This is a genomic window from Streptomyces sp. CB02366, from assembly GCF_001905905.1.
GTDB lineage: Bacteria > Actinomycetota > Actinomycetes > Streptomycetales > Streptomycetaceae > Streptomyces.
On sequence record NZ_LIVT01000001.1, the window covers coordinates 652,595 to 766,932 of the forward strand.

Annotated in this window: 96 protein-coding genes, 1 pseudogene and 1 riboswitch (1 of these 98 cut by a window edge); of the genes and pseudogenes, 36 read left to right on the forward strand and 61 right to left on the reverse strand. The window is 73.5% G+C overall.

Features of this window, described 5'->3' with window-relative positions; genetic code table 11:
- Window positions 1–68: 68 nt before the first annotated feature.
- Entirely contained in the window at window positions 69–746 is a 678-nt protein-coding gene (locus tag AMK24_RS02815) for a dienelactone hydrolase family protein (RefSeq protein ID WP_073764610.1), read from the forward strand.
- Between the two features lie 53 nt (window positions 747–799).
- Here AMK24_RS02815 and AMK24_RS02820 read toward each other — a convergent pair whose 3' ends face one another.
- Window positions 800–1,753 (reverse strand): LysR family transcriptional regulator, encoded by a 954-nt coding sequence (locus AMK24_RS02820; RefSeq protein ID WP_073764612.1) that lies wholly within the window; start codon window positions 1,751–1,753, stop codon window positions 800–802.
- A 62-nt stretch (window positions 1,754–1,815) separates the two neighbouring features.
- Between AMK24_RS02820 and AMK24_RS02825 the strand changes: the two genes are divergently transcribed.
- The 3 genes from AMK24_RS02825 to AMK24_RS02835 all read left to right on the forward strand — a co-directional run bounded on the left by AMK24_RS02825 (window position 1,816) and on the right by AMK24_RS02835 (window position 5,198).
- Window positions 1,816–3,126 carry an MFS transporter gene (locus AMK24_RS02825; RefSeq protein ID WP_073764615.1) on the forward strand — a complete coding sequence of 437 codons (1,311 nt, stop codon included), beginning with the start codon at window positions 1,816–1,818 and terminating at the stop codon, window positions 3,124–3,126.
- A gap of 146 nt (window positions 3,127–3,272) precedes the next feature.
- The gene (locus AMK24_RS02830) at window positions 3,273–3,989 is read left to right on the forward strand and encodes a L,D-transpeptidase family protein (RefSeq protein ID WP_073764617.1); all 717 of its coding nucleotides are present in this window, start codon (window positions 3,273–3,275) and stop codon (window positions 3,987–3,989) included.
- A 189-nt stretch (window positions 3,990–4,178) separates the two neighbouring features.
- Window positions 4,179–5,198: a sigma-70 family RNA polymerase sigma factor gene (locus tag AMK24_RS02835; protein ID WP_073764619.1), complete on the forward strand. Its 1,020-nt coding sequence runs from the start codon at window positions 4,179–4,181 to the stop codon at window positions 5,196–5,198.
- Window positions 5,199–5,284: 86 nt separating this feature from the next.
- Here the strand turns inward: AMK24_RS02835 and AMK24_RS02840 are convergent, their stop codons facing one another.
- Window positions 5,285–5,668, reverse strand: coding sequence for an STAS domain-containing protein (locus tag AMK24_RS02840; protein WP_073764621.1), 384 nt, complete (start codon window positions 5,666–5,668; stop codon window positions 5,285–5,287).
- A gap of 296 nt (window positions 5,669–5,964) precedes the next feature.
- Between AMK24_RS02840 and AMK24_RS02845 the strand changes: the two genes are divergently transcribed.
- A complete protein-coding gene (locus tag AMK24_RS02845) occupies window positions 5,965–9,264 on the forward strand; it encodes a S8 family peptidase (RefSeq protein ID WP_443333904.1) in 3,300 nt (1,099 codons plus the stop codon).
- Window positions 9,265–9,350: 86 nt separating this feature from the next.
- Here the strand turns inward: AMK24_RS02845 and AMK24_RS34520 are convergent.
- The 12 genes and pseudogenes from AMK24_RS34520 to AMK24_RS02905 all read right to left on the reverse strand — a co-directional run.
- A pseudogene (locus AMK24_RS34520) lies at window positions 9,351–9,443 on the reverse strand (Uma2 family endonuclease); the annotation flags it as partial.
- Between the two features lie 109 nt (window positions 9,444–9,552).
- The gene (locus tag AMK24_RS02855; RefSeq protein ID WP_073764625.1) at window positions 9,553–10,830 is read right to left on the reverse strand and encodes a thymidine phosphorylase; all 1,278 of its coding nucleotides are present in this window, start codon (window positions 10,828–10,830) and stop codon (window positions 9,553–9,555) included.
- A 123-nt stretch (window positions 10,831–10,953) separates the two neighbouring features.
- Entirely contained in the window at window positions 10,954–11,385 is a 432-nt protein-coding gene (locus AMK24_RS02860; protein ID WP_073764627.1) for a cytidine deaminase, read from the reverse strand.
- Entirely contained in the window at window positions 11,382–12,644 is a 1,263-nt protein-coding gene (locus tag AMK24_RS02865) for an ABC transporter permease (RefSeq protein WP_073764629.1), read from the reverse strand. Before AMK24_RS02865 ends, AMK24_RS02860 begins: the two co-directional genes overlap by 4 nt.
- Complete coding sequence (locus AMK24_RS02870; RefSeq protein ID WP_073764631.1) at window positions 12,641–13,759, reverse strand: ABC transporter permease; 1,119 nt, start codon at window positions 13,757–13,759, stop codon at window positions 12,641–12,643. Before AMK24_RS02870 ends, AMK24_RS02865 begins: the two co-directional genes overlap by 4 nt.
- The gene (locus AMK24_RS02875) at window positions 13,756–15,339 is read right to left on the reverse strand and encodes an ABC transporter ATP-binding protein (protein ID WP_073764633.1); all 1,584 of its coding nucleotides are present in this window, start codon (window positions 15,337–15,339) and stop codon (window positions 13,756–13,758) included. Before AMK24_RS02875 ends, AMK24_RS02870 begins: the two co-directional genes overlap by 4 nt.
- 350 nt (window positions 15,340–15,689) lie before the next feature.
- The gene (locus AMK24_RS02880; protein WP_073764635.1) at window positions 15,690–16,739 is read right to left on the reverse strand and encodes a BMP family lipoprotein; all 1,050 of its coding nucleotides are present in this window, start codon (window positions 16,737–16,739) and stop codon (window positions 15,690–15,692) included.
- 173 nt (window positions 16,740–16,912) lie between these two features.
- Window positions 16,913–18,154 (reverse strand): amidohydrolase, encoded by a 1,242-nt coding sequence (locus AMK24_RS02885; RefSeq protein ID WP_073764637.1) that lies wholly within the window; start codon window positions 18,152–18,154, stop codon window positions 16,913–16,915.
- Window positions 18,155–18,596: 442 nt separating this feature from the next.
- Window positions 18,597–19,628, reverse strand: coding sequence for a hypothetical protein (locus AMK24_RS02890; RefSeq protein ID WP_073764639.1), 1,032 nt, complete (start codon window positions 19,626–19,628; stop codon window positions 18,597–18,599).
- Between the two features lie 10 nt (window positions 19,629–19,638).
- Window positions 19,639–20,574 (reverse strand): N-acetylneuraminate synthase family protein, encoded by a 936-nt coding sequence (locus AMK24_RS02895; RefSeq protein WP_073764641.1) that lies wholly within the window; start codon window positions 20,572–20,574, stop codon window positions 19,639–19,641.
- A 12-nt stretch (window positions 20,575–20,586) separates the two neighbouring features.
- Complete coding sequence (locus AMK24_RS02900) at window positions 20,587–21,831, reverse strand: acylneuraminate cytidylyltransferase (protein WP_073764643.1); 1,245 nt, start codon at window positions 21,829–21,831, stop codon at window positions 20,587–20,589.
- 56 nt (window positions 21,832–21,887) lie between these two features.
- Window positions 21,888–23,270, reverse strand: coding sequence for a DUF6716 putative glycosyltransferase (locus tag AMK24_RS02905; protein WP_073764645.1), 1,383 nt, complete (start codon window positions 23,268–23,270; stop codon window positions 21,888–21,890).
- Window positions 23,271–23,798: 528 nt separating this feature from the next.
- On the opposite strand from AMK24_RS02905, the gene AMK24_RS02910 reads away from it, so the two are divergent.
- Window positions 23,799–24,782, forward strand: coding sequence for a glycosyltransferase family 2 protein (locus AMK24_RS02910; protein WP_073764647.1), 984 nt, complete (start codon window positions 23,799–23,801; stop codon window positions 24,780–24,782).
- Window positions 24,779–26,113, forward strand: a complete 1,335-nt coding sequence (locus AMK24_RS02915; RefSeq protein ID WP_073764649.1) for a polysialyltransferase family glycosyltransferase — start codon at window positions 24,779–24,781, stop codon at window positions 26,111–26,113. Before AMK24_RS02910 ends, AMK24_RS02915 begins: the two co-directional genes overlap by 4 nt.
- Before the next feature lie 285 nt (window positions 26,114–26,398).
- Here the strand turns inward: AMK24_RS02915 and AMK24_RS02920 are convergent, their stop codons facing one another.
- The 4 genes from AMK24_RS02920 to leuE form a co-directional block, all read right to left on the reverse strand.
- On the reverse strand, window positions 26,399–27,484 hold the full coding sequence (locus AMK24_RS02920; protein WP_073764651.1) for an acyltransferase: 1,086 nt from the start codon (window positions 27,482–27,484) through the stop codon (window positions 26,399–26,401).
- Window positions 27,485–27,568: 84 nt separating this feature from the next.
- Window positions 27,569–28,945 (reverse strand): polysialyltransferase family glycosyltransferase, encoded by a 1,377-nt coding sequence (locus AMK24_RS02925; protein WP_073764653.1) that lies wholly within the window; start codon window positions 28,943–28,945, stop codon window positions 27,569–27,571.
- A 3-nt stretch (window positions 28,946–28,948) separates the two neighbouring features.
- Window positions 28,949–29,914 carry a glycosyltransferase family 2 protein gene (locus AMK24_RS02930; protein WP_073764655.1) on the reverse strand — a complete coding sequence of 322 codons (966 nt, stop codon included), beginning with the start codon at window positions 29,912–29,914 and terminating at the stop codon, window positions 28,949–28,951.
- A gap of 267 nt (window positions 29,915–30,181) precedes the next feature.
- Window positions 30,182–30,883 carry a leucine efflux protein LeuE gene (gene leuE / locus AMK24_RS02935; protein ID WP_073764657.1) on the reverse strand — a complete coding sequence of 234 codons (702 nt, stop codon included), beginning with the start codon at window positions 30,881–30,883 and terminating at the stop codon, window positions 30,182–30,184.
- A gap of 433 nt (window positions 30,884–31,316) precedes the next feature.
- On the opposite strand from leuE, the gene AMK24_RS02940 reads away from it, so the two are divergent.
- Window positions 31,317–32,234 (forward strand): L,D-transpeptidase family protein, encoded by a 918-nt coding sequence (locus AMK24_RS02940; protein WP_073765625.1) that lies wholly within the window; start codon window positions 31,317–31,319, stop codon window positions 32,232–32,234.
- Between the two features lie 223 nt (window positions 32,235–32,457).
- On the opposite strand, the gene AMK24_RS33895 is transcribed toward AMK24_RS02940, so the two are convergent.
- The 8 genes from AMK24_RS33895 to AMK24_RS02980 form a co-directional block, all read right to left on the reverse strand.
- On the reverse strand, window positions 32,458–33,633 hold the full coding sequence (locus tag AMK24_RS33895; protein ID WP_073764659.1) for a hypothetical protein: 1,176 nt from the start codon (window positions 33,631–33,633) through the stop codon (window positions 32,458–32,460).
- On the reverse strand, window positions 33,633–34,463 hold the full coding sequence (locus tag AMK24_RS02950) for an RNA polymerase sigma factor (protein ID WP_199876351.1): 831 nt from the start codon (window positions 34,461–34,463) through the stop codon (window positions 33,633–33,635). The genes AMK24_RS33895 and AMK24_RS02950 overlap by 1 nt, the downstream gene beginning before the upstream one ends.
- A 502-nt stretch (window positions 34,464–34,965) precedes the next feature.
- Window positions 34,966–35,637 (reverse strand): potassium-transporting ATPase subunit C, encoded by a 672-nt coding sequence (locus AMK24_RS02955; protein WP_073764664.1) that lies wholly within the window; start codon window positions 35,635–35,637, stop codon window positions 34,966–34,968.
- A gap of 6 nt (window positions 35,638–35,643) precedes the next feature.
- A complete protein-coding gene (kdpB, locus tag AMK24_RS02960) occupies window positions 35,644–37,764 on the reverse strand; it encodes a potassium-transporting ATPase subunit KdpB (RefSeq protein WP_073764667.1) in 2,121 nt (706 codons plus the stop codon).
- A complete protein-coding gene (kdpA, locus tag AMK24_RS02965) occupies window positions 37,761–39,425 on the reverse strand; it encodes a potassium-transporting ATPase subunit KdpA (RefSeq protein WP_073764669.1) in 1,665 nt (554 codons plus the stop codon). Before kdpA ends, kdpB begins: the two co-directional genes overlap by 4 nt.
- A gap of 8 nt (window positions 39,426–39,433) precedes the next feature.
- Window positions 39,434–39,523, reverse strand: coding sequence for a K(+)-transporting ATPase subunit F (kdpF, locus tag AMK24_RS02970; RefSeq protein ID WP_032746149.1), 90 nt, complete (start codon window positions 39,521–39,523; stop codon window positions 39,434–39,436).
- 385 nt (window positions 39,524–39,908) lie between these two features.
- Window positions 39,909–40,499 (reverse strand): hypothetical protein, encoded by a 591-nt coding sequence (locus AMK24_RS02975; protein WP_073764671.1) that lies wholly within the window; start codon window positions 40,497–40,499, stop codon window positions 39,909–39,911.
- A gap of 109 nt (window positions 40,500–40,608) precedes the next feature.
- A complete protein-coding gene (locus tag AMK24_RS02980; protein ID WP_073764673.1) occupies window positions 40,609–41,430 on the reverse strand; it encodes a DUF4328 domain-containing protein in 822 nt (273 codons plus the stop codon).
- Window positions 41,431–42,106: 676 nt separating this feature from the next.
- On the opposite strand from AMK24_RS02980, the gene melC1 reads away from it, so the two are divergent.
- Both melC1 and AMK24_RS02990 read left to right on the forward strand, forming a co-directional pair.
- Window positions 42,107–42,532: an apotyrosinase chaperone MelC1 gene (gene melC1 / locus AMK24_RS02985; protein ID WP_073764675.1), complete on the forward strand. Its 426-nt coding sequence runs from the start codon at window positions 42,107–42,109 to the stop codon at window positions 42,530–42,532.
- A gap of 16 nt (window positions 42,533–42,548) precedes the next feature.
- On the forward strand, window positions 42,549–43,373 hold the full coding sequence (locus AMK24_RS02990) for a tyrosinase family protein (protein WP_073764677.1): 825 nt from the start codon (window positions 42,549–42,551) through the stop codon (window positions 43,371–43,373).
- A gap of 81 nt (window positions 43,374–43,454) precedes the next feature.
- Here AMK24_RS02990 and AMK24_RS02995 read toward each other — a convergent pair whose 3' ends face one another.
- Entirely contained in the window at window positions 43,455–45,062 is a 1,608-nt protein-coding gene (locus AMK24_RS02995; RefSeq protein ID WP_073764679.1) for a family 20 glycosylhydrolase, read from the reverse strand.
- Between the two features lie 576 nt (window positions 45,063–45,638).
- Here AMK24_RS02995 and AMK24_RS03000 point away from each other — a divergent pair.
- The 9 genes from AMK24_RS03000 to AMK24_RS03040 all read left to right on the forward strand — a co-directional run bounded on the left by AMK24_RS03000 (window position 45,639) and on the right by AMK24_RS03040 (window position 52,433).
- Window positions 45,639–46,187 carry a 2-oxo-4-hydroxy-4-carboxy-5-ureidoimidazoline decarboxylase gene (locus tag AMK24_RS03000; RefSeq protein ID WP_079190400.1) on the forward strand — a complete coding sequence of 183 codons (549 nt, stop codon included), beginning with the start codon at window positions 45,639–45,641 and terminating at the stop codon, window positions 46,185–46,187.
- 212 nt (window positions 46,188–46,399) lie between these two features.
- Window positions 46,400–46,780 carry a succinate dehydrogenase, cytochrome b556 subunit gene (sdhC, locus tag AMK24_RS03005; protein ID WP_073764681.1) on the forward strand — a complete coding sequence of 127 codons (381 nt, stop codon included), beginning with the start codon at window positions 46,400–46,402 and terminating at the stop codon, window positions 46,778–46,780.
- Between the two features lie 5 nt (window positions 46,781–46,785).
- Entirely contained in the window at window positions 46,786–47,268 is a 483-nt protein-coding gene (locus tag AMK24_RS03010) for a succinate dehydrogenase hydrophobic membrane anchor subunit (protein ID WP_073764683.1), read from the forward strand.
- Window positions 47,269–47,298: 30 nt separating this feature from the next.
- A complete protein-coding gene (gene sdhA, locus AMK24_RS03015) occupies window positions 47,299–49,053 on the forward strand; it encodes a succinate dehydrogenase flavoprotein subunit (protein WP_073764685.1) in 1,755 nt (584 codons plus the stop codon).
- The gene (locus AMK24_RS03020) at window positions 49,053–49,820 is read left to right on the forward strand and encodes a succinate dehydrogenase iron-sulfur subunit (RefSeq protein ID WP_073764687.1); all 768 of its coding nucleotides are present in this window, start codon (window positions 49,053–49,055) and stop codon (window positions 49,818–49,820) included. The genes sdhA and AMK24_RS03020 overlap by 1 nt, the downstream gene beginning before the upstream one ends.
- 143 nt (window positions 49,821–49,963) lie before the next feature.
- Complete coding sequence (locus AMK24_RS03025) at window positions 49,964–50,563, forward strand: hypothetical protein (RefSeq protein WP_073764689.1); 600 nt, start codon at window positions 49,964–49,966, stop codon at window positions 50,561–50,563.
- A 208-nt stretch (window positions 50,564–50,771) separates the two neighbouring features.
- Window positions 50,772–51,206 carry a hypothetical protein gene (locus AMK24_RS03030; RefSeq protein ID WP_073764691.1) on the forward strand — a complete coding sequence of 145 codons (435 nt, stop codon included), beginning with the start codon at window positions 50,772–50,774 and terminating at the stop codon, window positions 51,204–51,206.
- On the forward strand, window positions 51,179–51,679 hold the full coding sequence (locus tag AMK24_RS03035; protein WP_079190401.1) for a DCC1-like thiol-disulfide oxidoreductase family protein: 501 nt from the start codon (window positions 51,179–51,181) through the stop codon (window positions 51,677–51,679). Before AMK24_RS03030 ends, AMK24_RS03035 begins: the two co-directional genes overlap by 28 nt.
- Window positions 51,680–51,689: 10 nt before the next feature.
- Entirely contained in the window at window positions 51,690–52,433 is a 744-nt protein-coding gene (locus AMK24_RS03040) for a TetR/AcrR family transcriptional regulator (RefSeq protein ID WP_073764693.1), read from the forward strand.
- Window positions 52,434–52,438: 5 nt separating this feature from the next.
- Here the strand turns inward: AMK24_RS03040 and AMK24_RS03045 are convergent, their stop codons facing one another.
- The 3 genes from AMK24_RS03045 to AMK24_RS33645 form a co-directional block, all read right to left on the reverse strand.
- On the reverse strand, window positions 52,439–53,992 hold the full coding sequence (locus AMK24_RS03045; RefSeq protein ID WP_073764695.1) for an ABC transporter substrate-binding protein: 1,554 nt from the start codon (window positions 53,990–53,992) through the stop codon (window positions 52,439–52,441).
- A 272-nt stretch (window positions 53,993–54,264) separates the two neighbouring features.
- Window positions 54,265–55,716 (reverse strand): metallophosphoesterase, encoded by a 1,452-nt coding sequence (locus tag AMK24_RS03050; RefSeq protein WP_073764697.1) that lies wholly within the window; start codon window positions 55,714–55,716, stop codon window positions 54,265–54,267.
- Between the two features lie 33 nt (window positions 55,717–55,749).
- The gene (locus tag AMK24_RS33645; protein WP_145797862.1) at window positions 55,750–55,995 is read right to left on the reverse strand and encodes an SCO4848 family membrane protein; all 246 of its coding nucleotides are present in this window, start codon (window positions 55,993–55,995) and stop codon (window positions 55,750–55,752) included.
- A 133-nt stretch (window positions 55,996–56,128) separates the two neighbouring features.
- Between AMK24_RS33645 and AMK24_RS03060 the strand changes: the two genes are divergently transcribed.
- Complete coding sequence (locus AMK24_RS03060; protein ID WP_073765631.1) at window positions 56,129–57,490, forward strand: D-alanyl-D-alanine carboxypeptidase family protein; 1,362 nt, start codon at window positions 56,129–56,131, stop codon at window positions 57,488–57,490.
- On the opposite strand, the gene AMK24_RS03065 is transcribed toward AMK24_RS03060, so the two are convergent.
- Window positions 57,487–58,434, reverse strand: a complete 948-nt coding sequence (locus tag AMK24_RS03065; RefSeq protein ID WP_073764699.1) for a YihY/virulence factor BrkB family protein — start codon at window positions 58,432–58,434, stop codon at window positions 57,487–57,489. The two genes, AMK24_RS03060 and AMK24_RS03065, sit on opposite strands and share 4 nt — an antisense overlap.
- Window positions 58,435–58,606: 172 nt before the next feature.
- Here AMK24_RS03065 and AMK24_RS03070 point away from each other — a divergent pair, with 172 nt between their 5' ends.
- Both AMK24_RS03070 and AMK24_RS03075 read left to right on the forward strand, forming a co-directional pair.
- A complete protein-coding gene (locus AMK24_RS03070) occupies window positions 58,607–59,995 on the forward strand; it encodes an FAD-binding oxidoreductase (RefSeq protein ID WP_073764701.1) in 1,389 nt (462 codons plus the stop codon).
- A 55-nt stretch (window positions 59,996–60,050) separates the two neighbouring features.
- The gene (locus tag AMK24_RS03075; RefSeq protein ID WP_073765633.1) at window positions 60,051–60,806 is read left to right on the forward strand and encodes a decaprenylphospho-beta-D-erythro-pentofuranosid-2-ulose 2-reductase; all 756 of its coding nucleotides are present in this window, start codon (window positions 60,051–60,053) and stop codon (window positions 60,804–60,806) included.
- A 41-nt stretch (window positions 60,807–60,847) separates the two neighbouring features.
- Here AMK24_RS03075 and AMK24_RS03080 read toward each other — a convergent pair whose 3' ends face one another.
- Together AMK24_RS03080 and trpS are read right to left on the reverse strand one after the other, a co-directional pair.
- The gene (locus AMK24_RS03080) at window positions 60,848–61,450 is read right to left on the reverse strand and encodes a 2'-5' RNA ligase family protein (RefSeq protein WP_073764703.1); all 603 of its coding nucleotides are present in this window, start codon (window positions 61,448–61,450) and stop codon (window positions 60,848–60,850) included.
- Window positions 61,451–61,571: 121 nt separating this feature from the next.
- Window positions 61,572–62,564: a tryptophan--tRNA ligase gene (trpS, locus tag AMK24_RS03085; protein WP_073765635.1), complete on the reverse strand. Its 993-nt coding sequence runs from the start codon at window positions 62,562–62,564 to the stop codon at window positions 61,572–61,574.
- 301 nt (window positions 62,565–62,865) lie between these two features.
- Between trpS and rocD the strand changes: the two genes are divergently transcribed.
- Window positions 62,866–64,071, forward strand: coding sequence for an ornithine--oxo-acid transaminase (gene rocD, locus AMK24_RS03090; protein ID WP_073764705.1), 1,206 nt, complete (start codon window positions 62,866–62,868; stop codon window positions 64,069–64,071).
- A 180-nt stretch (window positions 64,072–64,251) separates the two neighbouring features.
- On the opposite strand, the gene AMK24_RS03095 is transcribed toward rocD, so the two are convergent.
- The 3 genes from AMK24_RS03095 to pdxR form a co-directional block, all read right to left on the reverse strand.
- Entirely contained in the window at window positions 64,252–65,439 is a 1,188-nt protein-coding gene (locus AMK24_RS03095; RefSeq protein ID WP_073764706.1) for a glutathionylspermidine synthase family protein, read from the reverse strand.
- Window positions 65,440–65,444: 5 nt separating this feature from the next.
- Window positions 65,445–65,720, reverse strand: coding sequence for a hypothetical protein (locus tag AMK24_RS03100; RefSeq protein WP_073764708.1), 276 nt, complete (start codon window positions 65,718–65,720; stop codon window positions 65,445–65,447).
- A gap of 116 nt (window positions 65,721–65,836) precedes the next feature.
- Window positions 65,837–67,237: a MocR-like pyridoxine biosynthesis transcription factor PdxR gene (gene pdxR, locus AMK24_RS03105; RefSeq protein WP_073764710.1), complete on the reverse strand. Its 1,401-nt coding sequence runs from the start codon at window positions 67,235–67,237 to the stop codon at window positions 65,837–65,839.
- A 47-nt stretch (window positions 67,238–67,284) separates the two neighbouring features.
- On the opposite strand from pdxR, the gene AMK24_RS03110 reads away from it, so the two are divergent.
- Window positions 67,285–67,800, forward strand: coding sequence for a carboxymuconolactone decarboxylase family protein (locus tag AMK24_RS03110; protein ID WP_073764712.1), 516 nt, complete (start codon window positions 67,285–67,287; stop codon window positions 67,798–67,800).
- 48 nt (window positions 67,801–67,848) lie between these two features.
- Here AMK24_RS03110 and AMK24_RS03115 read toward each other — a convergent pair whose 3' ends face one another.
- From AMK24_RS03115 to AMK24_RS03145, 7 genes are all read right to left on the reverse strand, one after another.
- Window positions 67,849–68,817, reverse strand: a complete 969-nt coding sequence (locus tag AMK24_RS03115) for a serine/arginine repetitive matrix protein 2 (protein ID WP_073764714.1) — start codon at window positions 68,815–68,817, stop codon at window positions 67,849–67,851.
- A gap of 3 nt (window positions 68,818–68,820) precedes the next feature.
- Complete coding sequence (locus tag AMK24_RS03120; protein ID WP_073764716.1) at window positions 68,821–69,201, reverse strand: hypothetical protein; 381 nt, start codon at window positions 69,199–69,201, stop codon at window positions 68,821–68,823.
- Window positions 69,198–71,057 carry a hypothetical protein gene (locus tag AMK24_RS03125; protein ID WP_073764718.1) on the reverse strand — a complete coding sequence of 620 codons (1,860 nt, stop codon included), beginning with the start codon at window positions 71,055–71,057 and terminating at the stop codon, window positions 69,198–69,200. Before AMK24_RS03125 ends, AMK24_RS03120 begins: the two co-directional genes overlap by 4 nt.
- Window positions 71,058–71,312: 255 nt before the next feature.
- Complete coding sequence (locus tag AMK24_RS03130) at window positions 71,313–72,302, reverse strand: malate dehydrogenase (protein ID WP_073764720.1); 990 nt, start codon at window positions 72,300–72,302, stop codon at window positions 71,313–71,315.
- 319 nt (window positions 72,303–72,621) lie between these two features.
- Window positions 72,622–73,731, reverse strand: coding sequence for a helix-turn-helix domain-containing protein (locus tag AMK24_RS03135; protein WP_073764722.1), 1,110 nt, complete (start codon window positions 73,729–73,731; stop codon window positions 72,622–72,624).
- 612 nt (window positions 73,732–74,343) lie between these two features.
- Window positions 74,344–74,913 carry a DUF3017 domain-containing protein gene (locus tag AMK24_RS03140; RefSeq protein WP_073764724.1) on the reverse strand — a complete coding sequence of 190 codons (570 nt, stop codon included), beginning with the start codon at window positions 74,911–74,913 and terminating at the stop codon, window positions 74,344–74,346.
- A gap of 24 nt (window positions 74,914–74,937) precedes the next feature.
- On the reverse strand, window positions 74,938–75,819 hold the full coding sequence (locus tag AMK24_RS03145; RefSeq protein WP_073764726.1) for a bifunctional methylenetetrahydrofolate dehydrogenase/methenyltetrahydrofolate cyclohydrolase: 882 nt from the start codon (window positions 75,817–75,819) through the stop codon (window positions 74,938–74,940).
- A 220-nt stretch (window positions 75,820–76,039) separates the two neighbouring features.
- Here AMK24_RS03145 and AMK24_RS03150 point away from each other — a divergent pair, with 220 nt between their 5' ends.
- Complete coding sequence (locus AMK24_RS03150) at window positions 76,040–76,654, forward strand: RDD family protein (RefSeq protein ID WP_073764728.1); 615 nt, start codon at window positions 76,040–76,042, stop codon at window positions 76,652–76,654.
- Between the two features lie 81 nt (window positions 76,655–76,735).
- On the opposite strand, the gene AMK24_RS03155 is transcribed toward AMK24_RS03150, so the two are convergent.
- The 3 genes from AMK24_RS03155 to purN form a co-directional block, all read right to left on the reverse strand.
- Entirely contained in the window at window positions 76,736–78,265 is a 1,530-nt protein-coding gene (locus tag AMK24_RS03155; RefSeq protein ID WP_073764730.1) for a DUF2079 domain-containing protein, read from the reverse strand.
- Window positions 78,266–78,393: 128 nt separating this feature from the next.
- Entirely contained in the window at window positions 78,394–79,947 is a 1,554-nt protein-coding gene (purH, locus tag AMK24_RS03160; protein ID WP_073764732.1) for a bifunctional phosphoribosylaminoimidazolecarboxamide formyltransferase/IMP cyclohydrolase, read from the reverse strand.
- Window positions 79,934–80,587, reverse strand: a complete 654-nt coding sequence (gene purN, locus AMK24_RS03165) for a phosphoribosylglycinamide formyltransferase (RefSeq protein ID WP_073764734.1) — start codon at window positions 80,585–80,587, stop codon at window positions 79,934–79,936. Before purN ends, purH begins: the two co-directional genes overlap by 14 nt.
- Before the next feature lie 291 nt (window positions 80,588–80,878).
- Between purN and AMK24_RS03170 the strand changes: the two genes are divergently transcribed.
- Window positions 80,879–81,826 carry a hypothetical protein gene (locus AMK24_RS03170; protein ID WP_107427335.1) on the forward strand — a complete coding sequence of 316 codons (948 nt, stop codon included), beginning with the start codon at window positions 80,879–80,881 and terminating at the stop codon, window positions 81,824–81,826.
- Here AMK24_RS03170 and AMK24_RS03175 read toward each other — a convergent pair.
- Window positions 81,816–83,645: a cell division protein PerM gene (locus AMK24_RS03175; protein WP_073764736.1), complete on the reverse strand. Its 1,830-nt coding sequence runs from the start codon at window positions 83,643–83,645 to the stop codon at window positions 81,816–81,818. The two genes, AMK24_RS03170 and AMK24_RS03175, sit on opposite strands and share 11 nt — an antisense overlap.
- A gap of 108 nt (window positions 83,646–83,753) precedes the next feature.
- Between AMK24_RS03175 and AMK24_RS03180 the strand changes: the two genes are divergently transcribed.
- Entirely contained in the window at window positions 83,754–85,085 is a 1,332-nt protein-coding gene (locus tag AMK24_RS03180) for a helix-turn-helix domain-containing protein (protein WP_073764738.1), read from the forward strand.
- Between the two features lie 103 nt (window positions 85,086–85,188).
- Here AMK24_RS03180 and sucD read toward each other — a convergent pair whose 3' ends face one another.
- The 6 genes from sucD to AMK24_RS03210 all read right to left on the reverse strand — a co-directional run bounded on the left by sucD (window position 85,189) and on the right by AMK24_RS03210 (window position 93,158).
- Entirely contained in the window at window positions 85,189–86,073 is an 885-nt protein-coding gene (gene sucD, locus AMK24_RS03185) for a succinate--CoA ligase subunit alpha (RefSeq protein WP_073764740.1), read from the reverse strand.
- A 21-nt stretch (window positions 86,074–86,094) separates the two neighbouring features.
- Window positions 86,095–87,276 (reverse strand): ADP-forming succinate--CoA ligase subunit beta, encoded by a 1,182-nt coding sequence (gene sucC, locus AMK24_RS03190; RefSeq protein WP_073764742.1) that lies wholly within the window; start codon window positions 87,274–87,276, stop codon window positions 86,095–86,097.
- Between the two features lie 274 nt (window positions 87,277–87,550).
- The gene (locus AMK24_RS03195; protein WP_073764744.1) at window positions 87,551–88,849 is read right to left on the reverse strand and encodes a VWA domain-containing protein; all 1,299 of its coding nucleotides are present in this window, start codon (window positions 88,847–88,849) and stop codon (window positions 87,551–87,553) included.
- Complete coding sequence (locus AMK24_RS03200) at window positions 88,846–91,371, reverse strand: DUF5682 family protein (RefSeq protein WP_242434895.1); 2,526 nt, start codon at window positions 91,369–91,371, stop codon at window positions 88,846–88,848. Before AMK24_RS03200 ends, AMK24_RS03195 begins: the two co-directional genes overlap by 4 nt.
- Window positions 91,368–92,555, reverse strand: coding sequence for an ATP-binding protein (locus tag AMK24_RS03205; protein WP_242434896.1), 1,188 nt, complete (start codon window positions 92,553–92,555; stop codon window positions 91,368–91,370). Before AMK24_RS03205 ends, AMK24_RS03200 begins: the two co-directional genes overlap by 4 nt.
- Before the next feature lie 177 nt (window positions 92,556–92,732).
- The gene (locus AMK24_RS03210; protein WP_073764746.1) at window positions 92,733–93,158 is read right to left on the reverse strand and encodes an MmpS family transport accessory protein; all 426 of its coding nucleotides are present in this window, start codon (window positions 93,156–93,158) and stop codon (window positions 92,733–92,735) included.
- Between the two features lie 150 nt (window positions 93,159–93,308).
- Between AMK24_RS03210 and AMK24_RS03215 the strand changes: the two genes are divergently transcribed.
- A complete protein-coding gene (locus tag AMK24_RS03215; RefSeq protein ID WP_073764748.1) occupies window positions 93,309–94,721 on the forward strand; it encodes an SWIM zinc finger family protein in 1,413 nt (470 codons plus the stop codon).
- Between the two features lie 241 nt (window positions 94,722–94,962).
- A complete protein-coding gene (locus AMK24_RS03220; protein WP_073764750.1) occupies window positions 94,963–96,660 on the forward strand; it encodes a DUF5691 domain-containing protein in 1,698 nt (565 codons plus the stop codon).
- Between the two features lie 288 nt (window positions 96,661–96,948).
- On the opposite strand, the gene AMK24_RS03225 is transcribed toward AMK24_RS03220, so the two are convergent.
- Entirely contained in the window at window positions 96,949–97,362 is a 414-nt protein-coding gene (locus tag AMK24_RS03225; protein ID WP_073764752.1) for a cobalamin B12-binding domain-containing protein, read from the reverse strand.
- A gap of 373 nt (window positions 97,363–97,735) precedes the next feature.
- Between AMK24_RS03225 and AMK24_RS03230 the strand changes: the two genes are divergently transcribed.
- Entirely contained in the window at window positions 97,736–98,776 is a 1,041-nt protein-coding gene (locus AMK24_RS03230) for an esterase/lipase family protein (protein ID WP_073764754.1), read from the forward strand.
- 205 nt (window positions 98,777–98,981) lie between these two features.
- Window positions 98,982–100,739 (forward strand): peptidoglycan DD-metalloendopeptidase family protein, encoded by a 1,758-nt coding sequence (locus AMK24_RS03235; protein ID WP_073764756.1) that lies wholly within the window; start codon window positions 98,982–98,984, stop codon window positions 100,737–100,739.
- Between the two features lie 64 nt (window positions 100,740–100,803).
- On the opposite strand, the gene pcrA is transcribed toward AMK24_RS03235, so the two are convergent.
- Complete coding sequence (gene pcrA, locus AMK24_RS03240; protein ID WP_073764758.1) at window positions 100,804–103,242, reverse strand: DNA helicase PcrA; 2,439 nt, start codon at window positions 103,240–103,242, stop codon at window positions 100,804–100,806.
- A 422-nt stretch (window positions 103,243–103,664) separates the two neighbouring features.
- Window positions 103,665–103,831: riboswitch (cyclic di-AMP (ydaO/yuaA leader) on the forward strand.
- Here pcrA and AMK24_RS03245 point away from each other — a divergent pair.
- On the forward strand, window positions 103,830–105,008 hold the full coding sequence (locus AMK24_RS03245; RefSeq protein ID WP_199876352.1) for a C40 family peptidase: 1,179 nt from the start codon (window positions 103,830–103,832) through the stop codon (window positions 105,006–105,008). Its footprint overlaps the riboswitch before it by 2 nt.
- An 88-nt stretch (window positions 105,009–105,096) precedes the next feature.
- On the opposite strand, the gene AMK24_RS03250 is transcribed toward AMK24_RS03245, so the two are convergent.
- Window positions 105,097–105,450, reverse strand: a complete 354-nt coding sequence (locus AMK24_RS03250) for a hypothetical protein (RefSeq protein WP_073764760.1) — start codon at window positions 105,448–105,450, stop codon at window positions 105,097–105,099.
- Between the two features lie 243 nt (window positions 105,451–105,693).
- On the opposite strand from AMK24_RS03250, the gene AMK24_RS03255 reads away from it, so the two are divergent.
- Both AMK24_RS03255 and AMK24_RS03260 read left to right on the forward strand, forming a co-directional pair.
- Window positions 105,694–106,773 carry a C40 family peptidase gene (locus AMK24_RS03255; protein WP_073764762.1) on the forward strand — a complete coding sequence of 360 codons (1,080 nt, stop codon included), beginning with the start codon at window positions 105,694–105,696 and terminating at the stop codon, window positions 106,771–106,773.
- Window positions 106,774–106,813: 40 nt separating this feature from the next.
- Window positions 106,814–107,587 (forward strand): GNAT family N-acetyltransferase, encoded by a 774-nt coding sequence (locus AMK24_RS03260; RefSeq protein ID WP_073764764.1) that lies wholly within the window; start codon window positions 106,814–106,816, stop codon window positions 107,585–107,587.
- A gap of 21 nt (window positions 107,588–107,608) precedes the next feature.
- On the opposite strand, the gene AMK24_RS03265 is transcribed toward AMK24_RS03260, so the two are convergent.
- Together AMK24_RS03265 and AMK24_RS03270 are read right to left on the reverse strand one after the other, a co-directional pair.
- Window positions 107,609–108,304, reverse strand: a complete 696-nt coding sequence (locus AMK24_RS03265) for a LuxR C-terminal-related transcriptional regulator (protein ID WP_073764766.1) — start codon at window positions 108,302–108,304, stop codon at window positions 107,609–107,611.
- Window positions 108,301–109,587, reverse strand: a complete 1,287-nt coding sequence (locus AMK24_RS03270) for an ATP-binding protein (RefSeq protein ID WP_073764768.1) — start codon at window positions 109,585–109,587, stop codon at window positions 108,301–108,303. The genes AMK24_RS03265 and AMK24_RS03270 overlap by 4 nt, the downstream gene beginning before the upstream one ends.
- A 320-nt stretch (window positions 109,588–109,907) precedes the next feature.
- On the opposite strand from AMK24_RS03270, the gene AMK24_RS03275 reads away from it, so the two are divergent.
- A complete protein-coding gene (locus AMK24_RS03275; protein WP_073764770.1) occupies window positions 109,908–111,257 on the forward strand; it encodes a PspC domain-containing protein in 1,350 nt (449 codons plus the stop codon).
- Window positions 111,244–111,507: a hypothetical protein gene (locus AMK24_RS03280; protein WP_079190403.1), complete on the forward strand. Its 264-nt coding sequence runs from the start codon at window positions 111,244–111,246 to the stop codon at window positions 111,505–111,507. Before AMK24_RS03275 ends, AMK24_RS03280 begins: the two co-directional genes overlap by 14 nt.
- On the opposite strand, the gene AMK24_RS03285 is transcribed toward AMK24_RS03280, so the two are convergent.
- From AMK24_RS03285 to AMK24_RS03295, 3 genes are all read right to left on the reverse strand, one after another.
- A complete protein-coding gene (locus tag AMK24_RS03285; RefSeq protein ID WP_073764773.1) occupies window positions 111,414–111,923 on the reverse strand; it encodes a DoxX family protein in 510 nt (169 codons plus the stop codon). The genes AMK24_RS03280 and AMK24_RS03285 overlap by 94 nt on opposite strands.
- Before the next feature lie 117 nt (window positions 111,924–112,040).
- The gene (locus tag AMK24_RS03290) at window positions 112,041–113,309 is read right to left on the reverse strand and encodes a hypothetical protein (RefSeq protein ID WP_073764774.1); all 1,269 of its coding nucleotides are present in this window, start codon (window positions 113,307–113,309) and stop codon (window positions 112,041–112,043) included.
- A 301-nt stretch (window positions 113,310–113,610) separates the two neighbouring features.
- Window positions 113,611–114,338 carry the 3' portion of an SAM-dependent methyltransferase gene (locus AMK24_RS03295; protein WP_073764775.1) on the reverse strand. It continues 43 nt past the right edge of the window, so only the last 728 of its 771 coding nucleotides appear in the window; its start codon lies off the right edge, out of view — the gene reads right to left on this strand; the stop codon is at window positions 113,611–113,613.

Genomic DNA, 114,338 nt, shown 5'->3' on the forward strand with positions numbered 1-114,338 from the left:
CCGGCGCGGCGTCCCCGAGGCTGGGACGGGCCGTACGGGCGGCCGGAGCTGCGGACGAGGTCGGCGGCGTGGTTCTGCTGCTCCCGGACGGGGAGGCCGTCTCCCGCCGCCGCCCTTCCCGCCTGTCGTACGCGGCGCAGCTCCCGTTCGCCCGTGCGCTGGCCCGGGCCGGGGCGGGCGAGGGGCTGGCGGTGCACGTGGTGCGCTACCGGTGGCGCGGCTGGAACGCGGCCGACGCGCATCCCGCCGAGGACGCGGGGTGGGCGGCCGACGAGGTGCGGCGCCGGTACGGCGACGTGCCGGTCTGCCTGGCCGGCCACGGGATGGGCGGCCGGGCGGCGCTGCGGGCCGCCGGGCACGGCTCGGTCGCCTCGGTGCTGGCGTTGGCCCCCTGGCTGCCGGGACGGCCGGAGGACCCACCGGAACCGGTCGGGCAGCTCGTGGAGCGGCACGTGTTGATCGTGCACGGCACCGACGACGAGCACACCGATCCGGAGCTGTCCTTCCGGCTGGCCGAGCGGGCGAAGAAGGCCAACCGGGACACCTGCCGCTTCGAAGTCCATTCGGACGGGCACGCGTTGCGCCAGCACCGTTCCGAAGTGGTGGCGCTGGCGGCCGACTTCGTCCGCGGTTCGCTCTTCGCCCGGTCCTACGCCCGCCCGGTCGCGGACGCCCTGGCCGCACCGCCGCCGCTGGGTCTGCGCATGCCGCTGGCCGCCGGGTTCGGCCGGTCGCTGCGGTACTGAGGGGCCGGCGCGCGGAACGGGCCGCGCGCCCCTCCCGGCGTCCCCGTGCGCCCTCAGTCCGGCAGCAGGTGGCCCCGGCGCGAGAGCAGGAAGCGTTTGAAGGCGGCGACCGGCGGGGTGTCCGGGTGCCCGTCCAACCAGGCGACGCCGATCTCGCGGACCGCGCGCGGGGCGGTGACCGTCAGCTCGACGACCCCCGGGCGGGCGACCGCCGGCGGTGGCAGCAGGGCCACCCCGAGCCCCGCGGCGACCAGCCCGCGCAGGGTCTCCGCCTCCTCCCCCTCGAAGGCGACGCGGGGGGTGAAGCCCGCCTCGGCGCAGAGGTCGTCGGTGATGCGGCGCAGCCCGTAACCGGGCTCCAGGGTCACGAACGTCTCGTCGGCGGCCTCCGCGAGCCGGATGCGGCGGCGGGAGGCGAGGCGGTGGTCGTCGGGGACCACGAGGCGCAGCCGCTGTTCGTCGAGGCGGCGGGCGACCAGGTCGGGGGCGTCGGGAACGGGTGAGGTGAGGCAGAGGTCGAGGCCGCCGGCGCGGAGCCGTTCGATCATCGCCTCGCCGTAGTTCTGCACGAGTTGGAAGCGGACCCTGGGGTGGTCGACCCGGAAGGCGCGGATCAGGGCGGGCACGGTCTCCGAGCCCATGGTGTGCAGGAAGCCGAAGGAGACCCGGCCCGCCGTCGGGTCGGCGTCCGCCCGGACGGAGTCGGCGGCCTTCTCCACCTCGGCCAGGGCCCGTTCGGCCGAGGCGAGGAAGGTGCGGCCCGCCGGGGTGAGCGAGACGGTACGGCCCTTGCGGGCGAACAGGGCGACGCCCAGGTCCGTTTCGAGGCGGACCATGGCCCGCGAGAGCGTGGACTGCGGGACGCCCAGCTCGTGCGCGGCACGGGTGACGTGCTCGTGCCGGGCGACCGCCTCGAAGTACGCGAGACGGGGCGCGAGCACGGCCCGGATGTCTTCTTCGTAACTGTTGGGTGACAGCCGGGGCCCTGAACTGCGCTCATGCACCATGGGATTGATTATGGCAGTTTCATGCATTGGACGCATGAAACGTCTCCCTCTACGTTCGTCGTATGCCTCCCGCCGATACCGGGGCATCCACCGTCGTGGTGGATGCCTCCGCTCCGCAGTCCCCCGTCACCACCACCGCCGCGCCCGCCGCCGTCGCCCCCGAGCGGCTGGCGCCCGGCCGCCCCGGCTACCGCCGGATGAGCTTCGCCCTCTTCGCCGCCGGTGTCGCGGCGTTCGCCCTCCTCTACTCCACCCAGGCGCTGCTGCCCGCCGTCTCCGCCTCGTTCGACGCGACCGCCGGGCAGGCGAGCTGGACCGTGTCGGCGGCGACCGGGGCGCTGGCCCTGTTCGTGCTGCCGCTGAGCGCGCTCTCGGAGCGGTTCGGGCGGCGGCAGATGATGACGGCGTCGCTGGTGGTCGCGGTGCTGGTCGGGCTGCTGGTGCCGTTCGCCCCGTCGATGGGCGCGCTGATCGCGCTGCGCGCCGTCCAGGGTGCGGCGCTGGCCGGGCTCCCGGCCTCCGCGATGGCGTATCTGGCGGAGGAGGTGCGGCCCAAGGCGCTGATCGCCGCGATCGGCCTGTTCGTGGCGGGCAACAGCATCGGCGGCATGAGCGGGCGCATCCTGACCGGCTGGATCGCACAGGCCTGGGGCTGGCGCGCCGCGCTCGCGGCGGTCGGGCTGCTCGCGCTGGCGTGCGCCGTCGCGTTCCACTTCCTGATCCCCCGGGCCCGTCACTTCCGCCCGGGTTCGCCGAGCCCGAAGGCGCTCGCACGGACGGTCGCCGGCCACCTGTCCGACCCGCTGCTGGTCCGGCTGTACGCGATCGGCGCCCTGTTCATGACGGTGTTCGGCGCGGTCTACACGGTGATCGGCTACCGCCTGGTCGAGGAGCCGTTCAGCCTGCCGCAGGGCGTCATCGGCTCGATCTTCCTCGTCTACCTGGTCGGCACGGTCTCCTCCGCCGCAGCCGGACGCCTGGTGGCCCGGCTCGGCCGCCGGGGCGCGCTGTACCTGGCGGTCTCCACCACGGCCGCCGGGCTGCTGCTCTCGCTGGCGGACTCCCTCGCCGCCGTCCTGCCGGGCCTGGTGCTGATCACGGCCGGCTTCTTCGCCGGGCACGCGGTCGCCTCGTCCTCGGTGAGCCGGACCGCGACGACGGGCCGGGCCCAGGCGTCGGCGCTCTACCAGTCGGCGTACTACCTGGGCTCCAGCGCGGGCGGCACGCTGGGCGCGATCGCCTTCCACGCCGGGGGCTGGACGGCGACGGTGGGCCTGGGCCTGTTCGCGGTCCTGGGCGTCGTCTCGGTCACCCTGTACGGAACCCGGGTGGCGCGTGCGGAGCGGCGGGCGCTCGTCCCGGCCGCCCGCTGAGGCCGCCCCGGGGCCCGTCGGCTTTCGGGAGCCCCATCGGTCTTCGGGACGCAATCGAGACATACCGCCGTGCAACCACGGCTCCCCTTCGCACGTCTACCAGGCGTAACCGACGAAACACAGCGGGCGAAGGGGAGTTGGCGCGCATGGGAGCCACGGCGAAGATATCCGGAAGACGACTGCGGCGCGGGGTCGCCCTGTCCGTCGCCGGACTGGTGGCCGCTCCGGCCCTGGTCCTGGGCAGCGGCACCGCCGCACAGGCGGCCTCCTGCACGAAATCGGCGGGACCGTACCAGAAGCAGGTCGAGAAGTTCCTGAAGCGGCCCGTGGACGGCAAGCAGTCCACGGCCGACTGCAAGGCGATCCGGGCGTTCCAGCAGAAGCACGGCATCACCCCCACCATCGGTTACGCCGGGCCGCTGACCTGGCGCACGATGAACACGATGCTCGCCCAGAAGGCGGCCGGGAAGAACCCCAACAAGGCGGGGAAGTGCCCGACCGACAAGGGGCGCATCGCCTGCGTCGACCTGACGCGGCAGCTGAGCTGGATCCAGGACGGCAAGAAGCTGAAGTACGGGCCGGTGCCGGTGCGGACCGGCCGCAACGGCGCAGAGACCCGGACCGGGGCCAAGAAGATCTACTGGCGCAACATCAACCACTGGTCGACCATCTACAAGGTCTGGATGCCGTACTCCCAGTTCTTCGACGGGGGCCAGGCGTTCCACTCGGTCACCAAGTCCATGTACAACCCGCCGGGCTCCGGCGGCTGCGTCAACATGCGGCCCGCCGACGCGAAGGCATACTGGAAAATGCTGAAGAACGGCGACGACGTGTACGTGTACGGGCGCAAGCCCGGGACCTGAGCGAACCGCCGAGGGCGCCCTCCGGGGCGCCGGAGGCCGAGGGCACCGTGAGGGGTGCCGGACGCCGCGGCGGAGCCGGGGCGTCCGGCGCCCCTCTCTCCGTCCGGCCCGGTTGTCAGTGGCCTCCGGTAGCTTCCGGCGTACCAGGGGACAAGCCACGGCGCGGCTGCGCGCGACAGGGGTGGAGCGATGAGCGATCCGACGACGACGGCCACGGACGCGGCGGAGGGTGAGGCGGGCGCCGCCGGGATCGACAGCCGGCTGGAAGCCCACCGGGCCGAGCTGACCGGGTACTGCTACCGGATGCTCGGCTCCGCCTTCGAGGCCGAGGACGCCGTGCAGGACACCCTGGTCCGCGCCTGGCGCGGCTTCGGCGCCTTCGAGGGCAGGTCCTCGCTGCGCTCCTGGCTCTACCGGATCGCCACCAACGTCTGCCTGGACATGCTGAAAGCGGGCGGCAAGCGCGCCCGCCCGGTCGATCTGACCGGCCCGACCCCGCTCGCCCGGGCCACGCTCAGCGCCCGCCCGGAGGACGTCTGGCTGGAGCCGATGCCGGACGGGCGCGTCCTGCCCTCCGTGCAGGACCCGGCGGAGGCGGCCGTGGCCCGCGAGTCGGTGCGCCTGGCGTTCGTCGCCGCCCTCCAGCACCTGCCGCCCAAGCAGCGGGCCGTGCTGATCCTGCGCGAGGTGCTCGCCTGGAAGGCCGCCGAGGTCGCCGAACTGCTGGGGACCTCCGTAGCCTCGGTCAACAGCGCCCTGCAGCGGGCCCGCGCCACGCTGACCGAGACGGAGGGCCGGGACGGCGATCCGGCCGATCCTCTCGACGAGGAGCAGCAGCGGCTCCTGGAGCGCTATGTGAAGGCGTTCGAGGGGTACGACATGGCCGCGTTGACCGCGCTGCTCCGCGAGGACGCGGTGATGACGATGCCGCCGTTCGACCTGTGGCTCCAGGGCGCCGGGGACATCACGGGCTTCATGACCACCCTCGGCGCGGGGTGCGCCGGCTCCCGGCTGGTGCCCGTCGCGGCCAACGGCTCCCCCGCCTTCGCGCACTACAAGTCCGCCGAGGACGGCCCCGGCTTCGTACCGTGGGCGGTCCAGGTCATCGACGTCCGGGACGGGGCGGTCGCCGGGATGCACTGCTTCCTGGACGCCCCGCGCTGGTTCCCGCTGTTCGGCCTGCCGGAGCGGCTCCCGGCCCGGGCGTAGGAACACGACGGCCCGGGGGCGGGCCCCGTGACGCCCGCGGGGTCCGCCCCGGCTCGCGTACGTGCGTGAGACGCGTACGCGGGGGTTCAGAGGGGGCCCGGCACCCGTTCCTCCGGCTCCTCCCGCTCCTTGGCCAGGGTCACCACGTCCGCCAGCCCCACCAGGTCCAGCAGCGCGCGGAGTTCGGGCGGTACGCGGCGCAGACGCAGGGTGTGACCGGACCGACGGGCCACGAGCGCCAGCCGGGCCACCGCGTCGACCAGGGTCAGGTCGGGCCGGACCACCCCGCCCACATCGCAGTCCACCACCGCCCCCGGCGCGGGGGCGGCGCCCCGGGGACCGCTCAGCGCACGCTCCAACTCGGCGCAGAGTTCGGGTACGACGGCACGGCTGACCCGGCCGGTCACGGTCAGGGCGATCGGATTCTCGGCGTCCACACCGGGCAGACCGGCCCGGCGGGCGAAAATCATCGGTCCTCGCGCGGGCGCCCCGCCGGCGCCGCCCGCTCGCGTGAGGCGTCCCGCCGCCCTCCGCCCCGCGTGATCCCGCCGCGGAGGGGCCTTTTCGCGTCAACTCCGAACTTCCCGCCCTCTTCCGTCAACCGATTCCCCTCCCGCCCCCTCTAGTCGGGTGGACCGGCGGCCGCAGCCGTCTTTTCTGCGTTCCTGCGGGCCGGCGGGTTGAAGAACCATCGAGTTCTCCAGGGGGAGAGTTGCGCAGACACGTGAGAAACGCGTGCATACCCACGGTCGCCGCGGCCGTGGCCGTGGCACTGGCGGCGGGGATGGCTCCGGCCGCCGTCGCCCAGCCGGGCCCGGTGGGGGCGGCGTCCGGCGCCCGGGCCCAGGACCGGGACGTACGTCAGCTGACGCTCGTCACCGGCGACCGGGTCACGGTCGACGCCCAGGGCAAGCCGGTCGCCTTCCGGCCGGCGAAGGGCCGTGAGCACATCCCGGTCCAGCGGATGAGCGACAAGGAGCACACCTTCGTCGTCCCGGCCGACGCCCGGAAGCTGATCGTCTCCGGAAAGCTCGACCGGCGGCTGTTCGACGTCACCGAGCTGAGCCGCCCGGAGAACCTCCGGGCTCAGAAGAACGGTCTCAAGCTGATCGTCGGCTACCGGGGCAAGCAGGCCGCCGCCGCGAAGGCGCAGGTCCGCGACGCGGGCGGCACCGAGGTCGGCCGGAGCCTGAAGTCCCTGAACGCCGAGTCGGTGACCACGCCGACCGCCGACGCCCCGGCCATCTGGAAGGCCCTCACCGACCGGAGCGCGGCCGGTGAGCAGGTCACCACCGCGGCGGGCATCGACCGGGTCTGGCTCGACGGGGTGCGCAGGGCGAGCCTCGACAAGAGCGTCCCGCAGATCGGCGCCCCCGCGGCCTGGAAGGCCGGGTTCACAGGGAAGGGGGTCAAGATCGCGGTGCTGGACACCGGGACGGACTCCACCCACCCCGACCTCAAGGGCCAGATCCTCGCGGAGAAGAACTTCAGCGCCTCCAAGGACACCAAGGACCGGGTCGGCCACGGCACGCACGTCGCCTCGATCGCGGCGGGCAGCGGGGCCAAGTCGGGCGGGAAGTTCAAGGGCGTGGCCCCGGACGCCAAGCTGCTCGCGGGCAAGGTGCTCGACGACGAGGGGTACGGCGAGGATTCGGGCATCCTGGCGGGCATGGAGTGGGCGGTCGCCCAGGGCGCCGACATCGTCAACCTGAGCCTCGGCGGGCCGGACACCCCGGAGGTGGACCCGCTGGAGGCGGCGGTCGACAAGCTGTCGGCCGAGAAGGGCGTCCTGTTCGCCATCGCCGCGGGCAACGAGGGCGACGGCGCGGGCACGGTCGGTTCGCCCGGCAGCGCCGACGCCGCGCTGACCGTGGGCGCGGTCGACGACAAGGACGTGCTGGCGGAGTTCTCCAGCCGGGGCCCGCGGATCGGGGACGGGGCGATCAAGCCCGACGTGACGGCCCCCGGTGTGGACACCACGGCCGCCATCCCGCCCGGTTCGCTGATCGCGCGGGAGGTGGGCGAGAAGCCCGCCGGTTACGCGACGATCTCGGGTACGTCGATGGCCACCCCGCACGTGGCGGGCGCGGCGGCCCTGCTCAAGCAGCAGCACCCCGACTGGACGTACACCGAGCTGAAGGGCGCGCTGACCGCGTCCACGAAGCCCGGCGCGTACAACCCGTTCCAGCAGGGCTCGGGCCGGATCCAGGTGGACCGGGCGATCACCCAGACGATCGTGGCCGAGCCGGTGTCGGTGAGCTTCGGTGTGCAGCAGTGGCCGCACACCGACGACGTACCGGCCACCGAGAAGGTCACGTACCGCAACCTGGGCGCCAGTGACGTCACCCTCGACCTGAAGGCGACCGGCACCGGACCGCAGGGCAAGCCCGCTCCGGCCGGCTTCTTCACGCTCGGCGCGGACAAGGTCACCGTCCCGGCCGGCGGCACGGCGGAGGTCGCGCTGACCGCCGACACCCGCCTCGGCGGCACGGTGGACGGCACGTACTCGGCGTACGTGGTGGCGACCGGCGGCGGGCAGACCGTGCGCACGGCCGCCGCGGTCGAGCGCGAGGGCGAGAGCTACGACGTCACCATCAAGCACATAGGGCGCGACGGCCGCCCGGCCGCCTTCGTGGAGAGCACCCTCTTCCGCTTCGGCGCCACGTCCGGCAACCCGTTCCTGAGCCCGCAGGTCGTCGACGGCGTGGCGAAGATCCGGGTGCCCAAGGGCACGTACGTGGCCAACTCCACGGTCTACCAGGACCCGGACGACGTCACCAAGGGCGCCGACTGGATCGCACAGCCGAAGGTCTCGGTCACCGGGGCCGTCACGCTGACGTTCGACGCCCGCAAGGCGAAGCCGGTGAAGGTCGCGCTGCCGGACGCGAAGGCGAAGGCCCAGCTGTTCTCCCCGGACTACGTGGTGGAGACGGCGGACGACGCGGTCAGCTTCGGCTGGCTGATGGATTCGCCGGCCGGGATCCGCACCCTGCACGTCGGCCCGCCGGTCACCGGCGTCTCGCTCGCCCAGCACTGGACGGGCACCTGGACCACGGGCGCCTCGACCGAGTACGACATCGCGGTCGGCGGCAAGGTCAAGCAGCTCGCCACCGGCTACGACCGGAAGTTCACCACGGGGCAGCTCGCCAAGGTGAAGGTGGGCATGGGCTCGGCCGCGCCGAAGAAGAAGGGCTCGGTCACCGCCTACCCCTACCTGGCCACGCAGGGCGGCAGCTGGGCCACGTCGGTCGAGCAGAAGCTGCCGGGCACCCGCACGCTGTACGTCTCCACGGCGGACAAGGTGAAGTGGGGCTTCGGATTCGACCAGCTCGGCCCGCTCGACGCGGAGGGCTGGCCGACGTACGAGGCCAACTACCAGCTCGGCCGCGAGGCGGCGTACAAGGCGGGCAAGTCGTACACGAAGGCCGTGAACACGGCGGTGTTCGGCCCGCTGGTCGACCAGGACTACGGCATCGCCCGTGAGGGCAACGAGATCACCGGCGCCCTCCCGCTGCTGGCCGACGGCCAGGGCAACGCGGGCGGGATGCTGTACACGTCGGCCAAGACCGTCCTGTACCGCAACGGCAAGAAGCTCGGCCAGAACGACGACCCGGTGACGGGTGACGCGCCCTTCCGGGTCCCGGCGGGCGCGGCGGACTACAAGCTGACGACCACGGTCCGGCACAGCGCGAAGGTCAACCCGCTCTCCACCCGGGTGGACGCGGCCTGGACGTTCCGCTCGAAGAAGACCGCGTTCACGATGCTGCCCGTCTCCACCGTCCGGTTCACCCCGGCCGTAGGCGCCGACGGCCGCGTCAAGGCGGGCAAGACCGTCTCGGTGCCGGTGAAGGTGCAGGGCGCCGCCGCGGGCAAGAACCTGAAGTCGCTGAAGACGTACGTCAGTTACAACGGCGGCAAGACCTGGAAGAAGGTCACGGTGAAGAAGGGGAAGATCACCGTCAAGAACCCGGCGAAGGGCAAGGCGATCTCCTTCGCCGCCAAGGTCGCCGACAAGAAGGGCAACACCTCGTCGGTGACGATCTACAGCGCGTACTTCGGCAAGTGACCCCTACGGGCCGGTAGTCCACGCTCGCACGACGGCGGCCCGCCGCACGGATTCCCTCCGTGCGGCGGGCCGTCCGTGTGTCGGCCGAGAGGGAGGACGCCGGTGTCGAACACCAGCCCGAACGGCTCAGGAAGCGTCAACTCCCGCCCGTACTCGACCGTTTCCAGCACCCGGTACGTACGTGCGCCCACGGCGGTCTCCTCTATCGGTACGTCACCGGGTCCAGCATGCCGAACGGGACCGGCGGCAGTCCACCGGTCCCGTTCACCCGTACGAGGAAACCGCAGGTCAGGCGATACGTTCCCGCACCACCGGGAGCGGCGCGAACGACGTGCCGGCCGGGGCGATGTCGTACGCGTCGGGCAGGGCCTTCAGGGCGTAGTCGAACTTCTCCGGGGTGTCCGTGTGCAGCGTCATCAGCGGCTGGCCCTCGGTGACCGTGTCACCGGGCTTGGCGTGCAGTTCGACGCCCGCGCCCGCCTGCACCGGGTCCTCCTTGCGGGCGCGGCCCGCGCCGAGGCGCCAGGCGGCGACGCCGACGTCGTACGCGTCCAGGCGGGTGAGGACGCCGGAGGAGCGCGCGGTCACCACGTGCTGCTCGCGGGCGGTGGGGAGCGCGGCGTCCGGGTCGCCGCCCTGGGCGGAGATCATCCGGCGCCAGACGTCCATCGCGGAGCCGTCGGCGAGCGCCTTCTCCGGGTCGGCGTCCTTGAGGCCGGCGGCGTCCAGCATCTCGCGGGCGAGCGCGAGGGTGAGGTCGACGACGTCCTTCGGGCCGCCGCCGGCGAGCACCTCGACGGACTCGCGGACCTCGAGCGCGTTGCCCGCCGTGAGGCCGAGCGGGGTGGACATGTCGGTGAGCAGGGCGACCGTGCGCACACCGCTGTCGGTGCCGAGCGCGACCATGGTGGAGGCCAGTTCGCGGGCGTCCTCGATGGTCTTCATGAAGGCGCCGGAGCCGACCTTGACGTCCAGGACGAGTGCGCCGGTGCCCTCGGCGATCTTCTTGGACATGATGGAGCTGGCGATGAGCGGGATCGCCTCGACGGTGCCGGTGACGTCGCGCAGCGCGTACAGCTTCTTGTCGGCGGGGGCCAGCCCGTCGCCGGCGGCGCAGATGACCGCGCCGGTGGTGTCGAGGACGTCCAGCATCTCCGCGCCCGTGAGGTGGGCCCGCCAGCCGGGGATGGACTCCAGCTTGTCCAGGGTGCCGCCGGTGTGGCCCAGGCCCCGGCCGCTGAGCTGCGGCACGGCCGCGCCGCAGGCGGCGACCAGCGGGGCGAGCGGCAGGGTGATCTTGTCGCCGACGCCGCCGGTGGAGTGCTTGTCGGTGGTGGGGCGGGAGAGCGCGTGGAAGTCCATCCGCTCGCCGGAGGCGATCATCGCGGCGGTCCAGCGGGCGATCTCGGTGCGGTTCATGCCGTTGAGCAGGATCGCCATGGCGAGGGCGGACATCTGCTCGTCGGCGACCTCGCCGCGGGTGTAGGCGTCGATGACCCAGTCGATCTGCTCGGAGGTCAGCTCGCCTCGGTCCCGCTTGGTGCGGATGACGGAGATGGCGTCCATGGGAATCCTTCCGGCCGGGTGCGTACGCAAGAGTCCTCGATGACTCTACGCGCATAGAGAGGGGAAAGAGCGGTGGCCCTTCCGTGGGAGGAAGGGCCACCGCCGGGAAACAGGGGCGCGGGCTCAGCCGAGGTGCTGAGGGCCGAACGCCTGCGGCAGCATCGCGTCCAGCGTGCGCAGCCCGTCGGGCGTCTCCAGGAGGAGTTCCGGCCCGCCGAACTCGTACAGCAGCTGGCGGCACCGGCCGCACGGCACCAGGATCGCCCCGGCGCCGTCCACGCAGGTGAAGTGGGTCAGCCGGCCGCCGCCGGTGGCCTGGAGCGTGGAGACCAGACCGCACTCGGCGCAGAGCGAGAGTCCGTAGCTGGCGTTCTCCACGTTGCAGCCGGTGACGGTGCGGCCGTCGTCCACGCGGGCGGCCACCCCGACCGGGTAGCCGGAGTAGGGGGCGTACGCGCGGGACATGGCGTCCCGCGCCGCCTCCCGCAGGGCCTCCCAGTCGGACGCGCCGAAGGCCGCCGCCGCTGCCGCGTCCTCGGCGGCCGGCGGCGTCACTTGCCCTCCCCCTTGCGGTACGGCACGCCGTCCGCCTTGGGCATCCGCAGGCGTTGCGCGGAGAGCGAGAGGACCAGCAGCGTCGTGACGTACGGGGCCGCGTCGACGAACTGGCTGGGCACCTGGTCGGTCAGGAAGTACCAGGTGAACAGCAGCGCCGAGACGGCCGCCGAGATCACCGCGGCGACGTACTTCTTCCGGTACAGCTGCCAGAACACCGCGATGACCAGCAGGATCGCCAGCAGGAGCAGCATGGCGTGGACGTTCTCCGCGCCGCCGCGCAGCTTGAGGCTGTCGGTGAAGCCGAAGAGGCCGGCGCCCAGCGCCATACCGCCGGGCATCCAGTTGCCGAAGATCATCGCGGCGAGGCCGATGTAGCCGCGGCCGCCGGTCTGGCCCTCCTGGTAGATGCCGGTGGCGACGATGGCGAGGAACGCGCCGCCGAGGCCCGCCAGACCGCCGGAGACCGTGACGGCGATGTACTTGTACTTGTACACGTTGACGCCGAGGGTCTCGGCGGCCACCGGGGACTCGCCGCAGGAGCGCAGCCGCAGACCGAACGGGGTGCGCCACAGGATCCACCAGGTGGCGGGGATCAGCAGCAGGGCGACGACGGTGAGCAGGGAGAGGCCGGTGACCAGGCCGCCGATGATGCCCGCCAGGTCGGAGACCAGGAACCAGTGCTGCTGCTGGAGGTCCTGCAACCAGTCCGAGAGGCCCGGAATGGTGATCTTGTCGATCGGTTCGACGCGCGGGGACTGCTTGGAGGAGCCGCCCTGGACGCCGTCGAAGGCGAAGTTGGAGAGGTAGCGGGTGATGCCGACGGCGAGGATGTTGATCGCCACACCGGAGACGATGTGGTTCACGCCGAAGGTGACGGTGATGACCGCGTGCAGCAGACCGCCGAGGCAGCCGCCGAGGATGCCGAAGAGGACGCCCATCCACGGGCCCCACTGGAACCCGGCCCAGGCTCCGAACCAGGTGCCGAGGATCATCATGCCTTCGAGGCCGATGTTGACGACGCCCGCGCGCTCGGCCCACAGGCCGCCGAGTCCGGCGAGGCCGATCGGGACGGCGAGTTCCAGGGCGCCGGCGACCTGGCCGACCGAGGTGATGTCGTCGGCACCGCTGATCAGGCGCACCAGCGAGACGAGGGCGAGCGCCCCCGCGATGATCAGCAGGACGACGGGCAGGGAGAGTTTGCTGCGTCCGCCCTTGACGGGGGCGGGCCGTGCGGCGGTGGCTTTGCTGGTGCTCACAGGGCCGCCTCCTTCTCGGTCGTGAGGGCATGGCCGGCGGCGAGCTCTTCGCCGACCTTCTGCTGCTGGCGGCGGACGCCGTAGCGGCGTACCAGCTCGTAGGAGACGACGACCGAGATCACGATCAGGCCCTGCATGATCGTGGCGATCTCCTTCTCGTACCCGTACTGGTCGAGCGAGGCGGACGACTTGTCCAGGAAGGCGATCAGCAGGGCGCTGAAGGCGATGCCGAGCGGGTTGTTGCGGCCCAGCAGCGCGATGGTGATGCCGGTGAAGCCGATGCCGGTGGGGAAGTCGAGGCTGTAGGTGTGGGTGTCGCCGAGCAGGGTCGGCATGCCCGCCAGTCCCGCGACGGCGCCGGAGATCAGCATCGAGGTGAGGATCATCTTCTTGGCGTCCACGCCGGACGCCTGGGCGGCGCTCTCGCTGGCGCCGGTGGCCCGCAGGTCGAAGCCGAACCGGGTGCGGTTGAGCACGAACCAGTACAGGAGGCCGCAGCCGGCGGCGACGAAGGTGAAGCCGTAGATCTCGCCGGCCTGGTCGCCCATCGGCAGTCCGGGGAACCAGCCGGACTCCGGGATCTCACCGGTGGTGAGGTTGTTGGAGCCGGCGGGCTGCTCGCCGAAGTTCTTCGGCAGGATCAGCCAGGCGACCAGCGCGGTGGCGATCGAGTTGAGCATGATCGTCGAAACGACCTCGCTCACCCCGCGGGTGGTCTTGAGGAAGCCCGCGATGCCCGACCAGAACGCGCCGACCAGCATGGCGACGACCACGATCAGCGCGATGTGCAGCGGGCCCGGCAGGTTCACGCTGGCGCCGACCAGCGCGGCCAGCATGGCGGCGAGGCGGTACTGGCCGTCGACGCCGATGTTGAAGAGGTTCATCCGGAAGCCGACCGCGACCGCGAGGGCGGCCAGGTAGTACGTACCGGCCTGGTTGACGATCAGGACCTGTACGTCGACGTAGCTCGCCGACTCGAACATGATCCGGTACGGCTCGAAGGGGTTGCGGCCGGAGGCGAGCAGCACCACGGTCGTCAGCACGAGGGCGACGACCAGGGCGAGCACCGGGCCGGCGAAGCCCAGGATCAGCCGGTCCTTGTCGATTTTCTTCATCGGGCCTCGTCCTCCGGGCTTTCGAGGTGACCGGTGGCGGCGCCGGTCATGGCCGAGCCCAGTTCCTCCGGGGTGATGGTGGCCGGGTCGGCGTCGGCGACCAGTCGGCCGCGGTACATGACGCGCAGGGTGTCGGAGAGCCCGATCAGCTCGTCCAGGTCGGCCGAGATCAGCAGCACGGCCAGCCCTTCGCGGCGGGCCTCGCGGATCTGGTCCCAGATCTGCGCCTGCGCGCCGACGTCCACCCCGCGGGTGGGGTGGGCGGCGATCAGGAGCTTGGGGGCGTGGCTCATCTCGCGGCCGACGATCAGCTTCTGCTGGTTGCCGCCGGAGAGGGAGGCCGCGGTGACCTCGATGCCGGGGGTGCGCACGTCGTACTCGCGCACGATGCGCTCGGTGTCGGTGCGGGCCGCCTTGTTGTCCAGCAGCCAGCCGCGGCTGTTGGGCTTCTCGGTGACGTGGCCGAGGATGCGGTTCTCCCACAGCGGGGCGTCCAGCAGGACGCCGTGGCGGTGGCGGTCCTCGGGGATGTAGCCGATGCCGGACTCGCGGCGCCTGCGGGTGGGGGCGTGCGAGATGTCGTCCTGGTCGAGGGTGATGGTCCCGCCGTCCGGGTCGCGCATGCCCATCAGGGCCTCGATCAGCTCGGTCTGCCCGTTGCCCTCGACGCCGGCGATGCCGAGGACCTCGCCCTGGTGGATGGTGAAGTCGATGCCGGCGAGCACGTCGCGGACGGTGCCGTCGGGGTCGGTGACGGTGAGCGCCAGGTCCCGCACGCGCAGCATGGGCACGTCGGTGACGGTGGACTCGCGGGTCTCCGGCGAGGGCAGTTCGCTGCCGACCATCAGCTCGGCGAGCTGCTTGGGCGTGGTGGTGGCCGGGTCGGCGGTGCCCACGGTCGTACCGCGGCGGATCACCGTGATGTCGTCGGCGACGGAGAGCACCTCGCCCAGCTTGTGCGAGATGAAGATGACGGTGAGGCCCTCGGCCTTGAGCTCGCGCAGGTTGGCGAAGAGCGCGTCGACCTCCTGCGGCACGAGGACCGCGGTCGGCTCGTCGAGGATCAGGATGCGGGCGCCCCGGTAGAGCACCTTGAGGATCTCCACGCGCTGCCGGTCGGCGACCCCGAGGTCCTCCACGAGCGCGTCGGGCCGGATGCCCAGGCCGTACGCGTCGGAGATCTCCTTGATCTTCTTCCGGGCGCCGGACCCGATGCCGTACAGCTTCTCGCCGCCGAGGACGACGTTCTCCAGGACGGTGAAGTTGTCGGCGAGCATGAAGTGCTGGTGCACCATGCCGATGCCCCGCCCGATGGCGTCGCCCGGGTTGGAGAACGAGACCTGCTCTCCGTTGATCGCGATGGTGCCCTCGTCCGGCTTCTGCATGCCGTAGAGGATCTTCATCAGGGTGGACTTGCCGGCGCCGTTCTCACCGACGAGGGCGTGGACCGTGCCCTTGCCGATCGTGATGTCGATGTCGTGGTTGGCGACGACGCCGGGGAAGCGCTTGGTGATGCCGTGCAGTTCTACGGCAGGGGGGCTGCTGGACGCGTTGATGACGCACTCTCCTTGGCCGGACAGGAGCGGGGGCGGAGGGGCTGGGGGTGTCGGGCACCCCCCGAGGGGCGGGGTGAAGTTATCGCGCCGGAGGGCTGTCTACACGCGTAGCGCTGCCGAATCGTGAAACACGGGGTGCACGTCACGGTCCGGACGCGGGGTCCGGACCGGGATGGGAGAGCACGGCGAGAGGCGGAACTTCTTCGTGGGGCCGCGCGGGACCTTCGCGGTCCCATCGCGCGGGACGGTGGTGCGGAAGCCGGTGCGCCGGGCGGGGCGGGCCCGGGGCCCCGTCGGTCCACCGGCCGCGGAGCGGGACGGGGGACGGACGGGGCCCGGGGAAACCAGCCGTGCGGCGGAAGGCGCCGAACCGCTTACGGGGCGGTCTTGACGGTGATCTTGCCGTCGATGATCTCCTGCTTGGCCTTGTCGACGGCCGCGATGACGTCGGTCATCTTGGCGAACGCCGGGTTGGACATCGACAGGCCGACGCCGTCCTTGTCCAGGCCGTAGCGGATCTCACCGGTGGTCGGCTTGCCGTCCTTGACCGACTTGATCAGGTTGAACACGGAGTCCTCGACGTCCTTGGTGACGGAGGTGAGGATGGACTCCTTGTAGGCCGCGAGGCCCTTCTGCTGGTACTGGTCGGAGTCGACGCCGATGTTCCACTTGCCTGCCTTGGAGGCGGCCTCGATGGCGCCGGAGCCGGCCAGACCGGCGGCCGAGTAGATCACGTCGGCCTTCTTGTCGAGCTGGCCCTGGGCGGCGGCCTTGCCGAGGTCGGGCTTGGAGAAGCCGTCGAAGTTCGGCGGCTGCGTCAGGTACTGCGGGAGGACCTTGACCGAGGGGTCGGTGTCCTTGGCGCCCTGGACGAACCCGGCCTCGAACTTCTTGATCAGCGGGGTCTCGACACCGCCGATGAAGCCGATCGTCTTCGTCTTGGTGACCTTGGCGGCGGCGACGCCGGCGAGGTAGGAGCCCTGCTCCTCGTTGAAGACGATGTTGGCGATGTTGTCGCCGGTCACCGAGGCGTCGTCGATGATGCCGAAGGTGGTCTTCGGGAACTTCGGGGCGACCTTCTTGATGGCGGGCGCGTAGGCGAAGCCGACGCCGATCACCGGGTTGTTGCCGGAACGGGCCAGCTCGGTGAGGCGCTGGACCTTGTCGGCGTCGCCCTCGCCGTCGGAGGGCTCGGCCTCGCTGCCCTTGATGCCGAGGTCCTTCTCCGCCTTGGCGAGACCGGCGTAGGCGGCGTCGTTGAACGACTGGTCGCCGCGACCGCCGATGTCGTACGCGATGGCGGCCTTGTCGCCGTCCTTGCCGGAACCCGCGTCCGACGAAGATTTCCCGCCACAGGCGGTGACGCTGAGTGCAAGCGCCGCGGACGCAATGCCCACGGTGGTGATCCTGGTGATCCGGCGCAAGGGAGGCTCCTTCAAACCTGACCGAAGCGCCTCTTCCGGCGCTGGTTTCGCGGCGATCGTAACGCGCGTAGATGTCAGATAAGAGCACGTACGGAAGCCGTTATCGGATCGTCGTGAACAGAAGCGGTCCCGCGGGTCCACGAACGGCCCGCGAAGACCGCGTCAACGCTCCGCTAACGGTTCCCGTCGAGCAGTGCCGCGGCGGTGAACAGCTCGACACCCACGGTGATGGCCTCTTCGTCCACGTCGAAGTTGCCGCGGTGCAGGTCGAGCCCGCGCGTGTCACCCGGCGTCCGGACGCCGAGGCGGGCCATCGCGCCGGGGACCTTCTCCAGGTACCAGGAGAAGTCCTCCCCGCCCAGGCTCTGCTCGGTGTCCTCGATCGCGTACGAACCGCGGCGCTCGGTCATCGCGGCGTCCAGCAGGCCGATGGACTCGGCGTCGTTCACCACGGGCGGCACGCCCCGTACGTAATCGATCACGGTCTTGGCCCGGTGCATTCCGGCCACCTCGTCCACGGCGGCGTGCACCAGGTCGGGGGCTTCGCGCCAGGCGTCCAGGTTCAGGCAGCGGACGGTGCCGGACAGCTCGGCGTGCTGCGGGATGACGTTGGGGGCGTGCCCGGTCTCCAGTCGGCCCCAGGTCAGCGCGAGCCCGGAGCGGGCGTCGACCCGGCGGGCGAGCAGGGCGGGCACGTCCACGGCGATCCGGGCGGCGGCGGTGACCAGGTCGGTGGTCAGGTGCGGGCGGGCGGTGTGGCCGCCGGGGCCGTCGAGGGTGACCTCCAGGCGGTCGCAGGCCGAGGTGATGGCCCCGATCCGCAGTCCGATCCGCCCGACGTCCACCTTCGGGTCGCAGTGCACGCCGATGATCCGCCCGACGCCCTCCAGCACCCCGGACTCGATCGCGTCGACCGCGCCGCCGGGCAGGACCTCCTCGGCCGGCTGGAAGATCAGCCGCACGGCGTTGGGCAGCCGCCCCTGCCGGTCGAGTTCGGCGAGCACGAGGCCCGCGCCGAGCACGGTGGTGGTGTGCACGTCGTGGCCGCAGGCGTGCGCCCGGTCGGGCACGGTGGACCGGTAGGGCACGTCGGCCTTGGTGTCCGGGATCGGCAGCGCGTCGATGTCCGCCCGCAACGCCAGCATCGGCGTCACTCCGTCCCACTCCCCCACGTCGCACATGAGCCCGGTCCCGACCCGGAGGACCCGCGGCTTGAGCCCGGCCTTCTCCAGCCGGTCCTTGACGGCGGCGGTGGTACGGAACTCCTGGTTGCCCAGCTCGGGGTGCATGTGCAGGTCCCGGCGGAAGGCGATCAGCTCGGCCCGGAGCTCGTCCGGGAGCCGCCCCGGCAGACCGCCTCCCCCCGGCTGCTCGGCGTCGGGCAGGTCGTGGGGGCGGGAGGCGCGGGACTTCACGTGGTTCACCTGATCAAGCGTAGGCCCCTCGGCCCCCCAACTGGCCAGGGATCAGCGAAATTTCAGCCGTGCAGGGGAACAAAGTCCGCGCGGGGACGTGTGGTGCGGGGCGATTCCGGGTATACCGGCCCGGCTTCGAACGAGGGCGCGCGCGGCCTCGCGGGAAGGGCGCAGGACACCGGGACAGGTGCCCCTGGGACCGTACGCACGTGCGCCGGGCCCCTCTCGTCGGCGGGTCCTGGCCACGGACTCGGCGCCCCCTTCCTCCTGAACCGGCTGCCACGCCTCCCCGGTCGGCCCCGAGGGGCGGTGAACGGCGGCCCGCCGACCGGAAAGCCGCACATGCGGGACGTCCACAGCCCCGACACGGCGGCCGGTCGGTCGGACCCTGCCGCGTACCACTACGTCGGCGGCCGACGCCATCCGTCGCGGCTCCGCGGCCTCAGGTCGCCACCGACGAAAGCCGCTGCACCCCCCGCGCCGTCTCCGTGACCCCGCTCAGGAAGCCCTCGGCGCGGGGGGAGGCCGTGGCGCGGAGCCATTCCGGGGCGATGTCGCAGACCGCGACGTTCACGCCCGTGCCGGCCAGAGCCAGCGGGAGGGTGTGGACGACCGTGGAGGGGAAGCTGACGATCGTGCGGCCGATGGGGCCGCGGCGGGCGATCAGTTCCAGGGGGAGGTCGGGGCGGACGATCTCCAGGCCGGTGGCGGCTTCCAGGGCGTGGAGCTTCTCGGCGGACTCGCGGCGGTGGGCGAAGTAGCGGGTGGCGCCGTGGGTGCGGGCCAGGGCCGCGACCGCCTCCTGGTACGGGACGGGGTCGACGACGCCCGTCTCGACCAGGGAGGTGCCGACCAGGTCCGCGCCCCTGCCGATGCTGGGCGGGCCGAAGCGGGCGCGGGTCCAGGCGAAGGTGTTCGGGGTGACCGCGATGCCGGGCGGAGCCTCGACCGGCATCGCGGTGAACACCTCGACCGTGTGGTTCGCCCTCGGGGTGAAGCGGCGGCGGGCCGTCGCCGTGACCGGGGCCAGGACCAGTTCGCGCGGTCCCGTGCGGCCCCGGCGGTGCCAGCGCGTCAGGCGCTCGCCCCGGGCCAGCTGGGCGACGAACTCCATGGTGGCCGTGCCGTCGTCGACCACCGTGAGGCGGTCGGCGCGGACCAGGGTCAGCAGGAGCTGGACGTACCGGGAGAACGGGTCGCCGATCACTATGTGGTCCGCGCGCCGGACCAGGCCGGCCAGGGCGCGCAGGGCCTTCAGGGGCGCGCCGGAGTCCCCGCGCGCCTCCTGCCAGCGGACCGTGATGCCCTCGTCGCGGGCCAGCTCCGCCATCCGGCGCAGCTGACCGCGCGACATCGGGTCGACCGGGGGGAGGACGACGACCGTGGTGGCGGCCGGATCGTCTCCCCCCTGGGTGTGAACCCACTCCAGGACGTTCAGGAGCTGGACCGGGCTCTCGACGAAGGCGAGGTTCACCGGTCGGCGCTCAGACCGCGACCGGCTCGGGGGCCGGCGCGTTCTCGGTCTCGGCGACGACGCCCGCGACGCGGCGGAGCTTCTTCATCGGGCCGAGCTCGGACTCGTACACCTTCTTGACGCCGTCGCCGAGCGACTGCTCGATGGTGCGGATGTCGCGGACCAGGCGGGCCAGGCCCTGCGGCTCGACGGAGGCGGCCTGGTCGGAGCCCCACATGGCGCGGTCCAGGGTGATGTGGCGCTCGACGAAAGTGGCGCCCAGCGCGACGGCGGCGAGGGTGGTCTGGAGGCCGGTCTCGTGGCCGGAGTAGCCGATCGGGACGTTCGGGTACTCCTGCTGGAGGGTGTTGATGACCCGCAGGTTCAGCTCCTCGGCCTTCGCCGGGTAGGTGGAAGTGGCGTGGCAGAGCAGGATGTTGTCGCTGCCCAGGACCTCGACCGCGTGGCGGATCTGCTTCGGGGTGGACATGCCGGTGGAGAGGATGACCGTGCGGCCGGTGGCGCGCAGGGCGCGCAGCAGCTCGTCGTCGGTGAGGGAGGCGGAGGCCACCTTGTGGGCGGGGACGTCGAACTTCTCCAGGAAGGCGACGGCCTCGGTGTCCCACGGGGAGGCGAACCAGTCGATGCCGCGCTCGGCGCAGTGCTCGGCGATGGCGGTGTACTCGGCCTCGCCGAACTCGACGCGGTGGCGGTAGTCGATGTACGTCATCCGGCCCCAGGGGGTGTCGCGCTCGATGTCCCACTGGTCGCGCGGGGTGCAGATCTCCGGGGTGCGCTTCTGGAACTTGACGGCGTCGCAGCCTGCTTCGGCGGCGGCGTCGATCAGCGCGATGGCGTTGTCGAGGTCGCCATTGTGGTTGATGCCGATCTCACCCGTGATGTAGACGGGGTGGCCGGGGCCGGCGGTGCGGGTGCCGAAGGTGCGCAGGCGGGAGGTGCTGGTCATGGTGGTGCTTCCTTACGTGGTGGGGACGGTGGGGGCGGGAGTGGTGGTCAGGGTGGGGCCCAGCAGCCAGGCCGCGATCTCGCGGACGGCGCCGTAGCCCCCGGGGGTGGTCGTGACGGCGCGCGCGGCGGCGCGTACCGAGTCGTGGGCGCTCGCGACCGCGACGGGCCAGCCGGCGAGGGAGAAGCAGGGCAGGTCGTTGACGTCGTTGCCGACGTAGAGGACCCGCTCGGGGGCGATGGCGTGCTCGTCGCACCACCGCTTCAGGGCCTCGTCCTTGCGGTCGATGCCGTGCAGGACGGGGACCTGGAGCTTGCGGGCCCGGGCGGCGACGACCGGGTTCTGCTCGGTGGAGAGGATCAGGAGCGGCACGCCGGCCTTGCGCAGTGCGGCGATGCCCAGGCCGTCGCCCCGGTGCACGGCGACGGTCTCGCGGCCGTCCGAGTCGATCATGACCCGGTCGTCGGTCTGGGTGCCGTCGAAGTCCAGGACGACCGCGTCCACGTCCGCGAGGGAGGGCAGCGGGGAGGGGTCCAGGAGCGGGGCGAGCGCGCGGGCGCGGGCCAGGTCGTGCGGGTCGTCGATCTCCAGCACCCGCGCCGGGTCGGTGCGGACGAGGGCGGTGTGGCCGAAGAAGCGGTGGCGGTGGGTGCGGAAGCCCGCCGCGTCCATCGCGTAGGCGGCGCCGGTCTCCAGCAGGTCCTCGGGGCGGTCCTGGCGGCGGGGGCGTACGGACTTGTCGTGGTTGACGCCGTACGTGCCCTCCTCGACCGCGTGCCCGTCGCGCCAGACGAAGCCGTGGAACGGGGCGACCGTGACGGCCGTGTCCGCGCCCTCCTGGGCCACCGCCCTGGCCACGCCGTCGATGTCCTCGCGGGAGACGAAGGGGCTGGTGCACTGGACGAGGAGGACCACGTCGACGGTCCGGGCGCGTTCGGCCTCGTAGACGTCCAGGGCGTGCAGGACGGCCGCTTCGCTGGTGGCGGCGTCGCCCGCGATGGCGGCGGGGCGCTCCACGCAGTGCAGCCGGTGGGCGGCCCGGAGGTCGGCGGCGGCGGTGCGGGCGGCCTCGGCGATGGCCCCGTCGTCGGTGGTGACGACGACGTCGGTGACCTCGGGGGCGCCGAGGGCGGCGCGGACGGCACGGGCGACCAGGGGGATGCCGCCGACCTCGGCGAGGTTCTTGGCGGGGACGCCCTTGGACCCGCCGCGGGCGGGGATCACGGCGACGACGGTCGGGGTCGGGGGCGGCTGCATCGCTGCTCCTGGTGTGGTGGGGGTTCCTGACGGGGTGGGCCCCGGGGCGGGAGCGGTCACAGCTCCCCCATCCGGCGGATCACCGGGGCGACGCGCTGGACGCCGTGGCGGTAGGCGCCCCGGGCCGCGTTGCGGACGGTCTCGCGGACCGCGCCCCGGACCCGGCCCGGCTCCTGCGGTGCGGCGGCGCCGGGCAGGGGCGTGCCGTCGGGGGCCAGTTGGTGGCGGCCGAGGATGCCGGGGAGGTAGCCGGGGGCGGTGGCGGGCGTGTAGTAGGGGGCGAGCGGCGGGAGTTCGCCGCCGTCGAGGAGGGCGGCGACCTTGGCGCGGGCGGCGTCGTAGGCGGTGCCGTACGAGCCGTCGGCGGCGACGCCCTGCCGTGCCACCCACTCCGCGTCCGGCCGGGGCCGCGTCCCGCCGTCGAGCCGGTCCCAGGAGGTGAGGAGTCCGGAGCCGACGAAGTGGTGGTTGCCGAGCGGCTCGCGGACGCCGAGGTCGGTGAGGATCGCGGTGGGGATGCGGCGGTGCAGCGACTCCAGGGCGGCGGTCGAGGAGACCGTGACCAGGAGGTCGGTGCGGTCCAGGACCTCGCCCATGTGCCCGTATACGAGGCGGAAGTTGGGCGGCAGGCCGCCGGGCAGCCGCTGTGCGAGCTTCTGGTAGGGCAGCTCCTCGATGTGCGTGGTGTGCTCGCCGGGCTTGGAGCGCAGTTTCAGCAGCACCTCGCGGCGCGGGTGCAGCCGGGCGTGCTCGACGAGCCGGCGCAGGAGGTACGTACGGTCGGCGCGCGTGGCCGGGACGGAGGGCTGGGCGGCGAACACCACGGTGTCGCGGCCCTCTTCGGGGCGGTACGGGGCCCCGCCGAGGAAGGGGAGGGCCGCCTCGGTGACCGCCGAGGCGTCGGCGCCCACCCCCTCGTACACCGCGCGGAAACGCTCCGCGTCGTGGGCCGAGTTGGCGAGGACGACGTCCGCGCCGTGGCGCAGCAGCAGCCCGTCGGCCAGCTTCTCGTAGACGACGCCGACGTATCCGGTGACGACGACGGGCCGCCGCGGGAGATCCAGGGCGGCCAGGCCGTGCAGCATGGCCTGGACGCCGCCGCCGACGAGGGCGAGGACGACGACGTCGTACGCCTCGTGGCGCACGGTGTGCAGGAACTCGACGGCGGTGACCTCGCGGACCCGCCCGGCGTCGATCCCGACCTCGCCGACCTCCGCCAGCTGGCGGGGCGTCGGGGTGGCCCGGCCGCGCAGCAGCAGCCCGCTGACCTCGACGGGACGCGCGCCCGGCCCACCGGACTCGGCGGTCAGACGGCGCGCGGTGAGCGCGCCCCATTTCCACCGGGTGTCGGAATCGGCGAGGACGGCGACCCGCAGCGCCGGTCGGGGTGCGGCGGGGCTTTCGGCCGGATCGGCCTGAGGGCTGGTACGTGGGGGCACATCCCAGAAATTAGGAAGGCATTTCGATGGGCGGCCCAACACAACAGCAACAAATGGTTAACAGGCGGCCGACGCTTGGGGAATCGGCGGACCGGGCGCACCAAAAGGGCTTTTACGAGGCCCAGTTCACCTGTCCTCCAGCCGTCGTTCACCTGCCGCTCGCGGCGCAGGAGGGAATCGGGTCCGCGCCGGGGCCGCGTGCCGGCGCCGCGATATTTTCCGGCGCATCCGTTTTCGGCCGCACTTCTTCGTGAAGAAAGGCGAATTCCCTCGTCCGGCCTGCAGGCCTGCACGGAAAGCGATCCGGGCGGTGGCGGTGAATCCGGCCGGGGCGCCGCCCCCGCCTTGTCCCCGGCCGTACCCGGCGCCGGGTGCGCGCCGCCGCACGACACGGCGTCGGGCGGGGCCCGCCTCCGGGCCCCGGCGGCGGGGCGGCCGTCGTCGATTCACCGCCCCGACGGCCGTCGTTCACCTGGCGTCCTCGTCGGGGACAAGGGCTGTGCCGCGGCCCCGCCTAACGTCGTCCGCGTGGTCAAGCTCTCCGTCATCGTGCCGTTCTTCAACGTGCGGCCCTACGCCTCCGACACCCTCCGAAGTCTGCGGGCCAACGCCCGTGAGGACTTCGAGTTCCTCCTCGTCGACGACTGTTCGACCGATGGGACGACCCGGCTCCTGGAGCGGGCCGCGGACGAGGTCCCCGGGGCGGTCCTGCTGCGCCACGAGGTGAACGGCGGTCTCGCGACCGCGCGCAACACCGGCCTGGACGCGGCACGCGGCGAGTACATCGCCTTCCTGGACGGTGACGACTGGCTGGCCGCGGGGCACTACGCACGGCTGGTGGCCCGGACCGAGGCGCTGGGGTGCGACTTCGTGCGCATCGACCACGTCCGGGCGGACGGGAGGTCCCGGACCGTGCACCGGGTTCCGCACGGGCCGCACGGAGTGGTCGGCGATCCCCGCGCCGCGATCCTGCCCGCCCACCGCACCACGTCGGTGGATTACGCGTTCGCCTGGGCGGGCCTCTACCACCGGCGGCTGCTGGACCGGGGGCTGCTGCGTTTCACCGAGGGGCTGCGCACGGCGGAGGACCGGCCGTGGATCTGGCGGCTGCACCGGGAGGCGGAATCCTTCGCCGTGCTGGGGCTGCTCAGCCATTTCTACCGGCGCGGGGTGGCCACCTCGCTGACCCGGATCGGGGACGAACGCCGGCTCGATTTCCTGCGGGCCTACGACGAGGTCGTCGCCGGGGCCGCAGCCGACCGCGACGCGGACGCCCTGCTGCCGAAGGCCGTCCGCACCTACTGCGCGGTCCTCGCCCACCACCTGGGCGCCCTCGACGCGTTCGAACCCGCCGTGGCCCGCGCGCTGAAGTCGCGCGGGGCGGAGGCCCTGGGGAGACTGCCGCAGCGGCTGCTGGACGAGGCGCTCGACGCCATGGACGTGACACGGGCGGCCCGGGTGCGCAGGCTGCGCCGCCGACCGGTCGCCGCGAAGGGGGCCTCGGCCATATGACCGTCAGGATCTTCCACGCCTCCTCGCCCGAGGCGGTGGTGCTGCTCGCCGCGGCGATCGACGCGGGGTGCTTCACCGAGCCGGACCGCCGCGTCCTGCTGCTCTCCCGGCTCGGGGCGGCCCCGGAGGCCGCCCCCGACCTCTCGGAGACCGCCGGCTTCGAGCTGCTGCGCGACCGGTTCGACGAAGTCCGCTCCTGGAACGACGCGATCGCCCCCTTCCACCCGGCCGGCTGGCTGCCCCGGGCGGACGACGCCCCGCTGTGGGAACGCCACTTCCGGCGCGCGTGGGGGCTGGGCGGGGCGGAGGTGGAGCTGGTGGTGGACTCCCCGCACGCCGGGCCGGCCCGGGCCCTCACCCAGGTGTTCGCCGGGGTTCCGGTCGACGCGTACGCGGAGGGGCCAGGCGGTTACGGCCCGACCGGGGAGAAGATCCCGCCGCTGACCGGGGCCCGGGTGCGGCGGTTGCTCCATCCGGACCTGGTCCCCGGGGCGCGCCCGCTGCTCCTGGGCGAGTACGAGGTGGAGTCGCGGACCGTACCGGCCGAGGCGATCGTGAAGGTGGTCGCCGAACTCGCTTCCTCGGCCGTGGAGACGCCCGCCGTCGAGGCGCCCGCCCTGCTGCTCGGACAGGATCTCGCCGGAGCCGGGCTGATCACAGCGGCCGAGGAGGCGGGGCTGCGGCTGGAGATGGTGCGCGGGGCGGCCGCCCTCGGCCACACCCGGCTGGTGTACGCGCCGGACCCGTACACCCCGTGGGAGCATCCGGCGGCCCTGCTCGCCGAGGCCGGACGGCTGGGCGTCGGACTGACGGTGCTGGGCACCGCGTCGCCGGTGCCGGCCGACGTGCTGCTGCACCGGTTGCGTCCCGCGCTGGTGGTGGGATGCACCGCGACGGCGCTGTTCGGGGCGGCCCGGTTCCACGGCCTGCCGGTGGCGGCCGTCGGCACGGAACTGCTGCTGGAACGGCTGACGCCGTACGAGAACGGCGAGCGGATACCGGCGACGCTGGCGGACGCCGTGCTGCCGCCGCTGGCGGACGGCCGGGCGGTGGCCGCGCAACGGCCTTCCGATGAGGTGGAGTTGACCGGCCTCCTCGCGGCCGTCGCGTTCGCGATGCGGCCGCGGGTCCGTCCCGACCTTCGGCCGGACGCCGAGCGCTACCTCGCCGCACACCTGGACGGCCGTACCTGGCGCTATTTCAAGCGCCGCCGCCTGGCCTCGCTGGCGCTGCCCGGCGTGGTCCCGGCGCGGCTGGCGTTCCTGCGCTCGCACCCGGCCCTGCGCCGCGCGGCCCGGAGGGCCCGGGCCCTGCGGAACGGAAGGGGCTGAGGCCCGGGGCGGGAGAGCGGGCGCCTCAGGGCCGCCCGCACGCTTCGGCGTCCCGGGTGTCCCCGCCCGTTTCGGTACCCCGTCGCCCGCCCGCACGCTGCGGGCCCCGGGGCTCCCCGCACGCGTCGGCACCCCGCTGCCCGCCCGCACGTCGGCACGCCCGCCCGCACGTCGGCACGCCGGCGCGCGCGTCGGCACCCCGTCGTCCTCCTGTCGTGCCCACGCGCGCCTCACCGCCGGGGCCCTTCGCACGGCGCCCCGCGGATGCCCGGCGGCGGCTGGGGGTCAGCCCAGGACCCTGCTCGCCCCCGCCCGCCCCCACAGCAGGGCCGCACCGAACGACAGGGCCGTCGTGGCCGCCGTGATCCCGACCACCAGCGCACCGGCGGCCGGGCCGCCCAGATCCGTGCGGACGAAGGCGTCGGTGAGGGCGCCGAGCACCAGCACATGCACGAGGTAGGCCCCGAACGACGCCTCGGACAGCCGGGTCAGGGCGGGACGCATCCGCTCCGGGACGCGCACGCCGTGCAAGGACGCCAGGACGCCGAGGCTGGACAGGGCCACCAGGACGTGGGCGTACGGAATCGCGTAGTGCACCTCGTACTGGTAGGCGATCACCCCGGCCGCGCCGGCCGCCGCGAGCAGCGACCAGGGCCACCGCCGCCTGCCGAACGCGCCCGCGGGGGCGGCGAGCAGCAGGGCTCCGAGCACCGCGTAGATCAGTTGGTACGGGGCGAAGGTCCAGCCGAAGCGCGGCAGTTCGCGGCCGAAGACCTCTCCCAGGTCGCCGAGGAGGGTGGGGGCGGCGGTCAGGACCACCAGCACCGCGCCCAGCCCCCAGGGGCGCTTGCCCGCCCGGACCAGGACGACCAGGCCCAGGACCAGGACCACGGGGAGGTAGGCGTACAGGTACCAGAGGTGGTAGGCCGGGCGGACCGAGGCGAGGAGGGCCTCCGGGGCGAGTCGGCGGACCGGGTCGTCGTTGGTGTCCCGGAGCGCGCCCCAGACCAGGTAGAGAGCGGTCCAGACGGCGAGCGGCACGACGATGCGCACGACGCGTCGCCGCAGCCGTGCGCCGTCCTTGGGCGGGGCCCCGACCAGGACCACCCAGCCGGCGATGGCGAAGAAGAGCGGCACGGCGAACCGCCCGAGGGAGTCGGCGGTCAGCCCGGCCCAGTAGGCGCCGGGCCCCTGCGCGGCCGTCCGCCCCACCGCGTTCACGAACGCGGAACCGGTGTGGAGGCCGATCACGGCGACCGAGCAGAGCAGCCGGATCAGGTCGATGTCGTAGCGGTGCTCGCGGACCGGCAGGACCGCTTCCGGGGTCGTCGGCGCGGAAGCGGGGGCCGGGGCGGAGGGTGTGGGAGGCATGGTCCTCAGGGGGTGGGTCGAGCTGCGCGGAGCGCGCGGGGCGGGTCGCGGGACGGCGCCGCCGGTGTGGGCCCCGGCCCCGGGTCAGAGGCCCAGGGTGCTGCGGGTGCGCCGTACGGTGCGGCGCAGTCGGACCGCCGCTCCGCGGGGACCGCCGCCGGGCAGGGTGAGGCTCTGCAGGCGGCGGCGTTTGACGTAGTGCTGGGTGGTCGGGTCGAGGTGCTCCCGCAGCCAGGCTTCGGCGTCGGCCCGCAGGCCGGGGTTGAGCTTGGCCTGCATGCAGTAGCCGACGGTCCGTACCAGCGGGGCGAGGGTGTCCGGTGCGGTGCGCGGCAGCCGGGGCACCGGTTCGGAGCCCTGCGCGTCCAGGTCGGGCACGAGGTGGTCGGTGATCGTCAGGGGGATGCGGTTGCTGTTCTCGTACGGGGTGATCCGGTCGAGGACCAGCCGGGTGCCGACGCGGGCGACGGGGATGCCGTAGTACGCGGCGGCGGTGAACATCGCGGTGGAGAAGCAGCCGACGACGAGGGTGGGAGCGCACCGCTCGTACAGCGTCTCGGCGAGCAGGGGGCCGTCGAGCGTGGTGAGGCGTACGCCGAGTTCGGCGGCGGCCTCGTCCAGGGCCCGGGAGTAGCCGGCCGGGGCGGTGGGGTGCGGTTTGAAGAGGATCGAGGTGTGCCCGGCGCGGACGGCTCCGCGCAGCATCGTCACGTGCAGGCCCTCCTCCTCCTCGGGGGTGAGGATGGAGAGGGCGGCGAGGTACTGGCCGAGCAGCATCGCGGTGGGGGCGGCGGCCTCGGCGGCGGCGAGCTTCCGGTCGTCCTCGGCCGCGGCGGCGATCTCGGAGAGGACGGCGCGGAAGGCGTCGTCGGGGACGAGTTCGGGCTCGGCGCTGGCCTCGGCGAGGAGGAGGGGGCGCAGTCCGGCCACCAGGTCGAGGTGGAGGACCCGCCGGACGCGGCAGGCGATGGACTGGGGCAGCCGGTTGCGGGTGGGCCCGTAGCTCATCAGGCCGTCGGCGTAGACGTGGACGGCGCTCTCGGAGAAGATCGCGGCGAGCGCGCGGGCCGGGTTGACCTGGATGGACTCGACGGCCAGCTCGACGGGGGCCTCGGGGGCGATGTCCCAGGCGAGGCGGAAGGCCCGCTGCCACAGGACGGTCTCCTCGGAGCGGGGGCCCCAACCGCTGGGGTGGTGCGGGCTGATGGCCTCGTTCCAGTCGACGACGGTGTCGAAGCGGGCGGCGAGGGTGCCGTAACCGCGCATCTCCTCCAGGCGCAGGGCGGTCTCGGGGACGGCCGCGTTGTTGGAGACCAGCAGGATGCGGCGGCTGTCCCGGGCGCGGCCGAACTGCCCCGCGTCGAGCGCGGCGGCCAGGGTGGCCAGCCCGTACAGGGTGGAGACCTGGAAGATCTGGGTGCGCGGGGGTGCGGGGGCGGGGGCGGGGGCGGGGAGGGGCATGGATCAGGCGGCCTTCTGCTTGGGGCGCAGCCGGCCGAGCAGCGTGCCGCGCTTGTCGTCGATCATCGCGAGGGTGCGGTCGAGCACGTCCTGCGGCATCCGGGCCAGCGCGGCGGTGGACTCGGCGCGCAGCCGCCGGGCGGTGCCGGGCTCGTAGTCACCGGCCTTCTCGTTGTGGAAGGCGATCATGGCGCAGTAGGTGCGCACGGCCTTCGGCAGCAGCGTCTCCGCGTCCCGGTCCGCGCTCAACTGGTCCAGCAGCGTGTCGTAGGCGGGGAAGAAGTCGAGCTGGCGCGCGTCCTTGATCTGGGTCAGGGAGGTGGTGACGCCGCGCCGGTAGAAGATGCCGTACAGCCCGAGCGCCGCGTAGCTGCGGGCGCGCAGATGGAGCTGCCATATCCACAACCGGTCCTCGGCGGTGCGCAGTTCGGTGGCGAAGCGCTGCGCGCCGTCCGCGAAGAGCCGCCGGTGGTAGATCCCGGCCCAGACGAACGGGTAGTCGACCATGGTCTCGCGCTCGGGCACGCCGATCCCGTCGCGGGGGTCGAGCAGGGTGTCCCGGAGGGGGGCGGGGGCGCGGCGCACCACGCGGGTGGTGCCGGTGGACTGGACGTGGTCGGTGCGGGCGAAGTCGCAGTCGAGTTCCCGGGCCGCGCGCACCAGGCGGTCCAGGTGGCCGGGGGCGTACCAGTCGTCGCCGTCGAGAAAGGTGAGGTAGTCGCCCTCGGCGGCGTCGATGCCGCTGTTGCGGGCGGCCGCGATGCCGGTGTTCGTCCGGTGCCTGATCACCCGGGCGCCGGGGAGCCGTTCGGCCCACTGGTCCACGATGTCCTGCGTACCGTCGGTGGACGCGTCGTCGACCAGCAGGAACTCGATGTCCGGGTCGGCGTTGCGGGCCAGACTGCCCAGGGTGGTCGGTGCATAGGGCGCGACATTGTGGAGCGGTACGACGACGGACAGTTTCGGCACGCGGCCCCTCACCTTCGATCACGGTCCCGACAACGTAGTGAGACCGTGGAAGGATCGGGTGACTCCCGGCCCGACGGCGGGTGAACTCTGCGGGTCCGCGCGATGGCCGGGGCCGGGTATCCGGGTTCGAGGCTTCGGGTCGGGGCTCCGGGCCGGAGCTCCGGATCGAGGCTCCGGGTCGGGCGGCCCGCGACCGTCCCGCTCTCCGCCGGGGCCTGTCGTCGAACTGCCGCCTGCCGGGCGGCGACGGCAGGTTGACGACAGGCCCTACACGCTGCTGAGCGAGAGCTTGGCGGCGAACCCGAGGAAGAGGACACCGGCCGCCGACGTGGCCCCCGCCGACAGGCGCTTGCGGCGGCGGAAGGCGGCGGCCAGACGGGTGCCGCCGAAGATCAGCACCGACAGGTACGCGAAGCTGGCGAGCTGGAGCAGCGTGCCCAGCAGCAGGAACGACAGGGCCGGGTAGGCGTAGCCCGGGTCGACGAACTGCACGAAGAAGGAGATCAGGAAGAGGATCGCCTTCGGGTTGAACAGGCTGACCACCAGCGCCCGGCGGTAGGGCCTCTCGACCGGGCCGGACGCCTTGGCCGACCCGGCCGCCGCAGCGGTATCGGCTGCCCCCTCCGCCTCGACGGACTCCACCAGCTCTGCCGTACGACGGTGCCTCTCGCGCCATAGCGAGACGGCCGCACGCAGCATCCCGACGGCCATCCAGGTCAGATAGCCCGCGCCCGCGTACTTGACGATCGCGAAGAGCAGGGGCGTGGTCTGGAGCAGGGAGGCGGCGCCGAGCGCGGAGAGCGTCATCAGGACGGCGTCGCCGGTCCAGACGCCCGCGGCGGCCGTGTAGCCGGTGCGTACGCCGCGCCGGGCGGCGACGGAGAGCACGTAGAGCGAGTTCGGCCCCGGCAGGAGAACGATCAGCGCCAGACCGGCGAGGTACGTCGGAAGATCGGTGACACCCAGCATGGACGGAGTCTCGCATGCCCCCACCGGCCACCGCCCACGGGTTTCACCGGACGGTGGGCCTCCCTCGGCGCGAACGGGCGGAGGGCGCTTCCCGGCAGGCCGGACCTGGCCGAGATCACCGGGGCGTGCGCCCGGGGGGCTGGACGCGCCGCGCGCGTACGGCGGAGGATTCGGGGACCGGGCCGGGCGGGAATCCGTACAGGGAGGCGCCGGACCGACGGGTGAGCCAGGGGGCGGAGCGATGGCGGACACGAGCGACGGGTGGGGCGGCTGGGGAACGAGGGGGCCGGACCGCCGGGAACCGGAGACGGGTGCGGGACGCGCCCGGCCGGTGGCCGCGGTCCCCGACGGGACGGGGACGGGGCTTCCGTCCGCGACCCTGACCCCGGGCCCGGACCCGGCCCCGGACGGGACGGGGACGGGATGTCCGGCCGTGCCGCGTGCGGGGCGCGCCCGGCGTCCCCGCGCCCGTGGCCTCGCCGCCGCTTCGGTCGTCGCGGTGGCCGCCCTCGTCACCGGGTGCGAGCCGGGAGCCGCCGCCGGGGCGCAGGACGTACCATCGCCGCCCGCCCGGGCGGCCCCGCCCCCCACGGCCTCCTCCCCCGCGCCCACCGCGCCCGCGGAGCCGAGCACCGCCGCGCCGCGCCCCTCGGCGTCCACCCCGGCCCCGGCCCCGGCGACCGTCCGGCCGGCTCCGGAGCCGAGCACCGCACCGCCGCCGCGCGTGCTGATGCGGTCCGGCTCCGAGAGCGACCGCGTACGGGAACTCCAGGCCCGGCTCCGGCAGATCGGCCACTTCGGGCGCAACCCCACCGGCTACTACGGCTCCGTCACCGCCGACGCCGTACGGTCGTTCCAAGCCAAACGGGGCTTCGCGACCACCGGCAGCACCGACGAGGCGACCTGGAGGCGGCTGCTGGCGATGACCCGGCCGCCGACCGACGCCGAGCTGCGTCCGCCCACCGAGCGGCCGTTGGCCACGCCGGACAAGCGCTGCCTGGAGGGCCGGGTCCTGTGCATCAGCAAGAAGAGCCGGACCCTGGCGTGGATGATCGACGGCAGGGTCGTCTCCGCGATGGACGTGCGCTTCGGTTCGGAGTACACGCCCACCCGCGAGGGTGTGTTCGAGGTGTTCTGGAAGTCCCGGGACCATGTCTCGACGCTCTACGACACCCCGATGCCGTACGCCCTGTTCTTCAGCGGCGGGCAGGCGGTGCACTACTCCGCCGACTTCGCGGCCAACGGCTACGGCGGCGCGTCGCACGGCTGCGTCAACGTCCGGGACGAGAAGAAGGTCGCGGCCCTGTTCGACCAGGTGAAGAACGGCGACAAGCTCGTCGTCTCCTGGTGATCCGGGCCGGGCGGCCGGGCCGGAGCGGCACGGTGGTGGGAGAGGGCGCGGGCGGGACCGGGGGAACGTGTCCCGCCCGCGCCGATGCGCTGAGCCGAAGGTACGGGGGGAACCCCGGCTCGTCGCGCGGCCGATGACCAGTCGGCACTCTGTACTGCGTCCGGCGTCGAAAAAACGTCACACCTGGCCGTCCGGGCCCCCGGGCGAGGGCGTGCTCCCCGGTTCAGCGGGCGCGTACGGGGGCCGGGCCGCCGCTCTCGGGAAGCACCGGGGAACCGGCCCCCGCCCCCGCCTCCGGGGCCGGGGCCGGGGCCGGGGCGGATCGGGGCACCGGGTTGAAGGAGACGGGCGGCAGGGAGCCGTCGCCGTCCGGCCCGCCCGGCCCGTCGTCATCGTCGTCGCCACCGCCGCCGTTGCCGTTGCCGCCGGAGCCGCCGTGCCCTCCGCTGCCGCCGCCTTCACCGCCGCCCCCGCCGTTTCCGCCGCCGTCCCCGTCGAGAAGGTCGTCGCAGAAACGTTCCAGGTTCTTCTCGCCCTTGGCGAGCCGGACCAGTTGGCGTCGGCTCCGGTCGTCCAGCGTGCCGTTGCGGAACGCCTTGCACGCCTTGACGGACTTCTCGTACCAGTTCCCGGCGCCCTTACCGTCGCCACCGGGCCCGCCGGACGCGGCGGGGCGTTCGTCGTGGCGGCCACCGGTCGCCCGCTCCCGGGCGTGGTCGTCCGGGGGGTCCTGACCGCCCGGCCGGTCCTCGCCCGGCCCCGGGCCCACGTCGCCGGTGTGCGCCCCCTCGGGCTTCCGGGGGCCGCCGGATTCCCGGGTCTCGGGCGCGGAGGACGCCTCCGGCCCGCCGGGTGAGGACGGGTCCGCCGGGGACGCGGGGTCGTCGGTCGGCTCGCCGGACGCCAGGGGGCCCGGGGTCGCGGCCGCCGATACGGAGGTGGCGGGCGCGGGTGAGCCCTGGCCGCCGAAGCTGCCGGGGAGGACGCCCGTACCGGCGGCGACCGCCACCCCGCCGAGCGCGCAGCCCGCGAGCGAGGCGACCAGGCCGAAGCGGACCGGCCGGCTCCAGCGCGGACGGCGGACCGGGGCGCCGGGGGCGGGGCCGAGGTGGACGGCGGGCAGCAGACCGGGCCGGCCGGGCAGGGCGGCGCCGGCGGGACGACCGGCGAGCCGGTCCGCGCCCGTGCCGTGGCCGGCCTGCCGGAACGCGGCGAGGGCCGCTTCCTCGCCGGGGAGTTCGCCTGCCGGGGCCCGCAGCCCCTCGCGGGCCGCGCCGAGCGCTTCGGCGAGCCGGAAGGCGTCGGTGCGGGCTTCGTCGCCGACGGGGACGACCGGTTCGCCGCGGAGCAGTTTCTCCGTCGCGTCCTTGTCAAGCCACTCGTAGTGCTCGTCGGCCATCACATGTCCTTCTGCGTCCACGGTCGCAAATGCGTCACACCGGGAGTGATCCCGGCGGGCGCGGCCGGTCCGACCCGGCCGGGGCGCTGGGCGGGCACCGCGCCGAGCCCGGCGCCCCCGCCCGTCTCCCGGTCCGCGTCGTCGGCGCTGCGCACCGGTCCTGAGGCGCCCTCCGCGGGGCCCGCCCCGGCGTCGGACGGGCCGGCGTCGGGGGCGGCGTCGGACCGGTCGGCCGGGGGAACCGCTCCGGCGTCGGCCCGGCCCGCCGCCCGCCCGGGCTGCTCGGCGCCGAGGAGTTCGGCCAGCCGCTTGAGGCCGCGGTGGGCGGCGGTGCGGACGGCGCCGGGCCGCTTGCCGAGGGCCTGCGCCGCGCTCTTGGCGTCCAGGCCGACGACCACCCGGAGCACGACGGCCTCGGCCTGGTCCTGGGGCAGTTGGGCGATGAGGGACATGGTGCGGTCGGTGTCCAGCGCCTCGATGGCGTCGTCGGCGGTGTCGGACTCGGCGGCGCGCGTGGTCAGCTCGGTCTCGTCGCCGCCGATGGCGGGACGGCGGCTGCGCATCCGCAGGTGGTCCAGAGAGCGGTTGCGCGCGATCCGGGCGGTCCAGCCCCGGAACCGGTCGGCGTCACCGCTGAAGCGGTCGAGGTCGCGCGCTATCTGCAACCACGCCTCGGAGGCCACGTCCTCGGCGTCCGAATCCCCGACCAGCGTCCGTATGTAGCCCAACAGCCGTGGCTGCACCGCGCGGTACACAGCACGGAAGGCGTCCTCGTCCCCGTCCTGCGCCGCGAGCACCGCGGCGGTCAGCTCCGCGTCGTCCCCCAGCACTCCCTGTACCCGCCCTGACGTCCTCACCCGCAGCTGGTCAACTGCTGCGCAACCCTGCGCGAACCAGCACGCTACGTGCTCGGCGGGTGCCGCGTCCATGACTTGTACAACCCGCAACAATTCGTCGGCCGTGCCCCCGGGTGTGACAGAAAACGCAGTCATGGCGCAGAGGAGAGTACGGGGTCGTGCTGCGGCCCCGTGGAAGACGGCCGGGGCCTCTCCTGTGGGGGGTGGCGGCCCCGGTCGTCGCTCCATTCCCCCCCCCGTCCGGCACGCCCGGCCACCCGCCTCCACCGCGCGGCCCCCGGACCGGCCCTCTCTCGGGCCGCCCGCGCGGAGAGCGTGTCCGACAGCCCGCCCGGCCGCCTCCGTCGCCGAGGCGATCGTCCACGTCCGCAACGGCTCCGGCGGCGGTGACGATCGCCGCGCAGCCGCCCACGGCCCCGGGCCGGGCCGGGCGGAGGGCCGGCGCCGGGGAGGGCCCGGGGCCGGCCGGGGCCGCTCAGCCCCGTACCGCGTTCCTGAGCGCCGTGTTCAGTTCGAGGACGTTCACCCGGGGCTCGCCCAGGAAGCCGAGCAGGCGGCCGGTGGTGTGCTCCTCGACCAGGTGCTCGACCTCCCGGACGGCGAGGCCGTTCCGGTCCGCGACCCGGTGGACCTGGAGTTCGGCGTACGCGGGTGAGATGTGAGGGTCCAGGCCGGAGCCGGAGGACGTGACGGCGTCGGGCGGGACGTCGTCCGGCCGGACCGTGTACGCGGCGGTCGAGTTGTCCTTCACCACGGCGGCCTTCGCGGCCTTCACCCATCCGATCAGCTCCTCGTCGTCGCCGGAACGGTTGGTGGCGCCCGAGAGGATCAGTTCGTACCGGGTGTTGACGCTGTTGGTCCCCAGCCCGCGGGAGGGGCGCGGCTGGAACCACCGCAGGTCCGGGGCGGGCGTCTCCTCGCCCTTCTCGGCCGGGAGGTCGTAGCGCTGGCCGATGAGGGACGAGCCGACGACCCGCCCGCTCGCGTCGGTGATCTCGGAGCCGTCGGCCCGGTCGCGGAAGAACGTCCGGGCGACGCCGGTCACGGCGAGCGGGTAGAGGACCCCGCAGACGAGGGTGAGGGCGAGCAGGGCGCGCAGGGCGGCGCCGAGTACGCGCGCGGTGCCGCTGACGGCGGTGTGGGTCATGGCGGATCAGCCGATTCCGGGGAGGAGGGAGAGGAGCAGGTCGATGAGCTTGATGCCGATGAACGGGGCGACGATGCCGCCGAGTCCGTAGATCCCGAGGTTGCGGCGGAGCATCCGGTCGGCGCTCGCGGGCCGGTAGCGGACGCCCTTGAGGGCGAGCGGCACCAGCGCGACGATGACCAGGGCGTTGAAGACGACCGCCGAGAGGATCGCGGATTCGGGCGAGGCCAGGCCCATGACGTTGAGCCGGTCCAGCGACGGGTACGCCACCGTGAACAGCGCGGGGATGATCGCGAAGTACTTCGCCACGTCGTTGGCGATGGAGAACGTCGTCAACGCACCCCGGGTGATCAGGAGTTGCTTGCCGATCTCGACGATCTCGATCAGCTTGGTGGGGTCGGAGTCGAGGTCCACCATGTTCCCGGCCTCCTTGGCGGCCGAGGTGCCGGTGTTCATCGCCACGCCGACGTCCGCCTGGGCGAGCGCGGGTGCGTCGTTGGTGCCGTCGCCGGTCATCGCGACGAGCTTGCCGCCGGCCTGCTCCCGCTTGATGAGGGCCATCTTGTCCTCGGGCGTCGCCTCGGCCAGGAAGTCGTCGACCCCCGCCTCCTCGGCGATCGCCTTCGCGGTCAGCGGGTTGTCGCCCGTGATCATGACCGTACGGATGCCCATGCGGCGCAGTTCCTCGAACCGTTCCCGCATGCCCTCCTTCACCACGTCCTTGAGGTGGATCACGCCGAGGACCCGGGCGCCGCCGCCGTCCGCCACGGCCACCAGCAGCGGCGTGCCGCCGGCCCGGGCGACGCGGTCGGCCAGTGCCTGGACGTCCTCGGGGACGCGGCCTCCGCGCTCCTCCACCCAGGCCACGACGGAGCCGGACGCGCCCTTGCGGACCGAGCGCCCGTCCAGGTCGACGCCCGACATCCGGTTCCGGGCGGTGAACTCCACCCATTCGGCGCCCGGCGGCCGCCCCGCGTCCCGCCCCGGCAGCCCGTACGCCTCCTCGGCCAGCGCGACGACCGACCGGCCCTCGGGGGTCTCGTCGGCGAGCGAGGAGAGCCGGGCGGCGTCCGCGAGTTCGGCCGCCGTCGCTCCCGCGGCCGGGACGAACTCCGCCGCCTGCCGGTTGCCGAGGGTGATGGTGCCGGTCTTGTCGAGGAGGAGGGTCGAGACGTCGCCGGCGGCTTCGACCGCGCGCCCCGACAGGGCCAGCACGTTGCGCTGGACGAGGCGGTCCATGCCCGCGATGCCGATCGCGGACAGCAGCGCGCCGATCGTGGTGGGGATCAGGCACACCAGCAGTGCGGTGAGCACGGTCATCGAGGTCTGGTCGTCGGCTCCCGCGTAGATCGCGAAGGGCTTCAGGGTGACGACGGCGAGCAGGAAGACGATCGTGAGGGACGCCAGGAGGATGTTCAGGGCGATCTCGTTGGGCGTCTTCTGCCGGGAGGCGCCCTCCACCAGTCCGATCATGCGGTCGATGAAGGTCTCGCCCGGCTTCGTGGTGATCCTGACGACGATCCGGTCGGACAGCACCTTCGTACCGCCGGTCACCGCGCTCCGGTCGCCGCCGGACTCGCGGATGACCGGGGCCGATTCACCGGTGATCGCGGACTCGTCGACGGAGGCGACGCCTTCGACCACGTCCCCGTCGCCGGGGATGACGTCACCGGCCTCGCAGACCACCAGGTCTCCGACGCGCAGGTCCGTTCCGGCGACCCGTTCCTCGGTACGGGCCCCGGCGCCGTCGACGACGCGGCGGGCGACGGTGCCGGTCTTCGCCCTGCGCAACGTGGCAGCCTGGGCCTTGCCGCGTCCCTCCGCGACCGCCTCCGCCAGGTTGGCGAAGACCGTGGTCAGCCAGAGCCAGCCGGTGATCGCCCAGCCGAACGGGTCGGTCGGGTGGGTGAGCGCCAGCGCGGTGGTGACGACGGAGCCGACCCAGACGACGAACATCACCGGGGACGCGATCATCACGCGCGGGTCGAGTTTGCGCAGCGCGTCCGGGAGCGCTTTCACGAGCTGCCGCGGGGCGAACAGCCCGCTGCCGGCCCGGGCGGCGGTTCCGGGCCCGCCGGTCGGCGGCACGTCGGTACGAGGGGGGCGGGCGGGGGCGGCGGTGCTCATGAGGCGAGCCCTTCGGCGAGCGGGCCCAGCGCCAGGGCCGGGAAGTAGGTGAGTCCGGTGATGACGAGGATCGTGCCGACGAGCAGGCCCGTGTAGAGGGGCTTGTCGGTGCGCAGCGTGCCCGCGGTCTCCGGCACCGGCCGCTGCTCGGCGAACGAGCCGGCCAGGGCGAGGACGAACACCATCGGCAGGAACCGGCCGAGGAGCATCGCGATGCCGAGGGTGGTGTTGAACCAGGGGGTGTCGGCGTTGAGCCCGGCGAAGGCGGAGCCGTTGTTGTTGGCGGCCGAGGTGTAGGCGTACAGGATCTCGGAGAAGCCGTGCGCGCCGGTGTTGGTCATCGAGTCGGCGGGGCCGGGCAGGGCCATCGCCACGGCGGTGAGGCCGAGCACCAGCGCCGGGGTGACGAGGAGGTAGCAGGCGGCGAGTTCGATCTGCCGGGCGCCGATCTTCTTGCCGAGGTATTCGGGGGTGCGGCCGACCATCAGTCCGGCGATGAACACCGCGATGACCGCCATGACGAGCATGCCGTAGAGACCGGAGCCGACGCCGCCGGGGGCGATTTCGCCCAGCTGCATGCCCAGCATCGTGATACCGCCGCCGAACCCGGTGTACGAGGAGTGGAAGGAATTCACCGCACCGGTGGAGGTGAGAGTGGTGGCCACGGCGAAGAGGGATGATCCGGCGATGCCGAAACGGGTCTCCTTTCCTTCCATCGCGCCGCCCGCGATCTCGAACGCGGGCCCGCGGTGGGCGAATTCGCTCCACATCATCAGCGCCGTGAAGCCGAGCCAGATGGCGGCCATCGCGCCGAGGACCGCGTATCCCTGCTTCAGCGAACCGACCATCCGGCCGAAGGTCCGCGTCAGGGCGAACGGGATCAGCAGGATGAGGAAGATCTCGAAAAGATTGGACAGCGGGTTCGGATTCTCGAAGGGGTGGGCGGAGTTGGCGTTGAAATAGCCGCCGCCGTTGGTGCCCAGCACCTTGATGGCCTCCTGGGAGGCGACCGCGCCGCCGTTCCATTCCCGCGTACCGCCGGTGAACTGTCCGACGGGGTGGATCCCGGAGAAATTCTGGATCACCCCGCAGGCGACCAGGACGATCGCTCCGGCCACCGCGAGGGGCAGCAGGATTCGTACGGTTCCGCGTACCAGGTCGGCCCAGAAGTTGCCCAGTTCACCGGTACGGGAGCGGGCGAAGCCTCGGACGAGCGCCACCGCGACGGCCATGCCGACGGCGGCGGAAAGGAAGTTCTGCACGGCCAGGCCGCCGGTCTGCAGGACGTGCCCCATGGCCTGTTCGCCGGAGTAGGACTGCCAGTTGGTGTTGGTGACGAACGAGGCGGCGGTGTTGAACGCCTGGTCCGGGTCGATCGAGGAGAAGCCGAGCGATCCCGGCAGCGACCCCTGCACCCGCTGCATCAGGTAGAGGAGGAGCACGCTCACCGCGGAAAGGGCGAGCACGGCGCGCAGATAGGCGGGCAGGCGCATTTCGGCGTCGGGGTCGGCGCCGATGGCCCGGTATATCCACTTCTCCGGCCGGTAGTGCTTCTCGGAGGAGTAGACCCGGGCCATGTAGTCGCCCAGGGGGCGGTAGGAGAGGGCGAGGGCGGATATCAGGGCGGCCAGCTGGAGCAGGCCGGCGAGCTGGGAACTCATGTCCGTTCTCAGAACCTCTCCGGGAAGAGGAGGGCCAGGACGAGGTATCCGAGCAGGGAAACGGCCACGACGAGGCCGACGACATTCTCGACGGTCATGGCTTGGTCACTCCGCGGGCGACGAGAGCCACCGCCGCGAATATCGCGATCGTGGTGGCGACGAAGGCCGGATCGGCCATCGTGAACTCCTGGGGTGTGCGGGGAAGGTGATCGGCCGTTCGGCCGATAAGAGCAAACCTCCGCTCCCCGCGGGGGATGAGCCCCCTTGACGGGGTCCATACGGATACGTCCCCGCCTTTGACGCCGGTCTGACGGCGCTCTGACGCGGGCCTGACGCGGATGCCGGTCCCGCCGCCCGGCGAGGCGGTGCGCCGGGCCCCGGCGCACCGCTTCTCACGGCCCCGGCCCCGACCGGGCGCCCCGGCGCCGTCCCGGCGCGCCCCGGCCCCGCCCGCCGGATTCCCCCCTGCCGGCCCCGCGGACCTCAGCCTCGGACGCGGGCCCGGCGGGACACCACCGCGCGCAGGACGCGGCGACCCTCGGTGGACAGGTCCAGCGCCTTGCGGAGGCCCGCGCCGCTGCCCGCCGTGCCGGACGTCTCCGCCAGAGTCTCCAGAATGCGGACCTGCCGCTCCAGCTCTCCCGCGACCAGGGGGCCCACGGCGGCCGGTTCGCCGCCGCGAGCAGCGTTGATCACGTGGTCCTCGTCCACCGGCGCGCCCCCGTCCGGGGCGTCGAACCGGCCGTGGACGCGGAGCGCGAGCAGCGAGCAGGCGTCGGCCCACTCCCGCAGCGGGGCGGCGGCGAAGTCGGAGGGGGCGGTGGCCAGTACGGCCCGTACGAGCGCGGCGGGGTCGTCGGCGCCGACGACGTCCCCGGCGGCGTCCCCCAGCTCCGCCCGCACCGCAGCGAGCCGAGTGGCCCAATTCCGACCCCCCTCGCAGCTCGCCCAGAGCGGGCGCAGAGGCTCGGCCCCGGCCCCCGCGAGCAGCGGCAGGCACCGGTCCAGGCAGGCCACCGCACTGGCTGCGAGTGTGCGCGCGTCAGCTCGTTCGATCAGGTCCAGCAGACTCATCGACGTCTCCCTCGGTCTACCGGGTACTGCGTCGAATGGCTGAAAATCGTCACCTCGGAGCGAGCGCCGCGGCTGTCGTCCCGCCCCGGCGCCCGTCCCCGCCGGACGGTCAGGGCCGGCTGTCGGAGGCCGCCGGGGCGGGGACCTGGGAACGAGCGGCCCGTTCGACCTGCATCCGGGTCACGGCGCGGACGTAGAGGACGGCGAGCACGGCGGCGACGACGTCCAGCGCGTCGGAGGCCGCCACCAGCCCCGCGGCCCGCACGATCTCCTCGGGCTCCTCGGCCCTCTCCCACATGCGCCCGGCCAGGCGGGAGGAGATCAGGCTCGCGACCCACGCCCCCCACCAGAGGTTGAGCGGGGTCTTCGACGCCGTGCGCCACCCCGCCTCCGGCCCGGTCCGCGCGCTGGCCTCCCACACACCGCTCGCGACGCGGTAGGGGAGCCAGAAGTTGGCGAACGGGACGAACCAGCCACCCACCGCCCAGCCGGGGCCCATCCGCTGCACCCCGGCGTCGAAGACCTCGGCGTTCCGGCGGGCCCGGTGGAACCAGACGATGAAGACGACGGCCGTGACCAGCAGCGCCGCGCCCTGGGCGGTGGCCGCGACGTCGTACAGCCGTACGGCTCCCCGGTCGGCGCCATCGTGGACGCCCGGGGAGCCGTCCCTCACCAGGCGGTCCCAGAGGCTTCGTACCCGCAGTCCGGTGGCGATGGCGAACAGGTCGGCGGCGACGACCACGCCGAGCAGCACCGTCACGGCCCGCGCGAGACCGACCGGGGAGCGCGGCCACGTGCCCACGCCCCAGCCCCCCGGCCCGGGCGCCGCGGGCATCAGGCCGTCGGGCAGCGGAGGCCGGGTGCCCGAGCAGAAGGTGCACAGGCCGTCGTCGGTGACGGCCGTTCTGATACGGCAACGGGTGCAGAGCATGGAAGTGGTCCCCCGGGGCACGGTGCGGATGCACGGCCGCACGCCCTCCCCACGAGCGCACGGCCGACGCGGCGCGGCCCGGCCGGTCGCCGGGCCGTCGGCCTCATATCTTCGCAGGCGGGCGGAGGGAGGAACAGGTCGTTACGGGGCGGCCGGCCTCCCGGGGAGGCGGCGGAGGCCGGGGGCGGCGGCAACCGCTTTCCGCTCCGCCCCGGCCCCCGGACTCCGCGGAGCTCCCGGACCGCACCGGCCTCCGGCCGACTCGGTTAATCCGATCCAACTCGTCCGAACTCGTCCGAACTCGCCCGAATTCGTCCGAACTCGGATGGACTCGGGTGAACCCGGGCGAGAAACGCACATCCGACCCGCCCTCAGCAGCTATTTCCAGTCAGGTCTAAACCACTGACTCGACGTACAGCAAGCCCTCATGAACCGAAGGATCTTCACAGGCAGGGCACATTTCCGGTGGAATCTGCGCTCGTGCCCTCCGCAGTCCACGTCCACCGCATCCGGACCGCTCCGGTGCCGCCCCTGTGACCTGTGCAGACGTGTCCGTAAGAGAGCCAACCGACATCGTCCTCCTTCTGCGGGCGTCACGGCCCGTGTAGACATGGCGGAGGCGGCTCCCGCCCACCCGAGGGGCCGCCTCAGCCATGTTCTGGAGGGATTTTCAGCCATGTCCAGACCCACTCGCCGCCAGACCCTCGGGGCCGCCACCGGTGTAGCCGCGAGCATCGCGCTCGTCGGCATGGCCTCCGCGTCCACGGGCCCCGTCTCGGCCGCGCCCAGGGAGAGGAAAGCGCCCGCGCCGGGCGCCGCCGGGGGGCCCGCGCCCTTCGACGAGGTCTTCCAGGGGCGCCGCATCCAGGGCGGGCCCGCCGAGGCCCACGCCCACGCGCACGCCCACGCGGACGCCGGGCACAACGCCGTCTACCGGGTGCTGATCGACGGCCGCGAACTCCACGTGATGCAGCACGGAAAGAGCGGCTGGAGCAGCGCGATCAACCACTACGAGAGGTTCGCGTCCCCGCTCGACGCCGCTCGCACGGCGGTCATCTCACTCAAGGGCGCCTCCGTCGTCCCGTTCGACCCCACCGCCTGAGCCGGGAGCAGCCACCATGACCGTACGCAAGAACCAGGCGGACCTCACGGCCTCCGAGAAGAAGGCCTTCGTCGACGCCGTCCTGGGGATGAAGCGCAAGGGCGTGTACGACGAGTTCGTCTCCACCCACCGCACCCGGTTCGCGATAGACATGAACACCGGCGTCTACGTGGGCCACTTCGGACCGTCGTTCCTGCCCTGGCACCGCAAGTTCCTCATCGACTTCGAGCGCGAGCTGCAGAAGTTCAACCCCTCGGTGTCGATCCCCTACTGGGACTGGACCGCCGACAACACCGTCGCCTCCTCCCTCTGGGCGCCGGACTTCCTCGGCGGCACCGGCCGCCCCCTGGACGACCAGGTGATGGACGGCCCCTTCGCCTTCTCCACCGGCAACTGGAAGATCAGCGTCCAGGTCGACAGCCGCGAGTTCCTCGCCCGCAACCTCGGCTACCGCGTCTCCACGCTCCCGACGAAGGCCGAGGTCGACTCCGCCCTCGCCATCCCCACCTACGACTCCGCCCCGTTCCGCGACGGTTCGGCCGGTTTCCGCGCCACGCTGGAGGGCTCGAACGGGTACATGAGCATGCACAACCGCGTGCACACCTGGGTCTGGGGCCAGATGGAGTCCAGCGTCTCCCCGAACGACCCGGTGTTCTGGCTGCACCACGCGTTCGTCGACAAGCTCTGGGCCGACTGGCAGGCGCTCCATCCGACCAGCGCCCCGTACCTCCCCGCCGGGGGCACGGCCGATGTGATCGACCTGAACGAGACCATGCCGCCGTTCCCCGCCACGACCCCCCAGGACATGCTGGACCACACCCCGTTCTACACCTACGCCTGATCGTTCGGCGGAGACGGGCCGCCGCCCCCGCCGCCGCGCGGCGGCGGGGGCGGCGGCCCGTCGCGGGTCCTGCCGCGGCGGTCAGCCCGCGCTGCCCGTCCGCTCCGCCAGCTCCTGGAACCGCGCCCAGCTCAGCGAGGGCTTCCGCGGGTCCCACAGCTTCTGCGAGGTGGCCGCCAGCGGCATCCGGATGCCGTTCGCCACCTGCTCGGTGGTCTGCGCGTTCGCCAGGTCGCCCCAGACGGCGAACCGGCCGCCGAGGATCTGCTTCGAGTAGCGCTCGGCCACGGGTTCGGTGCCGCGCAGGACCAGCGGGGTCCACTGCTCGTAGATCCGCTTGCCCGTCGGGTAGGTGAAGTCGTTCGGCTCGCCGAGCACGTAGTAGAGGAACTCGTCGTTGAGGTTCAGCATCCTGTAGCCCGCGGCGAGGTATTCCTGCGGCGGGCGGGCGCCGATCTCCTTGCCGGTCCAGTACTCGATCTCGATGTTCTCGTCGGCCTTGACCTTCGTGCCCCGGAAGAGGCCGTCGTTCCACGCCTTGGCGGTCCGGCCCTTCGGGACGACGACGGCCGCGCGGTCGTTCAGCCAGCCGGTGGCGAGGTCTTCGATGGTGGCCCCGGAGCCGTGCTCCTTCTCCGCCGCCCGCTGGAGCTGCGGGTAGGAGGCGGCCGGGTTCTGGACGGTCAGCGCCTGGTACTCGTCCGCGCCCAGGTGCCAGAAACGCCCCGGGAACAGCTCGGTGTACTCGTCGAGCAGCTCGTCGATGATCTTGGCCGCGCCCGGCTCGGAGATGTCGATGGACCCCTTCGACGGGACGCCCGCCGTGTTGCGCAGCTGGAGGTCGGGGTGGGCGGCCAGGACGGCGCCGAGGTGTCCGGGCGAGTCGATCTCGGGGACGACCTCGATGTGCCGGCTGTTGGCGAGACCGACGATGCGGCGGACCTCGTCCTGGGTGAGGGCCTCGTCGGCGACCACCTCGGGATGGGACTTCGACTCGATCCGGAACGCCTGGTCGTCGGAGAAGTGCAGGCCGAGCTGGTTGAGCTTGAGGTCGCCCATCTCGCGTATGCGGTCCTCGATCCACTCCGCGCTGTAGTGCTTGCGGGCGATGTCGAGGTTGAGCCCGCGCTGCGGCCGGTCCGGCCGGTCGTTGACGACGCCCTCGGGGACCGTGCCGTCCGCCTTCAGGGACTGCTTGAGCGTACGGGTGCCGTAGAAGACGCCCGACTCGTCGGGTCCGGTGATCCTCACCTTCCGGTCGCGCACGGTGAGCGTGTACGACTCGGTGGGGCCCGCGTCCTTGTCGCCGAGTGCCAGCTCGACGTCCCCCGCCTTCGCCGGCTCGGCGCCCCGGTAGCGGATCTTCAGCTCGTCGGCGAGCAGCCGCGCCTCGTCGGCGAGCACCTGGCTGCCCTGGGCGATGACGACCCCGCTGTCCTTGCCGGGCCGCCAGCCGGGCCCCCGGGCGGCGGTGTGCTCGCGCACGGCGGGGACCGTGCTCGGCGCACTGGACATCGGGTAGCTGCGGGACGGCGAGGGGGCCGCCTCGGCGGAGGTGCCGGAGGGCGACGCGGTGTCGCCGGAGGACCCGCTGCCGGAGCCTTCCGGCCAGACGACGACGGTGAGGACGACGGCGGCCGCGGCCGTGACGGCCGCGCCGGTGACGAGGGCACCACGCGAGGGCGACATCGGACAGATTCCTCCATTACGGGACTGCATGCGGGCGAAAAGAGTGAAGAGAGGGGGAAATGGGTGATCTGAGAGCAAGATTGGCATTTTTGTCCGGGGATCGCCCACCGGGGAGGTCGGATAAGCGGACGATCCTCGACGGACTGCTGGTCAGACGTCCATCACCCGTTCCGAAACTCTCCCGTTCGGGTGATTCCGCCGTGGGCCGCCGGGTGTCCCCCGGCCGATCTCGCTAGCGTTGCGGCACACGCGTCCCGCGCCTCCCCCTCCATCTCCCCGGGCCGCCCTCCCCGGAGCACCCTCCCGGCCCCCGACCCGCTCGCCCAGCACACGGAACGCAGCACCACCCCCGCGGAGGGCGCTCCCGCCCCCGCGGATCCCGTCCCACCCAGCGGAACTCACTCCCCCTCCGGGCAACCCCGCCGCACCCTGGCCTGTCTTCCCAGGACGGAGCGTCCCTTTCCGGGACCACGGAGCCCCAGCCGCCGTTGACACGAGGAGCCCACGCTGTCCAGGTCCAGCGAGTCCCCCGCCGGCCTGCCGAAGCGGTCCACGCCCCCGGCCGGCCGGTCGGCCGTGCCCGTACAGCCGTGTCGTCCGGCGCCCGGCGCCGGCCCGGGGCCGGAGCACGCCGGCGCGCCGCCGATCGACCCTGCCGTCGGCCTCGCCCATTTCAACAGCCTCCCCTTCGCCGCAGCCGAGGCGGCCTTCCTGGAGTGCTGCGGCAGCCTGCGGTGGGCCCACCGCATGGCCGCCCACCGCCCCTACCCCGATCTCGGCGCCCTACTGGCGGCGTCCGACGAGGCGGGCTACGACCTCGCGCCCGACGACATCGCGGAGGCCCTGGCCGCCGAGCCTGCCCCTTGCCTCCACCACGACGCGTATCCCGGCGCCCATCTGGCGCTGCGGGCCGCGCACGCGGCGTACGAGAGCCGGTTCGGCCACGCCTTCGTGATCTGCCTGGACCCCTCCGCGCCCTCCCAGCACGTGGACCAGGTGCTGGCCGGGATCCGGGTCCGGCTGGCGCACGAGGTGGACGAGGAGCGGGCCGTGACCGCCGAGGAGCTGCGCCGACTCGCCCGGAGCCGCATCCTGGAAATGATCACCGCGGACCCCGGCCGGTAGGACCCCCGCCTCCCCCGGTACGCCCCCGCGACACGCCGCGCCCTAGCCCGTACGTGCCTGTTTGATTGCCGGTTTGATCACACCGGAGGCCCCGGCGCGAACGAACCGACAATGCGTCGCTACGATGGCCGGGGCCGGTGGACCGTACCCGGCCGGGTCAGACCGACAGTCAAGCCGGCCGGCCCTCATCCCCGCTCCCGGAGGGTTCTTCCGTGCCGGCTGGAACGCTGTACCGCGGCCGGGAAGGCATGTGGTCCTGGGTGGCTCATCGAGTCACCGGTGTCCTCATCTTCTTCTTCCTGTTCGTACATGTCCTGGACACCGCACTCGTCCGCGTATCCCCCGAGGCGTACGACGACGTCGTGGCCACCTACAAGACGTGGCCCGTCGCGTTCCTCGAATACGGCCTCGTGGCCGCGATTCTCTTCCACGCGCTGAACGGTCTGCGGATCATCGCCGTGGACTTCTGGGCCAAGGGCCCGCGCGTCCAGAAGCAGATGCTCTGGACCGTGGTGGGCATCTGGATCGTGCTGATGGTCGGGGCCCTGTACCCCGTCCTCGGTCACGCCGTACGCGATCTCTTCGGGAGCTGAGGCCCATGTCCAGCGAGACCTCTTCCGCAGCCGCGATCGGCGACGTCGAGGGCGTGAGCCTCTACGACGTCGACCACCCGGCCCCGGTGATCGAGCCGCCGCGCAAGCGGACGGAGAAGACGCCCAAGGGATCGCGCACCAACTTCGAGATGTACGCCTGGCTCTTCATGCGCCTGTCGGGCATCGTCCTGGTCGTCCTCGTCCTCGGCCACCTGCTGATCCAGCTGGTGCTCGACGGCGGCGTCTCCAAGATCGGCTTCGCCTTCGTGGCGGGCCGCTGGGCCTCGCCGTTCTGGCAGGTCTGGGACCTGACGATGCTGTGGCTCGCCATGCTCCACGGCGCCAACGGCCTCCGTACGGTCATCAACGACTACGCCGAGCGGGACAACACCCGCTTCTGGCTGAAGATGCTCCTGTACACCGCCACGGTGTTCACCGTCCTGCTGGGCACGCTGGTGATCTTCACCTTCGACCCGAACATCCGCTAGGCGCCGGGACAGAGGGACCAGAGGAAAACCATGCAGATCCACAAGTACGACACCGTCATCGTCGGCGCCGGCGGCGCCGGCATGCGCGCGGCCATCGAGGCCACCAAGCGCAGCCGCACCGCCGTGCTGACGAAGCTCTACCCCACCCGCTCCCACACGGGCGCCGCGCAGGGCGGCATGGCCGCAGCGCTGGCCAACGTGGAGGAGGACAACTGGGAGTGGCACACCTTCGACACGATCAAGGGCGGTGACTACCTGGTCGACCAGGACGCCGCCGAGATCCTGGCGAAGGAGGCCATCGACGCCGTCCTCGACCTGGAGAAGATGGGCCTGCCGTTCGGCCGCACGCCCGAGGGCAAGATCGACCAGCGCCGCTTCGGCGGTCACACCCGCAGCCACGGTGAGGCCCCGGTCCGTCGCGCCTGCTACTCGGGCGACCGCACCGGCCACATGATCCTCCAGACGCTGTACCAGAACTGCGTCAAGGAGGGCGTGGAGTTCTTCAACGAGTTCTACGTCCTGGACCAGCTGATCACCGAGGTCGACGGGGTCAAGACGTCCGCCGGCGTCGTCGCGTACGAGCTGGCGACCGGTGAGATCCACATCTTCCAGGCCAAGTCGGTCATCTACGCCTCCGGCGGCACCGGCAAGTTCTTCAAGGTGACGTCGAACGCCCACACCCTGACCGGTGACGGCCAGGCCGCCTGCTACCGGCGCGGTCTGCCGCTGGAGGACATGGAGTTCTTCCAGTTCCACCCGACGGGCATCTGGCGCATGGGCATCCTGCTGACGGAAGGCGCCCGCGGTGAGGGCGGCATCCTCCGCAACAAGGACGGCGAGCGCTTCATGGAGAAGTACGCGCCGGTCATGAAGGACCTCGCCTCCCGTGACGTCGTCTCGCGCTCCATCTACACGGAGATCCGCGAGGGCCGCGGCTGCGGTCCCGCCGGCGACCACGTGTACCTGGACCTGACGCACCTGCCGCCGGAGCAGCTGGACGCCAAGCTCCCGGACATCACGGAGTTCGCGCGGACGTACCTCGGCATCGAGCCCTACACGGACCCGATCCCGATCCAGCCGACCGCGCACTACGCCATGGGCGGCATCCCGACCAACGTCGAGGGCGAGGTGCTGGCCGACAACACCACCGTCGTCCCCGGCCTGTACGCCGCGGGCGAGGTCGCCTGCGTCTCGGTGCACGGCGCCAACCGCCTGGGCACCAACTCGCTGCTCGACATCAACGTCTTCGGCAAGCGCTCCGGCATCGCGGCCGCCGAGTACGCGGCGAAGAGCGACTTCGTCGAGCTGCCCGAGAACCCGGCCCAGCTCGTCGCCGACCAGGTGGAGCGGCTGCGCAACTCCACCGGCACCGAGCGCGTCGCGGCGCTGCGCACGGAGCTCCAGGAGTGCATGGACGCCAACGTGATGGTGTTCCGCACCGAGCAGACCATCAAGACGGCGGTCGCCAAGATCGCCGAGCTGCGCGAGCGCTACCTGAACGTGTCCATCCAGGACAAGGGCAAGCGGTTCAACACCGACCTGCTGGAGGCCATCGAGCTGGGCAACCTGCTCGACCTGGCCGAGGTCATGGCGGTCTCCGCGCTCGCCCGCAAGGAGTCCCGCGGCGGTCACTACCGCGAGGACTACCCCAACCGCGACGACGTCAACTTCATGCGCCACACCATGGCGTACCGCGAGGTGGCCGCCGACGGCGCCGAGTCGATCCGGCTCGACTACAAGCCGGTCGTGACGACCCGCTACCAGCCGATGGAGCGTAAGTACTGATGGCTACCCCGACCCTGGACAAGACCGACAAGGCCGAGGCCGGTTTCGCCGACTCGCCGTTCATCACCGCCACGTTCCGCATCCGCCGCTTCAACCCCGAGGTGTCGGACCAGGTCGAGTGGCAGGACTTCCAGATCGAGATCGACCCGAAGGAGCGTGTCCTCGACGCCCTTCACAAGATCAAGTGGGAGCTGGACGGAACCCTGACGTTCCGCCGTTCCTGCGCCCACGGGATCTGCGGCTCCGACGCGATGCGGATCAACGGCAAGAACAGGCTCGCCTGCAAGACGCTGATCAAGGACATCAACCCGGACAAGCCGATCACGGTCGAGGCCATCAAGGGCCTCACGGTCCTCAAGGACCTCGTGGTCGACATGGACCCGTTCTTCCAGGCGTACCACGACGTCATGCCCTTCCTCATCACCAAGGGGAACGAGCCGACCCGCGAGCGCCTGCAGTCCCCCGAGGACCGCGAGCGGTTCGACGACACCACCAAGTGCATCCTGTGCGCCGCGTGCACGTCCTCGTGCCCGGTGTTCTGGAACGACGGGCAGTACTTCGGCCCGGCGGCGATCGTCAACGCGCACCGCTTCATCTTCGACTCGCGCGACGAGGCCGGCGAGCAGCGGCTGGAGATCCTCAACGACCGTGACGGCGTGTGGCGCTGCCGCACCACGTTCAACTGCACGGACGCCTGCCCGCGCGGTATCGAGGTCACCAAGGCGATCCAGGAGGTGAAGCGCGCGCTCATCACGCGTCGCTTCTGACCCTCTCGTCACCCCGGTCGTCCCGACAGGCCCCGCCCCCGCAGCCCACCGCTGCCGGAGGCGGGGCCTGTTGCTGCACCGGGCCCGCGCGGGCGGTACGGTTCAGCGCAGTCGACGACCGAAGAAAGAGAACGGGGATACTCGTGAGCGAGCCGAATCCGTCCGCGGGCGACGCGTACACGTGGGGCCCGCCCCAGCAGCCGGGCCACCAGCCCACCGTCGCGGACGGCCAGGCGTACGGCTACCCGAATCCGGGAGGCGCGCCGGCGTACGGCTATCCGCAGCCGCTGCCGGAGTCCGCGGCCCAGCCCGGCCCCGGTTACGGCTACCCCCAGTACGGGCAGCCGGCCATGCCCGGCCAGTACCTTCCGGCGCCTCAGGGCATGCCGGGCCAGGGCGGTGTGCCGCTGCTCTCGATCGGCGACATCACCGTGATGAGCGACGCGATCGTCACCCCGTCCGGGTCCATGCCGCTCAAGGGCGCGGTCTGGACAGCCACGGACATGTCGCGCACCGAGGAGAAGATCCCGGCGCACGCGGTCGTGCTGGCGATCGTCTTCGCCCTGTTCTGCCTGATCGGCCTGCTGTTCCTGCTGATGAAGGAGAAGCGGACGACCGGCTTCATCCAGGTCACGGTCACCAGCGGCGGCCGGCACCACTCCACGATGATCCCGGCGATGGGCCCGTACACCTTCCCCGCGGTCATGGGCCAGCTCAACCAGGCCCGCTCCCTGAGCGCCTGAGCCCGCCGGGGCCCCGCCCCCGACACGTTTCGCGCACCCGGCCGCCGTCGCCTCCCCGGGCCGCGGCCGGGCGGCTCGGCCCGGTGACGCCCCTGCGGCGGCGGCCCAGCCGCACCCCTCCCGCGACCCCCTTTATTGAACATGTTCAAGAAGGGGGCTATCGTCATGCCCACAAGGCTTTTTGAACGCGTTCAAGGGAGGGTGGGGCATGGACCTCACTGTGGTCGCGTACGTCGTCTATCTGCTCGTCAGCGTGGCGCTCACCGTCTGGGTCGCCCGCACCCTCAGCCACCACGGGAGGGTCTTCCTCGCCGACGTGCTGCGGGGGAACGAGAAGCTCGCCGAGGCCGTCAACCACCTGCTGGTGGTCGGCTTCTACCTGGTGAACCTCGGGTTCGTCGCGCTCTACCTGAAGAACGCCGACGGGGTGGCCACCGCCCGGGAGCTGTTCGAAGCGCTGTCGGTGAAGGTGGGCGTGGTCCTGCTGGTGCTCGGCGTGATGCACCTGGGCAACGTGTGGGTGCTCAGCCGAATCCGCCGCCGCAGCGCGGTGGAGCGCGAGCAGACGCCGCCGGTGGCGCCGCAGGGCTGGACTCCCCCGGCCCCCCAGGGGCCGTGGGCCGCCCCCGCGGCCGGGCGGTGAGCCCGGCGGCCGGGGCCGTGCCCCCGGCGGCGCCGGGCCCGGCTCCGTACCCCGTCGCCGGGCCCGTGCGCCGGCTCACCGTGCTCTACGACGAGCGGTGCCCGCTCTGCGTCCACCTGGGGGGCTGGCTTCAGCGGCAGCGGCAGCTCGTCCCGCTCGACCTCGTGCCGGCCGGGTCGGCGCGGGCGCGGCGGCTGTTCCCGGCGCTGGACCACGCGGCGACGCTCCGGGAGATCACCGTGGTCGGCGACCTGGGGCAGGTCTACCGGGAGGGCGCCGCCTGGATCGTCTGCCTCTGGGCGCTGGCCGCGTACCGTTCCCGCGCCCACTGGCTGACCACCCCGGCCGGGCGGCCCTTCGTCAGGGGCACCGTGCTGGCGGCCGCCCGCTACCGCTCGGCGGCCGTGCCGCTCTGCGCCCCCGGGGGCCCCGCGTGGGCCGCCCCGCCGGGCGGACCCCAAGGGCCCCGCTAACCTTGGGCCCGTGGTGAAGGAAGAGAAGAACGTGCAGGAGAACAGGCCGGCCAGGGCCGCGAAGAGCGAGCAGACCCGCACGCTGATTCTCGAAACGGCGCTCCGGCTCTTCGCGGAGCGGGGCTACGACCGGACGACCATGCGGGCCATCGCCCAGGAGGCGGGCGTCTCGGTCGGCAACGCCTACTACTACTTCTCCTCCAAGGAGCACCTGGTCCAGGGCTTCTACGACCGGATCGCCGGCGAGCACGCGACGGCGGTCCGGCCGGTGCTGGAGGGCGACCGGGACCTGACCGCACGGATCAGGGGCGTACTGCTGGGCTGGCTGGAGGTGGCCGAGCCGTACCACCGCTTCGCCGCCCAGTTCTTCAAGAACGCGGCCGACCCGGACAGCCCGCTCTCCCCGTTCTCCGAGGACTCCTCCGCCGCACGGGAGGCGGCGATCTCCATCCACGAGCGGTGCCTGGCGGGAGCCGACGTCAAGAGCGATCCGGAACTGGCTCCGCTGCTGCCGCAGTTGATGTGGCTGATGCAGATGGGGCTGGTGCTCTACTGGGTGTACGACCGCAGCGAGGGCGCCGAGCGCAGCCGCCGGCTGGTCGAGCGCACCGCGCCGATCGCGGCACGGGCCGTCGCGCTCTCCCGGTTCCGGGTGCTGCGTCCGCTGGTGCGCCAGGTCCACGGGCTGCTGGTGGAGTTCCTTCCGGGTACGGCGACGGCCGGGGCGCGGGGCCCCGGCCGTCCCGTCGGCTGACCCGGTCAGATCCAGCTGAGTTCCCACAGCCGCCAGGTGCCGGTGCCGTCGGAGAGGTACTGGGAGCCGGCGACGTCGGACTTGGCGACGACGTAGTCCTTCTTCTGCCACAGCGGCAGCAGGGGCACGTCCTCGACGACCAGCGTCTGGAGGTCCTTGAAGTCGCCGGAGGTGCGGCTGCGGTCGCTGTACTGCTGCGTGGCGGCGATCAGCTGGTCCATCTTCTTGCTGGAGTAGCCGCTGTGCAGGACGTTCCCGGTGCCGACGAGGGGCTGGCTGAAGGTGTCCGGGTCCGGGAAGTCGGGGAACCAGCCGACGGTGTACATGTCGTACTTACCGGCCGCGTACTCCTTCTGGTACTTCGTCCACTCCACGGCCTTGAGCGTGACCTTGAACAGGCCGTCCTTCTCCATCTGCCGGCGCAGCTCGGCGGTCTCCTTGGTGTACATGTCGCCCTCGCGGTAGGCGAAGAACACGGGGACCGGCGTCTTCGCCCCGGCCTGTTCCAGGAGTCGCGCGGCGCGCTGGGGGTCGGAGGCGGGGTAGGTGTCGAAGAAGGGGGTGCTGTGCCCGATGTAGCCGGTGGGGATCAGCGAGTACAGCGGGTCGACGGTGCCCTGGTAGACGTTCCGCACCAGCGGGCCCCGGTCGAGGAGCGCGGCGACGGCCTGGCGGACCTTCTTGTCCCGGAAGGGCGAGTCCTCGCGGAGGTTGAAGACGACGTTGCGGATCTCGGCGCTGGCCGCCTCGGTCACCCGCACCTCCGGGTCGTTCTGGTCCAGCTCGGCGAGCGTCTCGGAGGGGAGCTGGCGGTGCGCGATGTCCACCTCGCCCTCGTCCCAGGACCTCTGGAGCTCCTCGGAGGTCTTGAAGTACCGGATGTCGACCGCTTCGCCGGTCTTCTTGAGCGCGCCCTTGTACTTGAGGTTCGGCACCAGCTCGGCGCTCTTGTTCGTCTCGTACGACTTCAGGACGTACGGGCCGGAGCCGTCGACCTGGTCACCCTTGCGGATCTTGTCCTTCGGGTACTTGGTCGGGTCGACGATCGCCGCGGCGCCGGTGGCGATCTTCTGCGGGAAGGTCGCGTCCCGGGCGGAGAGGTTGAACGTGATCGTCCGGCCCTCGGTGGTGACCGTGTCGAGCGTGGGGAAGAGGCCCGCGGGGCCGACGTCCGACTTGATCGTGAAGATCCGGTCGAAGGAGTACTTGACGTCCTCGGCGGTGATCTTGCGGCCGTTGGAGAAGACCAGGTCGTCCCGGAGCTTGCACTGGTACGTCTGGAGCTTCTGCCCGACGAACCCGCAGCTCTCCGCCGCGTCCGGTTCCGGGGTGACGGCGCCGGGCTTGAAGGTCATCAGCGACTGGTAGATGTTGCTGTAGATCGCCCAGGAACCCGCGTCGTAGGCGCCGGCCGGGTCGAGCGAGGTGACGACGTCCGACGTCCCGACCGTGATCGCGTCGGTCTTCCCCTCCCCCGACGGGAGCAGTTGCCAGGCACCGACGCCCGCTATGACCAATACCGCGAGAATCGCGAGAATCCGCACCCGGACCGACCGCATTGCCGTGCTCTCCCTTGCCAACCCCACCTCGGCGGTGGCGTCTGGGACGCGCACATCGCCGCATGTTCGCGCTTACCCAATCACACGATTTTCACATCTGGAAGAGTAAATGGGGCGCTCACAGCCTTTTGTTGGACACGATCGGGAAACTCTGTCCGAAAAGGCTGTTTCCTGCCTTCCACCTGCGGGTTTATGTAGCGGACGGTGATCTCGCGGTGTGGATTTCATGACGATCGAACCGGAGTTCCCGACCCGTCGCACCCGCAACGGGGCTACGCCTGGCGGGAGGCGAGTTCCACGACGGTGATGTCGGACGGCGCGCCCACCCGGACCGGCGGCCCCCAGGCTCCGGCGCCGCGCGAGACGAACAGCTGGGTGTCGCCGTAGCGTTCGAGCCCGGCGACGGTGGGGTTGGCCAGCTCCGCGAGGTAGTTGCCGGGCCAGAGCTGTCCGCCGTGGGTGTGTCCGGAGAGCTGGAGGTCCACGCCGTGCTCGACGGCGTCGTGGATCACGACGGGCTGGTGCGCCATGAGGACGGCGGCACGGCCCCGGTCCCGGTCGCCCAGCGCGCGGGCGAAGTCCGGCCCCTGGCCCTCGGTCTCGCCCGCGATGTCGTTGACGCCGGCGAGGTCGAAGCCCTCGATCTCCACCCGGGCGTTCTCCAGCGGGACCAGGCCCAGTTCGCGGACGTGGTCGACCCACTGCTGCGCGCCGGAGAAGTACTCGTGGTTCCCGGTGACGAAGTAGCTGCCGTGCCGGGCCCGCAGGGATGCCAGCGGTTCGGCGGCGGAGCCGAGGTCGGCGACGGACCCGTCGACGAGGTCGCCGACGACGGCGATCAGGTCGGGCGAGGTCGCGTTGATCGTGTCGACGATCCGCCGGGTGTGCGCGCGGCCGAGGATCGGGCCGATGTGGATGTCGCTGACCACGGCGATCCGGAAACCATGGGCCGCGCGGGGCAGTCTGGCCAGCGGGACGGTGATCCGCTTGACGCTCGGGCCGCGCAGCACGCCGTAGGCGCCGTACCCGACGGTGGCGAGCCCGGCGGCGGCCGCCGCGCCGCCGACCACCCGGGAGACGAAGAGACGACGGGAGGGGGCGGCGGGGGCGGCCGGCTCCGCCGCGGGTTCCGTCGTGGATTCCGCTTCCGGTTCCGTCACCGGCTCCGCGGCCGTCCGTACCGCCGGGTCCGCGGAGTGCGGGTCGGCGGGCGAGGGGGCGTCCGGGGAGAGGTCCGATGAGGTGGACACGCCGGCCGATCCGGACGGCACCAGCTCTTCGCTACGGGGGCGGGGCCCGCCCGGGGCCACGGGGTCCGGGTCGGCAGCCGAGCCCGTCACCGCTGCGGACGCCGTTCCGGAGGAGGTTCCGGATGCCGTTCCGCTTCCCGGCGCGCCCGCCCTCGCGTCGCGGCGGGCGAGAAGGCGGAGGAGGACCGGGCGGACCACCTCGCCCACGAGCAGCGCCAGCGTCAGGTACAGCAGGCAGGCCAGCCACAGGAAGCCCGGCCAGGCCAGCACCTGCTGGAGCCGGAAGGGGGCGCCCACCCGCCCCGAGGCCATCGCGCCGACGCTCAGCAGCGGGAGCGCGAAGGCCGCGACGGTGCCCACCCGGCGCAGCGTGCTGCCCGGCGCGGTGGTGTCACCGACGAAGCGCCGCCACAGGTACCGGTGTACGGCGCCGAGCAGCGCCAGCACCACGAGCGCCACCAGAGCGAAGACCACTGCTGCCATCCGAGCTTCCCCACGTTCCCGTCGTCATGCGCGCTCGTCGCGCAAAGCCCGGACTCCGCGCAACCCGATCACGCCGACCGCCGTCCCCAGAAGAAAGGACGTGACGGCGAGCAGCAGGTGCACCCAGAAGTAGCCGGTCGGATCGCCCGCGTCGTCGAAGGCGAGGCCGCTGCCGTCCTGCCACAGGTTTTTGACGAAAGTGATCCAGATGAACCAGCTCCACACCCCGAACGCGAGCAGGAACCAGGACACGCGGCGGCTGAGCTTCATGGATCCAGTATCGCCGCCGTCGGCCGGCGCTCTCCTCCGGGGTCGCGTCCGGACAGGGCCGTCCTGGCGTTCCCTGCGGCGGGTCCGCCGGTCCGGGTCCGCATCCCTTCCTTCTCCCTGTACGTTTCCGACCGTGCCTGCTCTGAAAAAGATCGTCCTCACGATCGCCTCCGCCGCATTGTTGTCCGGTTTCGTCCTCAGTCCCGCTGCGGCGGCCGACAAGGACAAGAGCGACGACAAACAGCCCAAGCCGCCGAACACCATGTCGAGCCTGGGCGGCGAGCAGCTCGGCAAGGCCGGCACCCAGGTCAACCTGGGCCCGGGAGCACCGGTGCTGCCCAAGAAGCTGAGCGGCCGCTCCTGGATCGTCGCGGACGCGGAGAGCGGGGACGTCCTGGCGGCGCACAACGCGCACTGGCGGCTGCCGCCCGCCTCCACGCTGAAGATGCTCTTCGCGGACACGCTCCTGCCCGCGCTCCAGCCCGCCACCCTGACCCACAAGGTGAAGGAGAGCGAGCTGTCCGGGGTGGGCGAGGGCAGCAGCCTCGTCGGGATCAAGGAGGACCACACCTACACGGTCCACGACCTGTGGCTGGGGGTGTTCCTGCGGTCGGGCAACGACGCGGTGCACGTCCTGTCGGAGATGTACGGCGGCGTCCAGAAGACGGTGGACGCGATGCAGGCGCACGCCGAGGAGCTCCAGGCGCTGGACACCGTGGTGGTCTCGCCGGACGGTTACGACGCGCCGCGCCAGGTCTCCAGCGCGTACGACCTGACCCTCATCGCCCGCAGCGGACTCCAGAAGAAGGACTTCCGCGAGTACGCCGCGACCGCGTCGGCCGTCTTCCCGGGCGAGAAGAAGAAGGGCGAGAAGCGCGATTCCTTCGAGATCCAGAACACCAACCGGCTGATCACCGGGGACATCGGCGTGGACCCGTACCGGGGCATCGCGGGCGTCAAGAACGGCTACACCACCCACGCGGGCAACACCTTCACCGGCGTCGCCGAGCGCAACGGCAAGGTGCTGCTGGTCACGGTCATGAACCCGTCCGCGGAGGAGAGCCACGCCGTCTACAAGGAGGCCGCGCACCTGCTGGACTGGGGCTTCGCCGCGAGCGGCAAGGTGGCCCCGGTCGGCCAGCTGGTGCCGCCGAAGTCCGTGGACACCGGTACCGGCTCCACGACCGGCGGCAAGGGCGCGGCGCCCGCGGCCGGAACGGACCAGGGTGCGGGTGACCAGGCGGAGGCCACGCACGCGTCCGCCTCGGACGGTTCCAACGGGGTCGGGACCGCTCTGGCGATCATCGGCGGGCTGCTGGTGGTCCTGGCCGCCGGGGTCTTCCTGGTCAACCGCCGCTGGCCGCTGACCGGGCGGGCCCGCGAAGCGGGAACGGGGACGGCGGAAGCGGCGGGGAAGCCGGAGACGGGGGACGGCGAGGAGGGAGCGGGGAGCGCCGGAGCACCCGCCCCGGCCGCCCCGGCCGACAAGCCCTAGCCGCGGGTGGAGCCGCCGGGGGCCTCGGCGGTGGCCTGCTCCGTCCCCGGCTCGCCGGGCTCCCCGGCCTCCTCCCGTCCCACGCCCTCCTCCTCCTTGCTGCCGGTCGCCGTCCAGGCGGCGCAGAACAGCAGCAGCTTCGCGGTGAAGTTGATCCACAGGAGCAGGGCGATCGGCACGCCGAACGCGCCGTACATGCTCTTGCCAGCGACGCCCTTCATGTAGCTGCCCAGCAGCAGCTTGAGCAGTTCGAAGCCGACCGCCCCGAGGAGGGCCGCGACCACCAGCCGCCGCCTCGGCGGCTCCACGCCGGGCAGCAGCGACAGCAGGTAGAGCAGCAGCAGGAAGTCGGCGGCGACCGCGACCACCAGCGCCGCCACCCGCAGCAGGAAGCCGCCGGCCCCGTTCTCGGGGATGCCGATCAGGTCGGCGGTCCAGCCGACCGCCGTCGAACCGACGGTGGAGACCGCCAGCGTGGCCAGCGCCGCGCCGCCGAGGCCGACCAGCAGGACCGCGTCCTTCACCTTGGCGACGACCGGGTTGGCCTCCTGGACGTCGTCCAGCTCCCATACGGCGCGCAGGCACTCCCGCAGCGAACCGACCCAGCCGACCCCGGTGAACAGCAGCAGGGCGCCCGCCACCAGGCCGATCGTCCCCGCGTTGGCGATCAGCCCGTCGATCCCCAACTGGTCGGAGATGCCGGGCACCTGGTCGGCCACCTGCTCCTTGAGGGTGTCGATCTGCCGGTCGCTCAACAGGGCGGCGGCGACCGCCGCGCCGACCGCGATCAGCGGGAAGAGCGCCAGGAAGCTGATGAAGGTGATCGCCGCCGCGAGCCTGGTCCAGTGGACCCGGTCGAGCCGCTCGTAGGAACGCCAGGCATGCGTCTCCATGAGCCGGGCGACCAGGGGACCGATCACCGGGAGTCTCTTCAGCCAGTCCATGGCCTCACGCCTACCCTCCTGGGCCCGGAACACCAGTGGCCCGCCCCGGACTCTCCCGGACCCCTCCGGCGGATGCCCGCCCCGCTCCGCCGACACACCCACCATCACCCGTTCCGGTGAGCCGACCGACCAATGCCGCAAAGGGGATTTAGCGGACGATACGGTCACCTTCATGTCCGTCGACACGGTGTCCTTGACCGGCTGGGGCCGCACCGCCCCGACGACCGCCGTGCGGTTCCGCCCCCGTACGTACGAGGAGGCGGCCGCCGTCGTACGCGGGCGGGGGCCGCGGGGCGTCCTCGCGCGCGGGCTGGGACGGTCGCCCGGGGACGCGGCGCAGAACGCCGGCGGCTCGGTGCTCGACCTGACGGGGCTGGCCCGGATCGGCGCCGTCGACCCGGCCGCCGGGGCGGTGCGCTGCGACGCGGGAGTGAGCCTGGAGCGGCTGCTGCGGGTGCTGCTGCCGCTGGGCCTGCTCCCGCCGGTCGTGCCCGGGACCGGCCGGCTGACGGTGGGTGGGGCGATCGCCTCCGACCTGCCCGGCCTCGACCACCGGCGCTCGGGCTCCTTCGCCCGGCACGTGAGCGCCCTGGAGCTGCTCACCGCCGACGGCGAGATCCGTACGGTGCTGCCGGGCACCGCTCTCTTCGACGCGACCGCGGGGGGTTTGGGGCTGACCGGGGTGATCCTGGGCGCCACGCTCCGGCTGCGGCCCGTCGCCACGCCGCTGATGTCCGTCTCCACCGAGCGGGCCGGGGACCTGGACGAGCTCCTGGCCCGGTTCACGGCGGGCGGGGACCGGTTGCCGTACGCCTCCGCGTGGATCGATCCCACGGCCCGGGGCCGGGCCGTGGGGCGCGGGGTCCTCACCCGGGGGGAGCACGCGCCTCCTCATGCGCGCCCGGCGCACGCGGGGCGCACCTGGTGGCCCGGCCGCTCCGGCGCCGGGTGGCGGTCCCCGTCCCCCGCCCTCCTGCCCCGCCCCCTCTCCGGCCTCCTCGCCGGGCTCCCTCCGGTGCCGGGCGGACTGCTCGGGCCGGGCCCGGCCGCCCTGGGCAACGGGGTCCGCCACCGGCTCGCGCCCCGCGTGCGCACCGGCGAGCCGCGTCCAGCGACGGCCTTCTTCCACGCCCCGGACGCCGGCCCGGAGGCGAATCTCCGGTACGGCCTGGTGCGGTACGCGTTCACCGTGGGACACGGCCACGAGGAGACCCTGCACCGGGTGGTGCGCCGGCTCGCGGCGCACCGCGGCCCCGCCCTGCGGGCCGTGCTGCAACGGTTCGGGGCGGCGGGCCCCGGCCTCCTGTCGTTCCCCGCGCCCGGCTGGTCGCTGACCCTCGACCTGCCCGCCGCCCTGCCCGGTCTGGCCCGTCTGCTGGACGGCGTGGACGAGGAGGTGGCCGCCGCCGGGGGCCGGGTCTGCCTGGCGGAGGACTCCCGGATGCGGCCGGAGACGGCGGCCGCGATGTACCCGCGTCTCGCGGAGTTCCGGGAGCTGCGGGCGCGGCTGGACCCGACCGGGGCGTTCCGCTCCGACCTCGCGCGCCGCCTCGGGCTGTGAACGGCCTCCGCCCCGTCCGCCCGCGCTTTCCCCCACCCTCTGACAGGAGATGTACGTGAAGGATGCCTTCGGCGCCCCGCAGTCCCTGCTCGTCCTCGGCGGCACCTCCGAGATCGCCCTGGCCGCCGCGCGGCGGCTGATCGCCCTGCGCACCCGCCGGGTCTGGCTGGCCGGGCGCCCCTCCCCGGCCCTGGAGTCGGCCGCCGCCGAGCTGCGGGGCCGGGGGGCGGAGGTGTGGACCGTCGAGTTCGACGCGCTGGACCCCGCCTCCCACGAGGCGGTCCTCGGCAAGGTCTTCGCGGAGGGCGACGTCGACGTGGTGCTGATGGCGTTCGGAGTCCTCGGCGACCAGGCGCGGGACGAGGAGGAGCCGATGGCCGCGGTCCGGGTCGCCCAGACCAACTACACGGGGGCGGTCTCCGCCGGGCTGGTGTGCGCGGGCGCACTCCAGGCGCAGGGGCACGGTTCGCTGGTGGTGCTGTCCTCGGTGGCCGGGGAGCGCGCCCGGCGCGCGGACTTCATCTACGGCTCCAGCAAGGCGGGGCTCGACGCGTTCGCCCAGGGGCTCGGGGACGCGCTGGAGGGGACCGGGGTGCAGGTGCTGGTCGTCCGGCCGGGCTTCGTCCGGACGCGGCACACGGCGGGGCGGCCGGAGCAGCCGTTCGCCACCGGCCCGGAGGAGGTGGCGGAGGCGATCGTCACCGGGCTGCGGCGGCGCTCGGAGACCGTGTGGGTGCCCGGTTCGCTGCGGGTGGTGATGGCGGCGCTGCGGCACCTCCCGCGCCCGCTGTTCCGCCGGCTGCCGGTCTGAGCGAGGGCTTCCCCTAGGTCAGCCGGCCCCGGGCGGCCGGATCAGGGCCGCAGCGACGGGGCCGAGGACGACACCTCGACCGCGCAGCCGCCCTGGGCGGGGACGGCGGGCGCGCCGCCGCCTCCACCGAAGGGGAAGTCGCGGAGCTTGCGCCAGACGGCGTCCGGGCCCTGCTCGTACAGCGCGAAGGAGCCGCAGGTCCAGGCCGCCTCGTAGTCCGCCAGCTCCTCGTAGGCCCGGTCCATCGCCTCCTCGGAGATGCCGTGGGCGACGGTGACGTGCGGGTGGTACGGGAACTGGAGCTCGCGCACCAGCGGCCCGGAGGCGTCCCGTACCCGCTTCTGGAGCCAGGAGCAGGCCGAGGCGCCCGCGACCACCTGGACGAAGACGACCGGCGAGAGCGGGCGGAAGGTGCCGGTGCCGGAGAGCCGCATCGGGAACGGCCGGCCGGCCGTGGCGATCGTGTCGAGGTGCGCCTCGATCGCCGGCAGGTCCGCCGCGTCCGCCTCCGTCGGCGGAAGCAGGGTGACGTGGGTGGGAATGCCGTAGGCGGCAGGGTCACCGAAGCTCGCGCGGCGTTCCTGGAGCAGGCTGCCGTAGGGCTCCGGGACCGCGATCGAAACGCCGAGCGTTACGGTCCCCACGTCGTTCTCCTCCGTCGTCGATGGTCGCTTTTCGGTCATGCCGTGCGGGCCGGGCGCCCGGCCCGCACGTTCCGCCGCAAGTGTGGCCCCTGCGGCCGTGATCTCGCCAGGGTCCTTGGACTCAGTGCTTGGCGGGCAGGAAGCCCATCCGGTCGTACGTCTGTGCCAGGGTCTCGGCGGCGACGGCGCGGGCCTTCTCCGCCCCCTTGGCCAGGATCGAGTCCAGCGTCTCCGGGTCGTCCAGATATTCCTGGGTGCGGGAGCGGAAGGGAGTGACGAATTCCACCATGGCCTCGGCCACGTCGGTCTTCAGCGCGCCGTAGCCCTTGCCCTCGTACCTGCGTTCCAGATCCTCGACGGGGCTGCCCGAGAGGGTGGAGAGGATCGTGAGCAGGTTGGAGACGCCCGGCTTCTTCTCGGCGTCGAACCGGATCACCGTGTCGGTGTCGGTGACCGCGCTCTTCACCTTCTTCGCGGTGGCCTTCGGGTCGTCGAGCAGGTTGATGAGGCCCTTCGGCGTGGAGGCCGACTTGCTCATCTTCACCGCCGGGTCCTGGAGGTCGAAGATCTTCGCCGTCTCCTTGAGGATGTACGGCGCGGGGACGGTGAACGTCTGTCCGTACCGGCCGTTGAAGCGCTCGGCGAGGTCGCGGGTGAGCTCGATGTGCTGGCGCTGGTCCTCGCCCACCGGGACCTGGTTCGCCTGGTAGAGCAGGATGTCCGCGACCTGGAGCACCGGGTAGGTGAAGAGGCCGACGGTGGCCCGGTCGGCGCCCTGCTTGGCGGACTTGTCCTTGAACTGCGTCATCCGGGACGCCTCGCCGAAGCCGGTGAGGCAGTTCATCACCCAGCCGAGCTGGGCGTGCTCGGGCACGTGGCTCTGGACGAAGAGCGTGCAGCGGTCCGGGTCCAGGCCGGCCGCGAGCAGCTGCGCGACGGCGAGCCGGGTGTTGGCCCGCAGCTCGGCGGGGTCCTGCGGGACCGTGATCGCGTGCAGGTCCACGACCATGTAGAAGGCGTCGTGGCTCTCCTGCAGCGCCACCCACTGGCGCACCGCGCCCAGGTAGTTGCCGAGGTGGAACGAGCCCGCGGTGGGCTGGATGCCGGAGAGCACGCGCGGACGGGCGGCCGCACCGGTGCGGCCCGTCTGCGGCTGGTCGGTGGGGAGGTCGGAGGCCATGGCCCCATTGTCTCAGGTGCGGGGGCGTTCTCCGGCAGCCGGTGCGGGCGGAGAGGGCGCGCGGTCGCGGGAGCCGGGGGCACGGGAGCGCACGCCCGGGACGAAGCGCCCGTTCCACCCGCCCGCGTACGACGGCGGGCGCGCCGGGGGGCGGAGGTTTCCCGGCGCGGGATCCGACCGACGATACAAAGTGGGCGCCACCCCGGCCCCCCGCCGCACGACGAACGGAGACCCCGTGTCGACCACGGAAACCGCCATCGCGTCCGCCGAGGCGCACAGCGCGCACAACTACCACCCGTTGCCGGTCGTCGTGGCCTCCGCCGAGGGCGCCTGGATGACCGATGTCGAGGGCCGCCGCTACCTCGACCTGCTCGCCGGATATTCGGCGCTCAATTTCGGCCACGGCAACCGCCGCCTCATCGACGCGGCCAAGGCCCAGCTGGACCGCGTCACGCTGACGTCCCGGGCCTTCTTCCACGACCGGTTCGCCGACTTCTGCACGGAGCTGGCGGCGCTGTGCGGCATGGAGACGGTACTGCCGATGAACACCGGGGCGGAGGCCGTGGAGACCGCGGTGAAGACCGCCCGCAAGTGGGGCTACCGGGTCAAGGGCGTACCGGACGGCATGGCCAAGATCATCGTGGCCTCGGACAACTTCCACGGCCGCACGACGACGATCGTCAGCTTCTCCACCGACCCGGAGGCACGGGCCGACTTCGGCCCGTACACGCCCGGCTTCGAGATCGTGCCGTACGGGGACCTCACCGCGATGCGGGAGGCGATGACCGAGAACACCGTGGCGGTGCTGATCGAGCCGATCCAGGGCGAGGCGGGCGTGCTGGTGCCTCCGGCCGGTTACCTCCCCGGCGTGCGGGAGCTGACCCGCGAGCGGAACGTGCTGTTCGTCGCGGACGAGATCCAGTCGGGGCTCGGGCGGACCGGCAAGACGTTCGCGCTGGACCACGAGGGCGTGGTGCCCGACGTGTACGTGCTCGGCAAGGCGCTCGGCGGCGGGGTGGTGCCCGTCTCCGCGGTGGTCTCCTCGGCGGAGGTGCTCGGCGTGTTCCGGCCCGGCGAGCACGGTTCGACGTTCGGCGGGAACCCGCTGGCCTGCGCGGTGGCGCTGGAGGTGATCGCGATGCTGCGGACCGGGGAGTACCAGGCGCGCGCCGCCGAGCTGGGCGACCACCTGCACCGGGAGCTGGGCCTGTTGACCGGCGGCGGCGCGGTGGAGGCGGTCCGCGGCCGGGGGCTGTGGGCGGGCGTGGACATCGCTCCGGCGCTGGGCACCGGCCGGGAGATCTCGGAGAAGCTGATGGAGCGGGGGGTGCTGGTGAAGGACACCCACGGCTCGACGATCCGGATCGCGCCGCCGCTGGTGATCTCCAAGGAGGACCTGGACTGGGGCCTGGACCGGCTCAGGGCGGTGCTGGGCGCCTGAGCCCGGCCCCTGCGGGAGGAGTCCGGGGGCGGTGCGGGGCCCGCCGGGCCGGCCCCGCGCCGAAGGGCCCCGGGGCGGCCCGGGCGACCCGTCCCGGGGCCGCCGGTGCCGTACCCGGCCCGGAGCCCCGGCCCCCTCACCCGTCCCGCCCGTGCCGCCCGTCCCGCCCGTCCCGCCCGCTCAGAGGATGACGTGCGGCAGGAAGCGGGCGTACTCGTCCGTGACCAGGCCCGACGACTCCCGGATGCCGAGCCCCGCCGCCTCGTCCTCGACGACCCACGCGCCGAGCACCACCCGGTTGCCGTCGAAGTCGGGCAGTGGGGCCAACTCCTGGTAGCAGCACGGCTCGTCGCGCAGGACGGGCGGAGAGCCGGGGCCGTGCAGGTCGACTCCGGCGCCCTCCCGGCCGAGCAGCGGCTTGGACACGTACCCCGCCCCGCCGGGTCCGGCCAGCTCGCGCGGGCCGTCGAGGTGGGCGGGCAGCAGGTTCGGATGGCCCGGATACAGCTCCCACAGGATCGCCAGGAGCGCCTTGTTGGAGAGCAGCATCTTCCAGGCGGGCTCGATCCAGCAGGTGGTTCCGGAGCCCCCGCCGTTGTCGAGGGTGTCCAGCACCTGCGGGCCGAAGCGGTCCGTGGCCAGCCACTCCCAGGGGTAGAGCTTGAAGCAGCTGCGGATGAACCGCAGCCGGTCGTCGACGAACCGGCCCGACAGCCGGTCCCAGCCGATCTCCTCGACGGAGAGCGCGTGCGTCTCCACTCCGGCCTGGTCGGCGGTCTCGCGCAGGTACGCGACCGTCATCAGGTCCTCGCCGAGCTCGTCGCCGTCGGAGTGGACGAAGTGCAGCGGGCCGGGCGGCAGCAGGGGCGCCTGCCGCTTCCACGCGTCGACCAGCCGCTCGTGCAGGGAGTTCCACTGGTCGGCGCCGGGGAACCGGTCCTCCATCCAGAACCACTGCGCACTGGCCGCCTCCACCAGCGAGGTCGGGGTGTCGGCGTTGTACTCCAGCATCTTCGCCGGGCCGCTCCCGTCGTACCGCAGGTCGAACCGCCCGTAGACGGAGGGCAGTTCGGCGCGGCGGCGCCAGGACTCGGCGACCAGGGCGGCGAGGCGCGGGTCGGTGATGCCGAGATCGGCGAAACGGTCCTGCTCGACGATGTGCGCGGCGGCGGCCAGACACATCGTGTGCAGTTCCTCGACGACCTCCTCCAGCGCCTCGACCTCGGGCAGCGAGAAGACGTAGTAGGCGCTCTCGTCCCAGTACGGGCGCAGCGAACCGTCCGGGTAGCGGGTGAGGGGGTAGACGACGCCCTGCGACTCGACGGTCTCCTGCCAGCCGGGGCGTGGCTCGATCGTGCGGCGCTCCATCCCGCTCAGCCCCCGCCGGACTTGGAGCAGCCGAAGCCGCCGCGGTCCACCGCGGACTTGTCGAAGCTGCCGCCCTGCACCTTGCCGTCGCCGCCCTTCTTGCCGCCGTAGTAGTACGAACCGCTGCCGCCGCCGCGGCACTCGGAGCTGGGCAGGGTCTTCTGCGTGGTGCGGTCGGCGCAGCGCTTGTCCGGCTCCGAGCCGCAGGATGTGATCGTCAGGGCGAGCAGCCCCATACCGCCGAGCACGACGGTGCTCGACCTCAGCCTTCGTCCGGCCATGTCCGGTCCTCCCCCGTGATACGTGTTCACGCCCGGGACACGCGTGCGCAACCGGGCTTCTCGTCAGACTAGTTCGACGATCTGCCGGTTTGAAACCCGGTGCCGGACGCGAGACCCTACGGCAGCACCCGGCACAGGGCCTCCAGCGCGCCCGTCCAGGCGCTCTCCGAGGGGGAGCCGTAGCCGATCACCAGGGCGTCGCGGCCCGGCGCGGCGTCCGGGTGGCGGTAGCGGTCGAGGCCCTCCAGCGCCAGGCCCTGGAAGGCCGCCGCCTGGACCACCGAACGCTCTGCGCCGGGCGGGAGTTCGAGGACCGCGTGCAGCCCGGCCGCGATCCCGCTGACCCGCACGCCCGGCGCGCGCTCGGCGAGCGCCGCGACGAGTTGGTCACGGCGGCGGCGGTAGCGCAACCGCATGGAGCGCACATGGCGGTCGTACGCCCCCGACGCGATGAACTCAGCGAGGGTGAGCTGGTCGGACGTGCCGATCGTCCGGTCGGCGGCCCCCTTCGCCGCCACCACCTCCTCCCCCAGGCTCCGGGGCAGCACCATCCAGCCGAGCCGCAGCCCCGGGGCCAGCGACTTGCTGGCGGTGCCGAGGTGGACGACGTGTTCCGGGTCGAGGCCCTGGAGCGCCCCCACCGGCTGCCGGTCGTAGCGGAACTCGCCGTCGTAGTCGTCCTCCAGGATCAGCCCGCCGGTGGACCGGGCCCAGTCGACGGCGGCGGCCCGCCGGTCCGGGTGCAGCGGTACGCCGGTGGGGAACTGGTGCGCCGGGGTGAGCAGGACCGCCCCCACTCCGCGCAGCGCGGCCAGGTCCCCGGTCCGGGCGCCGCGCTCGTCCAGCGGCAGACAGGGGATGCGCAGCCCGGCGTCGGTGAGCAGCCCCGTATGGAGGTCGAGGCCGTACGACTCGACGGCGACCTCCCTGACCCGGCGGGCGCGCAGCACCCGGCCCAGCAGCGCCAGCCCGTGCGCGAAGCCGGCGCAGACCACGATGCGCTCCGGGTCGGCGTACACCCCGCGCGCCCGCGCCAGGTACTCGGCCAGCACGGTGCGCAGTTCGACGCGACCGCGCGGGTCGCCGTAGCCGAAGGCGTCGTCGGGGGCGGCGGTCAGCGCCTTGCGGGCGGCCCTGAGCCAGGCGGTGCGCGGGAAGCCGGACAGGTCGGGGGTGCCAGGCTTCAGGTTGTGGCCGGCACCGGCCCGCACCGGCCGGGAGGGAACCGCCGCCGGGCCCGTCCGGCGGGGCGCCGCCCGTGCGGCGACCCGCGTACCCGAGCCCTGGCGGGCGGTGAGCCAGCCCTCGGCGACCAGTTCGGCGTAGGCGTCGGCCACCGTGTTGCGGGCGAGGCCCAGGTCGGCGGCGAGCACGCGGGAGGACGGCAGCCGGGTGCCGGGGGCCAGTCGGCCGGTGCGCACCGCTTCCCGCAGCGCCTCCATCAACCCGCTGCGCAGCCCCCGGCCGACCGGTTCCAGATGCAGGTCCGCGCCGAAAGTGGCCCAGGAATCCGTCATGCCAATGGACCATACCGGGGTGCCATCCAGGCCGTAGCGTCGTCCTCATGACCACTTCGCACACGCACCACCGGACCCCGGCCGACCTCGCCCCCGAGGAGCCGCAGCGGATCTCCGTCTCCCAGCTCCTCCCCGACGTCTACAAGGCGATGGTCCGGCTCGACATCGCCGCCCGCCAGGGCCTGGACCCCGTCCTGGTGGAACTGGTGAAGATCCGCGCCTCGCAGCTCAACCAGTGCGCTTTCTGCCTGGACATGCACAGCAAGGAGGCGCTCGCGGCGGGCGAGTCCGTCGAGCGGATCGTCCAGCTCGGCGCCTGGCGGGAGTCGCGGCACTTCTACACCGAGAAGGAGCTGGCGGCGCTCGCGCTCACCGAGGCGGTCACCGTGCTCACCGACGGCTTCGTCCCCGACGAGGTGTACGCGCAGGCCGCCGAGCACTTCGAGGAGGCCGAGCTGGCCCGGCTGATCGCGGCGATCACCGTGATCAACGCCTGGAACCGCTTCGGCGTCACCGGTCGGCTGACCCCGGGCCACTACACCCCCGCCGACTCCAAGGGCTGACCGCCCCCGACCGGGCCCGGCGCGCCCGACCGGGCCCGGGGAGGCCCCTCAGAACGGGCTGCCGTACGGGTCGAAACGTGTCACGGCGAGGTCGAGGATCTCCTCGTGGCGGGGCCACTGGCTGTCGGGGGCCGCGACCAGCACCGCGTAGAGCCGGCCGTCCGAGGCGGTGAAGACCCGCTCCACGACCTGCCGCCGGCTGCCGGACTCCTCGCTGTCGTACGCGTACACCAGCTCGGCGGCCTCGCCCCCGGACGGGCCGGCGACGGGCCCGAGGCGGATCTCCGCGAAGCCGGGGTTGGCGCTGAGCCCCTCGGAGGCCGCGGTCACCGCTTCCAGCGCGGTCATGCCCGGCTCGGACACCCGGAAGACCTGGATCAGCTCGGCGCCGGCGAGCGGCTTGTAGAACACCGCGCCGTTCTTCTCCGAACGCTCGCCCCACTCCTCGGGCACGGTGATCCGGAAGCCCTCCGCGTCGTCCCGGACGAGGTACCCGGGCGGCGGGGCGTCCGGGGACTCGGTCCCCGGCGTTCCGGACGGGGTCCCGGTCCGGTCGCCGGCGCCCTCGGCGCCCGGGTCCGCCGGGCCCGGGTGCTCCTCGGCGGCGGCGCTCGCCGTCCTCCCCCGGGCGTCGTCCCGGCCCCCGTCGTCCCCGCCCGCCGACGCGGACCAGAGCCCCGCCGCCCCGGCGGCGAGCACCGCCGCGGCGATCCCGGCGGTCAGCGGGGTGATCCGGTCGCGCACCGACCGGGAGGCGGCAGCCGTCGCGTAGCCCCCGGTGAGGTTGTTGTACGGGCCCTGCGGTCCCGGCGGGACACAGGGCTCGGCCCCGGCGTACGGATCAGGGGCCGCCGCCCGGGGGTCCCCCGGCGGCACGGGCGGCACGGACGGCACGGGTGGCGGCGATGGGGCGACCACGGGGGCCGGGGGCGGCGACGGCGGCGGGCGGACGCCCGCCGGTTCGGCCTCCCAGCGCTGCTCCTCGTCGTTCCAGCGCACCCCGCCGCCCCCGGCCATCGCTCAGCCCCCCAGCAGGGCGGCGAGCGCCTCGGCCACCGCGACGCCGGACGCCAGGGCCCCGGTGAGGGCGCCGGCGGCGGTCAGGGTCTGCTGGAGGCGGGCCAGCCGGCCGGGCTCGGCGGCCCCCGCCGTCTCGATCTCGTCCACCACCGAGACCAGTTCCGCGTCGAGGATCTGCGTGGCCTCGGAAGGGGTGAACCGGGCGAGGTCGGCACGCAGTTCCCGTACGGCGCGCAACAGCTCGGCCTGGGACGCGTCGGCGGGCGCCGGGTGCTGGTGCTGGGTGACGGTGTTGTGGGAGCCGACGGCGAAGGCGCTGCCGGTCACCGAACCGATGTGCACGGTGCGCGGGAGCTGTTCTTCAGGGGTCTGACCGGTCATTTCTCTCCTGTTCCTCCTGTCGTCGGCGGGCGGCCCGGGGAGGAGGACGGGCCCCTCCCGGCGCCGGGGCCCGTGCCCTTGCCGGGGCCCGTGCCCTGGCCGGGAGCGCGGCCGGGTCCGGGGGGTTCCGACGGTCCGGAGCGCCGGATGTCGTTGTGGTCGCCGATACCGATCGCGCTGTCCTTCGCGGACCCGATGAACACGCCGCCCGCACCGATGTTGACGATCTTCTGCTCGAACTCGTCGGTCTCCCAGCCGGCTTCCCGCAGCGCCAGCCTGACTCCGCCGTTCACCCGGTCCTGGATGCTCTTCAGGTACCGGTTGACGTCCATGTCCTGGAAGAGCGAGGCCTCGTCGTCCGCTCCCAGCTCCCGGACGGAGAACGCGGGCCCCTCGGGCAGCGCCCCCGCGTTCCCCGCCGTCAGGAGCCTCCAGGAACTGACCGCGCCGCGCCCCAGGGTGAGGAGCGAGTCCACCAGCGAGACCGGGGTGTGGGAGACCGCCCAGACCGCCTTGCCGAACCAGGTGTTGTGGTGGTGCCGGTGGGCGATCCGGTCCGCCTCGCGGAACAGCGGGTGGACCGGCATCAGGACGTGCGGGGCCACTTCGAGCATCAGCATCCCGCCCTGGGTGTGGACCCGGACGAAGACGGTGACGACGACCTCCTCGTTCCAGCCGCCGACCCGGATGCGCAGGAAGTGCCGTCTGCTCTCGCCGCCCTCCTCGACGGCGCGGCCCCGGTGCTCCTCGAACGTCCGCGGGTCGTACGGGGCGTCCTCACGGCGGGTCATGCCGGTCGCGGGCAGGAAGACGCACTCGTCGACCACCAGTTCGCGCAGCCGGTCCCGGACGGCGGCCGCGCTCTCGGCGGAACCGTGGGGGGACGGCACCCGCAGGGCCTCCAGCAACGGCACGATCCGGCGCAGGATCCGGCTGTTGTCGAGGGGTTCGGCGGGCCCGTCCTCGCGCGGCCGGAGTTCGACCGCGAGGTTCCACGGCCGGTAGGGGGTTCCGGCGCCGCAGAACGGGTTCTGTTCGTCGTACATGACGAGCGGGGCGTGCTGTTCCAGCCGGATGCGCTCCCGGAGCCGCCGGAAGCGGGCGTCCGCCGTGTGCTCGGCGGGGTCCGCCGCGAGGTCGGAGAAGTTCTTCCGGGCCAGCTCCTCGGTCATCACGCGGGCGAACCGGCCGCGTCGGAGGCCGACCACGGTGACGAGCAGGACGAGGGCCAGGAGAGCCACCCAGGCGAACACGGTCAGCACGTCGAGGATGTCCGAACCCGAATCGGACCGGCCGGCGTAGTCGCCGGACCCGAAGGAGTCGGCGGCGGCCGGGTCGTACAGTCCGGGGTCCTCCTGCGGACCGTCGTCCGCGAACAGACCGGTGACGGCGGCCACGACGATCCCGGACACGCCGAGGAACAGCCACACCCGGCCGTTCCACCGCAGGAGGAAGGCCAGGACCCTGCGGTAGGGGGGCGGGTTCCGGGCGGTCCCGCGGACCCAGTGCGCCGCGGCGATCAGGACGCACGGCAGGAACAGCACGCCGAAGAAGCCCCCGGTGAAGGCGGTGGCCACCAGCCAGACGCCCAGGACGGCCGCCGCCCACCGGCGTTCGGCGCGGCGGGCGCGCAGGGCGTGGGCGAGGACGCGGGCGGCGTCGAACCCGAGCGACGGGGCGACGACCCGGTGCTCCTGGACGTACAGCTGGTCGATGACCGCGTTCCGGTAGCCGTCGTGCAGGTGGACCCCGGCGCACAGCAGCCGGCACGCCTCGCTCGTGGCGGGGTGCGCGGGCGGCTTCCCGAGCAGATCGTCCTGGGCCCGCGACGGCGGCGGCACGGCACTCCCGGTCACCGGCTCCTCTTTCCCTCTGGCGCTTCGCACCGGTCCGGGCCCGCCGCCGTGCGGAGGCGGGGAGGAGCGGGAGGCGAAGGTCGAAAGGTGCCAAATGTAGCGGGGCGGGGGCCGCGAGGTCAGGCGATTGTCGGCCAACTCCCGCCGGTCGCCGGGACGCGGAAACGCCCCCGGCGGCAGATGCCGCCGGGGGCGCTCGGTGTGCCGGGGGCGCGGGCGCCGCGGCGGTCACGGCCGCGCGGGCGCCTCGGTGGGTCAGATGAGGCCGAGCTCGCGGACCGCGTCGCGCTCCTCGGTGAGCTCCTTGACCGACGCGTCGATGCGCGCACGGGAGAACTCGTTGATGTCCAGGCCCTGGACGATCTCGTACGTCCCGTCCTTGGTGGTGACCGGGAAGGAGGAGATGATGCCCTCGGGGACGCCGTAGGAGCCGTCCGAGGGGATGCCCATCGAGGTCCAGTCGCCGGCGGCGGTGCCGTTGACCCAGGTGTGGACGTGGTCGATGGCGGCGTTGGCGGCGGAGGCGGCGGAGGACGCGCCACGGGCCTCGATGATCGCCGCGCCGCGCTTGGCGACGGTCGGGATGAAGGTGTCGGCCAGCCACGCCTCGTCGTCGACGACCTCGGCGGCGTTCTTGCCGGCGATCTCCGCGTGGAAGACGTCCGGGTACTGGGTGGCGGAGTGGTTGCCCCAGATCGTCAGCTTCTTGATGTCGGAGACGGCGGCGCCGGTCTTGGCGGCCAGCTGCGAGATCGCGCGGTTGTGGTCCAGGCGGGTCATGGCGGTGAACCGCTCGGCCGGTACGTCCGGGGCGGCGGCCTGCGCGATGAGCGCGTTGGTGTTGGCCGGGTTGCCGACGACGAGGACCTTGATGTCGTCCGCGGCGTGGTCGTTGATGGCCTTGCCCTGCGGCTTGAAGATGCCGCCGTTGGCGGCGAGCAGGTCACCGCGCTCCATGCCCTTGGTACGCGGGCGGGCGCCGACGAGGAGGGCGACGTTCGCACCGGCGAAGCCGACGTTCGGGTCGTCGGTGATCTCGATGCCCCGCAGCAGCGGGAAGGCGCAGTCGTCGAGCTCCATCGCGGTGCCCTCGGCGGCCTTGATGCCCTGCGGGATCTCCAGGAGGCGCAGGTTGACCGGCACGTCCGGGCCGAGCAGGTGGCCGGAGGCGATGCGGAAGAGCAGCGCGTAGCCGATCTGGCCGGCTGCGCCGGTCACGGTGACATTCACGGGAGTGCGGGTCATGGCGGTCTCCGTTTAGACAGCTGGCGGTGGGGGTCCCGGCCCCTGGTGCCGGACCCTGGTGCTGGACTCCCTCCGCGCCCCGACGAATCTTGACGTGAAGAGATATCCGGCGGCCAGGCTATCGGACCGGGGCGGGCCGGGCCGCCCGCCCCCCTGTGGCACCGCGCACAACCGGTCACGCACCGCACGCACCGCATGCCCAGCGCCCCTGCGCCCCCTCGCCCGCGCGGCGTCATGGGCCGCGTGCGCCGTCCGCCCGTACGCGCCCGCGCGCCCCGCCGGAGGGAAAGAGGCCGGGGCGCTCGCCCGGCCCCGGGTCTCACCCGACCGGGTCGGCGCAGCCCTTCGTGCCGGAGGTGAGCGTCGCGCACGCCTTCGCCTCGGACGGCTTCTTCACCGCGACCATCGGGGTGTACGCGTCCGTGTCCCCCATGACCTCGCCGTCCTGCGCGCCCTCCCCCGCGGTGATCCGCACGGTGTCGCCGATCGCCGCCTCGGTGAGCCGGGCCCAGGCGGCGGAGCACACCTCGCTGTAGCGGACCTCGAGCTTGCCGCCGCCGACCACGCCGGTGGCCACCGTACGGGCGAACTCGCCGCCGCAGCCCATCGCCTCCGGGTCCTGCCCGACGCACTCCGCGCCGCTGCACTCGACGCCCACGGGCAGTTCGGGGGCGGCCGTGCCGGGGGCCGTCGTCGGGGGCGGGGCGGCCTTGGCCGCGTCGTCGCCGCTCGGCGCGAGCAGTACCGCGCCGACCACGACGATCAGGGCGCCGACCGCCCCGACGGCGAGCATGGGGCCCTTGCGGCGACCGCCGGGGCGCGCGCCGCCCCTGCCCTTCCGGCTCATCCGGGGGTACGCGTCCGGCTGCGGCCGGCGGGTTTCCTGTCCGCCGCCGCGCTGCCGGGGCACGGAGGGCGGGCGCGTCGCGTCGTGGCCGCCGGAGGCGGCGGCACCGTGGGCGTCGGGTGCGGGGAAGCCGTGGGCGTCGGGCGCGGCGGCTCCGGGGCCGTCCGGCCGGGAGGCCCGGTCGCCGCCGTGGCCGACGGCGGAGGGCCGGCCGCCTTGGGCAGGGCCGGAAGCGGTCGTGCCGAGGTGGTCGAGCGCGGCGCGGGCCTGCGTGATGCGGATGGCCTCCATCGTCATGTCGTGCCGCATCTCGGCCCGGCTCCAGGCCCGCTCCGCCAGCTCCCACATGGTCATGAGGTGGTGCTGGGGGGTGTCCGTCACCTCCGCGAGGGCCACGACGGCCCCGCGCGGGGCGAGCAGCCGCCCGTTGAGGTACCGCTCCCAGGAGGTCTTGCTGTAGCCGGTGCGGTCGGCCACCGCGTTGATGTTCAGCCCGCTGCGGTCGACGAGCCGGCGCAGCTGCCCGGTGAACTCCCGGATCTGCGGATCGAGCTCTTCGGGCAGAGCCTTCCAACGAGGCATGGTCTTTTCCCTTTCCCCCTCATGTCCCCCGGACGTGCTTGCTGTACCCTGCCGCGGCCGGTCTCCGGCTCGCGCGCCCCCGGCCCGGCCGCCGCCCGGTCGTGCCGGACCGTCGGCGGGCCACCCACGAGGATGCGCCGAGCCAGGGAGTCAGTTCCTGACGAGGGGGCGCACGGGAGCATGAGCGGCGGGGAGCGTATCCCCACGCGCCTCGAACACCGCGCCGGCCGACTGCCCGGCCACCGCTCCGCCGCTCCGCGCCACTCCGTGCGCCGTGTCGGTGCGCCGTGCCAGTCTGCCATCGTTGCGCGACGATCACACCGTGCCGGAATGGTCACTTCCGTGCCACAGGCCACAGGGACCGCTTGTTCCGGACTTTCATGTCCATGACGCTGGAGTCGAGACGGACCGGGACAGTCCGTCTCGGCGCACACCGGGGCCTCCTCCCCGGTCGCCCCGTTTCCGCCGCGGTGCCCGTCCCTCCTCGGGGGTAGGGACGGGCACCGCGGTCGGCGTCCCGGGCCGGTACCGCTGGGCGGCCCCGGCGCGGCCTTTCGGGCCTGCCGTCACACTGCCGCCCGGCGGGCGACGACAGCAGTGGGACGAGAGGCCCTAGCGGATCGTGAAGCGGACCGCGTCCTCCAGGAACGGGACGTCCAGCCACGGGCCGGGCTGCGCGACCAGCGCGAGCAGCACGATCAACGTGCCCATCAGCCCGTACGTGACCAGGTCGGTGAAGCGGGAACGTACCGCCAGCATCCCGACCGAGGGCACCGCCCAGCGCAGCACGGCGCCGGTGATCAGCGCGCAGCCGATGAGGACGGCGCCGACGCGGAACGCCTCGGCGAACGGGTCCAGCGCCACGATCAGCAGGCCGAGGCCCGCCGCGCAGAGCACGGTGAGCAGCGGCCACTGCCGGGCCGGGGCGGGCGCGTCGCCGGGGGCGGCCCGGCCGCCCCCCTCGGGCCGGGCGGTGTCCCGGGTGAACCGGGGGAACCGCCGCGACCCGCGGGGCCGGCGGCCGGCGCCCGCGGCCTGTCCGGCGGACTCGTCCGCGGCCCCCTCGGCCCCGTCAGTCCGTCCGGGCGCGGCGGCGGTCGCCCCGGCGCCGTCCCGCTCGCCCGGATCGTCTGCCGCCCGGCCCGCCGGGGCGGGGTCGGCCGGACTCGTACCAGCACCCATGGGAGCCCCCTCCGGATCCGGCCGTCAGCCCGCGGCGGTGGCGTCGGCGGCCCCGGCGGCGGCACGCTCGGCCGCCTCGACCACGTTGACCAGCAGCTGGGCGCGGGTCATCGGGCCGACGCCGCCGGGGTTCGGGGCGACCCAGGCGGCCACCTCGCGGACCCCCGGGTGCACGTCCCCGACGATCTTGCCGTTCTCGTCCCGGCTGACGCCGACGTCGAGCACGGCCGCGCCCGGCTTCACGTCCTCCGGCTTGATCAGGTGCTGGACCCCGGCGGCGGCGACGATGATGTCGGCCTGCCGCAGGTGGGCGGAGAGGTCCCGGGTGCCGGTGTGGCACTGGGTCACCGTGGCGTTCTCCGTCTTGCGGGTCAGCAGCAGCGGGATCGAGCGGCCGATGGTGACACCGCGACCGACGACGACGACGTGCGCCCCGGCGATCTCCACGCCGTGCGCGCGCAGCAGCTGGACGACGCCCTGCGGGGTGCAGGGCAGCGGGCCGGTCTCGTTGAGGACGAGGCGGCCGAGGTTCATCGGGTGCAGCCCGTCGGCGTCCTTGGCCGGGTCCATCAGCTCCAGGACGCGGTTGGTGTCGATGCCCTTGGGCAGCGGCAGTTGGACGATGTAGCCGGTGCACTCCGGGTTGGCGTTCAGCTCCCGGACGACGTCCTCGATCTCCTCCTGGGTGGCGGTGCCGGGGAGTTCGCGCTGGATGGAGCCGATGCCGACCTCGGCGCAGTCGCGGTGCTTGCCGTTGACGTACCACCGGCTGCCCGGGTCGTCCCCGACGAGCAGGGTTCCGAGGCCGGGAGTGATCCCCTGGGCCTTCAGGGCCGCCACACGGACGGTCAGATCGGATTTGATCGCGGCAGCGGTGGCCTTGCCATCGAGAATCTGGGCAGTCATGGGCCCATCCTCGCGGATGACCCCGCCCGCATACCAATTGCCGGCGCCGCCCCCGTACCGGACATTGCACTTGCACAACGTCCGGGGCCCCGGACTGGACAAACCCGCGGTCCGCTTATAACGATGAAGGCCGCGGTTGTACGGGGGGCGGGCCGCTGATCGATGTCCTTCCTCCGTGTGGCCATCTCGTCCCCACACGTCTGTTGAAGGAACACCCTTTATGAGCTTCGGCGACCCGAACAACCCGTACGGGCAGCAGCCCGGCCAGCCGCCCCAGGGCCCGCCGCAGGGACAGCCCGGTTACGGCTATCCGCAGCAGGCTCCGCAGGGTGTCCCGCCGCAGGGCTACGGCTACCCGCAGCAGCAGCCCGGCTACCCCCAGCAGCCGTACGGCGGCGGCTACCCGCAGCAGCCCGGTTACGGCGGCGGCATGCCCGAACTGGCCCACTGGGGCCTGCGCTTCGGCGGGCTGATCGTCGACGGGCTCGTCATGATGGTGCCGTACGTCCTGGTTCTCATCGGCGGCGGGGTCGGCGACTCGTTCGGCGCGATCCTCGGGGTCGTCGGCTTCCTCGGCCTGGTGGCCGTGGCCATCTGGCAGCTCTACCAGGAGGGAGCCACCGGCCAGACGATCGGCAAGAAGGCGGTGGGCATCCGCCTGCTGCGCGAGGCCGACGGCCGTCCGCTGGGCTTCGGCATGGCCTTCGTGCGCCGCCTGGCCCACTTCCTGGACAGCCTCGCCTGCTACCTCGGCTGGCTGTGGCCGCTGTGGGACCAGAAGAAGCAGACGTTCGCGGACAAGGTCTGCTCGTCGGTGGTCGTCAAGGCCGGCTGACGCTCCGCGACACCGCACACGTACGAGGGCCGCACCCGTTCGCCGGGCGCGGCCCTCGGCGCGTGAGGGGCCGGGCCGTGCTCAGCCCTCGCGGACGCCCGGGATCTCCGCCGGCTCCGGCGTCGTCCGCTCCATCACCACGAAGCTGCCGCCCCGGTGCTTGAGCCGGTAGCGCGCCTCGGGGTGCAGCTGCTCGGCGTACGCCACCGGGTCCTGGATCGGGCGGGACCAGCCGAAGTCCAGGTTGACGGCGACGATGTCGGGCGCGGTGCCGGGGGCTCCGCCGACCCAGTAGACGGTGCGGTCGGAGGTGAGGTGGGCCATCAGCGTGATGTCCGTCTCGACCCGGGCCCCGGCCGGGATGGCGTCGAGCGCCGCCCGCGCCGCCCAGCTGCGGACGTCGTCGGTGCGGTAGGTCTCAGGGCGCAGCAGGTCGCGCAGCGGCAGGTGCTGGGTCATCGCGACGGCGATCGCGGTCGCGACGGGGACGGCGACCTTCGCGTACGAGGCGAGCCAGGGGCGGTGCGAGCCGCGGCTGCGGCGGACGCCGTCGGCCAGTGCGAGGAAGAGCACCGGCATGAGGATGGCGCTGTAGTGCCAGACCATGCCCCAGTGGTTGCTGTCCTGGGAGAGCAGCCGCCAGCCGAGGGTGGGGACGATCAGCAGGGTCAGCGGTGAGCGCAGCGCCATGAACGCGGTGATGCCGAGCAGGAAGACGAGCATCTCGATCTTGACGGAGGAGTCGAGGACGCCGAGGACGGAGTCCAGCATCGAGACGTCCTGCTCGCCGTTCTTGTCGATCTTCTGCCAATAGTCGTACCGTCCGGCGCTGCTGGCCGCCGGGATCAGGACCGTGAGCGTGACGACGAAGGCGGCGACCCCGAACGCGGCGAGCAGCGCGCCCTGGAGGCGGCGGCCGTGCACGAAGAGCAGGAAGCCGGCGACGGCGACGGTCGCGCCCAGGTCTTCCTTGACCAGGACCAGGGGGAGCGACCAGAGCAGGGCAGCCGTGTACCGCTCCAGGAGCAGCGCCCGGCAGACGAGGGCGAGCAGCGGGACGGCGAAGGCGATCTCGTGGAAGTCCGCCTTGACCGCTTCCTGGATGCCCCAGGAGAGCCCGTACGCGACGGTGACGCAGAGGCCGGAGCGACCGCCCAGGAGCTGCTGGGCGGTGCGGCCGACGACGGCGGCGCCGAGGGCGAAGAGCACCGCCTGGGCGAAGAGGAGCGACGCGGCGGACGGCCAGATCCAGTACAGCGGGGCCAGCAGGGCCACGATCGGGGAGAAGTGGTCGCCGAGGATCAGGTAGCCGGGGCCCTTGATGTCGACGACCGGGGCGTCGAACCCGGCGTACGCCCGGACCTCCTGCTCGAAGATGCCGAGGTCCCAGGAGGGCGAGCCGAAGCGGGCCCACTGGAAGTACGCGTAGAGGAAGTAGAGCGTGCAGAGGACCGCGGCGGCGAGGAGGTACGGGCGCCACGGGACGTGGCCGGGGGCGGCCTCCGGCGTGCTCGGCGGGTCGCCCGCCGGGCGGCCGTCCGGGCCCGGCCCCTGGGCGGGCAGGCGGCCCGGCTCCGACCGGTCCGTTCCACTCTTGTTCAGCTCAAGCACGGTGACTGCCCCTGCTAGGGATTGCTACGGCCGTGTCATTAGAACAGAGCGGGGGCTGATGCCGTACGGCGACGACGACGGCCGCACCCCGGGGAGAGGGGTGCGGCCGCCGGGCGGCGCCGGAGCGGTCAGTGGAAGAAGTGGCGGGTGCCCGTGAAGTACATGGTCACGCCGGCCTTCCGCGCGGCCTCGATCACCAGCTCGTCGCGGACGGAGCCGCCGGGCTGGACGACGGCCTCGACGCCGGCGGCCGTCAGGATCTCCAGACCGTCCGGGAACGGGAAGAACGCGTCGGAGGCGGCGTACGAACCGGCGGCCCGCTCCGCGCCCGCACGCTCGACGGCGAGCTTCGCGGAGTCGACCCGGTTGACCTGGCCCATGCCGACGCCGACCGAGGCGCCGTCCTTGGCGAGGAGGATCGCGTTGGACTTGACCGCGCGGCACGCCTTCCAGGCGAAGGCCAGCTCGCGCAGCTGGTCCTCGGACAGCGCGTCGCCGGTGGCGAGCGTCCAGTTCGCCGGGTCGTCGCCCTCGGCCTGGAGGCGGTCGGCGGCCTGGAGCAGCGCGCCGCCGTCGATCGGCTTGACCTCGAACGCGGCGGCCGGGGCCTCGGGGGCGCGCAGGACGCGGATGTTCTTCTTGCGGGCCAGCACCTCGACCGCGCCGTCCTCGTAGGCCGGGGCGACGATGACCTCGGTGAAGATCTCCGCGACCTGCTCGGCCAGCTCGACGGTCACCGGGCGGTTGACGGCGATGACGCCGCCGAACGCGGACAGCGGGTCGCAGGCGTGGGCCTTGCGGTGGGCCTCCGCCACGTCGGCGCCGATCGCGATGCCGCACGGGTTGGCGTGCTTGATGATCGCGACGCACGGCTCGGCGTGGTCGTGGGCGGCGCGGCGGGCGGCGTCGGTGTCCGTGTAGTTGTTGTAGGACATCTCCTTGCCGTGCAGCTGCTCGGCCTCCGCGAGACCGCCCTCGCCGGAGGTGTACAGAGCGGCGGGCTGGTGCGGGTTCTCGCCGTAGCGCAGGACGTTCTTGCGGGTGAAGGTGTCGCCCAGGAACTCCGGGAGGCCCGAGTCGTCGGCCGCCGCGTAGTCGTCGGCGAACCAGGAGGCGACGGCCACGTCGTAGGCGGCGGTGTGCTGGAACGCCTCGGCTGCGAGCCGCTTGCGGGCGGTCAGGTCGAAGCCGCCCGCCCGGACGGCCGCGAGGACGTCCGCGTACCGCTCGGGGCTGGTGACCACGGCGACGGAGGGGTGGTTCTTGGCGGCGGCGCGGACCATCGAGGGGCCGCCGATGTCGATCTGCTCGACGCACTCGTCGTCGGAGGCGCCCGAGGCGACGGTCGCCCTGAACGGGTAGAGGTTCACCACGACCAGGTCGAAGGGCTCGACGCCCAGTTCGGCCAGCTGCTCGCGGTGGGCGTCCAGCCGCAGGTCGGCGAGGATGCCGGCGTGGACGCGGGGGTGCAGCGTCTTGACCCGGCCGTCCAGGCACTCGGGGAAGCCGGTCAGCTCCTCGACCTTGGTGACCGGGACTCCCGCGGCGGCGATCCTCCCGGCGGTGGAGCCGGTGGAGACGAGTTCGACGCCCGCCTCGTGCAGTCCGCGGGCGAGGTCGTCGAGCCCCGTCTTGTCGTAGACACTGACCAGGGCGCGGCGGATGGGCTTATTCACCGACATGACCGAGATGAACCTTTCGTCCCTCAATGCGATGGCCGTCACGGGCGATCCGCCCCACGGCCTCGACGAGCAGCGTGCGCTCGACTTCCTTGATGCGTTCGTGGAGGGCGGCTTCGCCCTCCGGGGTGTCCTCCTCGGTCACCTCGACCACGCCCTGCGCGATGATCGGACCGGTGTCGACGCCGTCGTCGACGAAGTGGACGGTGCAGCCCGTGACCTTGACGCCGTAGGCGAGCGCGTCGCGCACCCCGTGGGCGCCGGGGAAGCTGGGCAGCAGGGCGGGGTGGGTGTTGACGGTCCGGCCGCCGAAGGCGGCGAGGAACGCCGGCCCCACGATCTTCATGAAGCCCGCGGAGACGACGAGGTCCGGCCGGTGCTCGGCGACCAGCGCGGTGAGCGCCTCGTCCCACGCGGCGCGCGTCGCGTGGTCCTTGACCTTGCACACGAACGTGGGGATCCCGGCCCGTTCGGCGCGCTCCACGCCACCGGTCCCCTCCCGGTCCGCGCCGACCGCGACGATCCGCGCCCCGTACGCCGGGTCGGCGCCGATGGCGTCGAGGAGCGCCTGGAGGTTCGTACCGGAGCCGGAGACCAGCACGACCAGCCGGGCAGGGGGGGCGGAGGGGGGCGGGGAGGCCACGTCGGGGCCCTTTCTCACGTGATGACCGCGCGATGACGCAGGGTGCGGGGGTACGGGGACGCTCTTTGTAGGGTCGTACGAGAGAATCGCTTCGCCCGATACGGGGAACCCTACGAACGGGCCGACCGTCAGCAACGATACCGGCACACCCGACGGCCCCCACGGGACGGGGGCGTGACCGGGAGGTAGCGTCAGGGGACAGCGAACCGTCCGCCGGGCGGACGAACCGCCCCTCGGGCGGGCGAACCGTCCCGCGGGCGCACATGACGAGATGGGGAAGACGTTCACCACATGCCGGACCGACGCCGTCGCACCGCCTTTCGCCTTCCCCGGCCCGAGCGGCCCACTCCGCTGACGCGGGAGCGCTCGTCCTCCTCGCCGGACTCGTCCTCCGCCGCGGGTTCGTCCGGCTCGCCCTCCGCCGGGGGGCCGCGGGATCCGCGGGAGGACAACCCGTTCGCGCCGCCGCCCGCGGACCGGCCCGACCAGCCGTGGCGGCCCCGCCGCCCCTACGCGGCCTCCGGGTCGGGCGGCACGGGCGGGAACGAGGGCTCCGAGGGGAGCGGGAGCGGTGCCGAGGGGTCCGGCGGGAACGGCTCCGGTTCCTCGGCCGACCGCCCGGCGTGGGGCAGCCAGTGGAGCGACCGGCAGCCCGGCCGGGAGGGCGGCGGCTTCGGCGGGCGTCCGGGCGGGAACGGCTCCGGAGGTCCGGGCGGCAAGGGCGGGAACGACCGCGGCGGGCCGGGCGGCCTGCGCTGGGATCCCAAGGACCCCGTGCAGCGGCGCGCCCGCTACGCGGTGCTCGGCGGCATGTGGGCCTTCTTCTTCGCGCTCTTCGACTTCCCCGAGATCGCCCTGCTGCTCGGCGCGCTCGCGACGTACTGGGCGATCAGCGCCCTCCGCGCCCCGCTCGGGAAAGCCTCCGGGGCGGACGGCGCCGGGACGGCCGGTTCCGCGGCCGGGGACGGCACGGGTGCGGCGGACGGCGCCGGGGCCGCCCCGGCCGGGCAGCCGGCCGTACCGCGGAGCATCGCCGGCCGGCAGCAGACCACGGCGGCGGTCAGCGGCCTGGTCACCGCTCTGCTGGCGCTCCTCATCGTCGCGACGACGTTCACCGTGCAGCTCGTCTACCGCGACTACTACACCTGCGTGAACGACGCCCTGACCAAGTCCGGGGCGGTGGCCTGCAACGACCGGCTGCCGAAGCCGCTGGAGCCCTTCTTCGGCGTCAAGGAGTAGCCGCCGGGCCGCCGTCCGCCTCCCCGGCGGTACGGGCGGCCGCCCCGGCGGAACGGTCGGCGGCACTGTCCGCGGGCCGGGCCTCGGGGCGGTCGGCGGGCCGGGCCGCAGCCGGAACAGCGGGGAAGTCGGCCATCAGCCCGCCGGACCCCTGCCGCAGAGAGGCCCACCGGGCTTCCCTGGAGTCCTTCTCGTGCCACGGGTCGGTCGGCAGGAAGTCGTACGGCTCGAAGCCCGCCCCGCCCTGCCCCGCCGCCGGCCCGGGCCGTCCGCCGGAACCCTCTTCGGGGGCCGTTCCGGGGGCCGGAACGGAGGAAGCCGCCGGTGCGCCGGGCCGGGTCCGGCCCGGATCGCCCTTCTCCGCGCTCCGCCCGCGCCACGGCGTCCACCGGCGGCGCGCCCTTCCGGCACCCTCCGCTCCGCCTTCCCTCGCGTTCGCGAACGCGCCCGCGTCCCGCCGGTACGTCGCCCCGGCCCCGGCCTCGGTCCCGGCCGCCGGAGGAATCTGCGCCTCGGTCACGTCCCTGCGCCAGGCCCAGCCCGGTGTGCGCAGCCGCCACAGCCGCAGCAGCAGGGCCGCCGGTACGCCGATGACGGCCGTCCAGACGAGGGCCGCCGGCCCGGTCAGCCACCACACCGGGCCGAAAACGCTCAGCTCCCCCGTGCCGAGCGGCCCCCCGGCCGGCGCCGTGAGCAGCGCCGTTCCCAGGCCGCAGCCGAACGCGGCGAGCAGGGTCACCCGCGCCGTCTCGCCCGGTCCCCAGGTCCGCGCGCGGGGCGCGTCCACCGGCGCGGCCCTGCGTACGGTGAACCAGGCGACCGCCAGCGCGGCCGCCACCGGAACCGCTCCGGCCGCCCAGTTCGGCCAGGACCCCGGCCCCGGGTCCGGCAGGGCCGCCAGGAGGGGGAAACGGGGGACGGCCGGGGCGCCGTCGAGTCCCAGCGAGGTCGCGGTGGCTTCCGTGCCGAGCGCGAACCCGGGCCCCAGCCCGTACGCCGCTCCCCACACCGCGGCGTTCGGCACGAGCGCGGCGGCCAGCAGGAGTACGGCGAACCGCCCCGACCAGTCGCCCGCCAGGCCGAGGAACGCGTCCTGGGCCGCCGCCGCGTTCCGCCCGAGCGCCACGGCGACCAGCAGCGCCCCGCCCCCGAGCAGCATCGCCACGCCCACCGCCGCCGACCGGCACGCCGCCTCCGCCCGGTCCCGGAACAGCTCCCTGGCGGCGGCCTCCTGGAAGGCCAGGGGCGACCAGGACGGCAGGGGCCCGAGCGGCCGTCCGGCCGCCGTCCACACCCCGGCCGCCGCCGCACCGGCCACCACCAGCGCCACCGGGAACAACAGCGTGTCCGGGTCCGGGCGCAACGCACCCCCGCGCGCGTAGGCCGCCGCACCCGCCACGACCAGCAGGTACCCGGCGGTCACCGCGCAGAACGCGCCCGCCCGCGAGGCGCCGGGGCGCCCCTCCCCCGGCTCCGCCGCGTCGCGCGCCGCGCGGTGCGTCAGCCAGACCGGGCCCACCATGAGCAGCAGCGGCACCACGCCCACGGGGGCCGGGACGCCGCTCGGGGTGTCGGGCCGCACGAGTCCGGCGCCGTGCGCGAGCAGCCAGACCCCGGCCGTCGCGCGCAACGCTCCGTCCGGTCCGCTGTCGGGGTGCGGGGAGCTGATCCAGACCACGGTGACCAGGACCGCCAGTGCGCCGAGGCCGAGCCCGGCGGCGACGGCGCCCCGCACCACGGCGGAGGAGAGGGCCAGGGCGCGGTTCCGATCGGTCGTCACCTGGGGGCCGCGCTGCGTCAGTCGGGTCACGCGGCCCATGCTGCCAACGACACGCGCTTTCTCCGTGTAACGCGCGAACAGCCGCTGTGTCGCTCAATATACGTTTATGTACTTTTTCTCCGTGTGCGATGGGGCCGGGGGTCGTCCATGACCCGGAGTACGACCGCCGGGGCCGCGGCAGAGCCGCTGCCCTCGCCCAAGGAGCGCCGCAGACTGCGCGAGGCGAAAGCGCTGAGCGAGGAGCAGGTGGCGGAAGCGGTAGGGGTCACACGCGCCACGGTGCGCTCCTGGGAGACCGGCCGCACGAGCCCGCGCGGACGCAAGCGCGCGCTGTACGCCAGGATCATCGCCCCGGAGCCGCCGGAGACCGGGGCGGAGGCAGCGGTACAGGCAGTGGTGGCGCCGGAGGCCGGGGCGGTGGCCGCGAAGCCGGAGGCGGAGCCCGTGGCCGGGGAAGCGAAGCCGGAGGCGGTGGCCGGGGAAGCGACGCCCCGCCCGGAGCCGGAGCAGGGCCTGTCCGCGCCGCGTCCCGCGCAAGCCGGGACGACGGGGGTGGAAGCAGCCGAGGCGGAAGAGGCGACGGGGGCGGAGGCGGGAGCGGAGGAGGCGGGAGCGGAGGAGGGGACGGGCGCCGTCCCGGAGCACCCCGGGGAGCGGGGTTTCACGCCCGCCGACGCGTTCGACGCGCTGTACGCCCGGACCGCCCCCGACCTGGTCCGGCAGACCTACCTGCTGACCGGCCGCCGCGCCCTGGCCCGCGAGTCCGTGGAGCGCGCCTTCCAACTGGCCTGGCACCGCTGGCCCGAGGTGGCCGTCGACCGTGACCCGGCCGGCTGGGTGCGGGCCGCCGCGTACGAGTACGCGATGTCCCCGTGGCACCGGATGCGCCGCAGACACCGGCACCCCGACGCGCCGCCCGCGGAACCGGGCAAGCGGGCGCTGTTCCGCGCGCTGCTCGACCTGCCCCCGGCCTACCGGCGCACGCTGCTCCTGTACGAGGGGGTCGGCCTGGACCTCCCGGAGACCGCTGCCGAGACGGAGGCCAGCACCCCGGCGGCGGCGGGCCGGCTGATGACCGCCCACGCCGCCCTCACCGAACGGCTTCCCGAACTGGCGGAGGCCGGTTCGCCCACCGAGCGGTCGGCCCTGCTGCACGACCGGCTCGACGGCCTCGCCCGCGCCGAGCACGTCCCCCTGCCGCCGCCGGCCGGCGCCGTGCGCGCGGGGGGCGAGAACCGGGCCAGACGGTGGACCAGGACCGCCGTCGCGGGTGTCGCGCTGCTCATGCTCCTGACCGGTCTCACCCTGCACACCGCGCCCACCCACTACGAGCCGCCGATCTCCCCCGCCGAACGCGTCGGGGGCGTACCGCCGCGCGGCGGTCCGCAGAAGCTCACCGCCCAGGACCTGAAGCTCCAGAAGACGCTGCGCGAGCAGGTGGCGCACGGGCCGGAGAGGCTGGTCCCGGCGCCTCGCTGAGGCGGGCGGCCCGGGGCGTACGCGAACGGCGCGGGCCCGCACCCCAGGTGGAAAGGGGTGCGGGCCCGCGCCGTTCGAGCGTGCCCGGGAACCGGGCTCAGCCTCAGGCGCCGAGGATCTCGCGCGCCAGCTTGGCGGTCTCGGTCGGCGTCTTGCCGACCTTGACGCCGGCGGCCTCCAGGGCCTCCTTCTTCGCCTGGGCGGTGCCCGAGGAGCCGGAGACGATGGCGCCGGCGTGGCCCATGGTCTTGCCCTCCGGGGCGGTGAAGCCCGCGACGTAGCCGACGACCGGCTTGGTGACGTTCGCCTTGATGAAGTCGGCGGCACGCTCCTCGGCGTCGCCGCCGATCTCGCCGATCATCACGATGAGGTCGGTCTCCGGGTCCGCCTCGAACGCCGCGAGGGCGTCGATGTGCGTGGTGCCGATGACCGGGTCGCCACCGATGCCGACGGCGGAGGAGAAGCCGATGTCACGGAGCTCGTACATCATCTGGTAGGTCAGCGTGCCGGACTTGGACACGAGGCCGATGCGGCCGGGCTTGGTGATGTCGCCCGGGATGATGCCGGCGTTGGACTGGCCCGGGGTGATGAGACCGGGGCAGTTCGGGCCGATGATCCGCGTCTTGTTGCCCTTCTCCTTCGCGTACGCCCAGAAGGCGGCGGAGTCGTGGACGGCGATGCCCTCGGTGATGACGACAGCGAGCGGGATCTCGGCGTCGATCGCCTCGACGACGGCGGCCTTGGAGAAGGCCGGCGGGACGAAGAGCACGGACACGTTCGCGCCGGTCTTCTCCATCGCCTCCTTGACGGAGCCGAAGACCGGTACCTCGGTGCCGTCGAAGTCGACGGACGTACCGGCCTTGCGCGGGTTCACGCCACCGACGATGTTGGTGCCGTCGCCCAGCATGAGCTTGGTGTGCTTCATGCCCGTGGCGCCGGTCATCCCCTGGACGATGACCTTGCTGTCCTTGGTGAGGAAGATAGCCATGGTGTTGGAGTCCCTCGTCCCTTACTTCGCAGCCGCGGCGAGCTCGGCGGCCTTGTCGGCCGCGCCGTCCATGGTGTCCACGCGCTGCACGAGCGGGTGGTTGGCGTCGGAGAGGATCTTGCGACCCAGCTCCGCGTTGTTGCCGTCGAGACGCACGACCAGCGGCTTCTCGACCTTCTCGCCCTTGGACTCCAGGAGCGCGAGCGCCTGCACGATGCCGTTGGCGACCTCGTCACAGGCGGTGATGCCGCCGAAGACGTTGACGAAGACGGACTTGACGTCCGGGTCGCCGAGGATGATCTCCAGGCCGTTCGCCATGACCTCGGCGGAGGCGCCGCCGCCGATGTCGAGGAAGTTGGCGGGCTTCACGCCGCCGTGGTTCTCACCGGCGTACGCGACGACGTCCAGGGTCGACATGACCAGGCCGGCGCCGTTGCCGATGATGCCGACCTCGCCGTCGAGCTTGACGTAGTTGAGGTTCTTGGCCTTGGCGGCAGCCTCGAGCGGGTCGGCTGCGTCCTTGTCCTCGAGGGCCTCGTGGTCCGGCTGGCGGAAGTCGGCGTTCTCGTCGAGCGAGACCTTGCCGTCCAGGGCCAGGATGCGGCCGTCCTTGGTCTTCACCAGCGGGTTGACCTCGACGAGGAGGGCGTCCTCGGCGACGAAGGTCTCCCACAGGGTCACCAGGGCCTCGGCCACGCCCTCGGCCACGTCGGCCGGGAACTTCGCCTGGGCCACGATCTCGCGGGCCTTGGCGATGTCCACGCCGGAGTTGGAGTCGACCGGGACCTTCGCGAGGGCCTCGGGGGTCTTCTCCGCGACCTCCTCGATGTCCATGCCGCCCTGCACCGAGGCCATGGCCAGGAAGGTGCGGTTGGTGCGGTCGAGGAGGTACGAGACGTAGTACTCCGCCTCGATCTCCGGGGACAGCTCGGCGATCATCACCTTGTGGACCGTGTGGCCCTTGATGTCCATGCCGAGGATGTCGGTCGCCCGGGCGACCGCCTCGTCGGGGTCGGCGGCCAGCTTGACGCCGCCGGCCTTGCCCCGGCCCCCGACCTTCACCTGTGCCTTGACGACAGACTTGCCGCCCAGCTTCTCGGTCGCCTCGCGGGCTGCCTCAGGCGTGTCGATGACTTCACCGGCCAGCACCGGTACACCGTGCTTGGCGAAGAGGTCCCTCGCCTGGTACTCGAACAGGTCCACGCGCGTCCGTCCCTTTTAGTGGTATCGCGGTTCGTTCTTCTGCGTGGGCGTGCCGCGAAGGGCATCGTGACTGCTCTGTCACCAGGAAGGCGCACACGGTGTCCGAGTACGCGGCATGTCCATCCGGCAGGTTATCCCCGCGCCCCGTGTGACCCTAAATCGCAGATCCCACCTGAGCGGTGATAACGGTCACAGAGGGTGCCGGACGGACGCCCGGTGACGGGCGGAAACCGATCGGCTCCCCGCCCGGCCGCGCGGAGGCGTCGGACGCCTCTCAGGGCGGGGGTTCCTTGTCCGGCACGGGCAGGGGCCGCTTCTCGATCGCGGCGGCCATGACGTCCGGGAAGAGGTCCGGCGTACAGGCGAAGGCGGGCGCGCCGAGTGCGCCGAGCGCCGCCGCGTGCTCGTGGTCGTAGGCGGGCGCGCCCTCGTCGGAGAGGGCCAGCAGCGTCACGAACTGCACGCCGGACGCCTTCATCGCGGCGACCCGTTTCAGCATCTCGCCGCGGATGCCTCCCTCGTGGAGATCGCTGATGAGGACGACGACGGTGTCGGCCGGCCGGGTGATCCTGGACTGGCAGTAGGCGAGCGCCCGGTTGATGTCGGTGCCGCCGCCGAGCCGGGCGCCGAACAGGACGTCGACCGGGTCGTCGAGCTGGTCCGTGAGGTCGACGACCGCCGTGTCGAAGACGACGAGCCGGGTGGAGAGGGTGCGCAGGGAGGCGAGCACCGCGCCGAAGACCGAGGCGTACACGACCGACGCGGCCATCGAGCCGGACTGGTCCACGCACAGGACGACGTCCTTCCTGACGGACCGGGCGGCGCGGCCGTGGCCGACGAGGCGTTCCGGTACGACCGTGCCCCTCGCCGGCGCCCCGTCCCGCCCCGGGAGCGTCAGGTAGTTCTTGAGGTTGGCCCGGACGGTGCGGTCCCAGTCGATGTCGCGGTGGCTCGGCCGGCTGGTCCGCGCCGAGCGGTCGAGGGCCCCGGACAGGGTGGCCCGGGTGCGGCTCTCCCACCGCTTCTCCAGGTCCTCGACGACCTTGCGGACGACGGCGCGGGCGGTCTCCCTGGTCGTGTCGGGCATCGCCTTGTGGAGGGAGAGCAGGGTGCCGACGAGGTGGACGTCCGGCTCGACCGCCTCCAGCATCTCCGGCTCCAGGAGCAGGGCCGCCAGGCCGAGCCGGTCGATCGCGTCGCGCTGCATCACCTGGACGACGGAGGCGGGGAAGTACGTCCGGATGTCGCCGAGCCAGCGGGCGACGGAGGGCGCCGAAGCGCCGAGGCCCGCCGAACGGCCGCCGGAGCCCCGGTCGCCCGGCTTCTTGCCCGCGCCCCCGCCGTACAGCGCGTTCAACGCGCCGTCCATCGCCGCGTCCCGGCCGGTGAGGGTGTGCCCCGTGCTCTCGTCGGCGTCCGCGCCGAGCACCATCCGCCAGCGCCGCAGCCGCTCCGCGTCGGGCGCGGGCGGGGCCTGGGCGGTGGTCGTCGGCCGGGTCGCGGTCGTCGGCCCATCCATGGTCTCCCCCGTCGGGTCGGTCGGGCCCGGGTGCGCCCGGGTGGTCGTCGTCATCCGGCCGCCTCCACGGGCTCGGGCGGGCGGCCGAGCAGCAGACGCAGCACCGGTTCCACCGCGTCGGCCCGGGCCCGGTCGAGACCGGGGCCGTAGCCGCCGGTCGGGCGGCCCGCCTCACCCCGCCGGGCGCCCTCGGGGAGGGGCCCGCGCCGGACCAGCTCGCCCAGGGTGCGCCGTACGCCCGGTTCGTACGCGGAGAACGTGCGGCGCAGCAGCGGCAGCACGTCGGTGAACCGGTCGGCGGGGACCGCGGCCAGCCAGGCGTCGACGAGGGCGAGCAGCCGCTCGTCGTGGACCAGCAGCATGCCGCCGCCGGACGCCCCGCCGACGAACCCCTCGATCCAGGCGGCGGCGTCGGCGGGCGGGGCGCCGGGCGAGAGGGCCAGGCCCATCAGCCGGGCCGCCTCGTCCTCCGCCAGCCGCCCCTCGTCCAGGAGCAGCCGGGCGGCCCGGCCCCGGACGAGCCCGGCGACCGTGTCCCGGGCCGCCAGCTTGTGCAGGACGGCGTCCCAGCGCTCCCGCAGTCCCGCGGCGGGGTCCGCGCCGGCCCCGAGCAGCCCGATCGCTCCGTGCACGGCCTCCACCTGGCGGCGCAGCGTCTCGGCCCCGTCCGCGTCGAGGCCGGTGCAGGCGGGCGGCAGGCCGACGCAGACCCGCTCGGCGAGTCCGGCGGCGACCTCCGCGAGCGCCGCCGTGTCCGTGGAGCGCACGTCCCCGTACCGCAGGGAGCGGGCGAGGGCGGGCAGCGCGTCCGCGAGGTGGCCGACGTCGGCGTCGAGTGCGGCCCGGTCGGCGAGGGCCCTCATCACCCCGGGCAGCGCGTCCGGCAGATCGGCCAGGAGGCAGTGCTCGGCGAGGGCGGTGACGTCGGCCAGGGTGGCCGCCGCCACCGCCCGGGACTCGGCCTTCGCGGTGGCGGCGGTGAGGACGGTGGTGCCCCACACCCCCGCCTCCGCGACCCGGACGGAGAGTTCCGGCTCCCAGCTCAGCCGCCAGCTCTCCCGGAAGGTGCCGGTGCCGCTCCGGCCCGCGACCGGCTCGCCCCAGTCGACGCCGAGGAGGCGCAGCCGGTGCAGGAGGCGGCTGCGGGCGGCGTCGGTGTCCTTGCGCAGGTCGAGGTCGAGCTCGCGTTCCGCCGCCTCCGGCTTGAGTCTCAGGGTGCGCCGGATGCGGGTCAGGTCCCGTTGCAGCGGGACGGCCGGGGCGGAGTCCGGCACCTCGCCGAGGGCCTCGCCGACGATCAGCCGGTCCTGGACGAGGGCGAGGGGGACGTCGGACCCCTCGCACATGACGGCCCGCACGGCGTCGGTCGTCTCTCCCAGGCCGGCCACCGGCCGCCCGCGGAGGGCGGCCAGGGTCTCCGCGAGCCGGACCGCCTCGATGACGTGGGCGGTGGAGACGGACCGGTCCTCCTCGCGCAGCAGCCCGGCGACCTTGGTCATCCAGCGCTCGACGGGCCGGTCGGGGGCGGCGAACAGGTGCCCGTACCAGCCGGGGGCGTCGATCCCGGCCCCGTAACCGCTGTGCCGGGCGAGGCGGCGGTGGGTCCACGGCACCCAGGTCAGCTCCGTCCTGACCTTCGGCAGCCCCTTCAGCAGGGCGCGGTCGGCGGCGAGGGTGGTCCGCGCGGCGAGGGCGGGCACGTGCCAGGCGCCGCAGACGACGGCGACGGCGTCCCCGAACTCCTTGCGGGCGGTGCGCAGTTGGATCCGCATGTACGCCTCGCGCACCGCGTCCCGGGGCTGCCCGCCGTCGCCGTAGGCCTCGCGGAGGGCGCTCATGGCCTCCGCCAGCGCGGCGAACGGGGCGAGCGCGCCGCCCCCGCCTTCCGTCTCCCCGTCGCGACCGGCGCCGGAGCCGGCCGCCGGGGACCGGTGTTCGACGACGTCCTCCCACCAGCGTTCGGGGTCGTCGTATCCGGCGGTCTCGGCGAGCACCCGGATCGGGTCCACGACCGGCGTGGCCTCGTCGTCCTCGGGCCGCTCCCCCGGCGGCCGGACCTCCTCGGCTCCGGGCGCGGGGGCCTTGAGCGCGAGGGTGTTCGCGGCGGGCAGGTCGATGAACCGGACCGGGACGCCGTGGTCGAGGGCCCAGCCGATGGCCGCCCACTCGGGTGAGAACGCGGCCATCGGCCAGAAGGAGGCCAGACCCGGGTCGTCCACGGCGTGCGCCAGGAGGGCGACCGGCGGGCGCATCGCCGGATCGGCGGCCAGGGGCAGCAGCGCGTCGCCCTCGGGCGGCCCCTCGACGAGGACGGCGGCCGGCCGGGCCGCGGCGAGGGCGGCGAGGACCGCACGGGCCGAGCCGGGGCCGTGGTGCCGCACGCCCAGGAGCCACGGTCCGGTGGGCGCGCCGGGCTCCGGGCGGGGCGCGCCGGTCGCCGCGGTGGCCGTGGCCGTACCGGCGGGGACGGCGGGCGCCGGGGGGCCCGGCCCGTCCGCCGCGGACACGGCGGACGCGGCAGAGGCAGCAGAGGCGGCAGAGGCAGCAGAGGCCGCCGTGCCGGCGGGGAGGGTCATGCGGACACCTCGCGGCAGGCGCGGTAGAAGTCCTTCCAGCCGTCCCGCTCGCGGACCACGGTCTCCAGGTACTCCTGCCAGACCACCCGGTCCGCCGCGGGATCCCGGACGACCGCGCCGAGGATGCCGGCCGCGACGTCGCCGGGGCGCAGCACTCCGTCCCCGAAGTGGGCGGCGAGCGCGAGGCCGTTGGTGACGACGGAGATCGCCTCGGCGGTGGAGAGCGTGCCGGAGGGGGACTTGAGCTTGGTGCGCCCGTCGGTGCTCACCCCGTCGCGCAGCTCGCGGAAGACCGTCACCACACGGCGGATCTCGGCCAGGCCCTCCGGCGCGGCCGGGAGGTCGAGCGCACGGCCGATCTGGTCGACGCGCCGGGACACGATGTCGACCTCCTCGTCCGGGGTCGCGGGCAGCGGCAGCACGACGGTGTTGAACCGGCGGCGCAGCGCGCTGGACAGCTCGTTGACGCCCCGGTCCCGGTCGTTGGCCGTGGCGATGAGGTTGAACCCCCGGACGGCCTGCACCTCCTGGCCCAGCTCGGGAACGGGGAGCGTCTTCTCGGACAGGATCGTGATGAGCGCGTCCTGCACGTCGGCGGGGATCCGGGTCAGCTCCTCGACCCGGGCCGTCATGCCCTCGGACATGGCCCGCATCAGGGGGCTGGGCACCAGGGCGTCGCGGCTGGGGCCGTGGGCGAGGAGCTGTGCGTAGTTCCACCCGTAGCGGACGGCTTCCTCCGGTGTCCCGGCGGTCCCCTGCACGAGCAGCGTCGAGTCGCCGCTGACGGCGGCGGCCAGGTGCTCGGACACCCAGGTCTTGGCCGTGCCGGGGACGCCGAGCAGGAGCAGCGCGCGGTCGGTGGCGAGAGTGGTCACGGCCACCTCGATCAGGCGGCGCGGGCCCACGTACTTGGGGGTGATCACCGTCCCGTCCGGCAGGACCCCGCCCCGCAGGTAGGTGGCGACGGCCCAGGGCGACATCCGCCAACGGGCGGGCCTGGGGCGGTCGTCGGCCGCCGCGAGCGCCGCGAGCTCGTCGGCGAACGCGTCCTCGGCGTGCGGGCGCAGCGCCTCCGCCCCGGCGGCGGCTCCGGTGGCCGGGGCGCTCGGCGTGGTCGGGGTGGCCGGGGCGCTCGGTGTGGTCGAGGCGCTCGGCGTGGCCGGAGTGGTTGCGGACACGGTCATGGATCCCCCTCCAGATCGGTCGATCCGATGTGGTTCCCACCGTGCACCATGACACTGACAACGGGCCCCGACCGCAGGTCGGAGCCCGTTCGCGCCTGTGGGGGCCGCCCCGCGCGATCCGGTCGGGCCGGTCGCCGTGCGGGAGCCGGCCGACCGGCCGGGGCCGGTCCGCCGGGGTCAGCCCACGATCGGCGACACGGCGATGCAGCCGCCCGCCGACAGCATGCCGTCCCCCTTCGCCTCCTTGATCACCTTGCCCTTGTAGGTGATGGTGCACGCGACGTCCGTCCCGTCCACGTCCACGGCGATCGGCATGACGGCGGGCGGCATGATGCCGCGCAGCTCGACGGTCTTCTTCCACGGCAGGGCCGGCGACTTGACGGTCTCCAGCTCGGGCTCCATGGCCTTGCCGCCGCCCCCGTGGTACGAGATCTCGTCGACGCTCGTGCCGGTGACCTCGTACGTGACCTCGTAGGTCTCGTCCACGGTCTCGTCGACCGCCTTGTTCACCGCCTTGTCCACCGACTCGGCCGAACAGGCGCCGAGTCCGAGCACGAGGACGGAGACCGCGAGGGCGCGGGTGACACGGGTGGTGCGATTCATCTGGGATCCCCCCTGGATCGGTCCGCCCGGATCCGTTCCGTAGGCGGAGACCGCAGAGAAACGCAGAGGGGGAGCGAAGTCAAATCCTCCTCGGGGAACGCCTTCGCAGGTCGGAGGGGATTGTCAGTGCCGCCCCCTACCGTCGGGGACATGCAGCTATCTCACGGGGGAGAGTCCTCGTCCACCGGCGGACCGGGGGCGTGCTGGTCGGTGGAGCGGGTGCTGGCCCTGGCTCCCGACGCGGCATCGCGCGCGGCGGGTACGCGGCTCGGTGCGGCCGGTCCGTGGTCCGGCACGGGGTGCGACGGAGCGGGGGCGGTGTGGGGTCTGTGCAAGGGCAGCGGGAGCACGCCGTATCGGACGGTGGTCGACCTCACCGGCCCGGCGTACCACTGCACGTGTCCCAGCCGGAAGTTCCCGTGCAAGCACGCGCTGGGGCTGTTGCTGCTGCGGGCGGCGGACGAGGCCGTGTTCCCGCCGGGGGAGCCGGTCGGCTGGGCGGCGGCGTGGGTCGAGGGCCGACGCGTACGTGCGGCGGAGAAGGGCGGGCCCTCGGAGGGGGGCGGCGGCGCACGGGGGCCGGCCGACCCGGCCGCCGCCAGGAAGCGGGCGGAGCGCCGTGCCGAACGCGTCACGGGCGGGGCCGAGGAGTTGGAGCAGCGCCTGGCCGATCTGCTGCGCGGCGGGCTCGCCGCGACCGAACGCTCGGGTTACGGCCTGTGGGAGGAGACCGCCGCCCGCATGGTCGACGCCCAGGCGCCCGGCCTCGCCGCCCGGGCACGGGAGTCGGGAGCGGTCACCGGGTCCGGCCCCGGCTGGCCGGTCCGGCTGCTGGAGGAGTGCGGACTGCTCCACCTGCTGGCCAGGGCCTGGCTCGGCCGGGAGCGGTTGCCGAAGCCGCTGGCCGCGACCGTGCGGACGCGCGTGGGGCTGCCCGTGACCGCCGAAGGGCCCCCGGTCCGGGACCACTGGACGGTCCTCGCGCAGTACGACGTCCCGGACGGCAGGATCGTCACGCGGCGGATCTGGCTGTACGGGCGGGAGTCGGGCCGCACCGCCCTGCTGCTCTCGTTCGGCGCGGCGGGGCGGTCCCCGGCGCAGGCGCTCCCGGTGGGCACGGCGATCGACGCCGAACTGACGCCGTATCCGGGCGGCGCGCAGCCCCGCGCGGAGTGGGGCCAGGAGTTCGGTGCGGTGGCCCCGGCCGGTCCCCCGCCGGGGATCGCCGCGGCGGACGCCCCCGCGGTCTACGGGAACGCCCTGCGGGAGGACCCCTGGCTGGACGCCTGCCCGGTCACCCTGCGCGACGTCATACCCGTGCCGTCCAAGGACGGCTGGCAGGTGGCGGACGCGCGGGCCGGGACAGCGCTGCCGATCGCCCCGGCGGCGTTGTCCCGGCCGGGGCTGTGGAAGCTCGTCGCGCTGTCCGGCGGTGGGCCGGTCACGGTGTTCGGCGAGATCGGCCACCGGGGCTTCGACCCGTTCGCGGCCTGGGGCCCGGACGAGCCGGAGGAGGGAAGGAGCACGCCCGCCCCGGCCGGTCCGGTCGTCCGCCTGGTCTGACCCGGGAGGAGTCGGAGGCCGATGCCTAAGCCGGCGCCCGCCCCCGGCTCCCGGCAACCCCGTTCGGGACCGGCGCCCGTCGCGTGCCCCACCCCGGCCCGCCGCGTGCGTGCCCCGGCCCGACCCGAGCCGCCGTCCGCGTGCCCCGGTCCGCGAGGCCCGCCTCGATCGCCGGCCTGCCGACCGGTCTCCGTCCGCCGATCATCCGACATCCGCGTATCTCTGCCACGGGAGGGGAAAGATGCCTCGCACGACCAGCCCCGCAGGAACCAGCACCACCACCGCCGCCTCTGCCCCCGCCACCGCCTCCGGCCCGCTCGCCGAGGCCGGCGCCGACGCCGCCGGTCCGCTCCCCTGGGAGGAGTTGGTCACCTCGGCGCTCCTGGGCACCGACCGCCGTCCTCCCGCGCCACGCGGCGGCGGCTCCGCACCGGCCGACGCTCCGGCGGCCCTGCTGGACGCCGCCGCGCTGCACACCGTGCGGCGGCGGGCCGGGCTGCGGCCCGCCGAGGCGGAGGCCCGGCCCGAGCCCGCCGCGCCGGACCCGCGCCCCGCGCTCCCCGAAGCCGCCCGGGACCGGCTGGCCCACCTGCTGGCCGACCGCTCCGCACCCCCGGCCGGGGGACGGCGCGGCGCCGCGCCCGACCTCACGGAACTGATACCGCAGTGGCTGGCCACCGCCAACCGGATGGGCTTCCGCGCCCCGGCGGAGCTGCTGCCGCCCCTGCTGGACGCCGCCCGCGCCCGTACGGACCTGCGCCCGCAGGCACTCGCGTTCGCCGGGCCGCGCGGGCTGTGGCTGGCCGGGCTCAACCCCGACTGGAAGTTCGCCCTGCGCGGTTCGGCGAGCGGCGCGCGCCACCCCGACCTCACCGACCCGGACGCGGTGGCGCGGGTGTGGGAGGAGGGGCTGTTCGCGGAGCGGGTCGCGCTGCTCGACGCCGTACGGGCGCGGGACCCGGCGGCCGGGCTCGCCCTGCTCGCCACCACGTGGGCGGCCGAACGGGCCGAGGACCGGCTGATGTTCCTGGACTCCCTGCGGTCCGGGCTGGGAAGCGCCGACGAGCCGTTCCTGGAACAGGCCCTGGCCGACCGCAGCCGCAACGTCCGTGCCACCGCCGCCGAGTTGCTGTCCGCCCTGCCCGATTCGGCGCTCGCCGGACGGATGGCCGCCCGCGCGCTGTCCTGCGTCCATCCGGACCGTACGGGCGGTACCGCGTCCATCGCCGTGGAGGCCCCGCACGAGTGCGACGCGGGCATGCAGCGCGACGGGGTCGTGGCGGTCCCGCCGACCGGTCGCGGCGAACGGTCCTGGTGGCTCGGGCAGTTGGTGGAGGCCGCGCCGCTCGCCGTGTGGGAGGGGCGGTTCGGCGGACGCCCCGCCGAGGAGATCACGGCCCTTCCCGTCGCCGACGACTGGGCCGACGAGCTGCACGCGGCGTGGTGCCGGGCGGCGGTGCGGCAGCGGAATCCGCAGTGGTCCCGGGCCCTGCTCGGGCGGCCGTCGGCGCCCCCGGCGAGCAGTCCCGGAACGGCCTCGATCGCCGAGCGCTCGAAGCTCCTCGCGGTCCTGGACGAGGTCGAACGCGCTTCCTGGGTGGCCGGGTTCATCGCCGCGCACGGCCTCTCGGAGGCGTTCCAGCTGCTCGGAGTGTGCACGGTCCCCTGGGCCGGCCCCCTGGGGCGTTCCGTGGTGGACGCGCTCGACATCGCGCGGGACGGCGGGAGTTACCCGTGGAGCTTCAGCGGGGTGATGGGCCTCGCGGAACGCTGCCTGGACCCGGCCGAGGCCGACCGGCTGGAGGTCCTGACGGCCGCACAGGACGAGCGGGAGGGGGCGTCGCCGGGGGCGGCCGGCTACTGGTCGGAAGCCTTCCAGCGGCTGGTCTCCACCCTGCGCCTGCGCGCCGTGATGGAGGCGGAGCTGCTGGCGGCCTGACGGCGCGGGAGGGAGGGGGCGGGAGGAAGGGAGCGGAAGAAAGGGGGCGGCGGGCAGGGGCGGGCCGACCGCCGTTCACCGCGGCTCAGGACCGGACGGCCCGGCCCGCGTCCGGGCCGCACATGTCCGCCCGACCCGTGTCAGGCACGCGCCCGGCAGGCACGCGCCCGCCTCGCCCACGTCCGCCCGCCCCGCGCCCGCCCCGCTCGGGCTACACCCCGTCGCCCCGCCCCGCCCGCGCAGCCCCGTCCGTCCGGCCCGGGTCCGCTCAGGTGTCGGCGGAGCGGTTCAGGTCTGGGCGGCCTGGCGGACGTTGGCGTTGACCCAGGTGACGATCTCGGTCGTCGTCGCCCCCGGGGTGAAGAGCTCGGCGACGCCCAGTTCCTTCAACGGGGCGATGTCGTCCTCCGGGATGATCCCGCCGCCGAAGACCTGGATGTCCTCCGCCTCCCGGGCCTTCAGCAGCTCGATCACCTTCGCGAACAGCGTGTTGTGCGCGCCGGAGAGGATCGAGAGGCCGATGGCGTCGGCGTCCTCCTGGATCGCCGTGTCGACGATCTGCTCGGGCGTCTGGTGGAGCCCCGTGTAGATCACCTCCATGCCCGCGTCCCGCAACGCCCTCGCGATGACTTTGGCGCCGCGGTCGTGGCCGTCGAGTCCCGGCTTCGCCACCACCACACGGATCGGACCGGTCACACCCATCACTGCCTCCACCTGGTCTCCCGCGCCTGAAGGGACGGGGATGTGAACGAACGTTATCCACAGCATCTCGTACGGCGCAGTTTCGCGGCAGGCGGGGAGGGGGAAATCACACGTGGGACGTGTTCCGTCAGGCGTCGTCCTCCGCATACCCGGCCGTCCGGCCGTGCGGGGGCAGGCGAGGAGCGTGCCCACGGGAGCCGCTACGAGGTCGCCGTACCACCGCGCCGCCAGCCGCACGGCACGGCGGTACGGCCCCGTCGCCACCCGGTCCCCCACACCCCCACCGGACGGCGGCCCTCGCACCGGCCCCCGCGAGGGCGTACGGGAGGGGCCGCCGCTCCCCCGTACCGTCCGCCTGTGCAGGAGGCCGGCCGTGAAGCTTCCCCCGCCCCTCTCCCCCGGCTCCCTCGTCCCCGCCCTCCCCTCACCGCTGCGTCGTCTTCCCCGGCTGCCCGGCCCCCGGCTCTCGTCGGCGCTGGTCGGCGCCACCGCCCTGGAGTTGGCCGTCCTCACCGGACACCTGATCGCCTACCCTTTCGGCCTCACCCCCGAGCGGCCCGAGCGACCTGAGCGACCCGAGCGGTCCGAACGACCTCAGCCACCCCAGCGCCCCGGGCGGGCCGGGCAGGCCGGGCGGGCCGGGCGGGGCGCGCCCTCCGGCACCGCGCCCTCCACGCCCGCCGCCTCACCGGACACGCCCCCAGCCTTGCCGGGCACACCCTCCGCCACCGCCGCTCCACCGGACACGACCGCAGCTCAACCGGACGCCGCCGCGCCGCCCGTCGTCCTGCTGCACGGGTTCATCGACAACCGCTCCGTCTTCCTCGTCCTGCGGAGAGCGCTGACCCGGCACGGCCTCCGCCGGACGACATCGCTCAACTACTCGCCGCTGACCCGCGACATCCGCGCCGCCGCCGCCCTGCTCGGCCGCCAGGTGGAGGCCGTCTGCGCGCGCACCGGACACGACCGGGTCGACATCGTCGGGCACAGCCTCGGCGGCCTGATCGCCCGGTACTACGTACAACGGCTGGGCGGCGACCGCCGGGTGCGCACCCTGGTCACGCTCGGCACACCGCACGGCGGCACCGCCGTCGCCCCGGGGGCGGGCCTTCACCCCATCGTGCGGCAGATGCGCGGTGATTCCCCCGTGATCGAGGAGTTGCGCCGCCCCGCCCCCGGCTGCCGGACCCGGTTCGTCAGCTTCTGGGCCGAGTGGGACCGGATGATGGTTCCGGTCGGGACGGCGTGCGTCGACCACCCCGACCTCGACGCGGTGAACGTACGGGTCACCGGCATCGGCCACCTCGCCCTTCCCGTGCACCCGGCGGTGGCCGCCGCGGTCCGTGAGGCCCTGGAGGCCCGAGGGGCCGATGAGGATGACGTTCCGGTTACCGGCGCGACGTCCGCGGCCTGAAATAGAACACCTGTCGAACGTAAAACCAAGGCTGCGTCTGCCCTCCACCGAAAGACGCTCGATTGCCCGTTTCCTGCGGGCGTAAAACCTGTCGAAGATTGTCGTCCTCACATACCGCCGGGTACAGTCGCGGCCACTGCTTCCCCCTGAGGCACCCCTGACGGGGCCCCAGAACAGTCCTACTGCCGAGGCGAGAGAGAAGTTGGTGAACGACCAGCACCCCCCCGCCGGGCATGTCGGCCACGACGGCCGATCGACCGGCAGCTTCGACACCGACCCGCTCTTCGGTTCCCTTTCGGGCGACCACTCCACCGGCTACGACACGGGGCATCCCACCGCCGGGTACGGCGACGGCGCCCACGGCGCCGGTTACGCCACCGCCTACGGGACCGGACAGCCCGACCACCACAGCGGCCAGTACGACGCCTCCGCGTGGAACACCGGCGCCCAGCAGACGCTCACCTACGACGACGGCTACACCGAGCGGGCCCAGGCCCCCCAGGTCCCGCGGCAGTGGGAAGCCTCCGACACCTGGCAGCAGGTCGCCGACCAGGACCAGACCGGCGCGTTCCCCACCGCCGGCTTCTCCGAGGCCCCGTACGGCACGGGCTCCGCGTACCAGGCGGAGGCGTACGGCGCCGGGGCGTACGCGACGGACGGCTACGACACCGGCACGTACCCCGCCGGTACGGCCTACGGGACCGGCGGGGCGTACGGGAGCGACGCCTACGAGACCGGCGCCTACCCGGTCGGCGCGTACGGCGCCGCGGCCGTCGCCGCCGACACCGGCACGTACGCCACCACCGCCTTCACCACCGGCACGCTCGACCCGGGCGCCGCCCAGGACACCGGCGCCTACGACACGGGCGCGTACACCGTGTACGGCACGGCCGCGTACGACACCGGCGCCTACGACGCGACCGCCTGGAACTCCGGCGCCACGCCCGGGGACACCGCGTACGGGTCTGAACAGATGTCGGACTCGCCGTACGAACACCGGCCGGCCGACGCTGCGTCGCCCGAGGGTCCTGCCGAGCCGGGCCGTGCGGCCGAGGAGCCCGGGGCCGACCCGTCCTCCACCGCCGCGTTCGCCGCCCTCGTCCAGGAGATCGCACCGGAGAGCGGGCCGGACGCCACGCCGGACCCCGAGACGGGGGACGACTTCCCCGCGCCGCCCGCCGTGGACCGCACCGCCGTGCGCGCCCCCGCCCCCCGCGGCCGGGCCCGCCGCCGCTCCCCCGCCAAGCGCTCCGCGCTGCTGACCGTCGCGGTGCCCTCCGCCTGCGTGATGAGCGTCGCCGGCATCGCGGCCGCCTCGGTCGGCGGGCTGCCCGGCGGCGACAAGCCGGAGGAGAAGACCACGTCGCTGGCGGTCGCGGACTCCACCTCCGCCGCGGTGGCCGCCGCGAACAGCCGGCTCGACAGCCAGCTGGAGCAGCTCTCCGAGGGCAGCGACGACTTCCGTGAGCGCGCGAGCCGCACCCAGGAGCGCATCGACCTGCGCGAGCGGCAGGCGGCGGAGAAGAAGAAGCGCGCGCAGGAGGCCGCCCGCCGCGAGGCGCTGCGCCCCAAGTTCGTCCTGCCGGTCAAGCAGCACGGGCTGAGCGCCTACTACGGCCAGGCGGGCCTCAACTGGATGTCCGTGCACACGGGCATCGACTTCCCCGTGGACTACGGCACTCCGGTCATGGCCGCCACCGACGGCACCGTACAGAGCCGGTGGAACAGCGCCTACGGGAACATGATGATCGTGACCGCGGCCGACGGCACGGAGACCTGGTACTGCCACCTCAGCAGCACCCGGATCCGTTCGGGCCCGGTGAAGGCCGGCGACGTCATCGGCTACGCGGGCAACTCGGGCAACTCCACCGGCGCGCACCTGCACTTCGAGGTCCGGCCCGGCGGCGGCGCGTCGATCGACCCGCTGGCGTGGCTGCGCAGCAAGGGCCTCAACCCGACCTGACGGGCACGGCGGGACAACACGGAGGGGGAGGGCCGAGGCCCTCCCCCTCCGTGTTGTCCCGTCCTTACAGCTTCTCGACCGGCGCGTACCGCAGGAGCAGTTTCTTCGGGCGCTCGTCGCCGAAGTCGACCGTCACCTTGGCCTGGTCCCCGTAGCCCTCGACGGCCGTCACCGTGCCCAGGCCGAACTGGTCGTGCGTGACCCGGTCCCCGACCGCCAGGGCGACCGTGGGCTTCTCCGCGCCGCGCCGGGTCGCGAAGCCCGAGGGGCCGGAACGGGAGCGGGAGGAGGACAGCGAGGACGTGATGCCGGAGGTGGGTCCGGCGGGGGCGGCCATCGGGCCCTTGCGCCGCCAGTCCAGATGCTGTTCCGGGATCTCCTCCAGGAACCGCGAGGGCGGGTTGTACGAGGGCTGGCCCCAGGCGCTGCGCATCGCGGCGCGGGTCAGGTAGAGCCGTTCGCGGGCGCGGGTGATGCCGACGTAGGCGAGGCGGCGCTCCTCCTCCAGCTCCTTGGTCTGGCCGAGGGCCCGCATGTGCGGGAAGACGCCGTCCTCCAGGCCGGTGAGGAAGACGACGGGGAACTCCAGGCCCTTCGCCGTGTGCAGGGTCATCAGCGTGATGACCCCCGATCCGTCCTCCTCCTCGTCGGGGATCTGGTCGGAGTCCGCCACGAGGGCGACCTTCTCCAGGAACTCCGCGAGGGTGCCCGTGCCCTCCTCGGCGCCGCGCTCCTGCTCGAACTCCAGGGCGACGGCGGCCAGTTCCTGGAGGTTCTCGATGCGGGTCTCGTCCTGGGGGTCGGTGGAGGACTGGAGCTCGGCCAGGTAGCCCGTGCGCTCCAGGACGGCTTCCAGGACGACGGCGGGCCCGGCGCCGGACTCGACGATCGTGCGCAGCTCCTCCATCAGCGTGTTGAAGCGCTTGACGGCGTTGGACGAGCGGGCGGCCATGCCGTACGCCTCGTCCACCCGGCGCAGGGCCTGCGGGAAGGAGATCTTCTCGCGCATCGACAAGGCGTCGATCATGGCCTCGGCGCGGTCGCCGATGCCCCGCTTGGGGACGTTGAGGATGCGGCGGAGCGGGACGGCGTCCTCGGGGTTGGCGAGTACGCGGAGGTAGGCCAGGATGTCCCGGACCTCCTTGCGCTCGTAGAAGCGCACGCCGCCGACGACCTTGTAGGGCAGGCCGACGCGGATGAGGATCTCCTCGAAGACACGCGACTGGGCGTTGGTGCGGTAGAAGATCGCGACGTCGCCGGCCTTGGCGTCCCCGGCGTCGGTGAGCCGGTCGATCTCGTCCGCGACGAACTGCGCCTCGTCGTGCTCGGTGTCCGCGACATAGCCGGTGATGCGGGCGCCGGAGCCGGCGTTGGTCCAGAGGTTCTTGGGGCGGCGGCTCTCGTTGCGCTCGATGACGGCGTTGGCGGCGGAGAGAATCGTCTGTGTGGAGCGGTAGTTCTGCTCCAGGAGGATCGTCGTGGCGTCGGGGTAGTCCTCCTCGAACTGGAGGATGTTGCGGATGGTCGCGCCCCGGAAGGCGTAGATCGACTGGTCCGCGTCGCCGACCACGCACAGCTCGGCGGGGGCGTCGTTCTCTCCGGCCGGGCCGACCAGCTCCCGTACCAGCGTGTACTGGGCGTGGTTGGTGTCCTGGTACTCGTCGACGAGGACGTGGCGGAAGCGGCGGCGGTAGTGCTCGGCGACGTCCGGGAACGCCTGGAGCAGGTGGACCGTCGTCATGATGATGTCGTCGAAGTCCAGGGCGTTGGCCTCGCGCAGGCGGGCCTGGTAGAGCGCGTACGCCTGGGCCAGGGTCTTCTCGAACCCGTCGGCGGCCTGCCCGGCGAAGGTCTCCTCGTCGATGAGCTCGTTCTTGAGGTTGGAGACCTTGGCGGTGAAGGACTTCGGCGGGTAGCGCTTGGGGTCCAGGTCCAGATCGCGGCAGACCAGGGCCATCAGCCGCTTGGAGTCGGCGGCGTCGTAGATCGAGAACGACGAGGTGAAGCCGAGCTTCTTCGACTCGCGGCGCAGGATGCGGACGCACGCGCTGTGGAAGGTCATGACCCACATGGCGTTGGCGCGCGGGCCGACGAGCTGCTCGACGCGCTCCTTCATCTCGCCGGCGGCCTTGTTGGTGAAGGTGATCGCGAGGATCTGACCGGGGTGGACGCCGCGCTCGGCCAGCAGGTGGGCGATGCGGTGGGTGAGCACCCGGGTCTTGCCCGAGCCGGCCCCGGCGACGATGAGCAGCGGGGAGCCGGCGTGCACGACGGCGGCGCGCTGCTCGGTGTTCAGCCCGTCGAGCAGCGCGGCGGGATCGACCGCCGGGCGGGGCTGGCCGCCCCGGTAGTACCCGTCCCGGGGTGGCGGGGACGCGTCGTGGACGTCCTCGAAGAGTCCCTCCGGCACCTCTTCGGGCGCGTGGTCCTCGGGGGGCGGCGGGGGGCCGTCCTCCGCGGGCTGGAGGCCGGTCAGGAAACTGTCGTCAAAGAGGCTGCTCATCGCCTCCCGAGTCTAAGGGCTGTCCCGCCATCCCCGGCGGGCGCGCGATGACGGCCACGGCGCCTCGCCGCATTGCCGGAACGCCCGCGTACCTCCGGTACGCGGACGTCCCTCCGCCGTGCGGTGCACCGCATCCGACACCGCGCGCCGATCCACCGGGGATCGCGGGAGCGCCCTTGGGCGGACGCGCCGACGCCCTTTCCCCCGCGGCCGGCGAACGGCTGCCGGGACCGTACGCACGGGGAGCGGACGCCCACGTTCCGTGAAGGGAGGCCCGGTGGGAGGGGGTGGCGGGGCCGCGATCGGGAAAGGTCACGAAAATGTATCGGGCATATCGCTCATCGTCCTTCCCAGCGGCGGGGCGCTTTGGCTAGCGTGCTCGCTCAGGTGATCCGTACCTCCCTGGGGCGAACCGCGCCCGACGGTCGCCTCCGCCGAATCCGTCCCGGCTTCCCGGCCGTTCGGAACCGGGGACCCACACGCAGAACCGGGGTGAATCGGTCCGCGCCGCCGCGCGCGGCCCGTAGGACAGCCTTCCGTTCCGTCCGAACCCGACAGCTAACCCGGTAGGCGGTCCACGGAAGGAGATGCCGGCCTTGGCATCGCATCGCAAGCCGCGCACGAAGGTGCGCTCCACCACCTCCGCCGTCGGGCTGACGACGGTCGCGCTGGCCTCCGTGACGCTGCTCTCCACGCAGAGCGCCACGGCCGCGCCCGCGGAGCCGAAGCCCGCGATCGAGGAGGTCCGGAAGAAGGTCGACGCCCTCTACCGGCAGGCGGGGGCCGCGACCCAGGAGTACAACCGGGCGAAGGCCGCCTCCGGGACGCAGCGGAAGAAGGTCGACGCGCTGCTCTCCGACGTGGCGGAGCGGACCGAGAGGATCAACGAGGCCCGCCGGGCGCTGGGCTCCTACGCGGCGGCCCAGTACCGCAGCGGCGGCATCGCGCCCACGGCGACGTTCTTCCTGGCGGACGACCCGCAGGGGTACTTCGACCAGAGCCGGCTGATGGCCCGGGCGACGGAGCGGCAGCAGAAGGCCGTGAGCGAGTTCCGTACGCAGCAGGCGTCGGCGGCGAAGAAGCGCGCGGAGGCGGTGAAGAGTCTGGAGGCCCTCACCGAGACGCAGGCCACCCTCGCCTCCAGCAAGAAGGCCGTGCAGAGCAAGCTCACCGAGGCGCGCGGCCTGCTGTCCCGGCTGACCGCCGAGGAGAAGGCGCGGCTGGCGGAGCTGGAGCGCAGGAAGGAGGCCGAGGCCAGGGAGAAGGCGGCGCGGCTGGCCGCCCGGCAGGCCGCCGAGGCGAAGGAGCGGGCCGCGGCCGAGGAGAAGGCCCGCGAGGAGGCCGCGAAGGGGTCCGGCGGCGGCTCGGGCGGCGGCACGGGCACGGGCTCCGGCTCCGACGCGGGCAGCGGGTACGCCGCCAAGGCGGAGAAGGTGCTGGCCTTCGCCCGGGCCCAGATCGGGAAGCCGTACGTGTGGGGGGCGACGGGCCCGTCCTCGTACGACTGCTCGGGGCTGACCCAGGCGGCCTGGCGGGAGGCGGGGGTGACGCTGCCCCGGACGACGTGGGACCAGGTCGAGTTCGGCACGCGGGTCGCCACGGCCGACCTCCGACCGGGCGACCTGGTCTTCTTCTACGACGACATCAGCCACGTCGGGATCTACAAGGGCGAGGGGATGATGATCCACGCCCCGAAGCCGGGCGCGAACGTGCGCGAGGAGTCGATCTACTCCATGCCGGTCTACGGGAGCGTGCGACCGGCGTAGTCGGCCACCGCGGCGTAGGGGGCGGAGCGGCCGGTGCGCGGAGCAGGAGGCGGGGCGGCCGGTGCGCGGCCGGCCCGCCCCGGCGGCCTCAGGTCCAGACCGTGGCGATGAAGATGTTGGCGACGGTCAGCCCGCCGACCGCCATGAACACGCCCTTGTCGACCTTCTCCTCGTCGCGCTTGACGTAGACCAGGGCCAGGATCACGACCAGCAGCGCCAGCTTGATGCCGATCTTGACGTTGTTGACGGCCTGGTCGTCGGCCTGGTTGAGGCCGACCAGGGCGATGCCGGTGATCAGCATGGTCAGCGCACCGTGGAGCATCGAGGGGCCGAACCGGGCGGTCCCTTCCCCCACGGCCTTCATCTGAGTCAGAAAGCCGCCCAGCAGGGAGGCGATGCCGATGATGTGCAGGGCGACGACAACATTGATGAGTACGTCCATGGCTCCGGAGCCTAGCCATGGCCAAGGTTTTACCTTCCAGTGAGGCTAGCCTTCCCGGGGAGCCCTCCGGTATCGACCGGCTCGGCTCGGCACAGGGGCATATCGGTGATCACCTGTGCGCGGCGAAACGTCACATCAGGGCAATAGCTGTCATGACGCCTCTTTTCCTCACGCCGGGATTAGCGTCCTTCCCGGACCCGCCGCCCTTCGCGGCGGCCAGCCGAGAGGAAGGATGCCGCCTCCGTGGCAGCGCACCGCAGGTCAGCCCATCGAAAACCCAAGCAGCGCCCGCTCACCGGCTCTGCTGCCCGCACCGCCGCCACCCTGGCGCTCGCCGGGGCCGCCACCGCCGGCTCGGTCACCTCGGCGGGCGCGGCCCCCGCCGAACCGGCCACCGGCGCCGCCCAGGTCCGGGCGAAGGTCGACCGGCTGTACCACGACGCCGAGGTCGCCACCGAGAAGTACAACGGCGCGAAGGAGAAGGCGGACACCGCCGCCCGTGCCGTGGACGCCCTGACCGACGAGGCCGCCCGCCGCACCGCGCGCCTCAACGCCTCGCGGCACGCCCTGGGTTCGCTGGCCACCGCGCAGTACCGCTCCGGCACCCTCGCCCCGGCCCTGCAACTGGCGCTCTCCTCCGACCCGGACGCCTACCTGGAACGCGCCTCCTACCTCGACCGGGCGGGCGACCGGCAGACGGGGCTGCTGCGCACCATCAAGCGGCAGGTCTCCCAGATCACCCGGGTCAAGGCCCGTGCCGACCGGGAGAACGAACGCCTCGCCGCCCGCCGCGCCGAACTGCGCGAGCACCGCACCGCGATCCGCACCAAGCTGGCGGACGCCCGGGAGCTGCTGGCCACCCTCACCGTCGAGCAGCGCGCCGCCCACGAGCGCGCCGCCGACGCCCGGCACGGCGGCGGCCCCGCCCGAGCCGAACGCTCCACCGCTCGCGGCGGCCCGGTCACCGCCCCGAACTCCCGGGCGGGGCGGGCCATCGCCTTCGCGCACGGCGCGATCGGCAAACCGTACGTCTGGGGAGCGACCGGACCTGACGCCTTCGGCTGCTCCGGCCTGACCCAGGCGGCCTGGAAGGCGGCGGGGGTCGGCCTGCCACGCACCACCTACACCCAGATCAACGCGGGGCAGCGCATCCCCCGCTCCCAACTGGCCCCCGGCGACCTGGTGTTCTTCTACTCCGGGATCAGCCACGTCGGCCTCTACATCGGCGGCGGCCAGATGATCCACGCCCCGCGCCCGGGAGCACCGGTCCGCATCGCGCCCATCGACCAGATGCCTTTCGCCGGGGCGACCCGGGTGGCATAGTTCGCCGCGCCGTTGCGACCTCCGCCGAAGGAACCCCCGTATGACGTTGGCGAACGCCGTCCAGGACTACGCCCGCACGCTGACACTGCGCTCACCCGACCACTACCGGGTGGGGCCGTTCACCGTCCGGCACAACCCCGGATGGGAGCTGAAGTACGCCAACTACGCCATCCCCGACCGGGACGCGGAGCCCACGGCGGACGAGGTGGCCGCTCTGGTCGAGGCGTTCGAGGAACACTCCCGCCTGCCCCGGCTGGAGTTCCTGCCGGCCTGGGCCCCGGCCGTCGAACCGGCTCTGCTGGCCGCCGGTTTCACCGTGGAGAACCGCGCCCCGCTGCTCGCCTGCGGCCGCGAGGACTTCCGGGCGCCGAAGCCGGTCGACGGCCTCCGCATCGGCACGCCGGTCACCGAGGCGGAGTTCACCGAGGCCGCGCGCGTCCAGCACCAGGGCTTCGGCGGCGAGGGCGAGCCCGAGCCGGGGATGACCGACTGGCTGCGCGCGGCGGCCACCGGCGACGGGGTCGCCGCACTGGCCGTCCTCGACGGAGCACCGGCCGGAGTCGGCGGCTGCTCGCCCGCGATCGACGGTCTGAGCGAACTGGCCGGGCTCGCCGTCGCCGCCCCCCACCGCCGCCGGGGCGTCGGGGCGGCGCTCTCCGCCTGGCTGACCCGTCGGGCCCTGGACCAGGGCTGCCGGACGGTCTGGCTGGAACCGGGTGACCCGGACGTCGAGCGCGTCTACGCGGGCATCGGCTACCGCCGGATCGGCGAGAAGGTCGACATCTCGCTCGCCCCGGCGCCGGGACCTGTCTGAGCCCGGAGCGGAGCGCCCGGCTCAGACCAGCCGGCGCGCCGTCGCCCAGCGGGTCAGCTCGTGCCGGTTGGAGAGCTGGAGCTTCCTCAGCACCGCCGAGACGTGCGACTCGACCGTCTTCACCGAGATGAACAGCTGCTTGGCGATCTCCTTGTACGCGTAGCCGCGCGCGATCAGCCGCAGCACCTCGCGCTCGCGCTGGGTGAGGCGGTCCAGATCCTCGTCGATCGGCGGGGCGTCCGTGGAGGCGAAGGCGTCCAGCACGAAGCCGGCCAGGCGGGGCGAGAAGACCGCGTCGCCCTCCTGCACCCGGAAGACCGAGTCCACCAGGTCGGCGCCGGTGATCGTCTTGGTGACATAGCCGCGCGCCCCGCCCCGGATGACGCCGATGACGTCCTCCGCCGCGTCCGACACGGACAGCGCGAGGAAACGGACCGGGTCCTGGGCGGCGCCCATCAGCGGGGCGCAGCGGCGCAGCACCTCCACGCCGCCGCCGCCCGGGAGATGGACGTCGAGGAGGACGACCTCGGGGCGGGTCGCCGTGATCACGGTGACCGCCTGGTCGACGTCGGCGGCCTCGCCGACCACCTCGACGCCGGTCTCCTCGGTGCGGCCGATCTCGGCCTGCACCCCGGTGCGGAACATCCGGTGGTCGTCGACGAGCACGACCCGTACCCGCCGCTCCGGGCCCCCGGTGGCTTCGGTGTTCTCGGTCATTCGCTCGCCCTCTCCATCTCCAGCTCGACCTCGGTGCCCCCGCCGGGCGCCGAACGCAGTCGGGCGGTCCCGCCGTTGCGCTGCATCCGGCCGATGATCGATTCTCGTACGCCCATGCGGTCGGCGGGAACCTCGTCCAGGTCGAAACCCGGGCCCCGGTCCCGGACGGAGACGAAGACCGTGCGTCCCTCGACCTCCGCGAAGACCTGCACCGCCCCGCCCTCGCCACCGTACTTGGCGGCGTTGACCATCGCCTCGCGGGCGGCCTGCAACTGTGCGGCCAGCTTCTCGTCGAGGGGGCAGTCGCCGACCACGACGACCTCCAGGGGCACGCCGTGCTTGTCCTCGACCTCGGCGGCGGTCCGCTTGACCGCCTCGGCCAGGGTCGCCGGCTCCTCGTCCTCGTCCTTGCCGGTGCCCTCGGGGTTGTAGAGCCAGTTGCGCAGTTCGCGCTCCTGGGCGCGCGCGAGGCGCCGGACCTCGCCGCCGTCGTCGGCGTTGCGCTGGATCAGGGTGAGGGTGTGCAGCACGGAGTCGTGGACGTGGGCGGCGACCTCGGCCCGCTCCTGGGCGCGGATGCGCATCAGCCGCTCCTCGGAGAGGTCCTGGGTCATCCGCACCAGGTAGGGCCCGGCGAGCAGGAAGATGCCGGTCAGCACCGCGATGGCGGCGGTGAGCACGTTGCCGAGCTGGGCGGCCGAGCCGCGGACGACGAGGAAGACCGCGAGGCCGAGGCCGACCAGGGCGACCCCGGCGAGACCCCGGGCCAGGTGGAGCAGCTTGCGGTTGCGGCCGACCTCCATCCAGCGGGCGCGGCGGGCGTTGTCCGCCTGCCGCCAGACCAGCACCGAGCCCGCGCCGATCAGGAGGGTGGGCCAGATGTAGCGGCCGGTCTCACCGCCCATGTCGACGTTGACGAAGTACGCGACGGCCCCGACCGCCAGGGCGACCAGCGCGAAGACCTGGCCCTTGTCCGGTGCGCGGAGCCTGCGGCGGCCTTCCGGGGAGGTCTCGAACACGGACCGGGTGGGCTCGACGCCGCCGACGCCGAGCGGGACGACGATCCAGAACACCGCGTAGAGCAGAGCGCCGAGGCCGTCGGTGACGAACAGGCCGAGGAAGACGAGCCGCACCCAGGCGACGGGCAGCCCGAGGTGGCCGGCGAGCCCGCGCGCGACGCCGCCGAGCAGCCGTCCGTCGGCGCTGCGGTAGAGCTTGCGCGGCGCGGGCTCCTCCGGCTCGGCGGTGAGGGAGCTGGCGGCTCGGGCGGTGGCGGCTGGCATACCCCGATCGTCACACGCGCGGGTGCGGGGCGGCATCAGGGTCGGCCCCCGAAGTGACCCTGAGGCTCTCCCCCGCGCCCGGCCTGGGGCCGGCCCCCGGCCCCCGCGTCCGGCGCGTACGCCCCGGCGTGACCGGCGCGCCCCGCCTCGCGGGGTGCGCCCGGCGACCGCGCCCGGCCGCCCCCGGCCGCCGTCCGCCGTCCGCCGGCCCCGGACACTGCCCCGGCCACGGCCCTTCAGGGGCGTACGCGGGCAATATCAGGGTCCGGCCAGGGTCGGGGCGGCTCCCGGCGGGCGCTCCGGCCCGTCACCATGGAGGCATGACCGCTCCCTCCGGCGCAGCCCCCGGCGTCGCGCCCCCCGAAGCGCCGAAGCCGACGCTGCGGCGCACCCCGCGCCAGAAGGTCGTCGCCGGGGTGTGCGGCGGGCTGGGCCGGTACTGCGACGTGGACCCGGTGGTCTTCCGGATCGTGCTCGGCGTCCTGTCGGTGACCGGGGGCGTCGGCCTGATCTTCTACGGCTTCGCCTGGCTGCTGCTGCCCGCCGACGGCGAGGACGAGAACGAGGTGCGCAGGCTGCTGTCGGGCCGGGTGGACGGAGCCGCGCTGGTGGCGCTGCTGCTGGCGCTGATCGGCTGCGGACTGTTCCTCTCGATGCTGCACAACCGGGGGATGCTGTCGTTCGCCGCGCTGCTGGCGGTGGCCGTGGTCGGCTTCTCCGTGTGGACGCAGTCCCCCCGGTCGTCGGCGCCCGAGGACCCGGCGGCCCCGCCCGGTGCTCCGGACGCCCCGGCCGGCCCCGCGCACACCGGAGGGCTCGGGGCCCCGCCGCCGGAGGTGAAGGCCCCGCCGAAGCCGGGCGGTCCGTCGTGGTGGCGGGATCCGATGGTCAAGGACGGCACGACCGGGCCGGTGGGCCCGGACTACCTGTGGGGTCCGCCGGACACGGACGCCGGGGCGGCGCACGCCGGGATGAAGGCGGGGCGGCCCAGCCCGGACGCGCCGTTCCGGACGCCGTCGCCGTCGTCCGCGCCGCGCGGACCGCGCTCCATCGGCGGCCCGGTCTTCCTGGCGGCGCTGGTGGCGGGCGCTCTGGGCACCGGGCTGAGCTGGGACCAGCAGCCGCTGGGCACCGCTCTGCAGATCGGTCTGACCGCCGCGCTCGCCGTCTTCGGAATCGGTCTGCTGATCGCCTCGGTGCTGGGGCGGACCGGCTTCGGCACGCTCTTGACGGCGCTGGTCACGGCGGGGCTCCTGGCGGGCGCGTCGGCGCTGCCGAAGGACATCGACACCTCGTGGGGCCGGCGGGAATGGCGTCCCGCCTCGGTGAGCGCGGTGCTCCGGCACTACGAGCTGAGCACGGGCGACGCGCGGCTGGACCTGTCCGGGGTGAAGGTCCCCGAGGGCCGGACCGTACGCACCGGCCTCGATGTGGCGGCGGGCCGGGCGGCCGTCGTCGTGCCGCGGGACGTGACGGTGAAGGTGCGGGCCGAGGCGCGTCTGGGGGAGGTCCGGCTGGAGGACGGGCAGCGGGTCCAGGTCCGGATCGACGACGGCAGGGCGACCGAGCGCACGCTGCCGCCGCCGCCCGGTGGACCGCCGGCCGGGACGATCGAACTGCTCGTGGAAGTGGACATCGGACAGGTGGAGGTCACCCGTGCTGCGTCATGAGTTCCGGCCCGGCCGCGCGGTGGCGGGCCTGGTGATGCTGACCCTGGCCGGTGGATACGCCGCCGACGCCGCCGGGGCCTGGGACGCCCCGTGGACGTTCTTCCTGCCGCTGCTCCTCGGCGGCCTGGGGCTGGCCGCGGCGGTGACCTGGGCCTCCTACAGGGTGCGGCGCCGGCGCGAGGCGAGGAAGGCGTCGGCGGAGAACACGGTGGCGCCCGCCAGCACCAGCGGCAGCCACGCCATCAGGTAGGGCAGGTCGTTGCCGTAGTAGTACGGGGTGGACTGCCAGCTCACCGTCAGCCAGAGGCTCAGCGAGATCAGCGCTCCGCCGAGCGCGGCGAGCCGGGCCCAGAGGCCGACGAGGGTGCCGAGGCCGACGAGGAGTTCACCGATCGCGATGGCGTGGCCGAAGCCCTCGGGGCTCTTGAGCGCCAGGTCGACGAGGGCGGGGACCGCGGAGGAGTCGCGCACCCCGCGCATCAGCTCGCCGATCGATCCGGCCCCGTCCGCGGACAGGAAGGCGCTGCCGGTGAGCTTGTCGAGCCCCGCGTAGACGAAGGTGACGCCGAGGAAGATCCTCAGCGGCAGCAGGGCGTACGTGCCCGCCCGCTCCTTCAGCGTCCTGCGCTCGCCCAGACCGTAGGATCCGCCGCCGTAACCGTTCATCGCCTCTGCCCAACTTCCCGGATTTCCGTCGCTCCGAGCCTACGTACGCCTCCCGGGCACCGCTCACCAGGGGCCGGACGCGGTCGGCGGCGGAACGCGGCCGGGGTGCGGCGGCGGTCAGTCGGTGACGTCGATGGGGACGCGGTCGGTCTCCACCCCGGCGGCGGTGATGACCTGGAGGTCCACGGTGCCCGGCTCGACCTCGACCGGGACGGGCACGGTCAGGACGGTGTCGGTCGGGTTGGCGAAGCCTCCGGCGACCGGGACCAGCGGGACGTGGACGTGGACGGTCCCGATCCGGACGACGAGCCGGGCCAGCCGGTCGGGGGTGCCCGCGCCGGGGGGCACGAAGCCCGCGCCCCGGATCTCGATGTCGTCGCCGGTCCGGATCGGGGCGTCCAGGTCCCCCGCCTCCCGGGCCCGTACGACGGAGAGCACGACCGGCCGGCCCCCCTCCGCGTACTTCCCGGCGAAATAGGTCGCCGCCGAGACCGCCACCAGCAGCGCGAGCCCCCACGGCAGATCGGGCAACTGCTCCGGGCGGCGGGCCAGGCGGACCGCGGCGAACAGCACGGCGACGGCGTTGACCAGCACGTACTGCACATCGGTGAACGACCCGCGCCCGGAGTCGTCGGTGAGCAGGTCGGCTGCGCGCGGCCGGTCCGCGCGCAGCTTCTGGAGCCGCCGGCCCAGCACCCGTACGGTCACCACTCGGCGCACCACGACGGCGACCGCGCACACCAGCGCCAGTACGGCGACGATCCCGGCGGAGCGTACGAGGTCGAGCCCCTCGATCAACGCGTCCCGCGCGTCCGGATCGGAGGCCCCGGCCAGTTGGAGGGCGAGGACGAGGACGGCGAAGACGACGAGCAGCACCCAGGAGGCGGCGACCGTCCGCGAGGTGGAGAGCCGGTTGTCCTCCCCGATCAGCGGGGCGAGGAGGCCGCCCCGGGCGCGGTGGTAGCGGGCGGCGGCGGTGAGCAGCCCGGCCGTGACGAGGGCGGCGAGCAGGGCGGCGGTGCGGGCGGTGGACCAGCCGGCCCCGATCGCGGTGGCGCAGGTCCCCAGGAGCAGCGCGCCGACCGCGCCTCCCACGGTGAACAGGGTGGTCCGCCAGACCTGGTGGAGCCAGGCTTCCCCGGCCTCCCTGGCCCGCTCGGCGACGGTGCGGGCGGAGCCGGTCAGTTCGTCGGAGACCCACTGCCGGGAGGCGGAGGGCGACTGGGCGACCCCGGCGGGCAGCCCCCGGCCCGCCGCCAGCTCGTCGCGCTTGGCCAGGAACGCGGCGACCGCGCGCCGATGCCCGCGACGCGCCCCGTGCGGGCAGTCGCCGCACGTGCAGCCGCCCCCGTGCGTGCCGTTCGCCTTTGCTTCGTCCAACGCCACGGAGGATTACGCCCTTTCCCGGCCCGTACAGCCAACTCACCCGCGATATCAGCGAATTGTGCCGTACCGGGCAGGCCGGTCGCGCATCGGGGCGGGCCGGGGCGGGTGTCGTCAAAACGTTCGACCGATCCGCCGCCCCCGGGGCCGGTAGTGGATCCGGGCCACCGGGCCGCCGCCGGACCGGTCCCGGCCCGGTCGGCTCCCCCGCGCGCCCGGCGTCCGGCCGTACGGGGAGGGGGTGTGCGCGGCGGCCGCGGTCCTCGGGCGGGGGCGGCGGGCAAGGGGGCGCCGTCGCCCGGGATCAGGTGGAGAGCACCAGGTAGGCGAGGGTGAAGGAGGAGCGGTAGCCCCCGTAGTAGCCGGTGCGGCGGGCGTCCACCTCGGCCGTCACCTCGGCGTGCAGCGGATGGTCCGGGTGCTCCAGGGCCCAGCGCTGCCCGCGCCCGATGGGGCCCTCGGACTCGAAGAGGTCCCATTCGCGTTCGTCCGCGACGGTGACCTGGAGCGCGCGCAGCCCGAAGGACTCCGCCAGCCGGATCAGCTCCAGCAGCGAGCCGTAGTCCCCGGGCCGGGCCCCGAGTCCCGCCAGCGCCTCGGGGGTCGGTTCACGCTGCCAGACACCCTCCCCGAACAGCACCCGTCCGCCGGGGCGAACGGCGGCGGCGAGGGCGGCGAGGGCGTTCCCGGTCGACTCCCGGGCCGTACCGCCGGGCCAGGCGTGGGAGGAGCCGATGGAGACGGCGAGGTCGTAGCCGTCCTCGGCCCACTCGGCGGCGGGCGTCTCGTGGAACCGCACCCGCTCCGCGAGCCCCCGCTCCCGCGCGAGTCTCCGCCCGCGTGCCACGGCGGCCGGGTCGGTCTCGACCCCGTCCCCGGCGGACCCGGGCGCGGCCTCCACGAGCCGCATCAGCAGTTCGCCCCACCCGGAGCCGAGGTCGACGATCCGGGAACCGGGAGCGGGCTCGCAGGCGGCGACCAGCCGGGCGGCGTGCTCCTCGGAGAGCGGGGTGTTCCAGGTGAGGCGGTCGT

What these genes read in the sequence shown, in the direction of transcription:
- AMK24_RS03110 (WP_073764712.1), top strand. Translation starts at nt 67,285, where the DNA reads ATGACCACTTCGCACACGCACCACCGGACCCCGGCCGACCTCGCCCCC.
- sucD (WP_073764740.1), bottom strand. Translation starts at nt 86,073, where the DNA reads ATGGCTATCTTCCTCACCAAGGACAGCAAGGTCATCGTCCAGGGGATG.
- AMK24_RS02825 (WP_073764615.1), top strand. Translation starts at nt 1,816, where the DNA reads ATGCCTCCCGCCGATACCGGGGCATCCACCGTCGTGGTGGATGCCTCC.
- AMK24_RS02980 (WP_073764673.1), bottom strand. Translation starts at nt 41,430, where the DNA reads ATGCTCTGCACCCGTTGCCGTATCAGAACGGCCGTCACCGACGACGGC.
- pcrA (WP_073764758.1), bottom strand. Translation starts at nt 103,242, where the DNA reads ATGAGCAGCCTCTTTGACGACAGTTTCCTGACCGGCCTCCAGCCCGCG.
- AMK24_RS03200 (WP_242434895.1), bottom strand. Translation starts at nt 91,371, where the DNA reads ATGACCCTCCCCGCCGGCACGGCGGCCTCTGCTGCCTCTGCCGCCTCT.
- AMK24_RS02920 (WP_073764651.1), bottom strand. Translation starts at nt 27,484, where the DNA reads ATGCCTCCCACACCCTCCGCCCCGGCCCCCGCTTCCGCGCCGACGACC.
- AMK24_RS03020 (WP_073764687.1), top strand. Translation starts at nt 49,053, where the DNA reads ATGGCTACCCCGACCCTGGACAAGACCGACAAGGCCGAGGCCGGTTTC.
- melC1 (WP_073764675.1), top strand. Translation starts at nt 42,107, where the DNA reads ATGTCCAGACCCACTCGCCGCCAGACCCTCGGGGCCGCCACCGGTGTA.
- AMK24_RS03140 (WP_073764724.1), bottom strand. Translation starts at nt 74,913, where the DNA reads ATGGGTGCTGGTACGAGTCCGGCCGACCCCGCCCCGGCGGGCCGGGCG.
- AMK24_RS02990 (WP_073764677.1), top strand. Translation starts at nt 42,549, where the DNA reads ATGACCGTACGCAAGAACCAGGCGGACCTCACGGCCTCCGAGAAGAAG.
- AMK24_RS03275 (WP_073764770.1), top strand. Translation starts at nt 109,908, where the DNA reads ATGACCGCTCCCTCCGGCGCAGCCCCCGGCGTCGCGCCCCCCGAAGCG.
- AMK24_RS03010 (WP_073764683.1), top strand. Translation starts at nt 46,786, where the DNA reads ATGTCCAGCGAGACCTCTTCCGCAGCCGCGATCGGCGACGTCGAGGGC.
- AMK24_RS02995 (WP_073764679.1), bottom strand. Translation starts at nt 45,062, where the DNA reads ATGTCGCCCTCGCGTGGTGCCCTCGTCACCGGCGCGGCCGTCACGGCC.
- AMK24_RS02840 (WP_073764621.1), bottom strand. Translation starts at nt 5,668, where the DNA reads ATGATTTTCGCCCGCCGGGCCGGTCTGCCCGGTGTGGACGCCGAGAAT.
- AMK24_RS03170 (WP_107427335.1), top strand. Translation starts at nt 80,879, where the DNA reads ATGCCGGACCGACGCCGTCGCACCGCCTTTCGCCTTCCCCGGCCCGAG.
- kdpB (WP_073764667.1), bottom strand. Translation starts at nt 37,764, where the DNA reads ATGAGCACCGCCGCCCCCGCCCGCCCCCCTCGTACCGACGTGCCGCCG.
- AMK24_RS03225 (WP_073764752.1), bottom strand. Translation starts at nt 97,362, where the DNA reads ATGGGTGTGACCGGTCCGATCCGTGTGGTGGTGGCGAAGCCGGGACTC.
- AMK24_RS02975 (WP_073764671.1), bottom strand. Translation starts at nt 40,499, where the DNA reads ATGAGTCTGCTGGACCTGATCGAACGAGCTGACGCGCGCACACTCGCA.
- AMK24_RS02830 (WP_073764617.1), top strand. Translation starts at nt 3,273, where the DNA reads ATGGGAGCCACGGCGAAGATATCCGGAAGACGACTGCGGCGCGGGGTC.
- purH (WP_073764732.1), bottom strand. Translation starts at nt 79,947, where the DNA reads ATGTCGGTGAATAAGCCCATCCGCCGCGCCCTGGTCAGTGTCTACGAC.
- AMK24_RS03285 (WP_073764773.1), bottom strand. Translation starts at nt 111,923, where the DNA reads ATGAACGGTTACGGCGGCGGATCCTACGGTCTGGGCGAGCGCAGGACG.
- AMK24_RS02915 (WP_073764649.1), top strand. Translation starts at nt 24,779, where the DNA reads ATGACCGTCAGGATCTTCCACGCCTCCTCGCCCGAGGCGGTGGTGCTG.
- AMK24_RS03205 (WP_242434896.1), bottom strand. Translation starts at nt 92,555, where the DNA reads ATGACCGTGTCCGCAACCACTCCGGCCACGCCGAGCGCCTCGACCACA.
- AMK24_RS03070 (WP_073764701.1), top strand. Translation starts at nt 58,607, where the DNA reads ATGTCCGTCGACACGGTGTCCTTGACCGGCTGGGGCCGCACCGCCCCG.
- AMK24_RS02955 (WP_073764664.1), bottom strand. Translation starts at nt 35,637, where the DNA reads ATGACCCACACCGCCGTCAGCGGCACCGCGCGCGTACTCGGCGCCGCC.
- AMK24_RS03180 (WP_073764738.1), top strand. Translation starts at nt 83,754, where the DNA reads ATGACCCGGAGTACGACCGCCGGGGCCGCGGCAGAGCCGCTGCCCTCG.
- leuE (WP_073764657.1), bottom strand. Translation starts at nt 30,883, where the DNA reads ATGCTGGGTGTCACCGATCTTCCGACGTACCTCGCCGGTCTGGCGCTG.
- AMK24_RS02855 (WP_073764625.1), bottom strand. Translation starts at nt 10,830, where the DNA reads ATGGACGCCATCTCCGTCATCCGCACCAAGCGGGACCGAGGCGAGCTG.
- AMK24_RS02925 (WP_073764653.1), bottom strand. Translation starts at nt 28,945, where the DNA reads ATGCCCCTCCCCGCCCCCGCCCCCGCCCCCGCACCCCCGCGCACCCAG.
- AMK24_RS03100 (WP_073764708.1), bottom strand. Translation starts at nt 65,720, where the DNA reads ATGGCCGGACGAAGGCTGAGGTCGAGCACCGTCGTGCTCGGCGGTATG.
- AMK24_RS03130 (WP_073764720.1), bottom strand. Translation starts at nt 72,302, where the DNA reads ATGACCCGCACTCCCGTGAATGTCACCGTGACCGGCGCAGCCGGCCAG.
- AMK24_RS03065 (WP_073764699.1), bottom strand. Translation starts at nt 58,434, where the DNA reads ATGGACTGGCTGAAGAGACTCCCGGTGATCGGTCCCCTGGTCGCCCGG.
- pdxR (WP_073764710.1), bottom strand. Translation starts at nt 67,237, where the DNA reads ATGACGGATTCCTGGGCCACTTTCGGCGCGGACCTGCATCTGGAACCG.
- kdpA (WP_073764669.1), bottom strand. Translation starts at nt 39,425, where the DNA reads ATGAGTTCCCAGCTCGCCGGCCTGCTCCAGCTGGCCGCCCTGATATCC.
- AMK24_RS03135 (WP_073764722.1), bottom strand. Translation starts at nt 73,731, where the DNA reads ATGCCTCGTTGGAAGGCTCTGCCCGAAGAGCTCGATCCGCAGATCCGG.
- AMK24_RS03115 (WP_073764714.1), bottom strand. Translation starts at nt 68,817, where the DNA reads ATGGCCGGGGGCGGCGGGGTGCGCTGGAACGACGAGGAGCAGCGCTGG.
- AMK24_RS03175 (WP_073764736.1), bottom strand. Translation starts at nt 83,645, where the DNA reads ATGGGCCGCGTGACCCGACTGACGCAGCGCGGCCCCCAGGTGACGACC.
- AMK24_RS33895 (WP_073764659.1), bottom strand. Translation starts at nt 33,633, where the DNA reads ATGGCCGACGAGCACTACGAGTGGCTTGACAAGGACGCGACGGAGAAA.
- AMK24_RS02870 (WP_073764631.1), bottom strand. Translation starts at nt 13,759, where the DNA reads ATGAAGAAAATCGACAAGGACCGGCTGATCCTGGGCTTCGCCGGCCCG.
- AMK24_RS03245 (WP_199876352.1), top strand. Translation starts at nt 103,830, where the DNA reads ATGCCGGCCTTGGCATCGCATCGCAAGCCGCGCACGAAGGTGCGCTCC.
- AMK24_RS02820 (WP_073764612.1), bottom strand. Translation starts at nt 1,753, where the DNA reads ATGGTGCATGAGCGCAGTTCAGGGCCCCGGCTGTCACCCAACAGTTAC.
- sdhA (WP_073764685.1), top strand. Translation starts at nt 47,299, where the DNA reads ATGCAGATCCACAAGTACGACACCGTCATCGTCGGCGCCGGCGGCGCC.
- AMK24_RS03195 (WP_073764744.1), bottom strand. Translation starts at nt 88,849, where the DNA reads ATGACGACGACCACCCGGGCGCACCCGGGCCCGACCGACCCGACGGGG.
- kdpF (WP_032746149.1), bottom strand. Translation starts at nt 39,523, where the DNA reads ATGACCGTCGAGAATGTCGTCGGCCTCGTCGTGGCCGTTTCCCTGCTC.
- AMK24_RS03250 (WP_073764760.1), bottom strand. Translation starts at nt 105,450, where the DNA reads ATGGACGTACTCATCAATGTTGTCGTCGCCCTGCACATCATCGGCATC.
- AMK24_RS03145 (WP_073764726.1), bottom strand. Translation starts at nt 75,819, where the DNA reads ATGACTGCCCAGATTCTCGATGGCAAGGCCACCGCTGCCGCGATCAAA.
- AMK24_RS33645 (WP_145797862.1), bottom strand. Translation starts at nt 55,995, where the DNA reads ATGAAGCTCAGCCGCCGCGTGTCCTGGTTCCTGCTCGCGTTCGGGGTG.
- AMK24_RS03265 (WP_073764766.1), bottom strand. Translation starts at nt 108,304, where the DNA reads ATGACCGAGAACACCGAAGCCACCGGGGGCCCGGAGCGGCGGGTACGG.
- AMK24_RS02900 (WP_073764643.1), bottom strand. Translation starts at nt 21,831, where the DNA reads ATGCAGCCGCCCCCGACCCCGACCGTCGTCGCCGTGATCCCCGCCCGC.
- AMK24_RS03270 (WP_073764768.1), bottom strand. Translation starts at nt 109,587, where the DNA reads ATGCCAGCCGCCACCGCCCGAGCCGCCAGCTCCCTCACCGCCGAGCCG.
- AMK24_RS03030 (WP_073764691.1), top strand. Translation starts at nt 50,772, where the DNA reads ATGGACCTCACTGTGGTCGCGTACGTCGTCTATCTGCTCGTCAGCGTG.
- AMK24_RS03045 (WP_073764695.1), bottom strand. Translation starts at nt 53,992, where the DNA reads ATGCGGTCGGTCCGGGTGCGGATTCTCGCGATTCTCGCGGTATTGGTC.
- AMK24_RS03150 (WP_073764728.1), top strand. Translation starts at nt 76,040, where the DNA reads ATGAGCTTCGGCGACCCGAACAACCCGTACGGGCAGCAGCCCGGCCAG.
- AMK24_RS03260 (WP_073764764.1), top strand. Translation starts at nt 106,814, where the DNA reads ATGACGTTGGCGAACGCCGTCCAGGACTACGCCCGCACGCTGACACTG.
- AMK24_RS03220 (WP_073764750.1), top strand. Translation starts at nt 94,963, where the DNA reads ATGCCTCGCACGACCAGCCCCGCAGGAACCAGCACCACCACCGCCGCC.
- AMK24_RS02895 (WP_073764641.1), bottom strand. Translation starts at nt 20,574, where the DNA reads ATGACCAGCACCTCCCGCCTGCGCACCTTCGGCACCCGCACCGCCGGC.
- AMK24_RS02835 (WP_073764619.1), top strand. Translation starts at nt 4,179, where the DNA reads ATGAGCGATCCGACGACGACGGCCACGGACGCGGCGGAGGGTGAGGCG.
- AMK24_RS03210 (WP_073764746.1), bottom strand. Translation starts at nt 93,158, where the DNA reads ATGAATCGCACCACCCGTGTCACCCGCGCCCTCGCGGTCTCCGTCCTC.
- AMK24_RS03215 (WP_073764748.1), top strand. Translation starts at nt 93,309, where the DNA reads ATGCAGCTATCTCACGGGGGAGAGTCCTCGTCCACCGGCGGACCGGGG.
- AMK24_RS03120 (WP_073764716.1), bottom strand. Translation starts at nt 69,201, where the DNA reads ATGACCGGTCAGACCCCTGAAGAACAGCTCCCGCGCACCGTGCACATC.
- AMK24_RS03095 (WP_073764706.1), bottom strand. Translation starts at nt 65,439, where the DNA reads ATGGAGCGCCGCACGATCGAGCCACGCCCCGGCTGGCAGGAGACCGTC.